72 protein-coding genes and 2 pseudogenes (1 of these 74 only partly in view) are annotated in these 86,671 nt (G+C 55.0%); 38 read left to right on the top strand and 36 right to left on the bottom strand.

Features of this window, described 5'->3' with window-relative positions; genetic code table 11:
• Window positions 1–37: 37 nt before the first annotated feature.
• Window positions 38–2,302, bottom strand: coding sequence for a PhoX family phosphatase (locus IFU00_19595; protein MBD8544484.1), 2,265 nt, complete (start codon window positions 2,300–2,302; stop codon window positions 38–40).
• Window positions 2,303–2,536: 234 nt separating this feature from the next.
• Here IFU00_19595 and IFU00_19590 point away from each other — a divergent pair, with 234 nt between their 5' ends.
• Complete coding sequence (locus tag IFU00_19590) at window positions 2,537–4,522, top strand: response regulator (GenBank protein ID MBD8544483.1); 1,986 nt, start codon at window positions 2,537–2,539, stop codon at window positions 4,520–4,522.
• Between the two features lie 22 nt (window positions 4,523–4,544).
• Here the strand turns inward: IFU00_19590 and IFU00_19585 are convergent, their stop codons facing one another.
• The 4 genes from IFU00_19585 to tssE all read right to left on the bottom strand — a co-directional run bounded on the left by IFU00_19585 (window position 4,545) and on the right by tssE (window position 8,567).
• Window positions 4,545–4,952, bottom strand: coding sequence for a DUF2750 domain-containing protein (locus IFU00_19585; GenBank protein MBD8544482.1), 408 nt, complete (start codon window positions 4,950–4,952; stop codon window positions 4,545–4,547).
• A 75-nt stretch (window positions 4,953–5,027) separates the two neighbouring features.
• Complete coding sequence (gene tssG / locus IFU00_19580; GenBank protein ID MBD8544481.1) at window positions 5,028–6,197, bottom strand: type VI secretion system baseplate subunit TssG; 1,170 nt, start codon at window positions 6,195–6,197, stop codon at window positions 5,028–5,030.
• Window positions 6,161–8,041, bottom strand: a complete 1,881-nt coding sequence (gene tssF, locus IFU00_19575) for a type VI secretion system baseplate subunit TssF (protein MBD8544480.1) — start codon at window positions 8,039–8,041, stop codon at window positions 6,161–6,163. The genes tssG and tssF overlap by 37 nt, the downstream gene beginning before the upstream one ends.
• 1 nt (window position 8,042) lies before the next feature.
• The gene (gene tssE, locus IFU00_19570; protein ID MBD8544479.1) at window positions 8,043–8,567 is read right to left on the bottom strand and encodes a type VI secretion system baseplate subunit TssE; all 525 of its coding nucleotides are present in this window, start codon (window positions 8,565–8,567) and stop codon (window positions 8,043–8,045) included.
• Between the two features lie 171 nt (window positions 8,568–8,738).
• On the opposite strand from tssE, the gene tssK reads away from it, so the two are divergent.
• Entirely contained in the window at window positions 8,739–10,163 is a 1,425-nt protein-coding gene (tssK, locus tag IFU00_19565) for a type VI secretion system baseplate subunit TssK (GenBank protein MBD8544478.1), read from the top strand.
• 611 nt (window positions 10,164–10,774) lie between these two features.
• On the opposite strand, the gene IFU00_19560 is transcribed toward tssK, so the two are convergent.
• The 3 genes from IFU00_19560 to IFU00_19550 all read right to left on the bottom strand — a co-directional run bounded on the left by IFU00_19560 (window position 10,775) and on the right by IFU00_19550 (window position 15,421).
• Window positions 10,775–11,578 carry a hypothetical protein gene (locus IFU00_19560; GenBank protein ID MBD8544477.1) on the bottom strand — a complete coding sequence of 268 codons (804 nt, stop codon included), beginning with the start codon at window positions 11,576–11,578 and terminating at the stop codon, window positions 10,775–10,777.
• 174 nt (window positions 11,579–11,752) lie between these two features.
• On the bottom strand, window positions 11,753–13,435 hold the full coding sequence (locus tag IFU00_19555) for an AAA family ATPase (protein MBD8544476.1): 1,683 nt from the start codon (window positions 13,433–13,435) through the stop codon (window positions 11,753–11,755).
• Between the two features lie 996 nt (window positions 13,436–14,431).
• Window positions 14,432–15,421, bottom strand: coding sequence for an SMEK domain-containing protein (locus tag IFU00_19550; GenBank protein MBD8544475.1), 990 nt, complete (start codon window positions 15,419–15,421; stop codon window positions 14,432–14,434).
• A 509-nt stretch (window positions 15,422–15,930) separates the two neighbouring features.
• Between IFU00_19550 and IFU00_19545 the strand changes: the two are divergent.
• Window positions 15,931–16,031 (top strand): annotated as a pseudogene (locus IFU00_19545) (IS5/IS1182 family transposase).
• 288 nt (window positions 16,032–16,319) lie between these two features.
• On the opposite strand, the gene IFU00_19540 reads toward IFU00_19545, so the two are convergent.
• The 7 genes from IFU00_19540 to IFU00_19510 form a co-directional block, all read right to left on the bottom strand.
• Entirely contained in the window at window positions 16,320–17,651 is a 1,332-nt protein-coding gene (locus tag IFU00_19540) for an McrC family protein (protein MBD8544474.1), read from the bottom strand.
• A complete protein-coding gene (locus IFU00_19535) occupies window positions 17,648–19,687 on the bottom strand; it encodes an AAA family ATPase (protein ID MBD8544473.1) in 2,040 nt (679 codons plus the stop codon). The genes IFU00_19540 and IFU00_19535 overlap by 4 nt, the downstream gene beginning before the upstream one ends.
• A gap of 304 nt (window positions 19,688–19,991) precedes the next feature.
• Window positions 19,992–20,510 (bottom strand): 3'-5' exoribonuclease, encoded by a 519-nt coding sequence (locus IFU00_19530; protein ID MBD8544472.1) that lies wholly within the window; start codon window positions 20,508–20,510, stop codon window positions 19,992–19,994.
• A gap of 221 nt (window positions 20,511–20,731) precedes the next feature.
• Window positions 20,732–21,793, bottom strand: a complete 1,062-nt coding sequence (locus IFU00_19525; GenBank protein MBD8544471.1) for a TniQ family protein — start codon at window positions 21,791–21,793, stop codon at window positions 20,732–20,734.
• On the bottom strand, window positions 21,790–22,743 hold the full coding sequence (locus tag IFU00_19520) for a TniB family NTP-binding protein (protein ID MBD8544470.1): 954 nt from the start codon (window positions 22,741–22,743) through the stop codon (window positions 21,790–21,792). The genes IFU00_19525 and IFU00_19520 overlap by 4 nt, the downstream gene beginning before the upstream one ends.
• Window positions 22,744–22,746: 3 nt before the next feature.
• A complete protein-coding gene (locus IFU00_19515) occupies window positions 22,747–24,660 on the bottom strand; it encodes a transposase family protein (protein ID MBD8544469.1) in 1,914 nt (637 codons plus the stop codon).
• A gap of 999 nt (window positions 24,661–25,659) precedes the next feature.
• The gene (locus tag IFU00_19510; protein ID MBD8544468.1) at window positions 25,660–25,887 is read right to left on the bottom strand and encodes a DNA-binding protein; all 228 of its coding nucleotides are present in this window, start codon (window positions 25,885–25,887) and stop codon (window positions 25,660–25,662) included.
• 443 nt (window positions 25,888–26,330) lie between these two features.
• Here IFU00_19510 and dcm point away from each other — a divergent pair, with 443 nt between their 5' ends.
• Genes dcm through IFU00_19490 form a run of 4 tightly spaced genes read left to right on the top strand, consistent with a single transcriptional unit; the run spans window position 26,331 to window position 32,515 of the window.
• Window positions 26,331–27,680: a DNA (cytosine-5-)-methyltransferase gene (gene dcm, locus IFU00_19505; protein ID MBD8544467.1), complete on the top strand. Its 1,350-nt coding sequence runs from the start codon at window positions 26,331–26,333 to the stop codon at window positions 27,678–27,680.
• A 56-nt stretch (window positions 27,681–27,736) separates the two neighbouring features.
• A complete protein-coding gene (locus tag IFU00_19500) occupies window positions 27,737–29,275 on the top strand; it encodes an ATP-binding protein (GenBank protein MBD8544466.1) in 1,539 nt (512 codons plus the stop codon).
• Between the two features lie 8 nt (window positions 29,276–29,283).
• On the top strand, window positions 29,284–31,545 hold the full coding sequence (locus IFU00_19495; protein ID MBD8544465.1) for a hypothetical protein: 2,262 nt from the start codon (window positions 29,284–29,286) through the stop codon (window positions 31,543–31,545).
• 1 nt (window position 31,546) lies between these two features.
• Complete coding sequence (locus IFU00_19490; protein MBD8544464.1) at window positions 31,547–32,515, top strand: PD-(D/E)XK motif protein; 969 nt, start codon at window positions 31,547–31,549, stop codon at window positions 32,513–32,515.
• 165 nt (window positions 32,516–32,680) lie between these two features.
• Here the strand turns inward: IFU00_19490 and IFU00_19485 are convergent, their stop codons facing one another.
• Both IFU00_19485 and IFU00_19480 read right to left on the bottom strand, forming a co-directional pair.
• A complete protein-coding gene (locus IFU00_19485) occupies window positions 32,681–34,315 on the bottom strand; it encodes a heme peroxidase (protein ID MBD8544463.1) in 1,635 nt (544 codons plus the stop codon).
• 270 nt (window positions 34,316–34,585) lie between these two features.
• Complete coding sequence (locus tag IFU00_19480) at window positions 34,586–35,284, bottom strand: hypothetical protein (GenBank protein ID MBD8544462.1); 699 nt, start codon at window positions 35,282–35,284, stop codon at window positions 34,586–34,588.
• A 1,844-nt stretch (window positions 35,285–37,128) separates the two neighbouring features.
• Here IFU00_19480 and IFU00_19475 point away from each other — a divergent pair.
• Window positions 37,129–37,659: a hypothetical protein gene (locus IFU00_19475; protein MBD8544461.1), complete on the top strand. Its 531-nt coding sequence runs from the start codon at window positions 37,129–37,131 to the stop codon at window positions 37,657–37,659.
• Window positions 37,660–37,738: 79 nt separating this feature from the next.
• Here IFU00_19475 and mqo read toward each other — a convergent pair whose 3' ends face one another.
• Entirely contained in the window at window positions 37,739–39,328 is a 1,590-nt protein-coding gene (gene mqo, locus IFU00_19470; GenBank protein ID MBD8544460.1) for a malate dehydrogenase (quinone), read from the bottom strand.
• A 555-nt stretch (window positions 39,329–39,883) separates the two neighbouring features.
• On the opposite strand from mqo, the gene IFU00_19465 reads away from it, so the two are divergent.
• Window positions 39,884–40,309, top strand: a complete 426-nt coding sequence (locus IFU00_19465; protein ID MBD8544459.1) for a barstar family protein — start codon at window positions 39,884–39,886, stop codon at window positions 40,307–40,309.
• Window positions 40,310–40,894: 585 nt separating this feature from the next.
• Entirely contained in the window at window positions 40,895–41,044 is a 150-nt protein-coding gene (locus tag IFU00_19460; protein ID MBD8544458.1) for a hypothetical protein, read from the top strand.
• Between the two features lie 495 nt (window positions 41,045–41,539).
• Here IFU00_19460 and IFU00_19455 read toward each other — a convergent pair.
• Window positions 41,540–42,312: pseudogene (locus IFU00_19455) on the bottom strand (extracellular solute-binding protein).
• Window positions 42,313–42,359: 47 nt separating this feature from the next.
• Window positions 42,360–43,370, bottom strand: coding sequence for a putative sulfate exporter family transporter (locus tag IFU00_19450; protein ID MBD8544457.1), 1,011 nt, complete (start codon window positions 43,368–43,370; stop codon window positions 42,360–42,362).
• Window positions 43,371–43,470: 100 nt separating this feature from the next.
• On the opposite strand from IFU00_19450, the gene IFU00_19445 reads away from it, so the two are divergent.
• The 7 genes from IFU00_19445 to IFU00_19415 all read left to right on the top strand — a co-directional run bounded on the left by IFU00_19445 (window position 43,471) and on the right by IFU00_19415 (window position 48,637).
• A complete protein-coding gene (locus IFU00_19445; protein ID MBD8544456.1) occupies window positions 43,471–44,355 on the top strand; it encodes a LysR family transcriptional regulator in 885 nt (294 codons plus the stop codon).
• A gap of 88 nt (window positions 44,356–44,443) precedes the next feature.
• The gene (locus tag IFU00_19440; protein ID MBD8544455.1) at window positions 44,444–44,875 is read left to right on the top strand and encodes a nuclear transport factor 2 family protein; all 432 of its coding nucleotides are present in this window, start codon (window positions 44,444–44,446) and stop codon (window positions 44,873–44,875) included.
• Window positions 44,876–44,886: 11 nt separating this feature from the next.
• Window positions 44,887–45,405: an RNA polymerase sigma factor gene (locus tag IFU00_19435; protein MBD8544454.1), complete on the top strand. Its 519-nt coding sequence runs from the start codon at window positions 44,887–44,889 to the stop codon at window positions 45,403–45,405.
• Window positions 45,402–46,208, top strand: a complete 807-nt coding sequence (locus IFU00_19430; GenBank protein ID MBD8544453.1) for an anti-sigma factor — start codon at window positions 45,402–45,404, stop codon at window positions 46,206–46,208. Before IFU00_19435 ends, IFU00_19430 begins: the two co-directional genes overlap by 4 nt.
• Window positions 46,205–46,645, top strand: coding sequence for a DUF305 domain-containing protein (locus IFU00_19425; protein ID MBD8544452.1), 441 nt, complete (start codon window positions 46,205–46,207; stop codon window positions 46,643–46,645). Before IFU00_19430 ends, IFU00_19425 begins: the two co-directional genes overlap by 4 nt.
• Window positions 46,632–48,032 (top strand): hypothetical protein, encoded by a 1,401-nt coding sequence (locus IFU00_19420; GenBank protein MBD8544451.1) that lies wholly within the window; start codon window positions 46,632–46,634, stop codon window positions 48,030–48,032. Before IFU00_19425 ends, IFU00_19420 begins: the two co-directional genes overlap by 14 nt.
• A complete protein-coding gene (locus IFU00_19415; protein ID MBD8544450.1) occupies window positions 48,029–48,637 on the top strand; it encodes a uracil-DNA glycosylase in 609 nt (202 codons plus the stop codon). The genes IFU00_19420 and IFU00_19415 overlap by 4 nt, the downstream gene beginning before the upstream one ends.
• A 10-nt stretch (window positions 48,638–48,647) precedes the next feature.
• Here IFU00_19415 and IFU00_19410 read toward each other — a convergent pair whose 3' ends face one another.
• A complete protein-coding gene (locus IFU00_19410; GenBank protein ID MBD8544449.1) occupies window positions 48,648–49,697 on the bottom strand; it encodes a TDT family transporter in 1,050 nt (349 codons plus the stop codon).
• A gap of 90 nt (window positions 49,698–49,787) precedes the next feature.
• Between IFU00_19410 and IFU00_19405 the strand changes: the two genes are divergently transcribed.
• On the top strand, window positions 49,788–50,291 hold the full coding sequence (locus IFU00_19405) for a GNAT family N-acetyltransferase (GenBank protein MBD8544448.1): 504 nt from the start codon (window positions 49,788–49,790) through the stop codon (window positions 50,289–50,291).
• Between the two features lie 306 nt (window positions 50,292–50,597).
• Here IFU00_19405 and IFU00_19400 read toward each other — a convergent pair whose 3' ends face one another.
• Both IFU00_19400 and IFU00_19395 read right to left on the bottom strand, forming a co-directional pair.
• Window positions 50,598–51,683, bottom strand: a complete 1,086-nt coding sequence (locus IFU00_19400) for a diguanylate cyclase (GenBank protein MBD8544447.1) — start codon at window positions 51,681–51,683, stop codon at window positions 50,598–50,600.
• Between the two features lie 166 nt (window positions 51,684–51,849).
• Entirely contained in the window at window positions 51,850–52,368 is a 519-nt protein-coding gene (locus tag IFU00_19395) for a hypothetical protein (protein ID MBD8544446.1), read from the bottom strand.
• Between the two features lie 1,149 nt (window positions 52,369–53,517).
• Between IFU00_19395 and IFU00_19390 the strand changes: the two genes are divergently transcribed.
• Window positions 53,518–53,919 carry a hypothetical protein gene (locus IFU00_19390; protein ID MBD8544445.1) on the top strand — a complete coding sequence of 134 codons (402 nt, stop codon included), beginning with the start codon at window positions 53,518–53,520 and terminating at the stop codon, window positions 53,917–53,919.
• 158 nt (window positions 53,920–54,077) lie between these two features.
• Complete coding sequence (locus IFU00_19385) at window positions 54,078–54,302, top strand: hypothetical protein (protein MBD8544444.1); 225 nt, start codon at window positions 54,078–54,080, stop codon at window positions 54,300–54,302.
• A gap of 250 nt (window positions 54,303–54,552) precedes the next feature.
• Here IFU00_19385 and IFU00_19380 read toward each other — a convergent pair whose 3' ends face one another.
• The gene (locus tag IFU00_19380) at window positions 54,553–55,044 is read right to left on the bottom strand and encodes a hypothetical protein (GenBank protein ID MBD8544443.1); all 492 of its coding nucleotides are present in this window, start codon (window positions 55,042–55,044) and stop codon (window positions 54,553–54,555) included.
• 382 nt (window positions 55,045–55,426) lie between these two features.
• Between IFU00_19380 and IFU00_19375 the strand changes: the two genes are divergently transcribed.
• From IFU00_19375 to IFU00_19340, 8 genes are all read left to right on the top strand, one after another.
• Window positions 55,427–56,287, top strand: coding sequence for a tetratricopeptide repeat protein (locus tag IFU00_19375; protein MBD8544442.1), 861 nt, complete (start codon window positions 55,427–55,429; stop codon window positions 56,285–56,287).
• A gap of 713 nt (window positions 56,288–57,000) precedes the next feature.
• Window positions 57,001–57,615: a tyrosine-type recombinase/integrase gene (locus tag IFU00_19370; protein MBD8544441.1), complete on the top strand. Its 615-nt coding sequence runs from the start codon at window positions 57,001–57,003 to the stop codon at window positions 57,613–57,615.
• A 203-nt stretch (window positions 57,616–57,818) separates the two neighbouring features.
• Window positions 57,819–58,148, top strand: coding sequence for an H-NS histone family protein (locus IFU00_19365; GenBank protein ID MBD8544440.1), 330 nt, complete (start codon window positions 57,819–57,821; stop codon window positions 58,146–58,148).
• 196 nt (window positions 58,149–58,344) lie between these two features.
• Window positions 58,345–58,788, top strand: coding sequence for a hypothetical protein (locus IFU00_19360; protein MBD8544439.1), 444 nt, complete (start codon window positions 58,345–58,347; stop codon window positions 58,786–58,788).
• A gap of 200 nt (window positions 58,789–58,988) precedes the next feature.
• The gene (locus IFU00_19355; protein MBD8544438.1) at window positions 58,989–59,477 is read left to right on the top strand and encodes a hypothetical protein; all 489 of its coding nucleotides are present in this window, start codon (window positions 58,989–58,991) and stop codon (window positions 59,475–59,477) included.
• A 178-nt stretch (window positions 59,478–59,655) separates the two neighbouring features.
• The gene (locus IFU00_19350; protein MBD8544437.1) at window positions 59,656–60,033 is read left to right on the top strand and encodes a hypothetical protein; all 378 of its coding nucleotides are present in this window, start codon (window positions 59,656–59,658) and stop codon (window positions 60,031–60,033) included.
• A 382-nt stretch (window positions 60,034–60,415) separates the two neighbouring features.
• Entirely contained in the window at window positions 60,416–60,916 is a 501-nt protein-coding gene (locus IFU00_19345; protein ID MBD8544436.1) for an IS6 family transposase, read from the top strand.
• Window positions 60,917–60,949: 33 nt separating this feature from the next.
• Window positions 60,950–61,108 (top strand): hypothetical protein, encoded by a 159-nt coding sequence (locus IFU00_19340; GenBank protein ID MBD8544435.1) that lies wholly within the window; start codon window positions 60,950–60,952, stop codon window positions 61,106–61,108.
• On the opposite strand, the gene IFU00_19335 is transcribed toward IFU00_19340, so the two are convergent.
• The 4 genes from IFU00_19335 to IFU00_19320 form a co-directional block, all read right to left on the bottom strand.
• Window positions 61,100–61,282 (bottom strand): hypothetical protein, encoded by a 183-nt coding sequence (locus IFU00_19335; GenBank protein MBD8544434.1) that lies wholly within the window; start codon window positions 61,280–61,282, stop codon window positions 61,100–61,102. The two genes, IFU00_19340 and IFU00_19335, sit on opposite strands and share 9 nt — an antisense overlap.
• 288 nt (window positions 61,283–61,570) lie before the next feature.
• Entirely contained in the window at window positions 61,571–63,301 is a 1,731-nt protein-coding gene (locus tag IFU00_19330) for a hypothetical protein (protein ID MBD8544433.1), read from the bottom strand.
• 64 nt (window positions 63,302–63,365) lie between these two features.
• A complete protein-coding gene (locus tag IFU00_19325) occupies window positions 63,366–63,818 on the bottom strand; it encodes a hypothetical protein (GenBank protein ID MBD8544432.1) in 453 nt (150 codons plus the stop codon).
• Complete coding sequence (locus tag IFU00_19320) at window positions 63,811–64,914, bottom strand: hypothetical protein (protein ID MBD8544431.1); 1,104 nt, start codon at window positions 64,912–64,914, stop codon at window positions 63,811–63,813. Before IFU00_19320 ends, IFU00_19325 begins: the two co-directional genes overlap by 8 nt.
• A 144-nt stretch (window positions 64,915–65,058) precedes the next feature.
• On the opposite strand from IFU00_19320, the gene IFU00_19315 reads away from it, so the two are divergent.
• A complete protein-coding gene (locus IFU00_19315) occupies window positions 65,059–66,096 on the top strand; it encodes a TniQ family protein (GenBank protein MBD8544430.1) in 1,038 nt (345 codons plus the stop codon).
• A gap of 9 nt (window positions 66,097–66,105) precedes the next feature.
• Here the strand turns inward: IFU00_19315 and IFU00_19310 are convergent, their stop codons facing one another.
• The 4 genes from IFU00_19310 to IFU00_19295 are packed head-to-tail and all read right to left on the bottom strand — an operon-like array spanning window position 66,106 to window position 72,460.
• Window positions 66,106–67,881, bottom strand: a complete 1,776-nt coding sequence (locus tag IFU00_19310) for a TniQ family protein (protein ID MBD8544429.1) — start codon at window positions 67,879–67,881, stop codon at window positions 66,106–66,108.
• Window positions 67,882–67,895: 14 nt separating this feature from the next.
• On the bottom strand, window positions 67,896–69,419 hold the full coding sequence (locus tag IFU00_19305) for an ATP-binding protein (GenBank protein MBD8544428.1): 1,524 nt from the start codon (window positions 69,417–69,419) through the stop codon (window positions 67,896–67,898).
• Window positions 69,420–71,606 carry a DDE-type integrase/transposase/recombinase gene (locus IFU00_19300; protein ID MBD8544427.1) on the bottom strand — a complete coding sequence of 729 codons (2,187 nt, stop codon included), beginning with the start codon at window positions 71,604–71,606 and terminating at the stop codon, window positions 69,420–69,422. It abuts the gene before it with no gap.
• The gene (locus IFU00_19295; GenBank protein ID MBD8544426.1) at window positions 71,606–72,460 is read right to left on the bottom strand and encodes a heteromeric transposase endonuclease subunit TnsA; all 855 of its coding nucleotides are present in this window, start codon (window positions 72,458–72,460) and stop codon (window positions 71,606–71,608) included. Before IFU00_19295 ends, IFU00_19300 begins: the two co-directional genes overlap by 1 nt.
• A 155-nt stretch (window positions 72,461–72,615) precedes the next feature.
• On the opposite strand from IFU00_19295, the gene IFU00_19290 reads away from it, so the two are divergent.
• Entirely contained in the window at window positions 72,616–72,774 is a 159-nt protein-coding gene (locus tag IFU00_19290) for a transposase (GenBank protein ID MBD8544425.1), read from the top strand.
• A gap of 420 nt (window positions 72,775–73,194) precedes the next feature.
• Here the strand turns inward: IFU00_19290 and glmS are convergent, their stop codons facing one another.
• Complete coding sequence (glmS, locus tag IFU00_19285; protein MBD8544424.1) at window positions 73,195–75,024, bottom strand: glutamine--fructose-6-phosphate transaminase (isomerizing); 1,830 nt, start codon at window positions 75,022–75,024, stop codon at window positions 73,195–73,197.
• A 156-nt stretch (window positions 75,025–75,180) separates the two neighbouring features.
• Between glmS and IFU00_19280 the strand changes: the two genes are divergently transcribed.
• On the top strand, window positions 75,181–75,657 hold the full coding sequence (locus IFU00_19280) for an Lrp/AsnC family transcriptional regulator (protein ID MBD8544423.1): 477 nt from the start codon (window positions 75,181–75,183) through the stop codon (window positions 75,655–75,657).
• 134 nt (window positions 75,658–75,791) lie between these two features.
• On the opposite strand, the gene glmU is transcribed toward IFU00_19280, so the two are convergent.
• Complete coding sequence (gene glmU, locus IFU00_19275) at window positions 75,792–77,168, bottom strand: bifunctional UDP-N-acetylglucosamine diphosphorylase/glucosamine-1-phosphate N-acetyltransferase GlmU (GenBank protein ID MBD8544422.1); 1,377 nt, start codon at window positions 77,166–77,168, stop codon at window positions 75,792–75,794.
• A gap of 40 nt (window positions 77,169–77,208) precedes the next feature.
• Between glmU and IFU00_19270 the strand changes: the two genes are divergently transcribed.
• The 4 genes from IFU00_19270 to IFU00_19255 all read left to right on the top strand — a co-directional run bounded on the left by IFU00_19270 (window position 77,209) and on the right by IFU00_19255 (window position 79,723).
• Window positions 77,209–78,087 (top strand): hypothetical protein, encoded by an 879-nt coding sequence (locus tag IFU00_19270; protein ID MBD8544421.1) that lies wholly within the window; start codon window positions 77,209–77,211, stop codon window positions 78,085–78,087.
• Between the two features lie 138 nt (window positions 78,088–78,225).
• Window positions 78,226–78,822: a 16S rRNA (guanine(966)-N(2))-methyltransferase RsmD gene (rsmD, locus tag IFU00_19265; protein ID MBD8544420.1), complete on the top strand. Its 597-nt coding sequence runs from the start codon at window positions 78,226–78,228 to the stop codon at window positions 78,820–78,822.
• Window positions 78,823–78,945: 123 nt separating this feature from the next.
• On the top strand, window positions 78,946–79,446 hold the full coding sequence (coaD, locus tag IFU00_19260) for a pantetheine-phosphate adenylyltransferase (GenBank protein MBD8544419.1): 501 nt from the start codon (window positions 78,946–78,948) through the stop codon (window positions 79,444–79,446).
• Between the two features lie 16 nt (window positions 79,447–79,462).
• Window positions 79,463–79,723 (top strand): YfhL family 4Fe-4S dicluster ferredoxin, encoded by a 261-nt coding sequence (locus IFU00_19255; GenBank protein MBD8544418.1) that lies wholly within the window; start codon window positions 79,463–79,465, stop codon window positions 79,721–79,723.
• Window positions 79,724–80,352: 629 nt separating this feature from the next.
• On the opposite strand, the gene IFU00_19250 is transcribed toward IFU00_19255, so the two are convergent.
• Window positions 80,353–80,532 carry a hypothetical protein gene (locus IFU00_19250; GenBank protein ID MBD8544417.1) on the bottom strand — a complete coding sequence of 60 codons (180 nt, stop codon included), beginning with the start codon at window positions 80,530–80,532 and terminating at the stop codon, window positions 80,353–80,355.
• A 138-nt stretch (window positions 80,533–80,670) separates the two neighbouring features.
• On the opposite strand from IFU00_19250, the gene IFU00_19245 reads away from it, so the two are divergent.
• Window positions 80,671–81,624, top strand: coding sequence for a LysR family transcriptional regulator (locus tag IFU00_19245; protein MBD8544416.1), 954 nt, complete (start codon window positions 80,671–80,673; stop codon window positions 81,622–81,624).
• Window positions 81,625–81,843: 219 nt separating this feature from the next.
• A complete protein-coding gene (locus IFU00_19240; GenBank protein MBD8544415.1) occupies window positions 81,844–83,886 on the top strand; it encodes a hypothetical protein in 2,043 nt (680 codons plus the stop codon).
• Window position 83,887: 1 nt separating this feature from the next.
• On the opposite strand, the gene IFU00_19235 is transcribed toward IFU00_19240, so the two are convergent.
• Window positions 83,888–84,343 (bottom strand): Lrp/AsnC ligand binding domain-containing protein, encoded by a 456-nt coding sequence (locus IFU00_19235; protein MBD8544414.1) that lies wholly within the window; start codon window positions 84,341–84,343, stop codon window positions 83,888–83,890.
• 213 nt (window positions 84,344–84,556) lie between these two features.
• Here IFU00_19235 and putA point away from each other — a divergent pair, with 213 nt between their 5' ends.
• Window positions 84,557–86,671, top strand: partial view of a trifunctional transcriptional regulator/proline dehydrogenase/L-glutamate gamma-semialdehyde dehydrogenase gene (putA, locus tag IFU00_19230; GenBank protein ID MBD8544413.1) — the 5' portion only. It continues 1,545 nt past the right edge of the window; 2,115 of the gene's 3,660 nt are visible here — the first part of the coding sequence; it begins with the start codon at window positions 84,557–84,559; its stop codon lies off the right edge, out of view.

Raw genomic sequence — 86,671 nt, 5'->3', positions numbered from 1 at the left:
CCCCCCCCTCAGGTCAGGCACACCTCAGATCAGGCGATCACGAACCGATACGGCCACCGTCGTTCTTGGTGATGACCAGCGTCGCCGAACGCGGACGCTTGCCGCCGCCGTAGCCGGCATTGGCTGGCCACTGGCTCGTGTACTTGGTGACGTCGCCGATGTTGGCAGCAGCCGTGTTTTCGCCCGGGTGCTGGATGTTGACGAACAGCGCCTTGCCGTCCGGCGTTTCAGCGATGCCGGTCAGCTCGCAGCCTTTCGGGCCCACCAGGAAGCGCTTGAGCGTGTCCGGCGTGGCGGCCTTGCCGACGTAGGTGTCGACGTTCAGGACCGAACCGTCGGCCTTTGCATTCGGCACGGTGACCTTCTTGCCGTCGCCGACCGAGCCTGGCAAGCCGGCGAGCATCATGCAGTTGGTGACGTCGGTGTAGGCGCCATCGTCGGTCTGGAACCAGCAGATGCCGGTCGAGACGGTGAAGGACATGCCGTCCGGGCTCGAGAAGTCCTGGTCAGCAGTCAGGCCCGACAGGTTGATCGTGCTCGCAGCGGCCGCCGCTTCGGCGCCGAACAGGTACACGTCCCAGCTGAAGGTGGTGGCGGTCGAACCGGCGGCATCTTCCTTCATGCGGATGATGTGGCCGTTCGGGTTGCCCGGCTGGGCGGTGGTGCCCTTCATGTCGGTGTAGGCGCGCGGGTTGGCCGCGTCCACGCCGACCTGGCTCGAGCCGCTCGGTTCGGCGCGGCGGTTGCTGTTGTTGGTCAGCGTGTAGTAGATCTCGCCGTTGGCCGGGTTGACCGAGCACCATTCAGGACGGTCCATCTTGGTCGCGCCGACGGCATCGGCTGCCAGGCGGGCGTTGACGAACACGTCGGCCTGGTCAGCGAATTTGTAGGTGGCGTAGCCGGCAATCGCGGCGTTGGTGATGTTCAGTTCGATCCAGCTGCCCTTGCCGTCGGCGTTGAACTTGGCCACATACAGCTTGCCGCTGTCGAGATATTTGTCGCCGGTGGCAATACGGTCGGTGGCAATGGCATCGGCCGGATTCCACGGTGCGGTCGAGACGAATTTGTAGATGTACTCGCCGCGCGAATCGTCACCCATGTAGATGGCCAGCGGCGCGCCGGCCAGCAGGCGGCCGAAGGCGGCGCTCTCGTGGGCGAAGCGGCCCAGCGCGGTGCGCTTTTTCAGTGGACGGGTCTTGTCGTAGGCATCCATCTCGATGATGTAGCCTTCGCCGTTGAGTTCATTGCGGTAGTCATCGCTGCCGTCGATCGACGTGCCCTTCTTGCTGATGTTCCAGCGTGCGTACTTGTCGTCCGTGCCGCCCGTTTCCCAGCCGTGACGCGAAGCCGCGCCCTGCGCCACGCCGTAGCGGTTCAGCGATGCGACGCTCTTGTCGCCGCGTGCTGTGTTGTCGGTGGCCGAGCGGGTGAAGTAGCCGGCCCAGTTTTCTTCGCCCGACAGATAGGTGTTCCACGGGGTGCGGCCGGTGCCGCAGTTGTTGAGCGTGCCGCGGAACTTGGTGCCGTCCGGCGAGTACTTGGTCTTGACCAGCGCATTGCCGCGCACCGGGCCCGAAATCTGGACCTCGGTCTGCTGGTGCACGCGGCGGTTGAAGTTCGAATTCTGCAGGTATTCCCACTTGCCGTTGGTGGTGCGGACTTCGACGACGGACAGGCCGTGCAGCGCCATCTCCTTGTCGACTTCCAGCGCCGGGCGCGGCAGCGTATTGGTGCCGCCATTGGCGTGCACGAAGAACGAGGCCAGGCCTTCGTTGGTGGTCGCTTCGTGGTTCATGGCCAGCAGACCGCGCGTGACGCCCGTGGTCGAGACGGCGCCGTCGGCGGACAGCGAGAAGAATTCCATGCCGTCGTGGTGGTCGCCCGCGCGGTTCTCGAAATCGGTGTCGGTGCCGTCGTTCTTGTAGGCGGGGGTGCCGGCTGCGAGCGGATCGCCCAGTGCATAAATCACGCTGGCGGTGTAACCGGCCGGGACAACGACGGTGTCGGCCAGGCTCTTGCCGACGGCGGTGAAACCGAGCAGCTTTTCGACCGGCGCCGGCGAAGGCGTGTTGCCTACTGGTGCCGGGGCCGTCGCGACAGGATCATCATCCGAACCGCCGCACGCGGTCAGGCCGAAGGTGCTCAGCAGCGCGGTGGCAGCCGTGGCGGCGCCGCCGCGCAGCATGTTGCGGCGGCTCAGGCGGGCGTTCATGACAGTGCTGAATTGCTCGTTCGACGAAGTATTCAGGTCGATATCGTCATGGTCGATGCCATGGCGGGCGAGATCGGTCGGCTTGTTCACGGGATGGATCCTGTATTTGTTGTGTGGATGAGGGAAAGCCCGTGAATAGTAGTAAGGCAAGATGACGCCGGCGTGACAGTTTGGTCACAGTTTGATGACATGAGGGGGAATACGCCCATCCCGGATGCACGACGTATGCATCATTACTGCAAGGTCACGCCGATCTGGGTAAAATTTCCTGTTGAAATTGTTTTAACGTTCTCCAAGTCTGGAGACATAGCCGGAAGGTCATACATGCAGGAATCCCGCGACACCATGCCGGCACAGGACGCCGTTTCCTTCGGCTGGGCATTGTTCGAAGCCATCCCCGACTGCGTGAAACTGCTCGAGACGGATGGCACGATCCTCGCGATGAACTGCAATGGCGGCAGCGCGATGGAGATCGACGATATCAGCCTGCTGCGTGGCCAGTCATGGATCGCGTTCTGGCCGGCCGAGTCCCACGACGCCGTGCGCGCGGCGCTGGAGACGGCGCGCGCCGGTGGCACCGGCCATCTCGTCGCCGCCTGTCCCACCGCCAAAGGCACGCCCAAGTGGTGGGACGTGATGGTCACGCGCACTGCCAGCAGCGATGGGCTGCGCGCGCACCTGCTGGTGATCTCGCGCGACATCACGCAGCAGCGCAAGGCCAGCGAAGAACGCGAACGGTTGCTGCACCAGCTGCAGGCCGCGAACATCGAGAGCAGACGGATGGTCGAGGAGTTACGCGCCAGCGAAGAACGCTACCGCACCCTGTTCGAGTCGGTCGACGAAGGCTTCTGCATTTTCGAGATGCTGTTCGACGAGGCGAACCGGCCCGTCGACTACCGCTTCCTCGAGATGAATCCGACCTTCAAGGCGCACACCGGCCTGAAAGACGCCGTGGGCCGCACCGCGCGCGAGATGCTGCCCGGGCTCGATGACTTCTGGTTCGACACCTATGGCCGCGTGGCGCTCACGGGCGACCCGGTGCGCTTCGAGAACGAGGCGCCAGCCATGAACCGCTGGTTCGATGTCTACGCCACCCGCATCGGCGGCGCGGACAGCCGCAAGGTGGCGCTCCTGTTCAACGACATCTCGGCGCGCAAGCAGTCCGAATCGACGCTGCGGCGCCTGGCCGACGACCTGGCCGAGGCCGACCGCCGCAAGACGGAATTTCTGGCCACGCTGGCGCACGAGCTGCGCAACCCGCTGGCGCCGATCAGGAACGGCCTGTCGGTGATGCGCATGAGCGGCGACAATCCGGCAGCCATGGCGAAGGTGCGCGACATGATGGAGCGTCAGGTCGGCCACATGGTGCGCCTGATCGACGACCTGCTCGACATCGCCCGCATCAGCGGCGGCAAGCTGGAACTCAAGCGCGAGCGCACCGGCCTGGCGGCCATCCTGGCCAGCGCGGTCGAAACGAGCATGCCGCTGATCGACGCAGGCCAGCATGCATTGACGGTCGACCTGCCCGATGCGGCCCTCCCGGTCGACGCCGACGCTACCCGCATCGCGCAGGTGGTGGCCAACCTGCTCAATAACGCGGCCAAGTACACGCCACCGGGCGGGCAGATCGCCCTGTCGGCGCAGCGCGATGGGCTTGACGCCGTGATCACGGTGCGTGACAGCGGCGTGGGCATCGCAGCGGATGCGCTGGCCGGCGTGTTCGAGATGTTCAGCCAGATCGGCCGCACGGTCGACCGTTCGCAGGGCGGGCTGGGCATCGGCCTGTCGCTGGTGCGGCGCCTGGTGGAGATGCATGGCGGCTCGGTCGCCGCCACCAGCGCCGGCGCCAATGCCGGCAGCATCTTCACGGTGCGCCTGCCATTGGCCGCCGAGGCAGTACAGGCCGGGCCCGCGCCAGGCGAGCCTGCGCCAGCGCTTGATAACGCCGCCGGCGGCCTGAAGGTGCTGGTGGTGGACGACAACGTCGATGCGGCCGTGACGCTGTCGATGATCCTGGAGATGTCGGGCTACACGGTGAAAGTCGCGCACGACGGCTACGAGGCGCTGGCCGTCGCGCAGGGGTTTGGCCCGCGCGTGGCGTTTCTGGACATCGGCATGCCGGGCATGAGCGGTTACGAGACGGCGCGCGCGATCCGCGCCACGCCGGGCCTGGAAGACATCGTGCTGGTGGCGCTGACCGGCTGGGGCGCCGAGAGCGATCGCCAGCGCTCGAACGAGGCGGGGTTTGATCACCACCTGACCAAACCGGTGCAGCTCGACGTGGTCGAGGCGCTGCTGGCCGGCCTGTGACGCCGGCGCCCCGCCAGACCAGTCAGTTGCGGCGCAGTTCGTCCTCGAGATCGCCGATGAGCTGCGCCACGGTGGGCGTGATGCCCTTGTCGCCCGGCGTGTAGAACACGCCCGGCAGGACGCTGTCTTCTTCGAGCTGCGGCAGCAGTTCTTCGATCAGTTCTTCCAGCGAGAACGCCTGCGCGTCATAGCCGTCCCATTCGAATTCGGCGCACAGCGTGGCGTACTCGTTGGCCGGCCACATCGGAAACACGAGGGTGCCGTCGTCCGTCTTGGCCAGCGCCCAGCCGTCCTGGTACAGGCCCCATACTTCGCGCGCCTCGGCCGCGCGCCGGATGAAATACTCGTAGCGTTCCGGTCCCGCCAGCGTCACGACGGCCGCCAGCTGCTGGCCGCCCAGCTTGATCGCCGAGATGATCTGTTCGCTCATCACCACTCCAGTCCATCGAGGCGTGATGCCCCACAGCCGTCAGGATACGCCATCGGGATGCACGGGGTGCGTTTGTCACCTAACAAACGGCTGCGACGTGGCGGCCGGTGTCTTGACGACCGGGGGCGGTGTGGCGAGCAGGTCGTAGCGCACATCGTGCCGGTCGCGCGGCGGCGCATCGAGTACCAGAAAGGCGTCCCAGCCCAGCCGGCCCGGATTGACGGCGTCCAGCGTGATGTTGTGGACATCGGCCGCGCGCAGCACCAGCTCGACTTCGTATTCGAGGGCGACGCCGGTCAACAGCGCCAGCACGCTCTTGAGCGCGCGTGCAGCAAGCCCGCCCGGCAGGAAGGCCTGGAAGCCCGCATGTGTCAGTGGCCCGACGATCAGGCGCAGGCGCAGCGTGCGCTGCCAGACGCGCGCACCGGCCAGCGCGCGCGTACCGAGAACGGCACTGTCGTGGCCCAGCATCGACTGCTGCGCGGCCGGGATGTCGTACCAGGCGCCGATGAATTGTTCGGCCATGATCGGCTGGCCGAAATACTCGGACAGCACGCGCGCGAGCTGCACGGCCGACACCGGCCGGTGCCGGACCGACGCGGCAAAATAGCCGATCGATTCGTCCAGCACGGCGCCGTCGCCCACGTCGCTCAGGCGCCGCCGCAGGGCCGGGTCACCCAGCCCGGCAAGGCTCATCAACAGGGGCAGGAAGGCATCCTGGCCATCGGGCTGGTACTTCAACGGCAGGCGGTACTTGCGCCAGGCTTCGTAGAACAGCGCCAGCGAGCGGTTCGAGAACGCATCCAGGAAGGCGCGCGGGCCGTCGTCTTCTTCCTCGTTCTTGTGGTGCGCCTGGTGCGCGGCGATGCGCTCGGTGTAATGCGCCGGCAGCACGCCGTTGCAGCCCAACAGACCCATGAAGGCCGGCGTCAGGCGCACATGGCGCAGCGTGCATTCCTGCACCGCGTCGGCCAGCGCTGCGGCGTCGATCGGCAGCGCGAACGGCATGCCGATCGACAGGTCGCGCACGTCGGCATGGATGCTTTCGAGCTGGCTGGCCGGAAAACCCAGCGACACCGAGTTCTGGAAGCGCAGCATGTCCGCCACCAGCCCGTGCGCCGGCTTGCCACGGCGCCGCAGCCACAACTCGAGCACCTGCACTGCCTGGAAAAAGTCGAAGCGCCACGGCTCGCGAAACAGCTGCTCGATTACAGCAGACTCAGATCGCCGCTTCGGGGTGCGCATCGCAGCAGTTCCTCGGACGATTGATGGGACACGATCACCAGCTGGGTGAAGCTGTTGGCGTGCACGTACAGCGCCAGGAAGCGTTCGATGACGTGGGCGAAGAGGTGGATGCCGCTACCGACAAACGCTTCTTCATCGATACTGAGCCGCACCTCGATCCCGCGCACCAGGCAATTGAAGGGATTGCCGGACAACCAGGCGCTGGTGGGCGTATAGTCGATCGCGAGGATGCCGCCGATCTGGCGCGTCGAGGCGGCCGAACGGGGCACGTCGTGCAGCGCCAGCATTTCGCGAAAGGCGTCGACGCCGCCATCGGCCAGCGACAGGTGGTTCAGCGACAGCAGCGAGATCAGGCGCCACTGCGCGCTGCGGCCGCGCGCGAAGCGCCAGGTGCGCGTCGGCTTGCGCAGGAACGTGATGGCGCGCGTGCCCGAGCCGCCTTCCGTGAACAGGTCGCCCCCTGCCTGGCCGTATGGCAGCAGCGATGGCAGGTCGCGGTTGGTGCAGGTCAGTTCGAGATTGAGCGTGGTCTTTTCGACCTTGGCCGGATCAAAATCGATGTCGACGATCGTGATCTGGGTTTCGAAGCCGGGGCTGCGTTCGGCCAGCGCTTCATCGCGCGCCATGGCCCAGTAGTGGCCATTGTGCTGCGGCGTCTGCGCATGCTTGAGCGAGTAGAAGGGCTGAAACTTGATGATCGTTTCGCCTTGCGCCGTCTGGCGCACCATATTGACGTCGTTGATCGCATTGACTTCGTAGCCATAGGCGCGGCGCCCGTCGGCCAGCACCGGGTAATTGGCCTTGGCGTGGGTCAGCTGGATCGGTTCGCCGCGCTGAGGGAACAGGTTGCTCACCGGCGTGCAGCCGGTGAGCAGGTTGTTGGTCGAGAGGGTGCCGAGCATGCGCGCCAGGTTCGAGTCGCTGCGAATGCCGGCCAATGCCAGGTGCACCGTCAGCGCGCGCGTGCCGCGGGGCAGGGCGGCCGTCAGCATGGCCAGGTCGAGATCGACGAAGTTGAATTTTTCGGGAAAGCAGAAGTACTCGGTGAGCAGGCGGTACGCCGCATGCGAGCGCGCCGGGAAATCGATCAGCGCCTCGTCGTCGCCAAAGCCGGCGCTGCGTACCGGCAGCGCCGGCAGCGTGAGCCAGTGCCCGCCATCGGCCTGCACGTAGGCGGCCACCGTGCGCACCAGCAGCGCGTCGCGCAGCGCCGCGCACAGCGACGGCTCGCCATCGAGGAACAGGCGCAGCGCCGGCAGCGCCAGCGCATCGAGTCCGCGCCCGTCGCAGGTGATGGCCACGCGCACGCTGATGCTGGCCGTGGCGCCGGCCGGCAAGCGCACCGTGTCGGGCGCGCCGATGATCGGGGAGAACGCCGCGCGCGTGATCGCCAGCGGCGCGACCGTCACCGGATACACGGTGCGAAACGTGCATTCCACACCGCGCACGGGCCGCGTGTTGAATGCGGCGCCGCGCCCGATCGTCGTCACGCTCGTCTGCTGGGCGGCAGCAGTGGCAGCGGTAGCAGCGGTGCCGGTGGTGCTGGGGGTGATGGCGGGGCCGAGCTGCGCGATCGAGCACGATGGAAAAGGGCGCAGGTAGTGCGGGTAGAGCACGCCGAACAACGCTTCGGTGAACTCGGGATAATCGTCGTCGAGACGCCGGGCGATGCGCGCATTGAGGAAGGCGAACGACTGGATCATGCGTTCGGTGTGCGGGTCTTCGCAGACTTCACCGCTGATCAACAGGCGCCCGGCGACGCGCGGATAGCGCTCGGCGAATTCGCGCAGGTTGTGGCGCAGGTAGGCCAGTTCGCTTTCGTAGTAGGGCAGGAGCTGGTCCATCTCAGGTCTCCTTCACCGGCGACGCCGCTGTTGCCATTGTTGCTGCTGCGCGGCCAGCCTTGCGGATGCTGTACTGGAGCGTGGAGGGCTGCAGCACGGCGTCGAAGTTGACCGGCTCTTGCGACACGCTCCCCACCAGCACCGCCGTGATCGAAAAGCTCAGGCGATTGATCGACGGGCCAGCCGCCTCGTCGCGCAGCGCCAGCTGCGCCTTGACACCGGTCAGGCGCGGCTCATGGCGCGTGATGGCCGCTTCGATGCAGGCACAGATGTGGGCCCGGTCCGAAGGACTCGACAGCGAGCGGTCGGCGAAATCGCACAGGCCGTAGTCGACCATCGACGTCTTGCATTCGGTGTAGCCGGCAAGTTCGCCCTCCTGGATGATCGAGCGCGTGTTCAGGAGCGCCTCGAGGTCGCGCGCCACCGCATCCTTCAACTCGTCGACATTCAGGCGCACGACGACAACGCCCTGGCGTACCGGCTGGCCAAGCAGACGGCCGAACAGATCCGGCGTGTATCCCTTCATGGAGCGTTCCTTCGCGGTGGAGCAGAGGGAGGGCGTGCGGAATGTTGCGTGATGAAAACCAATCGCATGTTGCCATGCGGTTCGTCGCCAAACGTTGATGAACTTCACGTGGGCAACTCTATGTCGTCGTTATTGTTTCTTTCCGGCCATAACAACTGGGAAGACAGCACCATGACGAGCAAAGTTCTCTGGGGCGAAGGTCTGCTGCTGCGCCCCCAGCACTTCCAGCGCCAGGATGCGTACCACGAGCATTGCCTGTTCAAGAGCGTCAAGGCGGTCCATCCCTATGCCTGGGGCGTGGAGCTGTGCGAGATCGACCGCGAGGCGCTGGCCAGCAGCATGCTGCGCGTGACCGGGCTGGCGCTGCGCTTTCAGGATGGCGAGCTGTACGAGGCACCGGGCAGCGACGAGCTGCCCGCCACGATCGACCTCAGCACGCTGGCGCAAACGGTGCAGGCGGTGACGTATTACGCGGCGCTGCCGGGCTTGAAACCCTTCAACGCCAACTTCGTGCAGCCGGGGCAGGCCGCGACGTCGGCCGACAACGCGGCGCGCTTCATGCAGGTGAACCTGGAAGCGCCCGACCTGTTCACACAGGCCGCGCCGGTGCAGCTGGCCTATCTGCGGCGCGCGCTGCGCCTGGTGGCCGAGTTCGAGCCGCGCGACGCCTACATTCACTTCCCGCTGCTGCGCGTGCGGCGCGCGCCCACCGGTGGCTTCGAACCCGATCCGGCCCTGGTGCCGCCGGCCCTGTCGGTGGGCGCGTCACCGGTGCTGTTCCAGGGTTTGCGGCGCCTGCTCGACGCGCTGCAGGCCAAGGTCGGCGCGCTGTACGGCCACCACCGCGAACCGACCCGCAACGTGATCGAATTCCGCTCGGGCGACATGTCGTCGTTCTGGCTGCTGCATACGGCCAGCGCGGCCTACGCGGCGCTGACGCACCACTTTCATCATCCGGCGCTGCACCCGGAGCGCCTGTTCCAGTCGCTGCTGGACGTGGCCGGCGGTTTGATGACCTTCTCGAAGAGCTGGACCCTGGCTGACCTGCCGGCCTACCAGCACGGCGATCCCGGCCCGGCCTTCGCCAAGCTGCACATGATCATCCGCGAACTGCTCGACACGGTCATCTCGGCCAAGTACTTCGGGATTGCGCTCAACGAGGTGCGCCCGTCGTACCACATCGGGATGCTCGACTCGGGCAAGATCGACGACGACACCACGTTCTATATCGCGGTATCGGCCGACATTGCGGCGCTCAAACTGGTCGAAATCGTGCCGCTGCGCTTCAAGGTCGGCGCACCGGACGATGTCGAGAAGTTCGTGCTCTCGGCGCTGCCCGGCGTGCGCCTGCAGTATTCGCCGCAGCCGCCGGCCGCGATCCCCGTACGGCCCGAAACCTGCTACTTCAGCCTGGAATCGAAAGGGCCGATGTTCGAGCGCATGCTCAAGGCGCAGTCGATCTCGATCTACGCGCCGGAAGGATTGAGGGAACTCAAGCTGGATGTTGGACGACACATAAATTTGCACTGGGCTGACAATGAAATCAACGACTTACGATTTTCGGCGACACATAACTTTGCACGGGACGACACATAACCTTTCATTTTTAGGGCGTAACGACACGACCACATTCAATTTCACACGAGCGCTGTACAAGTCGGCTAACTAATATTGCCTTTAGAATCAGCTACTTAACTCCAGAATATGCGATCCTGATGTCGTTCAGTGAAGCTTTATGTGTCGCGAATGAAAACGTTGGGCGACACATAAAGTTGCACCGGGCACACTGAAAAATCAATGAGTTAGAGTTTTCAGCGACACATCACTTCGAACTGAACGACATATAAAGTTGCACTAAGCTCTCAAAACGACACATAAGCTTGCACTACTCTAAAAGGCGATCACAGGGACTTCGTACGCTTGTGTGGACTAACAATAAAGTTAGACATAAGCCCGCCTATGCAGGAAACGACTTCAACACGCTGGGCATGCAAGTAAAGTTCGACACAAACCCCAATTTAAGCTCTGCAAAGAATCCGTTTGCAACAATAAAGTTTGACGCAACCGTGGGTTCCTTGAACCAAATATCGCTAAGCAGACGCCTAATTTGCGTTTTTATGCAGCCTAAGCAGGAAGCGCATGGTCGGAATGGTTCGTTGTCCGCTCCTGTTGCTTCCGAGGTAACGATAGGGTCTTGTCGGGCACTCTTAATCGCGGTCTCCGTAGCGCTCTGCCAAATGGATATCGCGAAGTTCCTGCTCATACTGGATCCTCTTGCTCTGAGAGACTGGGAGGTTTTCGGGTATGGGCCACAAGTTGGCTTGGCAAACCTCAAGAAAGTACCTCGCGAGCCACGCATACTTTTCCGCCGCTACAGAGGGTGGCGGGCTTGAGTAGACCCTGCTAATGAAGAGTTGCAGCGAGTCGCGAAAAGCGTTTCTGTCGACTTTCCCGTTCGTTCCCACGTCTCCCCAGTACATTTCGGGTGTATTTGCACCATGAACGAATATATCGATATGGTATGAGCCATCAAAATCCTCCCGAAAGTAATATGGCACTGAATGACCCTGCTCCCGCAGATGCGGGGTGGCGTCGGCCACCAGACCAAGGACGCTATGTGAAACCAAAATGCGAGGATATAGCGCCTTTTTGCTCTCAAGCTTATATGCATCGACAAGCGCCGGGCCTAAGACGATTGCGCCATCGTGATATAGATTTCCGACCACCACAGCACCCCGAGTAAGAAGGCGGTTGGCCAACAGGTCTAGAGCTAAGAATTGAGCATAAGCTACGATCTGTAGAACACCTTTTCCCTCGTTCACTGGGGCTGAAACGACTACACAATCTGAAAAAGCAGTGAAGTCGAGCTTATCAGCTTGGCGCGCCTCTAGCGCTCTTCCTTGTAGGTGTTGGAGAATGCCAAGCAGCCGTTCCTCCCTCCCACTCTGGACTAAGTCGGAGAACCCTAGGATATCCAAAAAGAGAACTGCACGATTCTCATAAAGTCCCATTTCTTGCGCCTCGCTTAAGTGGTCGTCAAAGTTGAGCAACCTATTGTAAAAAGGAAAGGATTAGCTTAGGCTCAACGTGAACAGATGCATAATCACCAATCAGCGTATCACTTAGTAACGCTGCTTGTGGCAGTAATATAAAGATTCTATTATAGGTAGAGACTTAATCTCATATTAATTTCCAGATGGATAAATCTGCTCCGCCTTAAGCGCTAACTGTGTCTCGGCAATGTTAAACAAGCCAATAAATTCTTTAGCCCAAGCATAATTTCCTGTCTTCGCCGTTTCTTTTTCTGCTCTAGTCATCATTGCGCGCTGCATGCTTCCTTTGCTTCCATCTTTCAATGAGAATGCAAGCACCTTACCATGGATGTCGGCGTTAAAATTACTAAACCACCCCGGATGATTTTCATACATCTCAACTATAAAATCGTTTGGGAATAAACCTTCTATTGGAAATCCCTTCGGCAATACTGCGTAATCCCTGTTGGGGCCAAAAGGAATAGACTTGTTCGAAAAAAATCTGTTAAGCGCGTTAGCTGCCTCTACTCCCGCCTCATCACCATCGAATATAATAAACGTCGAGACCTCATTTCTTATAAAGTCATAAGAATGCTTTAAAAAATCTTTCAGACTGGAAACTCCAGTGAAGTCAATAATTGTGGCTTGTCGTAGCATAGGGAAGTTATTTTTACCCTTGTTAGGCTTGATTTGGTTTATTGCCCAACTCAGTATTTCTCGATCTGATACGCCTTCTACTAGCAAATTAAATTTACCAAGTTGGAAAAAGTCGCTATAGCGTAAGCCTAAGGATTTCCGAATAGATGAAGTCGCCTCTGAATAAGTCTGGCACTGCTTTACTGTTGTTACGCCACCACCGATCGTTGCTTCGTAAATTTGTTCGGGCTTATTTCCAACAAAAGAAATAGCGTGCGTTGTGAGAATTACGCAATTCAACTCGCTCAAATCCTCTATTATCGCTACACAACATTTTGCTAGTTCAGGATGAAGATATGATTCCGGTTCCTCCAACAGCCAAATCGTTTCCCGACCATTCTTCTTCTCTTCGAGACCGACCCATTTGAGGGACGCTAGAATCGTGGCGGCCTGTACACCAGAACCTTTTGAACTTGCCGAAGTCTTTATTCCATCATCTATATAAAAGTTAAAATTGGAAAGCATACTATCAATATTTTCAGCGACGTCGATGGCGACTTGAATTTTTTTTAGCTTCGCTAGCTCTAACACAGCGTTGATAGAATCTGAAATTTCATCCAGTGCACTTTTTATTTGGGGCAAATGAGGATGTAAGACTTCCGCAACGGTACACTTAATAAATGGCAATAAAATTTTAGAGAATAGTTCTTCAGGATCCTTAACAGAAGGAATGACTTTACAAGAAAATTTTCCTAATATTAGTCGGAGTGCTTGCAGGTGAAGAACTCTGAAATTGTGTGTAGCTTTGTTTTTTATTTTTGCATTTGGAAAAAACTGATAAACAGGTTTGCCTGCAGTCGAGTAGTAGAGAAAAAGTTGGAAAGTAGAATCTTGACGTTTCTCTGCTTCAAGACAATCTTGCATTTGTGAATACAGGTCAATGAAATCAGAATCAGAGTCACCATCCAGAAAGAATGAGGCAATAATACTGGTTTGCTTTCCACTAGTTTCGATTGGAGAATCTCTTTTCACCTCATAAAGATTTTTATCCAAACCACTAAAGAAAGTTTGAATAGCACTGACAATATTTGTTTTGCCACTATTATTAGGACCAATAATAGTCGTTCTGTTTTTAAAATTTAAATTTATTTCCTCAGAAATGCTACGATAATTTTTAATTCTAATTTGGAAAAAATTCATATTTATGTGATTTTTATTATCTCGTTGATAATACTCTAATGGTTCTGCTCACCAGTAAAAACTTTGGCATGACTAATTAGCAGCTACTTGAATCGGATTTTTTGCGATGAACCGATACAAGCACTGTGTATTAAAAAGAACTTAACCCTGTTGCCTCAACCTAGTCGCTCCTATTGCTTCGGAGTAGGTTCTCAATGACGGAACTCCGGCCGGCCTCACTTACGACAGGCATATAAATCTTTCCACTGATTTAGATTTCTAATCCGATTTTTTTGATACTATATCGCGTTTTTGTGTTTCATATAAGCTAGCATACCCCTGCCTAACTTTGGTCTGCAACAATAACAAATTTTCTACGCCGAAAACTCACACTTCATCACCAACAACGAATTGCTTATGGTAAATGGTACAATCACGATTGAGAGAGCAGCATAGCTGTTTTTTAAAAAAGAATTTAATGATTTTAATGGTTTAGATAAATGTAAGAATTTAACTGAGCATGCTATTTCAATGTCGAAAAGTTATGCGATGAGAGATCCACGCAACGGCGCTGATCTGTCATTCAACGCTGGCGATAGACCATCACCGTTAAAGTCTGAAAATATCGGAGTTGCGCGATACCGTAACGGAAAGCAATCAGACCAGCTTAAAGGAAATCGGCGACGAGTCGCGCCACGGCTGGAAATTGCGTGTGTAAGGCGCAATGACTAGTCGTGCGCTACGTGCACAAAGTATCGTCGGGCTCGACCCAGCGCGGGTGCGCGCGCGAAACGAGCGAAAGGTAGCAAGCGGTTTCGGTCCACAGCAGCACGGCGACACCAGGGCTTATCAAGATACAATCCAACCTAACCGACGTCGATTGGAAGTGGTCGCTGATCCCTTCGAACGATGACCGGAACAGCAAAAACCTTTTCATGAGCCTAGAGCAGCTTGGGTGTGATCATAATTTTGGTCGATCGACGAACCTCGGCCGGCTACTCCCTATTCGTGCTACGGCTAATCAAGAAGACTGAAATCGGCGTCAACGACTAAACGTTCAAGCCCATTTTCAATCTTCAACTGTATTTCAAGAATTTCTGAAGCTACCGCATAAAAATCGACCCCTGCCTCCAGCTTCCATCCCGCAATAATAAAGCCATCATCTGCATACATCAAATTCGCAGCTTCTAAACTTCTGAAATTGCCATGCCTTTCGTGCGGGGAAATTCCAGACAATAAGTTATCATATTCTTGAACCGGCAATTGATAACTGTTATGCTTTATCTCGCCTCGACTAATAACTGTGTGCAAACATATACGTGCCTGCCGTGATAAATTGGACAGCCTGGAATACAGATCCCCAATTTTCTTGAAGACGGTCTTTCCATCTCCACTGTCGGCTTCGTAATCCATGTACTTCAACACGACGTCTGCTGATACGGCAGGTTGATTAACGACTGACTGTGCCTTGAAGATACTGCCATCATCAGCGAACTGAGAAAAAAGCGGACGCATTTCTCGACCTAGCATCTCGGAAAGAAACGTTTTCTTTTCTAACGAAAGATTTTCAATTTTCTTCAATAAATCATCGACATCCCAGATGTCATCGGCTGTTTTAAAAGTAATGCCATTAACAGGAAAAGTCGTCGAGTAATTTTTCTTAGCAGTTAAGATGAGCATCACAAAGCGGTCATAGTTTTTCTCAAGCCCATATTCATTGAATTTCTTTAACGATTCTTTGATTTTAGGTGAACTATTTTCGGCAGTGACCTGGATGCACAATCTTTCCTTCCAGTCACCGAGATCGATTGCAGCTTGGTTTTTAGTTATGTCATTGAGGTTGATCAGTTCGTAGTCGAAAGCAACATTCAAAAAATCACGAAAGAAATTTTCGGCAGCCTTATTGAGATCATATTGTTGGAGCTTACTTTTTGATTTGAAAATATAGCGTAAAACACTCAAATGCATGAGAATATTCTCAAATTCTTTCGTCGAAGCTATAGGCATAATTGGACTCAGGTCAGTGTTTCAGGCTAGGTAGCCGGTATTCTAACCTGCAACACGTTAGAACTACCTACCTCTAAGTGGTCCATCATCCTCGCCCTGATCAAGACCAAAAACAATCTCGGCAAAGTCCAAAGTCGAGTTGCCGTACTACGTTTGGCCCAAAGCGCGGACACTTCCACCAGCTATTCCTCCTCTTCCTGGCTTCAGCCTCTCCCAGTCGGGTTGGCTAAGGCCATGGAACTCGAGCAGATCCGAGAGATGTAGGCCGGCGCTTTTTTCGCCCTGTTGACCGGTCTCCAACACCATTAGGAAGTCCGCATCACCTGGATGAGCACCGGCCGGCGGCGTACGGCTACCCGCGGTTGCGGTCAAGCCAGGCACGTTCGATTCGATCAGTTCATGCATGAAGCGCTCTACATCGCCACGCTCACGCCGCGCAGATAGCCCGAGCGCAAGGTTGAATGGAACGCGCTCTTGGCGCGTCTCCTGATCCCACTGGGCCTAGGCACACTGGACGCCGGCTGGGCCGGACAATCTGGAGAAGTGGAGCAGCTACCACCGCCGTCGTGTTGAAACCAGAATGCAATGCTTCAAACTGCTGGGTAATAAGCATCTGGATGAACCCCGGGTTGTCCGCTTTTGGCCCAGGCTGTGTAAAAACGCGCGATCGGCGTGTCTTTAGGGGTCCCTTTACCATTCCCGAACTGGGGAAAACGCCGTGGCGAGCGATCTGAAAGGTCGAGTGTTGCCGAGCCGACGCCTAGTTTGTGTTTTTACACAGCCTTGACCCGCTGCGACCTTCGTAACGGCTCAGTGTATGGGTAATTTCTTGGAAAGCAAGTTCGAGTGTGCGCCTTTAGTGGTCGGTAGGCGTTATTAAATAGACTTTACGGCGATCTCATGCCGCAGCCTTTGTTGGGTCGGGAGGTAGTGAGAATGGTAGCAGCGGTGCAATCTGCATGTCCGGATGCACGAGCAGGCGTTCCTTCCCTGCTCTGTTGCCCATTTCGAATGGCACCACCCAAAGCAACATGGCGGGAGCGAACGCAAAGGGCGGCAGCGGCGACTCGAAGGCATCTGTGCGGGGATAGATCAGTACAAGTTCCTTATGCACCTGGCTCACTTCAATATACTTGTGCGCGTAAGCGAAGAGTTGGTAGAAGTCGCTCTGAGAGATGCCGTAACGCTTGTCGCGTGCTCCTCCCAGGCGCTTCCACTTGGTATCTAAAACTACGCGCTGACCGCCGCACTCGAGCACTAGGTCGGGCCGCAGTTGAAAAAAGCCTTTGCCGTCGTGCTGGCATAGATGGGTCTCGCGCGCCTGGCGTTTCAAGTGTGCCGAGCGCGGCAACTGGCGCAGCAGCGCCGCCTCTACGAAGCGTTCAAACAGTTTTTCCATGGGGAACAGCAGGCTCATGCCATGCCATTCGCCCTGTACCGCCAGCGGCAGCTGCTGGCCCAGCACCAACTGACACCATGGCAGGATCGGTGCATAGTGCGCCATTAAGCGCCCGCAGCGCCAGGCCCGGAAGTCGAGCTTAACGTTGTGCGAACTCGGCACCTCGGCCAGCAATTGCATGAGTTCGTGCGAGAGCCGCCAGTTGAGCGGGTCCTGGGTCGATTGGGAAACCTGCAGCAAGGCCGAGCGGATCAGGCGGTTCTCGGGAAAATCGAGCGAGAACACATCGTGGCGGGTATGGAGGTAGTGCGCGCGGTGCAGCGGCTGGCGCAACTGGGCGATTATGTCGAGTTGACCGCGCAGGTTGCGCTGCTCTTCCTCTACCCGTAGGTAGTCGAACTTCATGCCGCGCTTCACGAGGTGCTCAAGCGCGGTTAAGAATTGGCGGCGAACCCATTCCGACAATGGCATATTGAACAGAGCCAGATCGGCCGGCCCTACCTCGCGCGCAGGCAGGTCGAGTGCGGCCTGGATCATCCTCGCCATGAGAGCACGCGCTGCTTCTTTCGAGTCGCCAGATTCCACGTGCTTGGGTAGAATCTCCAGCGTGGTGCCGCATGGCGTCTCAAGGATGCCGACGAAGTTGTCTAAGCGCAGCCACTGGCTACCCTCCACTTCAAGCAACTGGGCGCCATTGGCGCGGAACTGGCTTGCCAGGTGGCACAGGTAATCGAACGCGCTTTTTGTGACCTGGGCACGGTCAAGCGAAGTCACCGCCAACGGGCAGGTGGTCAGCTTGGCGAACTCGCGAACGACGACGGTTTCGTTCAACTTTTAGCCTTTAAGGCTGCGGTAATGACCTTATCGCCGAGTTGCTGCGTGTTGTACTCGTTGCCCATGGAGTTCAAGCAACTAACGCTGAGCTTGGCGGCCAGACTACGTAGGATCGGCTTGGCAATCTGTTCTACGCCGTCTTTTTTTACCACGACCGCTCGCGACTTGAAGCGCTCGATGTGATAACCTTCATAGGTGACACTACCAGCACTGACGCGGGGCGTCGATGGCAAAGGAGGTACCGCGTCGCTATCGATAATCCCCAGATACGATTCAACGCGATCAAAAGCGTCTTCGTTGATCATCCAATTTTTTTCTTGCACCCGCCCCTCGAAGCTCTCACCGAACAGTACTGCCGTGCTGCTTTCGGTCGGCACTACAAAACAGTTCACGAGCAACTTGCGATGATCGTTGAGCACCCACCGAATGCGGTTCCAGTCCTCAAAAAAGTATTCTTTAAGTAGCGGAATGATTTGCCGCTCAAAAATGCGGCCTAAGCGCAGCAGCGAGTCATCCTCGATTAAGGGCAAAAAATAGGCATGGCCAAGGCAGTGCTCGCGATCCAATAATGCCTCGATGCGCTCGTTCATCACCGTGAGCAGTCGTCCAATGACCACGCCATGAATGTTGACATTGGCGAGCAAATCAGGACGCGGCGGCATTTCCTTAAAGACGAAGCGGCGGCGCAATGCGATATCCAGGCCGCTCAAGGACCGATCGGAAGTATTCATCGTACCGATCAAATACAAGTTGTCCGGGACGCTAAAGCGCTCCTTCGAATACGGCAGCGTCACCGACAAGGCCTCGCTAGCGCCGGAGCGCTTGCTCGGTTCGATCAGGGTGATTAATTCCCCGAAGATGCGTGAGATGTTACCCCGATTGATCTCGTCGATGATCAGGACGCGCTCGCGCGGCCCCTGCTGCGCTAGCACTTCTGTGCCACTAGAACTCAATAGCTTTGCTAGCTTGGTACGGTCAAGTGCATGGGAACCGATCGGATACAGTGCGCCCATCGTAAAGTCGTTGTTCATAATTGCACGGCATTCCATCGAGAGGTCGAATACCTTGAGCCAGCGCACAGAGCGCGATTGCGCGAAAGTATCTGCCGCCCGAGGTAGGTGGGCATAATCTCCCGTCACTTGACCAATCGCACGAAACTTTGAGTTTCCGTCAGCAGCGACCACCAAGTCACCAGGTTTCATCTGACGCACCATGTAGTCGACAGCGCGCAAGCCCGAGGGCGGCTTTCCGTTCTGAGTAGGCCCGCCGAGCAGAGTCGAAATCCCACCTTCACTGGTAATCCCGGAAAAATCCCGGCCATTGCCCCACCCAAGAAGAATGCGCCCATCCTTGATGCATTCTTCATAAATATGATTCTCTTCGGCCCGATTCCCGAGCGACATTTTCCACACAGTCGTATCTGGCCCAATCTCAATGGTTGGCGGTGTGTCCACCAACACTTCCTTCACCTGGGCATCATCGCAGATCAGTTTGAAGACGCCCGGTTTTGGCGGGAACGTCAACTGCTTCGTGACCGGGTCGGGCACGGCCCCCAAACCCTCCACAAAGTCTTCGTAACTGAAACTCTGATGGAATGTTACGAAGCGCACATGATTCGAAAGCTCGAGTTCTTGGAAACGAGCCCGGAGCTTGAGCCGATCCATGCGATAGGTTTCCAAAAAAACGGGATCGAGAATGGCCAGTGTCTCGTCGATTGTGGTGTGTGTCTTGCCGGTACCCGGAGGACCGTACAAGATCTGGTTCAAAGGCGGAGCGTGGTATTGCAAGAAGGCGTAATACTGTTTAATCGCTGCGCGCAGGCCGCCGTTGTAGACATTTCCCTGGTTGGAATCTGGGCCGTTTGAATCATACCGCGCTACTAAAGGCGCAAGTTCTGCCGGCCGCCGTATAGAAAAAATGTCCCTCTTAGCATGGTCGGATAAATTGTCGATATAGCGTGTGTATTCAGTAGAGGTCTTCTCCTGCTTGCCCGTCCTGAGCATGTGTTCTTGAAATCTAAGCTTTACGTTCAATGCGTGCTCCATAACGTGTTCATCACCGGCCACCAAAGGGAAAATCGATCTTCACGCACACTATATTAACCATCAGCAAATGTCTACGCGAAATAACCATCGATGGCTGGACGATCGGCCCACCGCATGTTCCAGGGTCATCTTCCCCTTGGGAATCCAGAGCATGTTGGAAAAAACCTACGCCAACTCACCAACAAGTGCCTGCAGTTCTAGTGGCCGCCGCATAGCTAACAATGGGCACATCGATCCGTACTGATGCGGTAGGTTGACAGCTAGATCACGCGTTCACACAATTCCCCTCCTGTCAGCAGTTTTCCTTGTTGTTCTTCCATGCTAGCCAGCCGCACCTATGTGCTCTTGCATCATGAAGAGCATGGTGCCATGGCCCGCTACGTTCGTGATACCGTACAACGGCGTGGTGGAATTCTGGCGAGCCAATCTGTCCGCACAAATCGTATCGTCCCGTGAGATTCTGCGGCCGCTTGCCGTCTAATGCGTCAAACAGCAATTCCCAGTCGGTAAAGCTGTCGCACGCAATAGTGACACTACCAGGCAGCAAGGAAAACCATATTGATAACCGTTTTTCTAGCGTGTCTCGGTCAACAGCCTCAACGTTCCCTCCTAGTAAAGGTAGCACAGCGGCATGAACAAAGGGGCTGCACCATTCTCGCGTGTAGTCGCTGCGCTCCAAGTACAGTTCGTACTCGCCGTCCTCGCTCACCATCCCAATGCTGATGAGGTCACAATTTAAAGAGTCTGTATATTCTGTGTCGAGAAATATGAGCATGATGGGCCGTATGTCGTTAGGTGCAATATAGCGCATGGAGATCGCACCGGTATAAATTGGCTAAAATACGGTGCGAATCCTGAAAAGTATTTCCGTGAAATGAAAAGCGGCAGAATTAGTGAAACCATAGTAGATTAGTAAAACCAATCCAACGAAGTGGAGGTGTAACATCGCATCCAAGTAGCGCACGTACACGTTCAGGAAGAATAATTTCTAGATCACCTATGCAAATACTAAATTTTATTTATGACCTGTCGTCAAGTATCTTCATAATACATATATAGGATTTCGGTCTGCGAAAAACCCTCCATACGTAAATCACGTTCAATAGCCGAGATTATCTTTTGCTGACCATCGCTTAAGAAGTTTATATCTCCACGTGTAAGTAGCTCAATCAGTTTTGCTGGTGGCAGCTTCAGTAGGGCGCACACTTCGCTTTTGCTGAGATACGGTAGGCGCGATTTCGCAGCGCCAATTTCAGTGAATGGCCAAACTGCACTGGCAACTTCGTCGGCGAAATTTTTCAGCATGGGACCGCCCGATAAAAAAGGCAGCAACTGATTGCTTAACCTCATACTCGGTAGACGATATACGGCCTGCGCTGCGACATACTCAAGTGCGGCTCCATCGCCGCGCAAAAATGAGACGGCGGCCTCTAGTCTTGCATAGTCGACAGACGGATCGTCCATTAGTCCGTCGAAACGTGCCAACGCCCCCCAGAACTCGAGTACTAGGTTTAACGAGGCAAAGTCCTTGTAATCCAGCATCTCCTCAACCGCATTTATTGCACCGATACAAATCGTATCGCCTTCCATCCCCAACAATGAAGATTGACAATGGTTACACGATGAAATTTCGCTGCGTGCCAGTGATGGCCTCCGCTTACAGTTGATACAACGATCTACTAAGAGACGATTGTGTCGAGCACATGCTGAAAATGGTCGGACCAACCATTGCTGGCGCCAGTATGGCTGTTCACGCAGACATGCTGCGCAAAACGCTCTCGCATCATAGCGACGAAAGTAATGATTAGGTATGATTGCTGACCGATATTGGCGGGCTGCGCGTGGCGATGAACCAACACGCGCTAGAGAAAGCCCAGCTACTTCATCGACAAGACCAAGATTTTTGATTAGTAATGCGAACTGTATAGGGTCAACAAGCGTGGCGCGCAAACGCTCTTCACAAAATAGGACATCGGTTCCAGAGAGCAACTGATATACAGACGAATGACCATTTTCCTGTGCAGCACGTATTAAAATGCTTGCAGGCGTTTCATCTTTAAACGGAAGTGGGCGGAACAGTAAAGAATTTTTCACGTCCGTCTCCGTATGGCCGTAGAGAGTGCGCCATGAGATAACCTAAATGGATTTTCGGTAACTAGACTAACTGCCGCCGTCGCCCCCCTATCCCAGGCTGTCGAAAAATTCTCTAAAGTTACATGCTCTGTGCCCGATTTCAACGCTTCTAATATGGCCTGCTTTATTAGCAAAATAACAAATGATGGGATTCCGCCAGTTGCTGCGTACACTTGTGTTGAACTATATAAAGAATCAAATCGGGGAATTGATGCAAGAGCCAATCGCTGTTTGGCTTTCCGAATGGCTTCGTCCATGAAGAGTACTAAATCCCCTGGGTGGCTTTGGTCTCCAGGAGTCAGCGGTGAAAGGTGAAATCGCATTGGGAACCGGCGTGCTAATTGATCGTCTTCAGCTAGGACCGGTTCGAATGAAGGGTGGCCCACGAGACAAAAAGAAATGCCAGTCCGATTCACTAATGTTTTGATCCAGTTACGGACTTGGCTGTTCGTTATAGATGACTGGCTTTTGCTACCAAAAAGATTGTGTACTTCATCTGCAAAGACCAAGATAGTTTTAGACTTCTCCAACAACATGCATAGCCGCTCTGTTAGATAGTGTGCAGATTTACCGGATGTTGATGCGTTCGCACCAAGTGCTTCGAGCATACTTGCAGCAACGGACCGCACAGTAGCCGGTGACGGGATTTCGAAATAAAAGGCGGGTACGATTGTCCTTTCAACGTGGGCGTGGCATTCCGTTGAGATCGGCATGCGTGACAAAAGTGCGCGGCTTACTGTGGTTTTCCCGAGTCCGGCCTCCGCAAGAACTAGACTACCGACTGGTTCAAGATAGTGCCGGGACTTCAGCACACACTCCTCAATCCCTAGCACTGCTTTCTCGAAAGCCGCGTGTAGGATGATGACTTTGTCGAGTTCAGCCACGCGTGCTATCAGGTTTTCTTTTAGCATGGTCTACTCTGTTTCTAGGGACTGGATCGTTGGAATAGCGCTCCACCCTACCTCCGACGTTTGCTGAGGGATTGAGGCGAGCAGGGGGGCGAGCGTATGCTGGGGGCTATAAATTTGCTCGGCCTCGTCTTTATGCAGAAACTCGCTGCATTCACGAGGATTCGATTTTGCATCGACTTTATGTGACTTGCGGCCGGCACCGTTGGTTAGCTTACGGAGCCATTTCTTTGCTGCTTCGCTTTCATGCTGGATTCTCGACATCAGTGTCCAGCGAGCGATACGGTTAGCATTAGGCCCGAACCGCTTTCTGTCCGTGTCGGACAGTGCTTTCTTGATCTTCATTGCCTCTATGTGCGCAAAAATCGTTAGACCGTCCGTATACCCGGGATCAGTCGATTCAGCCATCAGGTATTCACCGACCAAAGAAGGGTCTTCGAAGAAGACGGTTTGCAGGTTCAACTCGTCGATTAAGATCGTAATTTTCGAGTGGCCTTGCGCTTCAAGACTGATAAGAGCATGTGAATAATAGTGCAGCCCTTCGAATTGAACCCGGCCGCCATGGATGGATCGCTGATATGGCCGTCTGGCCAGAACATTCACCTCCGCAGCAGTGAGTTTCATCGGACCCATCACTCTCGCTTTTTCTTCCCATGCGATAGCTGGAGCACGAAGGGTTCGCGAGTGGACTGTCTTGTGATATACCTCGTTAATCCACTCGTCGGCGAAGGACATGACTTGCTGCATGGTGAACCGCGCATTTCGACTGGAATCATAGTCGCCTCGTGCCACGGGACTGGAAAAAGTCGTGCCCGCCAAGCTTTGTATCAGCGCGATGGTCAACGTTCTGAAGAAGGATTCCACGTGCGCTTTGCCATTCGGGTCACGCGACTGTGCTGGCGAAATCGTTATCTTCAACGTACTGCACACCAAGATAAATGCTGAGTTCGCGAATTCGACGCCATTGTCGGGAATAATCAGCGTTGGAACGCCATAGCGGACCAGCATGTCCTTCAGTGCAGCCAAAGCAGTAGTTGCGCTCGGATCGAACATGCTGATGTACGTGCCAACAATGCACCTTGTGTGTACGTCAAGCACGGCTGTGAGGAACGGACGCCCCAACACGTCGCCAGTATCCGGATCAACAACCAGTACATCTAACTTATGCGTGTCCATCTGAACGATGGAAAGGCAATTTCGCGCTTCGATGGAACGCCCCGCTGCACGAGCTACTTTGCTGGCAGCTAATACACCCTGCTGGGCACGGGTGACCGTGTACGGATCAAGGCGCTTTATCCGCCGCTGGATTGTACGGAGAGACGGGAGCCTAACGTTGCTGGTGTGAGAGTCGCAAAGGCCGAGCTGTGCCGCTTTGCCGATCACGTGACTGTGCACTGCGTCGCCGCCACCGTGTTCACGCTGGAGGAACTGTTGCTCAATAGCTTCGCAGATTAATTGCTCGACTTCGACAGCGAAGCGAATCGTTCGATTTCCCCGACGCGAATGGCACGGTGGAAGAGATTCTTCTTTGCGCCTCTTAAATCCAGCGATCCAATATGACACTGTTCTGATCGAAGGCGGCTTTGCATCGGAAAGGCTGGCGCAAACTAGCCCGATTACTTCGGCCAGCGGTCCTTTCGCGGAAGGGCGTGGTAGTGTCCGAATTGCTGTCTCGATATAGCGATATTTTCGGATGCTCGCCTGGCAGTTGTGCGGTGTGACGAGCACATCGGTTGTATCAGCGACGAGAAGCTCTCCTTGGAGTTGTAGGTCATGAAATTTCGCGTAGGGCATTCGATGGACTTGTCCACCCGCACAGCTTGAGTAACGAACTGTTCCATCAGTAATGAAACTGACCTCGAATTTTGCACCATGGATTGTGAATCGCATTCCCAGTTTAGGTTCAAAAGCGGAGCTCATCGGACACCTCGCGACCCGAGCGTTTCAGTGGACGGTTGATTGAAGGGCCACTGCTGATGAAAACTCAAGAAATCGATTATTTGCACTGGGAGCTCATGTAAAACCATTAGCTGATACGCTGCGTCAAACGAGTTACAACCATGACGCGTAAGTAACGATCTTGCCAGTTCAATCTGCATTTGGGAGAAGGCTTGCAGGTGACCGCGCGCATAACGTTGCAGTAGATCTTCCAAAATCCGCGGGCTCGGTAAGCTGTGCACGTCGATCAATTGGAAGCGCACTCCAGCCTGGTCAAGTACGTTTCGGATCAACCTGAAGCGATCAATGTCAGCCTGTGGCAAGTGTGCAATAGATGGCTTTACCTCATGAACCTCGACTTGACCACAAGCCGTTCGAATCAAAAAGTCTGGGTGCGCGAATCGTCCCTTTGGTAGGCGAATACGGATTGCCTGAGTTCTATATTCCTGCACGCTAGGGGAACGTTCCAGAACTACAGCATATGCAAGCTCAAGTCGGCTCTCCAGTGGAATACTGCCGCCGCATTTCATGCTCGGGAACAATGCGGTTCTTCTGCCTCGGCCACCCTGCCGAATTTTTCGGTCACCATGAAGGACACGAGCAAGGTTAGGTGACTTTTGGAAAGCTTGCGCAATTTGAGTGAGCAGCTCGGTAGCGTCGACGCTGATTGAATCCTGATCGGCAGAATCGATGTTGCATTGCTTCTTTAAAGAAACTTGGGATGTTTGAGTAAGGCGGTTGGTGTAACAAGTTCCTGACATAGTCGTCTTCCAAGTAGTCCGGTTGCACGGTGTTACGCCCAGTCCTGGCGAGCGTAACCGTGACGCACCTTCAGAAAAATGATGGCGTGACTTGACTCTGGGCTGCATTCAGAAGAAACTACAGGTGCGAACCGTTGTACGTGTCTTCTGATACTGCAACCGCAGACGGACCCGAGAGGGTCCGTTTGTGTTTATAGAGATGAGTTCTTTTTCTAGCCTCCTATTCTCGGTAACGGCTTGTCGAAAAATCAAGGTCGTGCTCTACGATTCCATCTTTCATGCCCAAACGTACTGCAATTGTGTGGCTCTTTCCGCGTGATGGGACGCTCTGACCTCTCAGCACTTGGTATACCAAAGACGGAGTGAACCCGTTCTGTCTTGCCCATTCAGCAACAGAAACGCCGCGAAATTTAAAATCTTGCAATACATCATCAGCGGTACGGTTCATGGATATGCTCCGGTTTCTTGCTAAGTTGTGAAGAAACATACACATTTATGAAAATGCATGCAAGTCATTGATTAATTTAAAGTTGTTAGTTTTTTGACGACGCATTTTTCTGACATTTCGAAAGAAAAATGCGTTTCTTAATGTAAAATTTCCATGATAACTCTTGCAAGTTTTAGATTACTAAAAGGCGGAAAAATTGCGCTTTGAAGCTGAAAGTCTTCTATTTTTCGTAGCCAAGTCTTTCAACAGCAGAGGGATGGGAACGAAGAAAACATGTCTAAGTGACAAACTAACTACATTTCCTAGCCGCAAGGTACTATAGTGAGCACAGTTGACTTTTTGTTGATCTTCTTGACCCGAAGTGACACAATACTGTATAAAATAACAGTATTTTTTGTGAGGGCGATATGAGCTACTCAATTAAATAGAACCTTGGTTGTAATATGAAGCTAGCTCCATTCAAATTTATCGATTTATTCGCAGGTCTCGGCGGATTTCATCTCGCCTTAAGCAGGATGGGAGGCGAATGCGTCTTTGCTGCTGAGTGGCAAGAGCATCTAAGAGATTTGTACAAGATCAACTTCGGTATTCGTCCCGAGGGCGATATCACGTTGATTTCCCCAAACGATATCCCGGCTCATGATGTCTTAACAGCTGGATTCCCGTGCCAACCTTTTTCCAAAGCTGGCGAACAACTCGGCTTCGAATGTACGAAACAAGGCGATCTGTTTTTTAATGTCGCCGCAATTCTCGAACAAAAAAAGCCCCGTTTTTTTATACTTGAAAATGTTCCTAATTTATTGAAGCACGATAATGGAAGAACGTGGGCAGAAATTCAAGAAATATTGGGCACAGGTCCGGGGGGGCTTGGCTACCATATCGCAGCTGAGCGTTTTTCTCCGCATAACTTTGGCATCCCTCAGATTCGAGAACGTGTATATATCGTTGGCTCACTTATACCGCTTGAGAATTTCTCTTGGCCCACCGTTACTCCAGCACAGACATCAATTGACACGATTCTCGACGACCACCCTGAGAACGCGAGGAAGCTTTCTCCTCAAGTCATCGAATGCTTGAGCGTTTGGGCTGATTTTCTCCGTCGCTGCCCTCCTGATGTTGATTTACCATCGTTCCCATTATGGTCCATGGAATGGCGTTCAACTTATCCCTACGAGGAGACTACGCCGTTCGCGTTGAAAGAGGACTTTGGAATGGATGGCATAAAGGGCTTTTGCGGGAGTCATGGGCGGAAGATGGGGTACTTGCATTCCCTCGAAGAACGGTGGATGGCCTTACCAAGCCATGCTCGGACACCTCAACGCAAGTTCCCAAAGTGGAAAGTCGACTTTATTCGTCAAAATCGTCAGTTTTATGCTGACAATAAAGAGTGGATAGACCCGTGGATGGCCAGCATCCTTAAGTTCCCGTCGAGTCTTCAGAAACTTGAATGGAATGTTAAAGGCGGAGAACGTGATATCTGGCAATACGTTCTGCAATTTAGGGCGTCTGGTGTTCGCGTGAAGCGTCGTACAACGGCCCCCAGTCTGATTGCAATGACCGACACTCAAGTCCCTATTATTGCTTGGCAAAGACGATATATGACACCCCAAGAATGTGCAAAATTGCAGAGCCTTGATGGGTTAAAGGCGTTGCCATCTACTCCAACAAGGGCATTCCATGCTCTCGGCAATGCTGTGAATTCAACAGTAGTCGAAAAAGTCGCTGCAGCGCTGTTGGCTAATTTGGAGGCGCATCTAAGAGAGGCCGACGCGCATGCTGAGGTCTGCGCATGATGGATGATACTGAACTGAGCAGGTTACCATCCATCGAAATTCGCCCAGAAGTAACTATGCTTTCAGTGCTTCGGCACTTGAATTATAAGGCTTGGTATGCGATTGCAGAATTTATCGACAACTCTTTGCAGAGCTCTATAGCAAATAAGGAGCAGTTGAATGCTATTCATGGAGGGATATTTCAGCTAAAAGTTGACGTCAAGATCGATACGTCTGGGTCCGGCCAAATTGTGATTTCCGACAACGCTGCCGGGATAACGGAGTCGGATTTTCCTCGCGCATTCAGAGCTGCTCAAGTTCCTACCGACAGGAGCGGGCTTTCCGAATTTGGAATGGGCATGAAAAGCGCTGCGTGCTGGTTCGCTCAGACTTGGAGTGTGCGAACAAAAGCCATAAGTGAGTCCGTAGAACGATCGATTTTTTTCGATATTGAGAACATTGTTGAAAATAAGATCGAGAGCCTTGATACAACCGTTCGAAATGTTGACGCCGCTACGCACTATACGGTTGTTTCGCTGCGCGGCTTACACCACCTACCTCATGGTCGGACGATCGGGAAAATTCGAGACCATTTGACTAGCATTTATCGCGTGTTCTTACGAGATGGAAGACTCCAATTAAGTCTGAATGGTACTCCTTTGAACTATCAGTCTCCAAAGGTACTTCATGCCGTTGAATATACATCGCCGGGTTTTCAAGCGACTGTCGCAAATGCCGAAGCATTCGAATGGAAAAAGGATATCGATCTTGACTTTGGCGGTGGCCAGCGAGTGACCGGTTTCGTGGCACTTCGGGAAGTGGGGTCCACAAGCTTAGCAGGCTTCTCGCTTTTTCGCCGAGACAGATTGATCGAAGGGAGTTTCGACGAAACATACAGGCCCAGTTATGTTTTCAAGCAGACAAATAGCTACCCGTATCAAAGGCTTTTCGGTGAATTGCATGTAGAAGGTTTTGAGGTAAGCCATACCAAGGATGGATTTCGTTGGGAAGAGTTCGAAGATATCTTTCTGGAGCAATTGAAAGCGGAAATCGAGCGTCCACCTCTTAATTTATTGGCGCAAGCTGAAAACTATCGCGCGCTGCCTGTCAAAAAAAATATTGAGACCCAAGCTATAGCAGCTACAAACTCAGTGGCTGATTATGTTGAGAAAGATGTAGCTCCGCTTCTCGTTGACGCTCAACAAAATCCTACCGTTGCCGCAGAACTCCCCACGGAGCTGATTAGCAGTTCCTTACAAGCATCTGAAAGAACGGTAGAAGTTAATGATGGAATCTATCGGTGGGTGATAACGCTTCGCACCTCTGTTGATCCCTCAGCTGAAGATTGGGTTGCTTTATCCAGGGCTGAATTGCCAACAGACAATGGTGAGCAAATCCGGCGACTAATTGTTGATCTATCCCTCGCGCATCCATTCTCAGTTAAGTTTTTAGGAGCAAATAATGAGAATGTAGAGTTGCTTTTACGCATATCGACGGCGATTTGTATCTCATTAGTTTTGTCGCAAGATATTTCAGGCGATCCCCCAGAGAATTTTTTTGGCCATTTCAATTATTTAATGCGTGGCGCAGTCCGAGGCGCATCTTTTATCAGCTAAAGGGAATTATGGCTACTTCGATCAAAATCTTGAAAACGTTGCAACCGCCTCTTCGTTGGGTGCCTGAAAAACGAGAGATTACCGAAGAATTCTTGCAGAGCAAGTCAAAAGACCATAACGGCCCTAGCTATGACGATTTAACCGATGGAGTCAATTCTGTGTTACAGGAGGCGCAACGCATATTAGGGCGTTGCTTGCCTCCGACCGATCCGGCTGGGCGCGAAACAGGTCTTGTAGTTGGATATGTCCAAAGCGGGAAAACGATGTCTTTTGAAACCGTTATTTCGTTAGCCCGCGATAACGGGTATGGTTTGGTGATCGTCTTAGCTGGCACAAAAAATAATCTTCGCGATCAATCCGAGGATCGTTTGAAGAAAGACTTGGGCATTGATGAAGGCGACAATTGGTATCATTATTCCAACCCAACAAGCAATTCCAAGTCACAGATTGAAGACAAGATTAATGCGTGGAAGAAGAACCCCACGAGAAAAAAGGCTATTCTGATTACTGTACTAAAGCATGGCGGGCATCTTGAAGCGCTGGCATCTTTAGTCAATAAATTGTCTATCTCCGATGTTCCGGCATTGATAATCGACGATGAGAGTGATCAGGCGAGCCTCAATACACAAGCTGCTCGCATCCGCAGCGGCAAGGTATCGCCCTCCGACACAAGTGCGACTTATGAAAAGATCTGCATTCTTAGAGATTTCATACCACATCATTCATACTTGCAATATACCGCAACCCCGCAGGCAAATCTGCTGCTTGCTCAGACAGACCTTTTGAATGCCTCGTTTGCTGAACTCGTAACGCCCGGTGATGCTTATACAGGTGGAAAATCGTTTTTCGGGAAAAATACTAAGCTAATAAAGAATATCCCGTCTGAAGAAGTGCCTGGTGCGAATAACTTGCTCTCTGGATCTCCAAAGAGCTTAGTGAGCGCGTTAAGATATTTTCTGTTGGTCTGCGCGCACCATGCGATTACTCGTGAAAGAAAAAAGGATAGAAATCGTTCAATGATGATTCATCCGGCGATGTTAACGACTTCCCATACTCTCTACATGGCATGGATCGATAAGTCTCTAAAATCACTCAAGGCGATTGTTGAACGTGAATATAAATCGAAGCTAGCAGATGTCGCCAAAAAGTTTCAAGTTGAATATGATTCGCTCAAGTTAAGCTTTCCAAAAATAAAACCGCTTGACGAGCTAATTGTTGCAATGGTTGACGAGGTATTTAGCGAACTAAACCCCGTGCTGGTCAACGGCACGAAAGACGCCGAAAAGAAAATCGATTGGAAGTCCACTCCGTATTGGATTCTTGTCGGCGGCGCAAAATTGGATCGAGGATATACCGTTGAAGGGCTTTGTGTGACCTATATGCCTCGTCCTTTAGGAACTTCGCCTGCCGCTGATACGTTGCAGCAACGAGCTCGTTTTTTTGGTTATAAGAAGTCATATTTGGGCATGTGCCGCGTATTTGTACAAGAAAATGTGAAAAATGCATTTACTGAGTACGTGGAACACGAGGAGTTTGTAAGAAGTGCACTTGAAAGCTCGCGGGGCAAACCGCTCACAGAATGGCGTCGCGACTTCGTGCTTACGTCAATGCTCAAACCAACGCGGTCAAATGTGGTAGGCCTTGGAACCCGACGTATTCCTGCTGACGGCTGGATGGTGCCTGATGTCCTTCAGCGCGATGAAGAGGCTGCCAAGGCAAATCGGATTCTGCTTTCTTACATCGAGACGGAGTGGGCAAGCAAATACGGTGCAGCAGTCAACGCTGCCAAATATCCTCAGTTCAAAGGAGGTAAGGATTCCTCACCGCACTTTGTTATCGAACCGGTCCCTCTAAAAGCAGTGCTTGAGGACTTCTTGCTGGAGGTAAAAGTCCGAGACCCGGTAGATGCGGAAGAGCATAGTGCGATGTTGATTGCTGTCGCCTCTTTGTTGGCAAAGGAACCCAATCTTACCGCTGACATATTCCTGATGAACAATTTGCATCCGGGCTATCGTACAAGGACGGCAGGCCGTGGCGTCAACGAGCTTCATCCTTTTGCGCCTATAAATCAATATTTCAGCCAAAGTGCTGCAGCTGTTAACGATAGAAGTTTTTGTTCCACGGAGCGCATCTCACTTCAGCTTCGCAAGTTTAACTTGGGCACAAACGTACGCGATCCCGATACAGCCGATATTAAAGATGTGGCTTGGTTTGCGCTAAATATTCCTAGAAAGCTTCGGAAGGAATTGCTGATCGAAGTGCGCGCATAAAATGGACATCGTTTCTTTGTTTGGTGACATCGCTCGTGCTTCTGCTCCGGGAAGTTTTGCTGCGATTCCATTGCCCGGCCGTCGGCATGACTTTCTTGCAAAGGGCATCGATGGAGCTCCGGTTTTTCTACTGCACGATGCGAGTAAACCACAATATAGCCCCGGAGTACACTTTAAGTATCTAACTGTGCAATACCACGCGACTTGCGAAGTGCAAACCGAAGGTCGTGACCTGAGTGGGCAATTTGCTGTTGTCGCTTGTGATGGCTCGATGGCGGACCTGCACGAAATTTTTATTCGTTGTTTCGGGGCGGCCGTCGAGGAGTTACCGATTGAATGTGGAACCCGTGAATTAAATGGCTGCGTTCAAAAGTTGCTCGATCTGTTTAGGTTGCTTTCACAGCCGAGTTCCAGGAGTGTTACCGGACTGTGGGCTGAACTCTATGTAATTGCTAAAAGTGGCCACGTCGCAGATGCTCTACGGGCATGGCATGAAACCCCTGCCGATCGTTTTGATTTCGCTTGGGCTACTGGACGATTAGAGGTGAAGGCTTCAGCTCAGTCGGTTCGAATTCACCAATTTGCTCTCGAGCAGCTTGCTTGTCCAGAGGAAGGCCACGGTTACATTGCATCGTTTTTGGTTCAGCCTATTTCTGCAGGCATTGGCGTACTTGATCTTGCAAACCAGGTTGACCTTGAAGTTCGTGACTCGTCAATATTACGGCAGAAGCTCTGGTGCAATGTAGCTAAGGCGCTGGGCAGTGACTTTTCCGACAAAGTAGACAAGCGGTTCGATATTGCTTATACCGAACGTTCTGCCATGGTATACGCGATGGATGACATTCCGAAACCGGACGAGCCGAATGATCCGCGGGTGATAGCTATACGATTCACTGCTGATCTCACGACGGTAACTTCATCCCTAACATCGACTGCGGCGGCGGCGTTACGAGGTATGTTCGTCCGCTGACTCATCGCTATGAAAATCACCGAGCTTTTTATCGCGGGATAAATTTAATAGGTTGAAGTTTCACATTGTTCTTTCTTCAAAAAATTTCTTATTTCGGCAGAGATTTAAAATCCGCTGAGCCATCGAACATAGCTCAGCAGATAAAATGCCATTTTTTTGAAATCATCACGCTGTTGGTCGAGGCGCGCCAGGTGAAAGTGGCCTGAGTTCGCCTGCTGCCGCTTTAAAGGCAACCTTTAATAAATCACTCATTCTAAAAGTTTTTTCATCAGGACCGAAAGTAGGCTTGAATGTTGGGTCTCGTAATATTGAGATGTCGCTAGACTCGATCGACCGATGGAAGGTCTCAGCTACGATTCGTCCGCCTACTTGCCCGAGCTTACCTTGGTTGAGCTCTGCTTCCCTTAATACGTAAAACCACAGTGGAGTATTTTCGCTTAGCTCTGTTCTCTCAGAGGAATTTAAATTTTCTAAATTATTTCCAAGAATTTGTTCTGCCGTCAATGGTGGCTGTGATCCAGAGACTAATTCTGCGATGTGGTTTGACATCTCTTGGCCAGAAGCTAGCCCAACCATTTTTCCTCGTACTAAGTTGCGGAACGCGAGATTCATCTCAATAGGCCTAACTATAGTATTTCCTCGTTTTGCGAACGAACCAATTGGTAATTCAGCTAAGGGGTTCGTTAAGCTAGTTTCGATAGCCTTAGCGAAGTTTAATGTGGTTTCTGGGCTAAGTTCGGGCGTTCCATCGGTTGCAAAATCATACAGACGCGTCCAGTCGGCTACCCAATTTGTCGGCAGTCTTTCAAACGTTCCATCAAGTGGTTTGTTAACGTCCGTTCCGGGCGAAAGATTTCCGCTGGTTCCCGAAAACCTAAACATGTTTAGAAGGATACCGATGTCTCCAAATACCCCATTCTGTCCAAAGATGGCGTTCCAGTCATACTTATCCCGGATCATCGCATGACCAAGTCGGTAGGCTGCTACCGAAAATTCGATTGGCATTGTAGGGGTGCCTAAACCGCCGATTTCAAATACCCTTCGTCCGTTGTTAAAGACATCGTCCAGAATAGTTGGATCAACTATCCTAGGTAGGAAGTCGTGTCTAATCAGCCATTGATAGTGCTTCACAACTTGCTCGCGCGCTTTCTCAAACAATAAGGCACTGGGAACTGCTGAGCCGGCAAGTCGATCGCAAACAGCGTTATGGAACCGTATAAAGGCCAGATGGGTCTGTCCGACGATCAAATTTTCATCATTACGGATGTCTGGAATAAGAGCTGTCCGAGATTCTTCAGGATCGGCTGTTGCATTACCTCTGCGAGGTAAATCAAAGTCATCAAGAGGAAGAGCAGAAATATTGTTGCCAGGTGATTCTTTTGTTTTTCCTAGCTTTAACTTAATGCCATCACTCTGGTAGAAAATAGGTTCTGCTATTGGACCTAGCCCATACATGCAATCGAGATCTAACGCAGGTGATCTTCCCTGACGCAGTTGAGCCACGTCGACAACAGTACCTAAGGTGACATCTGTTTTATCGAGCGTTAAATCATGATCGATAAACTGGCCCAAGTAGGTATAACCAGCAGGAACTTTGCTATCTTTTTTTTCTCCAGCTGTCATTGCGATTGCCAACGATTCTAATAGCGTGTCGCTTACTGGTTCGCTTTTACTCGGCAGAATTTGCGAAAAGCGAAATGCGCGTTCGCGCTCGCTTTCAGTTGCAGCACGGTTCACATCACCTCGGATTTCATTCAGATCTGCCAAGAAAAAGAAATTTCTGTTATGGCGCTTTGACATACATTCTCCTAATTGAATTGGCGATTTTATTTAATTAATATATAACGACCTACAGCCCCTTCGTAATAGATATTAAATACTATCTATAATTTGGTTAAATCACTTTTTCGGTTAATGTGCACGGGACCGAGCGACACTGATAGTCAATTCAAATATTTGCGTTCAAGTGCAAAAGCTTTATTAGAATAGAGACTACTCATAGCTTCGCCTTCAGCCTGCGGACAGTTGGAATCGCTCCATAGTGAACATTTTCCAACTATCTGTGGGCGGTTACTGCTTAGCGCTATTGTTATTATGCCCAGACTTGAGTTCTTGAGGTTGACTCCTTACAGGCATAGTTACACCGAGCAACACGCGTTCGCTTGGATGGTCGAATGCGGGGACGACGTGGCTTGCGATTAGCCACGAAAAACCAAACAAAGCGAGGCCAATCGTCTCCAAGATTAATATCGCATTGGTATGCGGCCATAGCTCAAACTGACTGACCGCGCCCATGGACAACATTGTGCCAACAATGCCCACGCCGCATGCCGCATATACCGCACGTCGACGCGCCGCGTAGACTGGATGCGGCTTGTGCTCAGCACGCCTATAGAACGATAGGCAGAACCATGCTAGGGTGGTAAACATGACAGCCGCGCACAGATAATGCGGATTAAATCCAATACTAATCGGACATTCTTTCGTGGGCCACATTGCAATGCCGATTGCTGATATGCCGGCGATCTTGCTAGCCACAAGTTCTTGGAAATTGACGCCGTTATGAGCGATCATGATGGCAGCGATCGCATATAAAAAACCGACGAACGCATTGCGCGCGCTCTTACCGTCGCAATATGCGAAACTGATTGACGGCAAGTGCTGCGTTGACAGCCATATTACGGTCGGTCCCAGCGATAGGGCGATTATGGCAACGAGCAGCTTCATCGTTCTAAAGTCGATTTCCGGTTTCGTTGGAAGTTGTAGCATGGCGCCCCCAGCGTGGTAGTCGATTCACAGTTCTCCGTGCAGCGCGAGCAGTTACTGACACTGCTAACGTGCTCAATTAGAACCTCCGGTGATTCAAACCGTTCGGCAGAGCTTCATTCCCCATTAAGCACGAATATGTCGTGGAATGCGGGCGAGGTGGACACGTAGCCATAGCGTGCGTAACTATGCGAAACTGCCCTAATTTGATAATTAGCTTTGAACAATGATGGCAAAGCTGCCGCCTTGAGTTGGCAGCGAGATTCGGTGCCATGTAGCGCTAGTTACAGAAGTAATTGTCCATTGGCACGCTCCGGTCAACACGAATGACTGAATAGCACAACGAATGGCGCCAAAGCAGCAGCGTCTAGGCGATTGAAGTATGTTCAACCGGGCACCTGAGTGTAAATATAGTATTTTTTAGTACCTAGTGCGCATTTGCCTCTCATTTTATTTTCGCTTAACTATAAAACAACACCGAACTTGAAGCCTGCAGTTGTCCGTGGAAGAGTGTCAGCAACTGGAGGCGGAATGAGATGTGTACGCGGCTACTGCAGCAATAACGCCGTTCATACTCGGCGCGGGTCACCCTTTCTAGCATCACTACGCTACTAGCTTGTGCATCTTGACCCGTGGAGCCGATGAAGCGGGAGTGGCACCCTCCCGGCCGCCGCACTGTTCCAGGTGCTCTTGCCGGCGTCGACATATTTACGAATGTTTACGATACCCCGCGCTGCTGCGTACTCCTGGATCCTGACACGCTGGTGGTCGGTCGAATATCCTTGGCCCTTGGTCGACGAACATGATCCAGACCAAGGCTTACAGCGCGTCGCCATAGCCATTCAAGAGTTGATATTGCTCAATACAGTTCAGGATTTTTGGAAGACTATAGGAGGATGAGTAGAGACGCCGCCTCAACTGAAAACAGACTAACGATCCTCGCTACCGCGCTTGCGTTGGAGAAGGCACACGGCCGAAATTTCGCTGCAAGTTATTTGCTTGACGCTGGTATCGCAGCAGAAGTTGTAGTTGAATTATTGTACGGTCTTGCCGTTGAACGCACAAAGGGATGCGTAGGCACTACAGCACATCGGAAGCAACGGGGACCTGCTGCGGACTAGCATTGCCTCGAACGTAAATTCATGCTGCCGGGGCCGTCTGAGCGACCCCGCGAGAACATACGTAGGGCTGACAGATGTGTTTGGCATAGGGACATGGGCAACACACGTCTAGGAACATAGTTTACGCACGTCGTCCTATTTATTTTGCAATCCCCAGGTCAGTTTCATTGATGGTTCTGTTGCAGGATACGACGCTCCAAAGGACGTCGGTGTCCGTTGGTCGGATTGCTACTAGGTCTTCTACCAGGCTCTCGCCGACATATATCTGCTGTCCTCAAAGGTGACATGTCCACCCGCACTTTACGTACGAGCGCGCCAGTGTCGTACCTAATCAATGGGAGTACTTCAAGGGTAACGACGTGCACTGATCACGTAGCGGCTTACTGGTGCTTCTGTCTCAATGCGTATGTGAGCTGCTTCCCCTGTCAGTGAGTGCAAGGTTACGTGTCGCCCGGTGCAAAGTTATGTGTCGCTGGTGCAAAGATATCTGTCGTCCAGCGCTGGAATTGCTGGCCGTGGTGGCGTGAAGGGGCGCTGCCGACCCGGTGGGGATAAACCTGTGGATAAGTCTGAATACTCAGCCGTGCCGCTGTATGCACGGGTTTTTGCACCAGCAAAGGCGCAACACATCGGCGCAATTTAGCGGTGCATTTAATTCCCGATGGAAACTGTGGCGTATGATAAACCCCTCTTCACGACACGATTTGACGCGCAATGACCACTGCCATGGCCACCCCACCAAAGGCCGAGATGCCGCCAGCCCTGCTCGCTGAACTGAGTGCCTGGGCCCAACAGTATGCGCACGACGCCGGCGCCGGTCTGCGCGACGCACTGGCAACGGCCGACAGCGAGAAGCTGGCGCTACAGGCCGATCTGGACGAAGCCCGGGAGGCGCGCGATCATGCCCAGTCGATGGCTGAAGAGCGCGACGAAGAAATCCAGCGCCTGACGGCCGAGCTGCGCAATGCGCGCCAGATCGCCACCGATGCCCTGGTCGGCAAGGCCAAGGACCAGCTGGCGATCGACGGCAAGGATGCGCAACTGGCCGATCTGCGCCAGCAGCTCGAACGCAATGTGACGGCCACGGCGGCCGAATCGGATGCGCGTCTGCAGGCTCAGATGGACCTGATCGGCGCCACGACCGAGCGCGACAACCTGATGGGCGAGCTGAAGGATTTGCAGGCGAAACTCGACACTTCGCGCACCGAGCGCAGCGCACTGCGGGCCGAGCTCGAAGCCCTGCGTTCACGCAAATAACACCCTCTGCACCGCACAACGACAAAGGCCCCGGCGCTGTGAAGCACCGGGGCCTTTGTCGTTGTTACTGCGGTCTTGCTTACTCTTGCGATGCGGCCGTCACGTCGAGCGTGATGGCTTTCAGGCCCAGGACAGCGCTGCTCTGCTGACGGATCTGGTTGGCATACGCTGCATCACCGTTGAGCTTACGGCCGTACGATGGAATCATTTCCTTCATCTTGGCTTGCCACTCTGGCGTGGCCAGCTTGTCCTTGAACGCCGATGCCGCGATCACTTTCAGCATGATCGGCGCAGCGGTCGAGGCGCCTGGCGACGCGCCCAGCAGGGCAGTGACCGAACCGTCGTTCGATGCCACGACTTCGGTACCGAACTGCAGCAGGCCGCCCTTGGCCGGATCGTCCTTGACGATCTGCACGCGCTGACCTGCGTTGACCAGTTTCCAGTCTTCGTTCTTGGCTTCCGGCAGGTACTCACGCAGGGTTGCCACGCGGTCTTCCTGCGACTGCATCACTTGCTCGACCAGGTACTTGGTCAGCGGGATGTTGTCGATACCGGCTTGCACCATCGGACGCACGTTGCCAGTGTTGACCGAGGCGGGCAGGTCGATCCACGAACCATTTTTCAGGAACTTGGTCGAGAACGTGGCGAACGGGCCAAACAGCAGGGCTTTCTTGCCATCGATAACGCGGGTGTCCAGGTGCGGCACCGACATTGGCGGCGAACCGACCGATGCCTTGCCATACACCTTGGCGTTGTGCGCCTCGATCAGCGCCGGATTGGTCGTGACGAGCCACTGACCACCAACCGGCACGCCGCCGAAGCCCTTGGCTTCAGGAATACCGGTCTTTTCCAGCAGTGGCAGTGCACCGCCGCCAGCGCCGATGAACACGAATTTCGTGCTCACGGTCGACAGCTTGTTGTCCGCCAGGTTCTTGACGGTGACGTTCCACAGGCCATTTTCGCCGCGCTTGATGTCTTCGACCTGGGTACGCAGGTTCAGCGTCATCCCGTGCGAGTCGGTCAGGTGCTTGACCATGCTGCGGGTCAGGGCGCCGAAGTTGACGTCGGTACCGATTTCCATGCGGGTGGCAGCCACTTTTTGCGCTGCGTCGCGGCCATTCATGACCAACGGCGCCCACTTGCGGATTTCTGCCTGGTCTTCGCTATACAGCATGCCCTTGAACAGGTTTTCCTTCTGCAGTGCGGCGTAGCGCTTGCGCAGGAAATTGATGTTGTCGTCGCCCCAGACAAAGGCCATGTGCGGCACATTGTTGATGAAGCTCTGCGGCGCGCCAAGGTACTGTTTTTGCACTTGGTAAGCCCAGAACTGCTTCGACACTTCGAACTGCTCATTGATGTCGACCGCCTTCTTGGTGTCGATGGTACCGTCCGGCATTTCCGGCGTGTAGTTCAGCTCGGCGAAACCGGAGTGACCGGTGCCGGCGTTGTTCATGGCATCCGAACTTTCGGCCGAGACCGAGTCCATGCGTTCGTACATCTGGATCGTCAGTTCCGGATCGAGTTCCTTGAGCATCGTACCGAGCGTGGCGCTCATGACGCCGGCACCGATCAGGACAACGTCGACCGGCTTGTCATTGGCTGGAGCGGGCGCTTTCGAGCACGAAGCAACGATGAAGCAAGAAAGGACGACTAATAGCGAGTTGCGCATACGAGTATCACCTGAAAAAATGTGTGCGATGGCCTGGCATGCAACATCTGATTTAAAAATTCGACGGCTCGGTAGTGACGCATTCCGGAAGTAACCGGAAGCGCCACCAGAGAACGGGTTGTCGGGATCTGTCGCGGCAATCCACCGCAACAAGCCTCGACAACCGACGCAATAGCAACGGCGATGCATTGCTGCGACCGGGTCTCGATCGTGGCTGCATCGCGGGTTGGCAAACAAGGATATAACGCGTTGACAGGAGTGTCAGGCGGGCCAGTTAATATCCCTGGCGTCCATCGAAACTGGGGGTAACTCTTGTATAGGAGTTGGGTAAGTATAGCCCAAACAAAGTAGCCTTGCTTGGGGCTGGCCCTCTTAAAAGGCCGTCTCAGTATTCAAGCGGTAGCGTTCTGCGTACTACTACTGAGGCGGTGGCGCGACGTTTTTGCGGCGGGTTTGTTGAGGTGTGCGATTGGGGTTTTGAGCCGCTTTTGAACGAGCGATTGAATCCAGCCGATATGGACACATGTAGGATGTTTGGTCCGGGATTCGATGAACATGACCCACGCTACAAGCGTTGCTACCCCGTCGGCGCCGCAAATCCTGATGATCGACGGCGCCAGCATCCGCGACATTGCCTCGTTTTATGACGAGATCAACCGCGTCTTTATGGTGGGGGAGGATTGGCAGCTTGGCGCCAGCCTGGATGGCCTGGATGACATGCTATACGGTGGCTATGGCGTCTTGCGCGGCAAGGCCCCGGCAATCGTCGTGTGGGACCAGATGGACAACAGCCGTATTGCTCTAGGGGTCGAGGCGACTCGTGCTTACTATCTCGCAAAGCTCGAGCATCCGCAGGTGTTCAAACCTGGTCCGATTCACGCTGCACTCGCGCGCCTTGGGCAGGGTGGGCCGACTTACTTTGATCTGGTGATGCAGGTATTTGCTGATCATCCAAACATTACGTTGCGCGCGGCTGAGTAATTACTGGTACAGCTGCGCCAGGTTTTATTGGTTTGTGGCGCGCTTTATGGGCGCGCCACAACAGTTGTAGGGAAACAATATAGTTTGACACCACCAACTCAATAAAATCAATGGCTTATGAGAAGAAAGAGATCGACTTTGAAATAATATAGTTTGACACTAGCGCATCATAAACGAATGTAACTGAATTCCTTGCAATAATAAAGTTTGACACAAAATCCAACCCAAACGGCATTAAAACAGATGGCAAGAGGCAACGGCCCAGCACTTGGCCGCCAACTACGTGGAGGCCGCCTCCCCCTGTTCTGTTCCTAATAGTGCGTATTTCACCGTTACTGGACAGGCTGCTCGACGACGTGGACAGCTTGTTGTGGACAAACAATAAACCCGGACACGAAACAATAAAGTTCGACACAAAACAATAAAGTTCGACACAAAACAATAAAGTTTGACACAAGACTCTAGAGCGGACGTGCTCTGGCAACTTCCGCTTTCGGCCAAAAGCGGACTGTCGCTGTCCGGCAAGCCCGTAGTAGCGAACCTGTGGGCCAGTTGGTGCCCGTCGGCCGTCGAGAGACGACGGTCTTGGCCAAAGCGCAGGCAGGGCGTGGCGATGTCGTCTTCATCTTTGCTAATCAGGGTGGTTTTGCCCCGGCATTCAAATGCTGTCTTTCCCAAAAAAGCATGGTCCTGCAAAATGTTCTGATCGACCATATTGGCGCCATGGCGCGCTAATCAGGGGCGCGCGGCTTGCCGACAACACTTTTTTTCAATGCCAAGGGGACCAGCCAGTCAAACGCCGCAGGGGCGAGCTATCGCCGGCGACCTTGGCCAAGCATCTCGACAAGCTAGCCGTTCGGCGACAGCGCTGTCGGCCATCAGCATCGCGATGCCGTGGCCAAACGCAACGACCTCGATCCTCACGTTGTCGGCGCCTAGGTCATCCTGCGCATTACAAGTATTGTTGAGCGTCAGATTCCGTTTCATGGGGTTGGCGTCGCTCCCCTGGAAGACGACCCGCCATGCGGTGGCAGTCCCTGCGGCTGCAGCTCCAGAAAGGGTTCCAAGTGCACCGGGCGCTGCCAGGGCAAGCGATTGGGTCACGACCGCCCCGCGCGATGGTGCGTTATTGTCCATTTTGTCTAGGAATCGTTACCGCCGCCGTGCGACGCGCTGCACGCGGTACCTGAATATACTGAAACCCGCCGCAGGCCCACAATCCGGCGCTCATTATTTCTGCCAGCCCCACCTGGCAAAGATCGCGCTGCCTTGCGGCGATTGCAGGAATGCGATGAACTGCTTCGCTTGCGGGTTGGCAGCGCCATGCTCAGTCAACGCCACGCCGGTATCGCGGTAAATCGCATAATCAGGTTCGATTGGCACGACGTCGGCCAGGCGCGGGTTCGACACCTGCCAGATATTCCAGATAAGCCACGCGTCGATGTCGGTGCGCGCGGTCCAGGTACCGCGCGCGCTCGCGCTGTTGGGTGCGTAACTGGCAATATTTGCGCGTACCTTGCGCACCGACTCCATGCTGCCTTTGCGGCCAGCCATGTCTTCCCAGACGCCGTTCTGGCCGGCACCGTTGACCACCAACAGGCGCACGCCGGGCTGCATCAGGTCGGCCACGCCGCGCAGGTGCTTGGGATTGCCGGGACGCACCAGGATCGCCAGGGGACGCATATATAGCGGGGTAATGCTTGCCTCCTGTATCTTGCCGCCCATCGCTAACGTAAAGTCCGTCATCATCGTTTCCGAACCGCTGTAGATGATGTCCGCATCCTGTTTTGCGTGGTCGACCAGCTCGGCGTGGGGCCAGCCGTGACGGTGACTTTGATGCCGTTCGCGTGCTCGAATGCCGCCGCCGCCTCTTTCATCGCAGGAGCCGGTCCACCCGGGCCGTACACCAGCAACGGCTGCTGGGCACACGCGATACCAGCGGTGAGCGAGACTGCAACAACAAGGCTGCAGCGCGCCGCGGTCAAATAGTGATGTGATGTCATGGCGTTTTCTTTCGTTTTTGGAAAATGGATGGCGTACTGCTACGTCCTTAAACACCCAGAAATTTGATCAGGGCGAAACTGATGACACCAAGGCCGAGCAGCGAAAAAATGACAACCCCGGCAACCTTGCCGCCGGCACGCAGGACAGCGCGGGCATCGACGCCGAGGCCGAGCGCGGCCATCGACATAATGGTGAAGAAATTGGCGGCAACGTGCGCTGGCGCCAGCGCTGCCTGCGGAATCCAGCCCAGCGAGCGCAAGCCCAGCAATGCAAGGAAGCCGACGATAAACCACGGCACCAGGTGCGCGACGTTCAGGCGGGCGCCTCCCCGTCCGCGCCCTGTCAAGGACAACACCAGCACGACCGGGCCCAGCATCAACACGCGCACCAGCTTGACCAGGGTGCCAATGTGCACGCTGGCTGCGGACACCGAACTCGTTGCCGCCAGTACCTGTGGCACGGCATACACGGTCAGCCCGGCAAACACGCCGTATTGAACCGGCGTGAATGACAACAGCCCGACTAGCAACGGCAACCCGAGCACCACCACCACACCCAGCACCGCCGTAAAGGCGATGGAGGCGGCCACGTCCTTGCCATCTGCGTCGATCACTGGGGCCACCGCCGCAATCGCCGAGTTGCCGCAAATTGAATTGCCGCAAGCAATCAGGATCGCCATCTTTTTCGGCAGACCGGCGCTGCGGCCCAGGAAATAACTGAACAGAATTGCCAGCACGACTACCCCGGCAATGCCGCCGACCAGTCCCATGCCGTTTTCGAGCAGCGCGCCGGCGCTGACGGATGCGCCCAGCAGCACCACGGCAATTTCAAGCAGCAGCTTGGCGCCCATATGGATGCCTGGCTCGAACCGCTGATCGAGACGGTGCACGGTGCGCAGTCCGGTTCCGAGCAAGATCGCCAGGACCAGGCTTTCAAGCCACGCGCGTCCGAACAGATGGGCTTCTACAGCTTCCAGCCCATACGCGGCCAGCGTGACGGCGCCGCACAGTAACAGGCCGGGTACAAATGGAGCGCATTTTTGATAGTGGGATGTCATGGTCGACTCTCGTTCAGATATTTAGTGCATGCATTATTGAACGGCGATTTCGTTCGGTCCATCGTATAATTAATGACAAATCATTAGATTTGATCGAACGATGACATTGGACCAGCTACGCATTTTTGTTGAAGTCGCACAACGCCAGCACCTTACTCAGGCGGCTTCCGCGCTGTTTCTATCCCCGTCTGCCGTCAGCTCATCGATCAAGGCCCTGGAAGAGCGCTATGGCACGGCACTGTTCCATCGGATAGGACGGCGCATCGAACTCTCCGACGCCGGTTTGATTTTCTTGATAGAAGCGCAACGCACGCTGGCCAGCGCGCGTGCAGCGGAAAACACGTTGTCGGAGCTGGGCCAGATGCGGCGCGGCACGCTGGCAATCCACGCCAGCCAGACCATCGCGAGTTACTGGCTACCGCGCTTGCTCGTGCAATTCAGTCAAACCTACCCGGCCATCGACCTCACCCTGGAAGTGGGCAATACCGACAGCGTGGCGCAGGCCATCCTGCTGGGTGGCGCCGATCTCGGTTTCATCGAAGGCGATATCGACGAACCCTCCCTGGCCATCGAAGCTGTGGGGGAGGATCAGCTCGTTGTCGTGGTAGCACCCGATCATCCATGGTCCGCCGGGGTGCCGCTGGCGGCTGCCGACCTGGTGCAGGCGCAATGGATTTTGCGCGAAACCGGTTCCGGCACGCGTTCGGCGTTTGAGAAAGCGCTGTCGGACATGGGCGTGCCGGTCGCCGCAATGCAGGTTGCTCTCAGCCTGCCGTCCAACGAGGCGGTGCGCAGCGCGGTGATGGCCGGTCCCTTTGCCACCGCGATTTCCGAACTGGTCGTGGCATCGCATGTTCAGGCGGGCCTGCTGGCGCGCGCGGCGCTGGTCCTGCCGGCGCGTGGGTTCTCGATGCTGCGTCATCCTGAACGCCATCGCAGCCGTGCGGCGCTGGCATTTGAAGAATTGATGAACACAAAAAAATAAATACAAATACATGGAATAAAAACAGGGCAATGACGTTTGCACCTGTAGCAAGCCCGTTTTTCAACCTGACCTGTACTGGACCGCACCCATGAAAACCACCCACCTGATGTTCCTGTTGGCCAGCACCATCGGCATCGCCACCACGGCTGTTGCCGGGCCTGCGCTGGATATGGCGCAAGCCCACTTCGCCGCCATTGGCGCCGGTGAACACGCCGCCATCGTGCATGATTACGCCGACAATGCGCGGCTGACCTGGGTTGGTGGACCGCTTGACGGCAGCTACGACGGTGCAGCCGCCATCGGCGCCGTATGGAGCAAGTTCGGCGCGATGGGCCCGCTGCGCGTCACCGTTATGGGCGCGTCCGAGTCGGTCAATCCGAAGGGTGCGACCGTCACGGCGGCAGTGCAATTCGACGGCAAGGCCTCCATCAAGGTGCGCTACGTGCTGACCTACCGCGACGGCAAACTGGTCAATGAAACCTGGCAGATCGATCCGAAGCTGGCCGCCAGCGCGATGTAATCACTGGTTCCATGAGCGTCCTGCCCCTTCTTCCCGGCGCGGAGTTGCTGGCGTGTGTCCCGCGGCTGCGGCGCTACGCGCGCGCGCTCGTGGGCGAGCGCGCCGCGGCCGATGACCTGGTGCAGGACACGCTCGAACGCGGCTGGGCCCAGCGCGCCGCGCTACAACCCGGCACGGACGCGCGCGCCTGGCTGTTTGCGATCATGCACAATATGCGTATCGACCAGATACGGCGCGGCGCACTGGTCACCGAGCCGCTCGACGATGATACGCCGATGCCGGCCCTGGCGGATCGCAGCACGGTCGGCATCCAGGTGCGCGAGATGGATGCCGCGCTGCGCCTGCTGAGCGAAGAACAGCGCGCGATCCTGCTGATGGTCGGGCTGGAAGACATGCGTTATGAAGAAGTGGCGTCGACGCTCGGCATCCCGGTCGGGACCGTCATGTCGCGGCTCGCGCGCGCCCGCGAAAAGCTGCGCAGCCTGATGGACGGCGGCGCCCGCGTGAACTCGTTGAAAGTCGTGAAATGAACCTGCCCGTGACTGAAGCCGATCTGCACGCGTACGTCGACGGCGTGCTGCCGGCAGCACGCGCTGCCGAGGTCGCCGCCTACCTGGCAGAGCGCCCCGAGGAAGCTGCGCGCGTGCGCGCCTACGCGGCCCAGAACGACGCCATGCATCGCCTGTTCGATCCGGTGCTGGGCGAACCGGTCCCGGCGCCCATGGCAGCGGCCACCACGCCGCAGCGCAACCGGCACTGGCAATGGCAGGCGCTGGCGGCGGGCCTGGCAATCGCGTTGGTGAGCGGTGGCGCCGGCTGGGGCTTGCGCGGCGCGGCAACTGGCCAGTCCCTGGCGCGTATGGAGCAGCAAGCGCCCGCGTATCAGCAGGCAGCGTGGTCCGGCCTGGCACACCAGGCCGCAATAGCCCATGCCGTGTACAGCCCGGATGTGCGCCGGCCAGTGGAAATTCGCGCCGACCAGGAAGACCAGTTGGTGACCTGGCTGTCGAAGCGCATGGGCAGCAAGATCCGTCCGCCGCATTTGGGCAAGCTGGGCTATGAACTGATCGGCGGGCGCCTGCTGCCCGGGGCCAGCGGGCCGGTAGCGCAATTCATGTACCACGACGGCGCTGGCCAGCGCCTGACGCTGTACGTGTCGACGGAGCAGGCGCGCAACAAGGACACCGGCTTTCGGTTCGCCAAAGAGGGCGACGTCAACGTGTTTTACTGGATCGACGGGAAGTTCGGCTATGCGCTGTCCGCAGCCGTCGACAAGGGCGAACTGGCACGGGTTGCCAGCGCCGTCTATGAACAACTGGAGGGACCGGTTTGAAATTTTCACTTTTTTTGGGCGCCATGCTCTGGTGCTGCACCGCCACAGTCTCGGCGCAGCATGCTGGCCACCATGGCGCGACTGCGCCGCCTGCCTCGTTTATCGCCAGTAGCGACAGGCCCTATGCGTCTCTCGCGGATGATGCCATGGCGATCATGGATGACGGCATGCGACGCGCGCCGACAACCGGGGACCCCGCGCATGACTTCATGAGCATGATGATTCCTCACCATCAAGGCGCGATCGATATGGCCAAGGCCATCCTGGTGCACAGTAACGACCGCGAACTGCGCAACCTGGCACAAGGCATCATCGTCGAACAACAGAACGAAATCAATGTAATGCGCGCCTGGTTGCAACGCTACCAGGCAGCCCACGGCGCAAGAGCCGATTCCACCAACGCAGACACCAGGAAAGACTCTCATGCAACTCACTGAATTGAATAAGCTCACCTTCGCCATGACGCTTGCGGTCGCTGCCATGGGTACTGCGCAGGCTGCGCCAGGCACACAGGACCGCGTCTATACAGCTGACCAGAACAGCAACACCGTTTCGGTGATCGATCCATCCACCAATCAGTTGCTGGGACAAATCCGGTTGGGTAATCAGCGGCCCGACATCCTGTCTCCTTTGTACAAGGGGCAAGTGAATGTTCATGGACTGGGTTTTTCGCCGGACCATAAAACCTTGATTGCGATATCGAATGGCTCCAATTCGGTGACCTTCATCGACACGGCCACCAATAAGGTCAAGGGCGTTACCTATATCGGGCGGTCGCCTCACGAAGGATTTTTCACCGCGGACGGTCGCGAAGTCTGGGTCGTGGTACGCGGCGAAGATTACGTCTCGGTCATCGATCCTGTCACCTTCAAGGAAAAACGCCGGATCCAGACAACAGGTGGTCCGGGCATGGTGATGTTCCATCCCGATGGCAAACTGGCGTTCGTGGTATCGAGCTTTAATCCTGTCGTCGATGTCATCGACATGAAAACATCCAAAGTGATCAAGCATATTTCTGTCACTAGCCCGTTCTCGCCGTTCTTGCAGTTCACGCCTGATTTCAAGGAAGTCTGGATGACGCACAAGGACGTTGGCAAGGTCACCCGCATCGACGTGGCGACGCTGACAGTCAAAGGCGTCATCGACACCGGTTTTATTACCAACCACCTGGCGTTCGGGAAGAACGCTGGCGGCGCAAGAGCCTACGTGACAGTGGGCGGAGAAAATGTCGTCAAGGTCTATTCCACCGGTGATCAGCCACAACTGATGGCGACGATACCGACCGGGGCCTTGCCGCATGGCGCATGGGCGTCGGACGACGGCAGCAAAGTGTACGTTGGTCTCGAAAACGGCGATGGTGTCGACGTGATCGACACCGCAAGCAACAAGGTCGTCGCGCATGTGGCGGCCGGCCAGGCGCCGCAAGCGCTTGTCTACGTGTCCCATGCCGTGCCCACCGGTGCTGGTACCAGCAACCTGGTGCCGCGTGTGAACGGCGAGTCGAGCAATATCGCTCTCAAGTCCCGCGGCGACGCCAAAGGATTCGTGGTCGTGCGCAGCCTGGGCGTGACCGATGCACTGGAAGTGTTCTTGTACAAACTGAAACCGGAGACTGTTTACAACGTCTACGCCGGTGGTCAGCGCGCGCCGGTGGGTCGCTTCAAGACTGACGGCAAAGGCATGGCGAACGGTACTGCCATTGGGCCCATGCGCGACGTGCGGCCGGGCCTGGCGCAGCAGCCGGCTGGCGCCAGCCGGATCCTGGTGATGGAGGGCGACACGCCAGCCGGAGCGGAGCAGGCAGCGCTGGCGAGCAGCGAGTGACGTCTGGCGTGCCGGTGGCTCCCTTGCTGGACGATGTAGCCGAACTGGCACGCCGCGTCGAACTGCTGTCTCTTCCCCATGTGGTCGCGCTCAACCAGTGGGTCGACACGCACGCAGCCGTCCGCGCGCTGCCGTACTTCGATCCGCTGGACGGCGGCGCCGATGCGTCCATTCTCATCTTGCTGGAAGCGCCGGCGCGCCATGCGATGCGCCCGCGCTTCGTCTCGCGCGACAATCCTGGTCCTGCGCAGCGCAATCTTCAACGTTTCCTGGCGCAAGCCGCCGTCGCGCGTGCGCGTACCGTGCTGTGGAATACCGTGCCCTGGCTGGCCGACGAGCAAGCTCCGCCGGCGCGCCTGGGTGTGGCGGCGGTACGCGCAGGCATCGCCATGCTAGGCGATGTGCTGGACCTCCTGCCATGCCTGCGGGTGGTCGTGCTGGCCGGACGCACGGCCCGCCAGGCCCACGCTGCCATCGAGGCCAGGCGGCCGGGCTTGATCGTACTGGAAATGCCTCATCCGAGTCCGCTATCTGTTTGTACGTCGCCAACTGTGGCCCCGCAAATCGTCGCGACACTGGCGCGCGCGGCGCAACTGGCGCGCTGAACGTTGGCCTTCAGGGCCGGTTCATCGACGCAATACAGGGAGAGACGAACAGGTTGCCACGGTAAGCGCCGAGCGCGGTGCGCCATGCGACAACCAGCCACAGGCTTGCCAGTACCACTACCAGCGCGCTGCCGAAGACCTCGAAGAACAGCGAATCGAGCACCTTCGCCAGACGCAGCGTGGTGACCGCGAATACGCCGAGCGGAAAGGTATAGCCCCACCAGCCCAGGTTGAATGGAACGGCTGCCCTGAAGTAGCGCAGCGTAATCAGGGTTGCCAGCATCATCCACCACAGGCCGAGTCCCCAAAGCAGCAGGCCGCTCACCACGCCCATCCCGTTGGCCACGTGGCCAACCTCGGCCAGGCCAAACGGCGCCAGCGTCGCCGGCGCGGCGGCGCCGAGCACCAGCATGCCGAGCGCGCCGGTGCCCACTGGCCCGAGCGCCAGCCAGCTTGATGCCGCCATGCTTTCGTGCGGCAGTTTGTGCAGGGCCATGCGTAATAACAGAATCGCGAGAATGCTGAGCGCCACTGGCACCGAGTATGCCCACAGCACGTAGCCGGTGATCAGGACTGTGAAGCGCGCGCCACCATCCTGCAGGTGCGGCACAAGCAGCCCGGCGCTCGCCGCTGCAACCTCGGCAGCGACGACCGGCAGCAGCCAGACCGCCGTCATTTGGTCGATGCTGTGCTGCTGGCGCGTGAACATCAGGTAAGGAATGAGGACGCCGCAAGCAAGTGCCATGGCCACATCGATCCACCACAAAGCTTCGGCCACCGCGACGGCGGCGGCGCCCCAGCGCGACACGCCAAAGCTGAGAAATCCATTGATAATTGTAGCTAAGCCCATGGGAATGGTACCGAAGAACATGGAGACGGTCGCATGGCCGAACACCTGTTTCGCTTCGTCGAAAAACATGACCCAGCGCGCGCTGTACAGCGCGGCAAACAATACGAACAGCGCAATGTTAAAAAGCCAAAGTCCCTCGGCCAGGCGGGCCATTCCCGGGAGCGCGCCTGGAAGTTGGGCGAGCGCGAGCGACAAGATGCCGGTGCCCATCGTTGCCGCAAATGTGACTTTCCGAAATAGATGCGACGTTTTGGAAATTACTGCGACGACAGGGCATGAAGTAGCGAAATCCACCGCTTCTTGCTGAGTTACACTGGCGACGACGAACTTCTGCTTTCGGCCAAAAGCGGACCTACGCAATCCTCGTATTTACCCAAGATGAAAATTCGTACAGCTGCGACTGAGGACCTAGAGCGTATCGTTCATTTGTTTGGACAGCTCGGATATTCAACTGAACCGGACCAAGTAGAGAAACAGCTCCATGCGCTGCGCTGCGGTTCCTTGGGACAGGCATTTGTAGCGGAGGACCGCGGCAGCACTGTTGGAGTCGCGATAGTGCACATCATGAAGCCGTTACATGTCGAAGGCTCATGGGCTCTACTATCTGCTTTGGTGGTCGATGACAAATGCAGGAGTTCGGGCGTAGGAGCACATTTATTGACCGCTGCAGAGCGGTTTGCGACGCAGCACGGCTGTTCACAAATCGAATTGTCCAGCAGCACTGCGCGCACTCGAGCGCACATGTTTTATGAGCGAAACGGCTATAAAGAAAAGCGCATGCGTTTCGTTAAATTTTTGTTGTGACTCCAGCGTCCGCTTCGGGTCGTATTCCGCCTTTCGCGTTGGCAGCTAACCAGTCATGCGATAACACGTAGAGCAGTGCCAGCAAACGGGTTTAACCATTAGCAGTCATGAGTTATTGCACAAAGCTGGTGTGCAGCGTTACAGTTATTCGTAAGCTGTAGGTCGTGACTTGATCGTCTGAGTCACATCAAACAGCCTGCTAATTTTCCTGGCGATTTACATTATTACGACCGCAGATCGTGGACTACCTGATTGGCTGGGTTGCCCATCAGCAGCGTAGTGCCGGATGGCGCCGCGCCTATGCGCTTACGCTACCTCGCTGCGGTCGCGACCAGCCGCCTTGGCGCGGTAGAGGGCAGCGTCAGCGCGTGCCATCAGGGCTTCCAGGCTCTCGTCTGGCGCCTGCTGGCTGGCAATGCCGATGCTGACCGTATAGTCTGGCACGTCGCCGCCGCGCGCCGCAAGCAGCGTCGCCTGAATGCGTTGAGCCGTCGCTTTCGCCTGCTCGACCGTGATCCCCGACAGCAGCACGATGAATTCCTCACCACCGAAACGCGCCACGTGGTCGATCTCGCGCAGCGCCGAGATGGTGGTTCGCGCCGCATGCACTAGTACCTGATCGCCGACCGCGTGGCCGTGCTGGTCGTTGATGGCCTTGAAGTAGTCGAGGTCGATACTGAGCAGGGAGATGGGCTCGCCGTGGCGTTTCATGAGCTCCACCTCGCGGCAGTAGGCAGTGGCGAAACCGCGCCGGTTCAGCACCCCGGTCAGTGGATCCGTGCAGGAACGGTGCTCCATCACAACCTGCAGGCGCCGAGTAGCGACGGTCATGAAACCGACCGCCATCATCAGCGTCATGAAGTTGGCGGTTAGCAGGAAAATGCCCTGTACCGCGCCGTTGCTAGCGTTGCTAGTGCCGACCGCGCCATTGAGCGCCGCGACTGACCGCAATAGCAGCACCATTGACTGCACCAGCAACAGGGAGCCAAAGAACCAGCTGGAGAAGTGGCGTTCACCATAGCGAACCAACAGCACCAGTTGTGCCACGTAGAACGACAGCGTCAACAATGAAAATACCGCTACTCGCAACGCGTAGTCCTGAGTGATCACGTACCATCCGACCAGACAGACCATGCCGACTACCCACGTCAGCGCCAACCACCACCAGCTCGGCTTACGGCCATATAATAACTGGGTGCCGATCAGCATTAGCCCGGCTGCGCCTAGCATAGTGCTATTCGCCACGAACAGTAACACCCCTTCCGGAATCAGTGGCCCCGCGCAAAATAGCAATCCGCTCGCCGTCAGCGATAACATGCCGAGCGCTTGATGGCCCAGCCCTTGCACTTCGGCAGGGAAGCTATGGTACGCGGAAAATAACACGATGGTCATCGCCGCCGACATCAGGGTCGACGTAAGAATGACGGTTGCAGGATCGAGCGATGTCACAGTGGCAAATCGGGAGAGGTCGGAATCCGCGAGGATACCAGCAAGCTCTACCATGCTGTAAGGCTAGTCGATTGTCTGGTCGTTTCCCTACCACACTACTGATCTTGCCCTATAGAACCGAGAACAGCCTATCATCCATTGCTGCTAGACGAAGCCCGCCGAGTTCGCGGCCTCTATGAACATGCGAGGCGATTTCCGTTTCAGAGCAAAGCGCGCTTGAGGGGCCGCTTTGGGTCGAAAGCTGCCTGTCGAGACAGTCGGTGATTTTTTTGCCCGGCAACGTGCTACGCTGACGCGAACGGCCGAGTTTGGCCAGATTCGGACATGTAACATGAGAAGACGGGAAATGTGAACAATGAGATTTCAAGAATTCTTGCTTGTGATGTTTTTTCTCGCCGTTCCTGAAGCCGGGGCTACTCCTCCACCATTTCATCCTAACTTTTGTTAGCATGGCATATGCCTTGAAATCAATCAGTTTTTCAGCGAGCGAGTGAAAGTAACCACGGTGACAAGCGGACTGAAGACCGAAGTTACCGTTTATTATCCAAGTGGGATAGCCAAGCTGGCGATCACTAATCGCCCCTCTAATACCTGTAAAACATTCGGTATTCGATTGCAGAAAAGTCATGGCATGTATGTGGGCGAGGGGTGTGTAGCGCTCCCCCAACCGTCTTCGGAATCGAGGCAAGTTACGCTCGAATACGAGCCAACAGAGGATAGGTATTCGACTGACTTCCCGATTCTTCACATTTGGGCCATCGATTCCGCACCGGTTTCTTTCTGGGCATCAGGATACGCATTACGCATTGACGGCGGCCAGGCAGTCCACTTGCCTGAATCCGAAGAGAATTAGCTGGCTGTGGAATTCTTTGGATGCAATCCACGTTCGCCATTGGTCGACACCTACCCGTGTACACAATAGGGACTTTTCCATCCTGCCAACCTGCTAAGCTGAGTCGAACGGCCGAGTTCGGCCAAGAGCAGACCACGGCACTGCCATTCAGCTAACTCGCGGTACTCCACAATAGGGGCTTATGAAAAAGGTACTGCTTTCGTTTGCCCTGGTGGCACTGGTCGTCGTACTAGCCCTATCAGCAATCTTCAACATTTCCGTCTGCATGTGGAGCTGTCCTCAAACTCTTGAGGTGTATTCGATGCAGGCCTCGATTGTGGTCCTAGTCGGCTTGATCGGGTGGGTGGGGTGCAAATTATTCAGGAAGCACGCTTAGAGGCAGGCCACGCCGCACCTCGTCATAGACTCGAGCACCTCAACAGAGTGCCCCATGGCTGAGCTAACACGATAGGATTGACGCATGGAAAATCGAATCGATCGACTGGCCGCAGCTCACGTAGATTTAACTGTTGCAGTTTCCGTTGCATTTGGCTTAGCAGCAGGTATTGAATCTGCACACCAACTAGGCGTAGATTTGCACGTCGCGCAGCGTGTGTTAATAGAGGGTGGGCCACGGCGGCCCGGTGTTGCGGCGGTCACCCAAGATGATCACGCCTAGCATGCCGTCCAACAATTTCAAGTACGTACTCGCACATGCTAATGAAGAGCTGTGTCTCTCCTGGGCTCATCATCCCTTTTAAAAAGGCTTCTTGTATAGCCAAGTCAGCCTTGTTCGGTGGCCCAAGAGCACTATTAAAACGAAATACAAGCTGTTCTCGGATTTGAAGGGACGAGAAGTCAGCACGCGGTTTAAGTCGACGTTCATTCATACGTGCGTTCAGTTCTGCCCTCATTTCAGCCCTACAGCACTGAAGCACTCGCAACATGAAAAATGTAAAAATTCATTATATAAAAATTAATAATAATAAATACTGTGCGCACACACAGTATTTATGCTCATCATGGACGCCCTCAATTTGCTACAAGGTCAGCAAGCTGGTGCCTACACTGATGCCTTTCTTAGGAAGTTTGTCGAACTTGGTCTTTTTGGGGTACAAAATTTTTGCTTCACGCCCCTACGCGTTACCTGCAGCCTTCCGTCCATACTTACGCTTACATGTCGGCCTGCGTACCGGCGCTCTGTCGCGCCATGCAAGTATGTTGGCCGGTTTGCAGCCTCATCTAGCAGCAGGCGCTCGAGAGTGCGTCTTTCGCACGTTTCGAAGCGCCGCTGCTTCACCGGTTTCTAGCGAATTGGTCGGAATCGCGCTGCACCTTGAGCTGTGACTTACCGAAATAGATGCGACGTTTTGAAAATTGCAGCAACAACTGCAGGCGTGAAGTAGAGAAAATCACTATTTCTTGCTTAGTTACACTGAGCGCGATGAACTTCCGCTTTCGGCCAAAACCGGACGTTTGAGAGCTTGCGAGTTTGAAAGGCGCGAATGGATCTTCCAACTGCACAACAGCTTATGTTGGTGTACGAACGAATTGGTAAAGACATCAATGAGGCAGACACCATAATCCGCACATTGTCAGAAACTGAACGCAGCCAGCATTTGCATGCCCTCGCTGGCATGGTCAGTTACATCTGGTTCAATCTCCAGGCTCCCATCGTACGTGAGCACAGAGAGTTAGACCCGGATAAGGAGTACTCCCAGAAAAAATGACAAGTGGAACGTGGAGGTCTGCTTAGGATCGACACCGGCCTCCCGCTATGCAGCCAGAACGCCATATGAACGCGGCTGCGGCTACGCCTGCATTCAGCACTGGGTGACACGCCACCCGGGACCTGTGGTGCCATCAGGCGCAGCCAGTCGGGCGGTGTGTACGGCGTGCCGCTGCCGCAGTCGGGCATAACGCTGTGGATACCGCGCTTCGTGCTCGATCCGCCACTTGGCGCGTCGAAGGGCGCGCTGCTCAATGCGCAGGCGCCGTGGGATCGCCGCTCCGCGCCGGTATGTCGGGCCCTGTGACTGCGCGGGGCGGCGATGGGCGAACGGCCCGCAGCGCCCGCTCGATCTGGCGGTTGTGCCTGGCCGCACCCACGACCATGGCGCAGGCGCCCAGTACCATCAGGCCAAATGTCCCCAGGGCCGCCCACGGGCCGCCCAACACCAGTGCCAGCGCGGGGATTGGAATGAGGACGAAATAAAAATCGAACAGTAGGTCGATTGCAACAGCCCAAGCGCTGCGCTTGAGCCCCACTCTGGCGGTGGAAAGATCGCGCCAGCCAGCTACCGTTTGCCAGTTGCCCGGTTCGTCCAGGACAACGGCAAAGGTCGATCCCGCATCAGGCACACTCTTGTGATCGAAGATGACGCCGAACTCGCGCTTGCCACCCGCTTCGAAACTGAATGTCCCCGACTGGACGTCAAATATCCGCTCGAAGCGGACCGTCTCGATGTGCATCTGCTCTCCCCCATGGTGGCTCGACCCGTGCACCGTAGCGCAGACAGGGTAGCCTGTCCAGCGAGGGGAACGATTCATGCGCCCTGCATCAACCGGGAATCCGGTCGACGAGCGGCTCGCCGCGCTCGAGTGCGCTGATGCTGTCGAGGGTCGTGCGCATGATCTGGCCGATCGTGTGACTTACCGAAATAGATACGGCGTTTTGGAAATTGCTGCGACGACTGCAGGCGTGAAGTAGCGAAGTCCACTGCTTCTTGCTGAGTTACACTGAGCGCGAAGAACTTCCGGTTTCGGCCAAAAGCGGACCTCAGACGCATATTATTTCTACCTCACTGCAAATAACACAGGTAGTTACAGACAGATTTATCCAACAGGAGGCACAGTGCCACTTTTACATGCAATTTCTGGGTTATTTTCGTCATTACTGCCTAAGGACTGGATAACCTTAACGGCGAGTTTAGCGGCATTGGTCGTGTCTATTATTTCATACCGGCAAAAATCGAATGAGGGAAGACTTGCACTTAGGAAGCAGTTGACGGACTTAATCGAGAAACTCATAGAGGTTAATACTAAATATGCAACTTTTCGGCTAAAGCCCACCGACTTCCCTGCTAGCATGGCGGGGCATCTCAATGACCAACGTCGGTTTCTTGTTCGGCAAGCAAACTTCCTGGCCCAACACTTGGAAACGCTCGTTAGTCCGTATGAGCACCTTGTGCTGGCTGGGGCATATGACGAAATCAACGACTTGATTCAAGCGGAAAGCTACTATCAAAGGGCGATAGGATCTTCGGAAGATCCTTTTGATAAAGGCATGGCAACGCGTAGCTTCGCCCGATACCTTTTCAGCCATGCACCTGTCCGACTCGACGAGGCACGATCTCACTACGAAGAGTCTGTCGAGTGTTTCCGAGGAGATACTGACAGACACGTAAATTACGTAGGAGATACCTATGTCAGGTGGGCGAAGCAGGAACTCGAATGGAATAATTTTGGGGAGGGTACCCGTTTGTTGCTTAAGGCTCTCACGGTGTTCGAGCAACTTGCTAACCCCACGCGAAAGCGAGTGGAACTAGAAAAGGTCCACGAACAAATTCGCGACATTCTGGAACAGGACACGCCGGAGTTGGGTCACCTGAGTACCTTCGAAGATGTGGTGTCCTGGGCGCAGGGCGACATGCCGGTCACGACAACAAAAGCCGGACCGATGCCTGACCGGTTGTCTAACAACGACATACAGTAACGTTGCGCTGCGAGTCATTCGCTACAGTAAACGTTTGACGCATTACGCCGCTGCGGCGGTCAATCGCAACTCTAAAAATGTCTGTTGATATATTCGTACGTCCGCTAAGGGTCGGTTCCAGCCTGTCGCGGCACTGCTGAATTTTCAACCTGGCAACCTGCTATGCTTGCCTGAACGGCCGGGCTCTGCCAGAAGCGGTTAGCGTAATACCGGTGATCTAGCCGACTTTCCAATGTGAATACTTAATGACTGAACTATTTGTGAGCCGCAAATGCACAGTGCACTCACCTCAAGGACCTGAGTTTTCGGTCCAAATTGGCGTCTTTGCACCGGGCCCCATTGCTGATCGAGCGTGGCAATGCAAGCTCAGCCTTGAAGGAATTCTAGACGAGGATCGAGTTGCGTACGGCGTGGACCAATGGCACGCGCTCCAGATGGGTATGCAGATGATCTGGATGAAACTAAGTTTAAAAACTGCAGTGGGATGGCGTTTTTCCTGGTTCGATGGCGAGAGCATGGAACCCGACGAACTTCTTCCCCATTGGGGACAGGAAGTAGCACCCAAGCTCTTCACGCGTCCTCAATAGCTGAGAAGCAGTCCTTCTTGCTACGTCCCTGTGGGTCAGGTGACGGCGTCCGACTCCGTCCGTTACAACAGCAACAGTACGCCAAAATAAGGTCCGATTCCTAAGGAGGACCTCATGAAACCGTGCATGCAGACGTCGGCTTCTCAAGCTGCCTGGAATAAGGGGAAGCTTATTGGCCAGAAAAGTCCTTTGAAGTTGAAAGAGATATGGGCCATCCGAATTCGGCTTCAGTTGACTGAACAAGTCAGAGATCTTGCCCTATTCAACTTGGCAATCGATAGCAAATTCCGTGGCTGTGACCTGCTGAGCTTGAAAGTCAGCGACATCGCACAGGGGCGCAGCATCATGCATCGTGCAATAGTCATGCAACGTAAAACGCAGCGTCCAGTACAGTTTGAAGTTACTGAAATGACAAGGCAGTCACTGTTGGCATGGATTGAGCAAGCCAAGCTTTCTAACAACGCGTTCCTCTTCCCAAGCAGAGTCACGCGTTCGCCGCATTTGTCCACGCGCCAGTACGCTCGCATCGTCAGACGGTGGGTCACTTCAATAGGGCTTGATGTCGCAGCATACGATACACACACCATGCGCCGAACGAAAGCGACACTCATCTATCGAAGGACCAAGAACCTTCGTGCGGTTCAACTTCTGCTAGGGCATACCAAGCTCGAAAGCACAGTTCGATACCTTGGCATCGAAGTTGATGACGCACTAGAAATTTCCGAGCAAACTGAAGCTTAGACCTACTGCCCTCGGCTGATGTCGGGGTATTCTGTCGGCCTTATCTTTTGCTCCACGTAGTAGGGCAGATAGCTTAAACTGTCCCGCATTCTTTGCTCAAGCCCTTTAGAAGACCGCTGACGGTGCTTCGTAAGACATGTAAATTGATGAGCGCATAGTAGAATCGGCACCAGAACGTTATAACTCATTGAAAAGGAAACAAAATGACGAAGATTGACCTGTCAAGCTACAACCTTAGCGAACTGAAGGAACTCCAACATGGCATCGACCAAGAGATCAAGAAACGCCAGCAAGGCGACTTAGCAAAAGCACGTCAGCAAATTCTCTCGATTGCACAGGACGTAGGCGTGACCGTCGAGGAATTGCTGGCGGTAAATTCGAAAAAGTCGTCAAAGGGGAAAGGGCAGAAGGTAGAGCCGCAGTACTACAATCCAGCTGATAAAGGTCAAACTTGGAGCGGCCGTGGGCGCCAGCCAAAATGGATAGCAGAAGGCATCGCTGGCGGTAAGCAACTGGCAGATTTCAGAATCTAATTTCAACGGTTCATAGGTGTACTGTCCAAGCCGGCTCAACTGACAGCAGTTGTCGAGTCAGTGGCTTTTCCGGACCGGCAGCTTGCTAAGCTGACGCGTAGCGCAGAGTTCGGCCACAGGCGGACATTCGTGTAGCGTCTGCGCTACGTTAGTACCGTCTGTTAACTAGTGTTTGAGGGAATGAAAAAGTGGCGACATGAAGAAATCCATACTCCTTTTGATGTTCCTAGGCGTCATGTGCTTAGAATCTGCAAACGGGAAAACGCCTTCGGAACTTACTGATGCCGACTGGATGTCTGCGGCCAAAGCCGCTCTGAACGAACGTAGTACTAATGAGCTCACCTTTGTCGTTGACGACAGACTGCCCCTTCGAGCACGAAACGCTTTAGAACGCATTGGCAAAGTAGTACGCCTTGCAGATGTGCCTGATGAATACGGAGAGTTCTCGGGCCCAGAATATATTCGCGTATTTCAGTTCCAGCAACAAGGTGATCGCATCGAATTTTTACAGGGAAGTGTCTATCCTAAAGCGTACCAAGCAGGGGACTGTCGCTTCACCGGGCACCTTTTTGTTGCTCGTACAGCTATGGGAAATTGGAAACAGGATGGACCATCGCGAGTGCAAATCTGTGCCAAATGATGAGCCTGCCAATGCTCGGGGCGAGACTTTAAAATGAGTTCCCTGGGTCCCGACGGTCGTATGCTTGGGCCGATCTTCACCTATACCGGCTACCGCTGGATGTTCAATCCTAGCAACTTACTATGCTGACCTGAACGGCCGGATTCGGCCAAAAGCAGACCTCTGTGGAAGGCTGTGTACAGCGCGTTGGATAGTGGGATTTGGCAGCGAAGTCTATCAACAGTGAAATCGAAGGAGATACAACGATGGTTCGTGGACTATTAAAGGCCTTCATGCTTACTGGAGCCCTGGTCGCGTTGTACGGCATGAAGGCCGAGAACAACAATGACGATTTCAACACTGTTGGACGCCAGACTCTTGCAAAAATTCAAAGTCAGTTCAAGGCGGAAAAACAAGCGCATGGCGCGATGCGCATACTTGATATGACTGAATCGTGCAAAAAACTACCTTTGGTCGGAAAATCTGTTGAACAGGCGAATAAAATACTGAGAGCAGCCGGACAAAAATCCGACCTTTTTCCCAACACAGGGCCGGCAAGTAAACCGAATGAACTCGTTGGCGGGCTAGTTCTTGAAAACGACGGTTTTGCTTACAGCGCGGTCTTTAATATCATTTTGCAGACATCAAAACTTAAAGGTGGAACAATCGATTCGGTGATTTACTGCAACGTTTTAACCCGATCCCTTTGAGTCTGCGCTAGTAAATCTTCAACGACCATCCGAATGGCTGCAATGGTTCGAGAGCTGGCGATCGGGATAGCGTGCGAATTTTCCGGCACAGCAACCTGATAAGCCAACGTGAATGGCCGGGCGCTGCTAGGACCGCGCGTTATCTGTGATTGAGTCGCTACTTTTGCTTGGACAAGTTATGGGAAAAATTCCGGGGTTTGCAATGGTAGCGCTCATTGCAGTGCTTACGACCGTTGTCGTGCATTTTACAGTGAGAAATGCAACTGCCGGCGTCGATTTTACCTTTACTAATTCAGGGTCTGATGTGCTCCACTCAGTCACTGTCCAGGTTACCGGGAGATCGTATGCGCTTGGCGACATTCCTTCTGGAGGCAGCAAAACAGTTAAGCTTAAGCCCACTTCTGAATCGCATATAGAGCTTCTCTTCTCAACTGGCCCTAGTCTGGTCATCGATTATTATTTTGAACCTAACTACCGTGGACGCATCATCGCAAGCGTCACGTTAAGGGAGGTTGTCTCGGTTAAAGAGGAAGTTCAGATGGGATCCTTTTTCTAAAGAATTGAACGACTGCTTTGGGTCGAATCCAGCCCGTCGATGCGACACTGATTCGTATGCTGGCAACCTGCATGCTGAGCTGAACGGCTGCGTTCGGTCAAGCGCGGGTTCGACCGGAACCGCGAAATTACCAAGTGCCAACCTTTACGCCGCGCGTCAGATCACGTCGTGGAATCACGGCGCTGAGGTAATTTTTGGCTACGCCGCGCACGAAGTGCTGGCAACGCCGGGAGATCGCCTGTTTATTTTAGATGACCGCGTTACACATATCGCTGAACGCGAAATGCAGATGGCATTGCATGACGACAGCGGGTTCTGTCGCATTAGCGAAGGGGGCGGGCCGGTCGGGTAAACTGCGGTGCCAAATCCAGGACGAATCGACATGCTCAACTTCAAAGGGATGCGCTTTCCGATTGATGTGATCCTGGTCTGCATCGGTTGGTATGCGGCCTACCCACTGAGCTACCGGCACCTCGAGGAGATCATGGAAGAGCGCGGCGTGTCGGTCGACCATTCATCGATCAACCGGCGGGCGATTCGTTTTCTGCCGCTCATCGAGAAGATGGCCCAAAAACACAAGCGCTCGGTCGGCGGCAGCTCGCGTATGGATGAGACGTACATCAAGGTTAAGGGAGCCTGGAAATACCTCTATCGCGCTGTCGACAAGCAGGGCAAGACCGTTGACTTCCTGCTGACGGCAAAGCGCGACATAGCTGCGGCGAAGCGCTTCTTCGACAAGGCCATGGGAGCGAACGGCGATCCAGACAAAGTCGCGATGGACAAGAGCGGCGCCAACAAAGCGGCCATGGATGCGATCAACGCCGGCCGCGCCGTGCCGATCCTTGTACGGCAGGTTAAATACCTCAACAATATTGTCGAGTAGGATCATCGCGCCATCAAGCGGGTGACCAAGTCAATGCTGGGCTTCAAATCATTCCACGCCGCCGGCTCTGTGCTCGCCGGCATCGAGCTGATGCACATGATCCGCAAGGGCCAGTTCGCAATCGACAGCGCCGAGGCCATGTCGTTCGCCGGCCAATTTTCTACGCTGGCAGGAATAGTCCGTTCAATTTGAGCGGTGCAGGCCGGGTCGGGGGAAATTCTGCTGTTGATCAAAGACGCGACGGAACCCGATTTCCTGGTGCAGCTTGACCCACGGTGTAGCCTTATCGATCTCTGCAAGAAAGCGGTCGCGACGCGTCAGCTTCTTTTTGTTGGCGTACTCGAGGTCTGAGAAGCTCTTCTGCATGATCGACAGGCCGGTGTTGGGCGAAGCGAAATTATCTCAGACTGACGGTGTCGCCGCAGCGGTTGGCGGTTAACAAGTCTTCGGCATTGGCGCGCTCTGCGCAAAGAAGCGTGGCGCGCGCATGTGTGTTCGGGCGCTAACTGAACATGGCTGCCGGCCGAGACATGCTGTACGCATGTCGATCATTCCGTTAACCAGGTAATAAGCTGACTAAAGCAAGGCACGCGAAAGGACGAATCGTTGATGAAAGGTTTCGGCACCGCTTTCACAATAATTTTGCATGACTACTTAGTTCACCGGGAAGAAACCATAACGCCCCACATTGTTGTTTCGCGTAAAGTGCTGGTAATTCATTGACGAGAGAAGATCGACCTCCGGCTCTTGGTTATCGAAGATGATGACTTGATTTTCCGTATAGGCATCGCATAGATCTCGATACACAGAGTAGACCATGTTCGGTTCAATCGATTCGTCTTCCTCTCCCTGCTCGATATCTGCCGGTTTATACGTTGTTAGCGGGGAGTCGAGGACAACAAATCCAGGGTGCCTGTTCGAAGGCATCAAAGTTTTCATCAAACCTAGTACAAATGCGGAGAACGCGATTGCACGATAGCCCTTTCCGAAGTCCTTACGAGGTGTTCCACCGATCTCCAGGTCCCGCGACTTGTCCAGGAACTTCGTAGGTGAGTAATCTGGAAAGCCCCAGCGCTTCAGAATGTCTTCAACGTTTTCTACGAAATAGGTAAGCTGTTCAGAGAAATCGTCAATCTCATATGCAGCTCTTTCCTGAGGTTCATAGCTTCGCAACCGATCCAGTTCGACTTGCGCTGCAGTGCGGCCCTCAAGTCGAGCAAGCGACGCAACTAAATCCGTCTTCTTCTGCGAATGTTCGTTCTTAGAAAATACCAGTTGGCTCAACTTTTCGCCGACATCTGCTTGCAATTCAGCGTCCATCTCAGTAATGCGAGTCTTAATTCGCTCGACATTAGAGAGACCGGTGCCAATCGTCTCATCCAGTTGCACGATTGCACGCTGCAGGTCCTTCATCTGTACTTCAATCTTGTGCGCCTCGGCATGCGCACTTTGGAGCAAGGTATCAACGTCCACATCCGTCGTCGCTTCATCAAAATGCGAACCGCAGGTAGGACAACTTACCTGCCCATAGTTCTCGAGTAAAAGAGCAGCTTCAGATAGACCCACGACGCGCGAGCGATCCGATTCGTACTTTTCCATGAGTAAGCTAAAACGCTGTCTCAAAGCCTTGGCGTCGCCGATCTCGTTCTCAACGTTTGCTGCGAGCATGAGCTCATCTTTACGTCGCTGCAGAAATTGCCCCTTGGATAGAACCAACTCCTGAATCCCTGTATCAAGAATTTGGATGGATCGGTCAAGCTTGGAGATTTGATCTTGAATCTCTACTTTAGTCTGCGTCGGAGTTGAAACCTCTGGGAAAATGAGCCGCATCAGTGCCTCTAGCTGCTTAACCCTTCGCTTTATTGATTCGGCGCTCTCGTCAGTATCGCGGGTATCTTTTGCACGGCTCTCGTCAGCTCCGGTGAGCAGCGTTTTTAAAAGTGATTTCTCAAGAGTGGTGTCTGTTCTTTGCCCAGTACCCAATGGCGAGTAACGAGCAACAATGCGGTCTTCGTCCACTACAAAGATCGGCTCAAGAGTACGCAGCGATAATGCACGGGTGGTGTGGTTTTCTTTACTGTAGAGAAGAAGTTTGTTATTGAGTCCAATCTTCGATAGAAAATAGTTGGAGAGATTCTTCAAATCGGGTTTATGACGCCCCTTTAAAACGACTTGCTGGCCGTTAGCTGTCGTTATCGTGGTTGGGGAATTTAAAACAAATTGACGTGAAATTTTAAACGATTCGGTGCCTTCTTCCATCGTCAAAATAACACTATTATAGCCATTAGATTCCTTTATGGATTTCGGAACAGCCGAGGCTCCTAGTGCGAATTTAATGCACTCAATCAAATAAGATTTTCCTGTATTAGAAGGCCCAGCAACCACGTTCAATCCTTTAGAAAAATAAAGGACTGCCGGTCTAACGTTTTCGCCAACTACTTCAATAGACTTAATTATCATTTTTTTGGAAAGACCTGTGAATATAACCAATACGCTGACTATCGATTAGATCAAAATTTTCTTCTAACCAAAACAGATTAGTCCATAAATTTCTAAAATATTCAGATTTAAGACAACCGACGTATTGCGGGGTATTCTCGGATGCCTTAAAGAAAACTCCATCAAAGTTCGCCACAGACGAAATTAGACCCTTGCTAATAAACAATTTTAACGCAGCAGGAAGAATTTCTCTTCTACGAATAATCTCAGCTACTTTGTTTGGTAGATCAGTATGAAGATTTAAGGGGCCACCGAATTCTTTCGAATATAATAAAACATAGTCAAAGAACACTAGCCTATCAAGATCCAATGCTCGTTCAGAGAAGCAGGTCAAAATGAAGCTAGCTCGAGTTGCAAGCTCGATTCTGCTATTGAAAATTGATATAGGAAAATTGTCACTCATCATTTTTCCATACAAATTTATTATCATTAACAATGTGATGCACTAGACCCTTTTTGTCCTGGATCTTCATATAGAATTTTAGGGGGTGGGATTCGTATGATATCTTTGAAGTGGCCTCACATACTTTCAAATACCTAGTATAGCCTTCTGCATAGGTAAGGTTAACTGTAGGTGATATCGCCTCATAACACTCTTCCTTAAGTTCTTGGAAGCTACTTGGCGGCAACCAATCTCTAGAAAATAAATCAAGCGATGTGGCACAAAAGTAATTGTTCCGTGCGCTGTTAAATTCTATGTTCAGTTTCTGATGTCCCGATAAAGAAGCCACGTCCACAGGGAATTTTTTATAATCAGAGAATGCGTCCAAAAGCGCCTGCACATACGTCTGCTCAACCCCCCAGTCAACATCCAGAGGAGCTGCCGCTGGCGTTGGGCGCTTTCGTGAATAAATTCCAAATCGAATCTCGTGATATGGCGTCGATCTATGTAACTCGATCAATCTGATTGGAGGAATATCATCGAATATAGTGAAATCAACGGATTCCTCGATATACTTTCGTAAGTCGGCGGTTAGCTCCACTTCAGTCTTTGACGTGATCTTATTTTTGATCGACTTTTCCCACCGATCTAGAATTTCTAGCTTCAGGCTCTTTCCAGTCCTGTCATTAATAACTTTAATTAGATGAGTACTACTTCCTTTCGGTGAAACAAAATAGTATTCTTCCGGAAGATAATATTCGTTAATATAGCTATAATAGATGAGTTTACCTACCTCTAGAGCGACATCAGCCACACTTAACTTATCGTTATAGTGTTTGCATTGGTAATTTACCCAGCCAGTCGCGGTATAGGCGATTACATCTCGCCCCATATCGCCGCCACCACCGCACCGAACAACCTTCACATACTTGTCTTTAATGCAGGAAACAAATTCAAGGGTAAAGTCCTCCCAAGTATCCTCATCCCAGGTCGTCAATCTAATCAATGGACTAATAGGGGTTCCTGTCGCAACCGCTAGTGCCGTAATCATTTCACTGGGCTGTGAAGGTTCTGGTATGGCCGTCTCGGCACTTGGCACTAGTGAGTTAGGTTTCATAAACCGATAGGTGGGAATGGATCGAAGCAGATAGCAGCGCTCCCGCATAACTCAGGGAATTAAATTTAAGTGATCGCGGCAGTATTGTACTTGTTGACGCTCAGCAAATTCTATCAAAATGTCACAGATCAGCCTGGCATGTATTTGAGCATCGAAACCACGGGGCCTGATAACATCGTGTATGAAACTCCTAGTCAATCGCTGCGATACCATGGCAATGGCGGAAGCGCGTATTTGACGGCGGGCTTCGAGCCCGTTACGGTAGCGTATGCTATCATACCCCTCTGCTACATGAGTCATGCTGTGAATCACAAAGTTTCCAGGCTCCCGTTTTTTCCAGAATCATTTCCCGGTGAGACACTTTACGGAAGAGTCTCTCGCTACCATTTGCTCTCGGCCGAACCCAATCACGAGAAGACATTTATCTCCCTTTTCAGCGTACCGAGCAACGAAATGAACTTCACCGACGCTGCACCTTTCGCCCTAAGTGCGTTGGTACGGCGCCTGCCTGGGCCGCCGCATGTACGGCTGGGTCAGCTTCTTGAATTGAATAGTTTCGTGGCTCTCGTCATGCCAGTACTGACAGCGCCCGATTGGGAGTATCCAGATCCGAAATTTGCCGAAAGTAACGTATGCTTAAGATGCGCTGCTGACGAAAGCGCAGCCGATCAACTGCCTTATCTCCATCGATCGCATCAACTACCAGGCGTCAAAGTCTGCTGGAAGCACGGCACCAGGCTCATTGATACTTGCCCGCGCTGCGAGGAACCTTTCCGAATTGCTGGAAAATTCTGCTCGGTGCCGATGCTCCCATGTCAATGCGGTTGGAAACCATTAGCGTTGGGGACCAGCGGCCACGATAATATACGCGACCAGGAATTTGCAAAAATGGCTCACCGTGTCTTCCAGCGCAGGACTTACGAAACACCGGCATCACGCTTGATCCAGTTTTTTCAAATGCATATCGACCACAGCGTATTTCAACGAAAATCGGGTGGCAGGCTACCAAGCCATAATCTGACCATCGGTATTGCCGAACATCTTGAGAGGAACCACTCCACTCTTGAAGTGGCGTCCGCTGTATCGCGATTTATCCGCTCTGGCAAGAGCCCGAGTGCATGGATCGCCAATCTAAATCCTCACGTTTTGGAGATGAAGGCACGGCATCGACGGGATGGGTAGAAGCACAACTTAAAGGAGCGTGCAGGCCAGTGCTTCGTTAGAGGGATGCAATTTCCGTACTCCAGCAAGCCGCAGCACTTCCCATAGCTGGTGGCGGAAGTCAGGCCGTTTTTTCAACTCGCAATAAGCCCACATAATGCGCCGGCGTTGGTGAGCTTGTGCAGATTCAGCGCACGTTTTAAGCGCTGCTTCGGTCAATGGGAGATTGGGCAAGCTGTGCTCGATTGTGTCAGCCATGGAAGTAAGCCTTTTTAGCTTTGTCTCACTGATATATGTCGGCTTACCCGGCATGCTGCGTAGCTGCGCTTCGATCTCAAAAATCTGGCGAGCAAGTGCTGTATCACGCCGACGCCAATCCACGCAGCTTTTCCTAGCCCGCATGGCTGGGGATGTTTTGAGTTGCTCTGTCAGCCACAGCCCATCATGCCTGCGCAGCCAAGCATAGGCGGCTTTGTCAGATCGTGAATCCATATACCGCAGTCGATATTGCTCTCTTAGCAATGCGAACAGCTTTGCTTCATACTCTTGCGCCAACGCCGCATCCATACGCAAGATCCGATACACCGACACGATAGAAATTGCATGTCTCTGTGCCACCTCTTCGATACATAGCCCAAGCCTCAGGGAGGTTCCGACATCAGTCACACGCTCCGCGGTAAGGTGCTTGGGACGCTTGGAAACCCTGATTCCGGCGCGGGCAGCCTCGACAGCCGCTGTCGTCACGCTGATCCCCATCACGCCAGCAACGCCAGATAAGGTCGCTCCTTGGCAAGACAATTTTTCAGCCAGTACTGACAGATCAATTATCTTGCGTGCACGTGAGGTAAGCGGCATGTCCGGCACTGCTTCAGCACATTGAAGGTTAGGCCGGTCCTCAACACAACGCAAACAGTCCATCAGAACGATATGCAGCATGGGATGGACGATTGCTTCCCGCGGCTTTCTTAACAGCTTGAGCGCGCAGTCAAAAAGCCTGCATCGCACCACACTAAATTCGACATTCATCGGCAAGCAATTGCAATAAAGTCCGATCAATTGATCCAGGTTGTCAATGCGTATTCTGCCATTGGCACGGATGAGGCCATGCGCAGCCGCACTTGAACGATGCAGGCGGTGGATGCCTTCTGGTCCCTTGGTCTGCATACAGCCATGTAACACGTCACCGCTCAGTAGAGCAAGTCGCAAAGCGGTTTCCTGCTGTATGTCGGACAAGCGAATGTCGTCAAAGTGGCCCGCTATGGCTGTATCGTCCGGCAGGAGCAGCTTATGGCTATTGAGCTCAATCGTTTTAGCGGCTAGCGCGCAGAGTGTTTGCTTGTGGACAGGACATACGAGCACTCCAGGCAATTGGTGGACGCGATGCCAGTAAGGCTGGCCAGTGGTGAAGTATTCCTCCTGCGCACAGCTCCGGCAAAATCTCAGTTGGTTATGGCCTCCCAAGCGGCTTGCTATTAAGCCGATGGACATCTTGATGCCAGAGGCGCTGTCACCACGCATGGCTGCATATACCGAATCCGCACGTCGTGCCGGCATAAAGGCCGTATAAAAAGCCAAGAGCGTATTGTTAGAAGCAATGTCGTCCACGCTGACATTGGCCTCGTTCGGGAGCCTGGACACTAATGTGTCCAATTTGCTTGGTAAATCCGAAACGACGACATGCGTGTGTCCACCGATTAACTCATGCAGCGACACCCGGTCAACCTCATAACCGGAAAGACGATGGTAACGGCACAGGCGGCTATATAACGTTTCATCCGGAAATGAGGCAGGAAAGTAACGTAACATAGCCGCTCCATCTTCTATGCGGTCATATACGCAGGCTCAAACTCAAATGGATCACTGACCAGCCAGCCAGCGGCGCTCAGCACATTCGTCGCTTGCGAGGCGGTCGGTATTTTCGTCGACATGGGTATCACACGGGCCACCTTCATTGGTGCGGCAGAGCTAGCCTTTTTTGAAGAATCAGCGTACTTATCACCAACGGAGCTCTGCTGCGCAGCGGCGGTTTTATTGGCAGCTGATTCCGAATCGGCAGTTGTTGCCGTACCCCCGAGCCTTTTCTGCTGCTGTGCGCGTAAGATTGAGATGGCGGTAGGAACGACATAGAGATCGTCCTGCATGATTTTTTCCAATTGATCGTCTAGCGGTAACAAATCCTCGAACTGGCTCATCTTGGCTGGATCTTTACTTCGTAAAGCCTCGATCGCTGGCAACAACAACTTCATCTTGGTGCCAGCTATATGTTTAAAAACGGTCGCATCAAGTTGCTCGATGCCCGATTGGATTGCATATCGTTGTCCCAAGATCATGAACCGGGCCAGAAAGTCAGTGACACCTTGGGTCAAATCATAGATGGTGGCTTTTAACGCATCGGTCAACTCGCACGGATTTTGAACCCATTGATAGTCCCACATTGTCTCAAGCAACAGATTCCACGTCTCATCATGCTCATCCGGTTGTTTGAAATCGTACACGCCTTGACCGGAAACCCTGCGGGCGTTCCTGACAACATCAGCAAAAAGTCTTGCCATAGCGTTGGTTCCCACAAATATGACAGGAATGCCTATGGTGTTGATTAACGTGACGAAGAAATTGAGCATGCTTTCCTTACCCGGCGTTTTTGCCGCGTTAAGGTGCTGTAGCTCATCTATGAAGATGGCGCCGACAAAATACGTGCTCGCCGTCTGCTCCATCGCTTGAATCAAACTCGATACACTGCGCTTAGTTCGATAATGGGTTGCGTGAATATCGTCGCCAAGCGCGGCATCAACAGCACGAAAGAACGCTTGGCACAACCCAACCAATGATCCGTCATTTGGACAATCAAATCGTAACCAAGCAATCTGGGTATGAATAAAATCGCGCCCGTGGTATCGGGTATGCGTGATGACCTGTGGATAAATATTCAGGACCGCCTTCAACGCAGTGGTTTTTCCCATTCCACTCAGTCCAATCAAACTGAACGTTGAGGCTGTAACGTTGGTAATTGAAGAGCCGCTTTGGCCTCTGATGGAATGCAAGTGCCTCCACGTGACTGCATCCATCGGATTCCTCCCGATGTAACCACTACGTAGAACTGAAGAGATGACAGCTTCCAGTTCTAGATGAATCATAAAAGGCTGGATCAGATGCGATATCCGATTTAAGCAATGCATGCGAATATGCTTAGGAAGTGCTCTTTCTTCTCCCGGTAGAGGGGGAATCGAGGCCAAACTTTCCCCCGCATCTTCTTCAGACAAAATAGGTGGCAAGGCCTCAATTAAGGGATTACCGGCGTATTCCAATATTGGAGAGTCCTCATAAAATGCTTGAATTGAAACCACTTATTTGCTCCTATTTCTACCGGCACGGCTCAACAAACTAATCACCTCAGCCCCTCTCGCACCCGCATATTCGCTGGTTACGCTTGACTCCCTTTTGGCTGGAGCTAGAGTAGGCGTAGGTCCGGGCGCAAATGGTTCGCTATTGCCACCCAGCGCTGCTGCGGAAGCATCGGCTCTCTGTATGTCGCGCTCCAGGGCTCGATTGCCCTTAATGCCAGCCACCGCAGCCGCAGCTGATGTAGGCGCCTGCCCTTCTTGCTTCGCTGCGCTCGCCGTTGCAACGGTAGACTCCACGAATCCAGCGAGATCGACCCTGCTATTGAGCGCGGCATATTGGCTCTCTGGAGAAATCGCCCCAGTTATCGCGAGCATATCGACTACCTCTTCAGTGCGCATACCGACACATCGCGCTTCAGTAGAGCGGAGCGGACATTGCACAAAGGCGCCGGATCTATCCTTGATCCAGATGTGGTCAGCCATCGGCTCAGACCAAATGTCGATACTTTCGCGACCATTGGCCCTGGCATTCGCCGAACGCTTTCCAGTCGGATCTAGCACATTGTTGTAATACATTCCGTTAATGTAAATCCCGCCTGCCTGCACCGAGCCTCGGGCCTGAGGCAGCAGATGCAGATAGATCTCTTCGCGGGTTCGCTCATTTGGCTCGATCAAGTCGTTTTGCGCCGCCCAGTTCCAAATCGCGATAGGTGTGGGCTCAACGTTCTGCCCAATCATGACCTTTGAAAGACGTTTAGGGTCACGACTATGATGATTCCAATCCAGCACAGACCTGATCATGATGCTCGTGAATTGATGGAGGTCGAGCGTGGCGTCTAGACGGTAATCTCGTTGTCCCCGCTCCTTCTCCCTGCTTTTGAGGCCACCAGGCATCCAGCGGATCTGGCCACGGCTTTGCAGGAGACGGAACGAGCTTTCTACCGTACCCTTCCAGTCAGCGCGAAACGGTGGAAGAATATCGAGAGTGATAGACAGCTTATGCATCGCCTGCTCCGCAGCCTCACCTAACATTTCACCCCGGTCGCCAACAACCTCATGTGGAAGGTGCTCGCAAGGCCAATCCGCTGGATCAATAACGATCCCGAAGGAAGCACAATATGCTACCTTGTCAGTGAAAGCATTAAATAGCGCGTGCCGCGCTATGTTCCAGCTAGGTCCTTCCAAGCCCACATGCAGACCGACGATCATTCGCGACATCACGTCAATGACAACATATACAACCGGGCGGCCGATAATCCAATTGCGATTGAAGCGACTAACCAGATAAACGTCCGCAATCGTGGCGTCAATTTCAAACCGGTGACACGGACCACGCAAACCGTGATGAGCGTTCCCAACGATAGGCCGGTGGTCCATCGCCCACTTGGTTTCACCCTCTCGGCCTCGCATGACATCCATCGCGTCAAAGGATTTTTTACCCCAATAGGAAAATTGTGTGGGAGAGGGTACTTGGTCCAATTGCTTGAGTGGCGCACCTCCACAACTGCCATCTGGAGATGCAACTTCTACACGATAAAAGTGGTCCAGCATCTTATTGTATGCATCAATGATGAGCCGGGTTCCATTATTTTTGTACAGCGTATAACCGATTTTGATGATCCGCTTATCGTCTTCAGTAAGTTTTTTTGTTGTCTGACTCTCTTCGCCCAAGTAGCGGGCAGGACGCCCCGCCTTCTTCTCGCCCGAGTACTCTCGCTCGACACCAGGTGCCCCGGAGTGAATATACTTCCCGAGGAAAGCGTTTGGCGTCATGCCAAAGGCCCAGTAACGGTAGACAAGGCGATAGATCGTTTTCTTTGGCTTGTTTATCTTGCTGGCGTACGCCGCAATGATGGGCCCAAGTTTGCCTGGCAGATAAATTTGCTTGTCAGCAAAAATAGGGCCGATCAGACCCCATAGTTGAGTTCGCTTAGCTTTGGCGGCATCGCTTAGCTCGTCTTCTGTTTGCAGCATGAATGAAGGCAGGCGCATCGATACCTTGCGCAACTTATCAGCAGCAAGCATTGATTCAACGTCGCTAAGCCGCATCGACGTCGGAACACCATACGGCTCTTTGAGAGCAAACAACATGACCAGGTCAATCTCTCGGTCTGTCCAAAGAACACGCATCGGGTGCTCAAACGGCGGTTCGGCGAAAACCGCCTTCAGAACTGCATTTACAGTTAGCATTATGCGACCCTCCTGTTCGTTTCACGAATGGCCGGTATCGACAGTTTCGGGCATTTCAAAGTGGGGTCCAACGGGGTGCTAGCGATGTCCGTCACAATGCTCTTGTTCCAGAGTAAGTGCTTTAAGAGTTTCATACCTGATCGGTATGGGACGCCGGTCGTCGTTGAGGCGGCACGTACCAAAGACGCCATGGTCCGATCGCCATCCGCCGCTTTTAGAACGAGCTCCGTGAATCGGCTTTGCTGGTCTGGCGAAGCATCCAAGGGTGCTTCCATCCGTGCAGACCTGTGTAACCATTCCAAATTGTCGAAGAGGATTTGGCTACCCACTTTTTCTGTCACAATCTTCCAGTCCGTTGTAGAGCTTTCGGCCCATATTGCCCGCTCCAGATCAAGCTTATCAATAGTCCATAGCCCACTATTGGGATCAACAAAGTCTTTCTCATACTTGCAGGTTCTGATCGCCAATCGTTTTTTTTGTCCGGGTTCCTGAAGTGTGACCACGAAGTCGGACGTCAACACAAATGGAAGTTGCGTACCTACAAAAACCGGATACTGGATGCCCATTTCCGCAGCGATGTCCCGGGCCTTCGATGTCGCAAACAATGGGTACTGTTCGCGGATGTCTACCACCAGGTCAGAAAATTCAAGCAGAAGGAAATAGCGAAATTCCAGGTCGGAAAAAAAATGGTGCATGCGCCCAGATTTTATGCCTGGGGCTTTGCGAGACCGACCTAGTGATGGAATATCTTGCACGCGCAGCCACGGTTTGTAGGATGAGCCTTCCCCTTGCCCGTACCCCTGTTTCACAAAGCGCGCAATATCCGCTTCGGTCTTGAATTGTCTCTTTCCCATAGCGAAATCCTATATATCTTTGTGAAAAATGACATATGGTAATGTTCAGAGATTCAAAGCTCTAGATTCAAACCGAACGTCTTAGAGTTTTGGTGGTGTGATAGTTAGGTTAGCAGTTTTTAAGCTACATTCCAGCTTACCGCCTGTTGTAATGCATCCTGCACGCGCTCAAGGCAACATGGCAGCGTTGCCACGTCCACTTCATCCGCAACGCGCTAGCGCATGCTGGCAAAGGCCAGCGCCAGGCTGTGCTGGCCATGATCAATACCATCTTCGTACAGGAGACGCCGGAGGAGGCCAGTGGCCAATGGTGAACTGTGGCCGACTGGCTGGGGGCCAAATTTCCCAAGCTGTCCAACAAGATGGACGACGCCGAACAAGAAGTGTTGGCCTTTATGGGCCTCCCCCAGGCATGCCGAACCCAGTTCACAGTACGAACTAGCTGAAACGGATCAATGCCGAGGTGAAGCAACGCACCAACGTCATTGGTATCTTCCCCAATGACTAGGTCATTATCCGACTTGTACGCCATGATGTTCGAACAAAACGACGAGTGGTCGCTGAAACCGCGATACATGCAACATGAGGGAGCAAACACACCGGTTGAAAGCCGCTGCCAGGGCCGAAAGCCACGCCAGCCGGCCTTTGTCAGACTTTATTATTTGTTGTCAGACTTTATTATTTTTTGTCAAACTTTATTGTTTGTCCACAACAGTGCTTTTACCAGTGAACGTTTATTCCACCGTCACTGACTTCGCCAGATTACGCGGCTTGTCCACATCGGTCCCACGCGCCAGTGCCGTGTGATACGCCAGCAACTGCAGCGCCGCCACGTGCAGGATCGGTGACAGCAAACCGTAGTGCTCGGGCAAGCGAATCACGTGCAGGCCATCGCCCGACGTGATGCGCGAATCGACGTCGGCAAACACGTACAGCTGACCACCACGCGCGCGCACTTCCTGCATGTTCGACTTCAGCTTTTCCAGCAGCGCATCGTTCGGGGCGATCGTGACCACGGGCATCTCTTCGGTGACCAGCGCAAGCGGGCCGTGCTTGAGTTCGCCGGCTGGATACGCTTCGGCGTGGATGTACGAGATTTCCTTGAGCTTCAGTGCGCCTTCCAGCGCGATCGGGTAGTGGATGCCACGGCCCAGGAACAGGGCGTTTTCCTTGCGGGCGAAGTCGTCGGCCCAAGCGATGATCTGCGGCTCAAGTGCCAGCACGGCGGCCAGCGCGACCGGCAGGTGACGCATCTGCTTGAGGTGTTCGGCTTCTTCGGCATCGGTCAGGCGGCCATTGACCTGGGCCAGCGTCAGCGTCAGCAGGAACAGGGCGGCCAGCTGGGTCGTGAAGGCCTTGGTCGAGGCCACGCCGACTTCGACACCGGCGCGGGTGATGTAGGCCAGCTTGCATTCGCGCACCATGGCGCTCGTCGAGACATTGCAGATGGTCAGCGTGTGTTCCATGCCCAGGCTGCGCGCGTGTTTGAGCGCGGCAAGGGTGTCGGCCGTTTCGCCGCTCTGGGTGATGGTGACGACCAGCGTGTCCGGATGCGGCACGCTGTCGCGGTAACGGTATTCGCTGGCGATCTCGACGCTCACGGGCACCTTGGCCACCGATTCGATCCAGTACTTGGCGGTCAGGCCTGCGTAGTAGCTGGTGCCGCAAGCAAGGATCAGCACGCGGTCGATTTTCTTGAACACCGCGAAGGCGCCGTCGCCGAACAGTTCCGGCATGATGCCGGTGACGCCTTCGAGCGTGTCGCCGATCACGCGTGGCTGCTCGAAGATTTCTTTCTGCATGTAGTGGCGGTATGGGCCGAGTTCGGCAGCGCCAGTGTGAGCGTGCACGGTCTTGACCTCGCGCTCGACCGGGCGGCCGTCGACGTCGACGATCCAGTAGCGCGCCAGTTGCAGGTCAACCACGTCGCCTTCTTCCAGGTAGATGATCTGGTCGGTCGTGCCGGCCAGCGCCATCGCGTCGGAGGCGACGAAGTTCTCGTCCTTGCCCACGCCGACGATCAGCGGCGAACCCTGGCGCGCGGCGATCACGCGGTGCGGTTCTTCGCGGCAGAACACGGCGATGGCGTAGGCGCCGTGCAGGCGCTTGACGGCTTGCTGCACGGTCTCGAACAGGTCGCCGTTGTACATGTGGTCGACCAGGTGAGCGATGACCTCGGTGTCGGTCTGGCTCATGAAGACGTAGCCCAGGGCGGTCAGTTCGGCGCGCAGTTCGTCGTGGTTTTCGATGATGCCGTTGTGAACCAGCGCGATGCGCGCATTGTCTTCGCTTGGCGAGAAGTGCGGGTGGGCGTTGTGCGATGCCGGCGCGCCGTGGGTGGCCCAGCGGGTGTGGGCGATGCCGGTGAAGCCGTCCAGATGCGCTTCCTTGACCTGCGCTTCCAGTTCAGCCACGCGCGATGTCGAGCGCGAACGGGTCAGGCGGCCGTCGAGGTGGACAGCCACACCGCAGGAGTCATAGCCCCGGTACTCGAGGCGCTTGAGGCCCTCGATCAGGACAGGGGTAATGTTGCGTTTTGCGACTGCTCCGACGATACCGCACATGGCTAACCTCACTTCAAAAATATTCAATGAGTATTATCGTAGAGCAAGTACGATGAAATAAGCGTACAGTGTGCAGCTATATTTGTCATATTATTTCACGACTAACACGCCGTGAAATCTTGTTTCATATGGCAGCATTAAATACTCTTAAATTTCATGCCAATCAATGCTCTCCCTGTCCTTGACGACATCGATCGTCGCATTCTGACCATTCTGCAGACTGACGCATCGCAGACGAACGCGCAACTGGCGGAGCAGGTGCATGTGTCGCCGCCCACGTGCCTGCGCCGCGTGAAGACCATGACGGACAACGGCGTCATCCAGCGCCAAGTGGCCATTGTTGCGCCCGACAAGGTGGGGGCAGGCCTGAGCGCCATCGTCGAGATCACGCTCGACGTGCAGGCCGCTGAGCGCATGGCCGAATTCGAGAAATTGGCGGACACGGAAGCTGCAGTGCTGCAGTGCTACCGCGTGTCGCCCGGGCCGGATTTCGTGCTGATCGTGCAAGTGGCCGACATGCCGGCCTACCACGAGCTGGCGCACCGGCTGTTCACGGCGCACGCCAATGTGCGTAACGTGAAGACCTATTTTGCGACCCACCGCAGCAAGTTCGAGACGCGCATCGCCGTGTAAGCGGGCCAGACAAGCACGCCAGCACCTGTGGATAACAATGTGGATGACCACAGGGAAGAACATGGGATAAGCAGGGTATTACCCTGTGTTTATCTTGTTCATTTCCTGTGGTTAGCCTGTGCGCGGCCAGTGGATTACTTCTTGATTTTCACTGGACGCTTCCAGCTGTCGATCGTGACTTGCTTCGATCGCGAGATGGTCAGCTTGCCGGCGGGCGCATCCTTGGTCAGCGTCGTGCCAGCAGCCAGCGTCGCGCCCTTGCCAACCGTGACCGGTGCGATCAGCTGGGTGTCGCTGCCAACAAACACGTCGTCTTCGATCACGGTGCGGAACTTGTTCGCGCCATCGTAGTTGCAGGTAATGACGCCAGCGCCGATGTTGACGCGCGAACCGATCGTGGCGTCGCCCACGTACGCCAGGTGGTTGGCCTTGCTGTGCGCGGCGACCGTGCTGTTCTTGACCTCGACAAAGTTACCGATGTGGACGTCCTCACCGAGCGTGGTACCCGGCCGCAGGCGCGCATACGGGCCAATCTGCGAAGCAGCGCCGATCGTGGCGTCCTCGATATGGCAGAACGGCTTGATATTGGCACCTGCGCCAACGGTGGCATTGACCAGCACGCAGTGCGCGCCGATGCGCACGCCGTCGGCCAACTCGACGCGGCCTTCGAATACGCAACCGACATCGATCGTGACATCGCGGCCACAAATGAGTTCGCCACGCACATCGATGCGGGCCGGATCCATCAAGGTCACGCCCCGCTCCAGCAGTGCGTGCGCAATGTTCAGTTGATGACGACGCTCGAGCTCTGCCAACTGCACCTTGCTGTTCACGCCCGCCACTTCCCATTCGCCGGACGGCTGGCTCGAGACGACCGGCACGCCGTCGGCCACGGCCTGGGCAACGATGTCGGTGAGGTAATACTCGCCCTGGGCATTGTTGTTGGACAGCGCCGCCAGCCACTTTTTAAGGTGGCGGGTCGGAATCGCCATGATGCCGCTGTTGATTTCCTTGATGGCGCGTTCAGCCTCGGTCGCGTCTTTCTCTTCGACGATGCGCACGATCTTGCCGTCCTCACGCACGATGCGGCCCAGCCCGAATGGATTGGCTTGCTCGACGGTGAGAATGCCCAGCTTGTCGCTACCTGCGGCCTCGACCAGGCGGCGCAGCGTATCGACGGTGGTCAGCGGCACGTCGCCGTACAGCACGATCGTCGGCTGGTCATCGTCCAGTTGCGGCACGGCTTGCATGACGGCGTGACCGGTGCCCTGCTGCGGTTCCTGCAGCGCGGTATCGATCGTGCTGCCGGTGGATTCTGCCACTGTTGCGACCATCTCTGGCACCGCTGCGCCTCCATGTCCATAAATCACGCATAATTTCTGCGGATTCAAGCCACGCGCGGTATCGATGACGTGGCGCAAAAGGGGCTTACCAGCCAGTGGATGCAGTACTTTCGGCAAGGCAGACTGCATGCGTTTGCCCATACCGGCGGCGAGGATCACAACGTTCATAAGCCGTTCTCAAAAAGTTGAATATATGAAAAATTTTAGCATGCGCGATGGCGCGTTCCGACGCGTGTTTGCGCTCCTGCTGCTTGCCATGACGGTCATGGCCGCCGGTTGCAGCTCGATTCGCTTCTCGTACAACCAGGGTGACACTCTACTTTACTGGTGGATGAATTCGTATGTCGACTTCGAAGGTCAACAAGCGGATGTGGCCAAGCGCGATATCAAAGCCGTGTTCCAGTGGCACCGCAAGACGGAGTTGCGTGACTATGCTGCATTGCTGGGCACGTTCAAGCGGCAGCTGGCCGGCAACCCGACCCAGGCCGACCTGCTCGGCGACTACCGCGAAATCCGCGTGCGCGCCGATCGCCTGGGCCAGCGCGCCGTGCCGGAACTGACGACGCTGGCCATGTCGATCACACCCGAGCAGATCACCCACATGGAGCGCAAGTTCAAGGACAAGAACGACGAATACCGCCGCAAGTTCATGGACGGCAGCGTCGACAAGCGCCAGCGCGCCCGTTTCAAGAAGTCGATGGAACAGATGGAACTCTGGTTCGGCAACTTCAGCAGCGAACAAGAGGCGACCCTGCGCCGCGCGTCCGATCTGCGTCCGCTGGACAACAACCTGTGGCTGGAAGAGCGCCAGTACCGCCAGCGCCGCGTGCTGGCCGTGCTGACGGAGATCCAGCAAAAGAAACTCAACCGCGAACAGACGTCGGCGCGTGTCGCAGGCTTGATGCGGGAATTGTCTGCCCGCATGGACTCGCCGGAACGCAAGGGTTTCTATGACGCCAGTATCGATCACACCACCAAGTTCATCCTGACGGCGATCCGGATCGCCACGCCCCAGCAGAAAGCCCATGCGCAGGAGCGCATCCAGGGCTGGATTGGCGACCTTGAAGCGCTGGCTGCAGGGAAGTAAGCAAGTAAATAAGTAACTGAAGAAGCACGCAGAGGGCGGCGCACAATCGCATGTAAACCCCATGCTATAGTGCCGCCCATGCACAGAAAGTCCATCAACTCCAAGCCTGCCGGCCCCAAGCCGCACGGCGCGCCGCGCATGGCGCAGCACCAGGTCCGCATCATTGGCGGCGCCTTCAAACGAACCCTGCTCCCTGTTGTCGACGCCCTTGGCCTGCGGCCTACGCCGGACCGCGTACGCGAAACCGTCTTCAACTGGATCAATCACCAGCTCGCCAATGACTGGGATGCTGCTACCGTGCTCGACCTGTACGCAGGTTCCGGGGCGCTGGGCTTCGAGGCGGCCAGCCGCGGCGCGGCGTCGGTGCTGATGGTCGACAACCATAGCCCGGCGGTACGCCAGCTCGAAGCAAACCGCGACAAGCTCAAGGCGACCAACGTCACCATCCTGCGCGCGGACGCGTTGACGCTCGTGCGCGACCTGGCCACCCGCGGCCAGCGCTTCGACGTGATTTTTCTCGATCCGCCCTATCAGCAAGACTTGCTGGCCAAGACGTTGCCGTTGTGCACAGCGCTGCTGAAAGAGGGCGGCATGGTGTACGCGGAAGCCGAATCGCCGCTGCTGGCCGAAGGTGATGAGGTTCCCGAGTGGCTGGCAGGCTGGGAAGCGGTGCGTGCGGACAAGGCCGGCATGGTCTACTATCATCTGCTCAAGCTGCAAGAAAAGCAGGCATGAGTTGTTGAAAGGCTGTGAAAACTGCACAGCCATTGGGCAAACCCCGCCCCAGCGTGGGGCGAATGCCGGGTATTTAAGGCATAATGCGCGTTCTATCACGGTGTATTTTTCACAGGAGCCGCAATGGTTGTAGCTGTTTATCCAGGTACTTTCGATCCGCTCACCCGCGGCCACGAGGATTTGGTACGCCGCGCATCCGGCCTGTTCGACCGTCTGGTGGTCGGCGTTGCCGATAGCCGGAACAAGCGTCCCTTCTTCACGCTTGAAGAGCGCCTCGAAATCGCCAATGAAGTGCTGGGCCATTATCCGAACGTGCAGGTCGAAAGTTTCTCGGGCCTGCTCAAGGATTTCGTGCGCAGGCACGACGCCCGTGTGATCGTGCGCGGCCTGCGCGCGGTATCCGATTTCGAGTACGAGTTTCAGATGGCGGGCATGAACCGCTACCTGCTGCCGGATGTCGAAACCCTGTTCCTGACCCCGTCCGACCAGTACCAGTTCATTTCGGGCACCATCGTGCGCGAGATCGCGATGCTGGGCGGCGACGTGTCCAAATTCGTTTTCCCATCGGTCGACCGCTGGCTGCAAAACAAGATCGCCAGCCTGCCCCCAGCATCGGTCGCCTGATCTACCTGGAAGTACCATGGCCCTCCTGATTACCGACGACTGCATCAACTGCGACGTCTGCGAACCCGAATGTCCCAACGATGCCATTTCGATGGGCGACGAGTATTACCAGATCAATCCGAACAAGTGCACCGAGTGTGTCGGTCACTTTGAAGAACCGCAGTGCCAACTCCTGTGCCCGGTCGCTTGCATCCCGCTTGACCCGGCCTGGCGCGAATCGCGCGAAGAACTCCTCATCAAGTACGAACGTCTGACGGCCGACAAAGCGGCTGCCTGATCGCCTCTCTGGCCGACGCCCCCTGTCGGCTCACTTCTCCCTCGTGACACCCCTACGCCGCCAGCTGACTTGATCCGCTGGCGGCGTTCGCTCGCGTATTGAATTCGCGTCGCATCCTGGTTGCCCCTCCAACGTTCTACATGGTTACCTTTATCTTGTACTTTCAGTAGTAAATTTTGCGCCGCTCAATTTGTTACTTATAGTTTTTATATAAATTATAGAGAATGTGAACTACGTTGAATAGCTGGCATCTTGCTGGTTAGTTTACCTATCATGATCTAACTTCAATTATATTCTTCTACATTACGTATTGAATCTGCGCATGCCAGATATCTACTAAAATCTCTTAAACTGATTAGTTCATAGCAGCTATTTGCAGCAACTGACGCTAAAAATTTATTATGTTCGATTAAAAAATTTTAGATAATGTAATTCTATGTGAACTTTGTCACATTTTGAGCCCGGGTAAAACCGGATAACACCAAGTCACCATCATGAACAAGAGAGTTAAGAGTGGTTTGCCAGAATACGAACCTGCAGGCGAAAAAAAACGCGGCTACCGTGTCCGGTGCCGCGTTCAGCGAAGGGGAGTAAGTCAGCGATGCATAAACGTCAGGCTGATTTCGACTTCAGGCCGATTTGCTCGGACGTGGACATACCGTCAGGTACAGCGCGCGGCCAATACCAACCAGCAGGGGACGGAAAAACAAGGCGATACCGCCGAACAGGGCGAAATAGATGGTCAGGCTGAACAACAGGCTGTATGGCACCGCGCTGGCGGCTTGAACTAGGGTAGCGGTGGAAGACATGATGTACTCGTTCTATAATTGTGGATAACTCTAGTGCATCGCAACATATAAATCTAATTCCCATCGCTGATGGCACTTATACTGTTTGTGAATGAGTTGAGGTACACTTGTATTCACGACAGTTTTATCCTGAATTCCATGAGCTTTCTGACGCTTGACCTGAATTTGCTGCGCGTGTTCGATGCCGTCATGACCGAGCAAAACCTGACGCGCGCTGCCGGCCACCTGGCCATGACCCAGCCTGCGGTCTCGAATGCCATCAAGCGATTGCGCGAAAGCCTGGGCGACGAACTCCTGATCCGCACCGCCTACGGCGTCAAACCGACGCCGCGCGCCGAAGCGCTGTGGCCGGCCGTGCGCCAGGCATTGGCGGCCCTCGAAGCGGCCGTGATGCCGGAAACGTTCGACGTCTCCAAGGCGCAGGCAACGTTCCGGATGGCGATGGCCGACGCGACCGCTGCCCTGTGGCTGCCGTCACTGATGCGCTCGATCGAAGGCGAGGCACCGGGCGTGAATATCCGCATGGTGCCGCTGACCACGCGCGAACCGCGGCCAATGCTGCTGCGCGGCGACATCGATCTGGCGGTGGGCTTTTTCCCGGGGGTGGCAGCCCAGTTGTCGTATGAAACCGGCTCGCCGATTCGCCACGAGCGACTGTATTCAGGCGTGTACGTGTGCGTGATGCGCAAGGATCACCCGCTGGCCAAGGAAAAGCTCGATCTCGACACGTATTGCAAGGCAAACCACCTGCTGGTGAGCTTTTCGGGCCGCGCCCATGGCCTGGTGGACGAGGCACTGGGCCAGATGGGCCGCGAACGGCGCATCCTGCTGACGGTGAACCAGTTCTTCACGGCTGGCCGGGTAGTGGCCAACTCGGATCTGATCACCGTGTTGCCGAAGCACTTGCTGGTCTCGACCGGCATGGCCGATGTCCTGATCTGGAAAGAATTGCCACTCCAGCTGCCGGCCGTCCACCTGGACATGCTGTGGCACGAGCGCGACGGCCGTAGCCCGGCGCACCGCTGGCTGCGCAAGAACCTCGAAGGCATGGCCGAAAGCGCTTCTAAAGGCGGCGTGCGCAAGGTCGTCTGATACGTTGTCACCGGGGATGGCGCAGTCGCGTCTCCCTTCTTACCTGTACGCCAACCTCCTTGCTTGGTGGCTCTGCCTACCATGCAATTCCCAAATCCATTTTGCGCGAGATCCGTCACCGGGTTTGCGCTAGCTCATCCTGAATGATTCGTCACGTTCCAGAATGGGCATGCGCCGTGCATACCGCATACGCGCCTACAGGGAGATAGAGAGATGACAATGCGCCATTTATCGACGGGCCAGTTCGGTGGGTTTGGGATCATTCTGCTGCTCATGCTTGCGGCTTCAGGCCGCGCTACAGCCGCTGCCGAGGATGACACCACTGATGCCGGGCGCAGTGGTGGTGACATCTACAGCATCGTCAATCTCGCCGCACCAACGAGCTACAACGGCTTTGTCAATGCACGTGGGCAGGCGGCATTCGAGTACCCGGGGCCGGACGGTCGCACGCAGGTGGCGTTTTTCAATGGCGATCGCATTGTCGATATCAGTCCTCCAGGTAATGAGCGTACGTTTGTCGGCGGTCTGAACGAACAAGGTGAGGTGATTTTCAACGCACGCTTCCTCGACGCACAGAGTCCCGGCGGCCTGCGTTACCAGCCGCTGCGCTGGTCGGCCACAAGAGGCCGGGTCGTGCTACCGTCGCTCAATGCGCGCGAATACGCCTCCCTGGACGCGATCAACAAACATGGCCAGATCGCGGGTCTGTCTGCCACGTCCAGCGACAACAGCAGCGTGCGTGCAGTGCGCTGGACGTCGGCAAACCGCCTGTCATCACTGCCCGGCGTCAGCGGCTTCGTTCCAGGCGCTGCCTACGGCATCAACGATCTCGATGCCGTCGTCGGCTCGGGCAGCGCTGTCAATGGCGGCACGACCACGCTGGTCTGGAACGCTGACGGCCGTCCCACGAATCTGGGAACGTTCGGGGCACGCAGTACTTATGGTATCCGCATCAATAATCAGGGCGACATTCTCGGTTGGCGGATCGTCGACGCGGCAACCCGTGGCTTCTTCTTGTCGAGCCCAGGAAAACCCGCTGTCAGCATCAATGCTGCCTATCCCACGACACTCAATGAAACGGGCGAGGTCATCGGCGCAGTGCGGGGCCCGACCACGAACGAGTTTCGCGCCTTCCGGTACTCACGCGCGCGCGGTTTTCTCAGCCTGCACCCGGCGGGCATGTTCACGTCCGAGGCCAACGCACTGAACGATGATGGCGTGAGTGTGGGCCTGATCCGCTCCGGCATGTTCGACGAAGGCCGCGCCTATCGCTGGTCGCGCACGGGCGTGGCGACCGATCTCAATCTGCGCCTGCACAACTCGCCAACAGGGTTGGTGGTAACCGAAGGGCTTGGTATTGCAGCCAACGGCGATATCCTTGCCCAATCGAACGCCGGCCTGGTGTTTTTGCGCCGCGGTGGCGGCGGTACCGATGCGCCGGTGCTGGGCCCGCTACAAATCCCGGCGCTGCGCGAGAACGAGCTTGCCAGGCTCACGCTGTCATTTCGCGACCGTAATGTCCGCGACACCCATACGGCCACCATCGACTGGGGCGATGGCAGCGGGCCGCTACCGGCAGTCGTGCGCGAGCGCAATGGCGCGGGTACAGTCTTGGCTGAATACACGTATGGCGTTGCAGGGGATTACCGCGCGACCGTGATCGTCACCGATTCGGCGCGCAGGCGTACGACGATGTCTGCGTTCGTGCGGGTGGGCTTTACCGACGGCGCGCAGCTGGTGGGCGAAGGGATGCTCCAGTCGGCCGTAACTCCCGGCAGCGGCGTCAATTCGCCGGCTGCCAGAACAGCCTTCCGGCTGGCAGCGCCACTCGCGCTCAAGACAGATGCAGGCACGCCGTTCGTGTTTCGTCTGCTGGGCAGCACGTCATTCAAAGGGCACACGCTGGATCGGATCACGCTCGACGGCAACCGGGTCAGGCTGGAAGGCACGGGGCAACTGGACAATCGCCCGGGCTACCGCTTCGTGATCGATGCCGTAGCCGGTGAGGGCGACGCGCTTGCCAGCGCCAGCAGGATGGCGGTGCGCATCGAAGAACCGGATGGGGTGGGCCCGATGCGCAAAGTGACGTTCGAAGCAGGCCGCGGCGCCGCTACGCCGCAGGATCTCACTCAGGCCGCTATTCAGGCCGCTACTCAGGCCACCAGTCAGGCCGCGCAGGCGCCACCTGCCAGCCTTCTGTACCGCGGCGCGCTACGCCTGACTGGCCAGACCAGCAAGACCGGCCTGGCTGGGCAGCCTTAACTCAGCGAATTGGCAGCTTGGTGGAATTTTTCACTTCTTCCATCACCGCATAGGTGTGCGTCTCGCGTACACCTTTCTGCAGCAGCGTCTTGCCCAGAAATTCGCGGTAAGCGGCCATGTCTTTCACGCGCGCCTTGACCAGGTAGTCGAAGCCGCCCGCCACCATATGGCATTCGAGCACTTCGGGAATCATCTGCACACTCTGCTTGAAGGCATCGAACACTTCAGGCGTGGTGCGGTCGAGCACGACTTCGATGAACACCAGCAGCGACACGTCCAGCAACTGCGGATTGAGCTGGGCGGTGTAGCCCATGATGTAACCCGATTCGTGCAGCTTGCGCACACGTTCGAGACAGGCAGCCGGCGACAAGTTGACACGCGCCGCCAGTTCGACGTTGCTGATGCGGCCGTCGTTCTGCAATTCGGCCAGAATCTTTTTGCTAATCTTGTCCAGCATGCTACATCTCCTTGTAAATTTTATTTGGTCAGATTGTCGCATCAAAAACTATCTATTGCCAGTATCGGTTAAATCCAGAATAAATCCAGAAGAAATCCTTCTACAATCGAATCATTTCCACCAAGTTCCAATCTGCGCCGGCTGTTGCTCACAGCACGGCGCTTTTGCTGTGCGGTGGCCCTCGTTGTGTATTTTTCTTTTGACTAGATAGCCATGCAGATTGCTGCTCACCCGGCCTCCACCTTCGTTCCGTTCGACGCTCTTCACGCTGAAATCAAGCGCGACCAAACTCCCCTGCGCGCTGCCATCACGGCCGCCTACCGCCGCGATGAAACCGAGGCGGTGCAGTGGCTGCTGGCCCAGGGGTCGGGCGCCAGCCATGACGCCCAGGCACTGGCGCACCGCCTGGTCGCCGCCGTGCGCGAAAAGCGCACCCGCTCGTCGGGCGTGGACGCCCTGATGCACGAATTCTCGCTGTCATCGGAAGAAGGCGTGGCATTGATGTGCCTGGCAGAAGCACTGCTGCGCATTCCGGACAGCGAAACGGCCGACCGCCTCATCGCCGACAAGATCAGCAAGGGTGACTGGCGCAAGCATCTGGGCGAATCCCCGTCGCTGTTTGTCAACGCGGCTACCTGGGGGCTGCTCATCACCGGCAAGCTGGTGTCGACCAACAGCGAGCAAGGCCTGGGCTCGGCGCTCACGCGCATGATCGCCAAGGGTGGCGAACCGCTGATCCGCAAGGGCGTCGACATGGCGATGCGCATGCTGGGCAACCAGTTCGTCACCGGCCAGACCATCGACGAGGCACTGAAAAACAGCCGCGAGAATGAAACGCGCGGCTACCGCTACTCATACGACATGCTGGGTGAAGCAGCCCTGACCGAACTCGATGCGCAACATTACTATGCGTCGTACGAGCAGGCAATCCATGCGATCGGCAAGGCCTCGAATGGCCGCGGCATCAAGGATGGCCCGGGCATCTCGATCAAGCTCTCGGCACTGCACCCGCGCTACAGCCGCGCGCAGTCGGCGCGCGTGATGGACGAACTGCTGCCGCGTGTGCGCAGCCTCGTGCTGCTGGCCAAGCGCTACGACATCGGCATCAATATCGACGCCGAAGAAGCCGATCGCCTCGAGATCTCGCTCGACATGCTCGAGGTGCTGGCGTTCGACCCCGAGCTGGCCGGCTTCGAAGGCATCGGCCTGGTCGTGCAGGCCTACCAGAAGCGCTGCCCGTACGTGATCGATTATGTGATCGACCTGGCCAAGCGCAGCAACCGCAAGTTCATGGTGCGGCTGGTGAAGGGCGCTTATTGGGACGCCGAGATCAAGCGCGCCCAGGTCGACGGCATGCCAGGCTATCCGGTCTATACGCGCAAGGTGCACACCGATGTGTCTTACCTGATCTGCGCGCGCAAGCTGCTCGGCGCGGCCGACATCCTGTACCCGCAGTTCGCCACCCACAATGCGCATACGCTGTCCGTCATCTATACGTGGGCGCGCCTGGGCAACATCAGCAACTACGAATTCCAGTGCCTGCACGGCATGGGCGAGACGCTGTACGACCAGGTCGTGGGCAGCAAGAACCTCGATAAACCCTGCCGTATTTACGCGCCGGTCGGTTCCCACGAAACCCTGCTGGCCTACCTCGTGCGCCGCCTGCTGGAAAACGGCGCCAACTCGTCGTTCGTGAACCAGATCGTCGACGAGAGCGTTGCTATCAACACCCTGATCACCGATCCGTTCGAGGCCGCCCGCGCCAGCGGTGGCAAGCCGCATCCGGCGATCGCACTGCCGGTGGACATGTTCGGTGCTGAGCGCAAGAACTCCGCCGGCATGGACCTGGTCAACGAAGACATCCTGAGCGTGCTGGCGAGTGGCCTGTCGCAACAGCGCCGGCACGTCGCCGCGCCCCTGACCGCAGCAAAGGTCGACGCCGGCCCGCTCGCCAACGTGGTCAACCCGGCGCAGTCGGCCGATATCGTCGGCCTGGTGCAGGAAGCCTCGCGCGCCGACGTCGACGCCGCGCTGGCAGCGGCCAGTGCCTTTGCCGGCGAGTGGGCCGCCACCAGCACGGCCGGGCGCGCCGCGATCCTGGAGCGCACCGCCGACCTGTTCGAGCACCATGGCGTCGAGCTGATGGCCCTGGCCGTACGCGAAGCGGGCAAATCGCTGCCGAACGCGATCGCCGAACTGCGCGAAGCAGTCGACTTCCTGCGTTACTACACGGTGCAGATCCGCGCTGCAACAGGAGTCCAGGCAAACGTCCAGGCACTCGGCCCGGTCAGCTGCATCAGCCCATGGAACTTCCCGCTGGCGATCTTC

Origin of the sequence: Oxalobacteraceae sp. CFBP 8761, assembly GCA_014841595.1 — a bacterium.
Taxonomy (GTDB): Bacteria; Pseudomonadota; Gammaproteobacteria; order Burkholderiales; family Burkholderiaceae_D; genus Telluria.
The sequence above is the reverse complement of the archived record's forward strand: the minus strand, read 5'-3'. Positions and strand labels throughout refer to the sequence as shown.

What these genes read in the sequence shown, in the direction of transcription:
- IFU00_19590 (MBD8544483.1), top strand. Translation starts at nt 2,537, where the DNA reads ATGCAGGAATCCCGCGACACCATGCCGGCACAGGACGCCGTTTCCTTC.
- IFU00_19585 (MBD8544482.1), bottom strand. Translation starts at nt 4,952, where the DNA reads ATGAGCGAACAGATCATCTCGGCGATCAAGCTGGGCGGCCAGCAGCTG.
- tssG (MBD8544481.1), bottom strand. Translation starts at nt 6,197, where the DNA reads ATGCGCACCCCGAAGCGGCGATCTGAGTCTGCTGTAATCGAGCAGCTG.
- tssF (MBD8544480.1), bottom strand. Translation starts at nt 8,041, where the DNA reads ATGGACCAGCTCCTGCCCTACTACGAAAGCGAACTGGCCTACCTGCGC.
- tssE (MBD8544479.1), bottom strand. Translation starts at nt 8,567, where the DNA reads ATGAAGGGATACACGCCGGATCTGTTCGGCCGTCTGCTTGGCCAGCCG.
- tssK (MBD8544478.1), top strand. Translation starts at nt 8,739, where the DNA reads ATGACGAGCAAAGTTCTCTGGGGCGAAGGTCTGCTGCTGCGCCCCCAG.
- IFU00_19560 (MBD8544477.1), bottom strand. Translation starts at nt 11,578, where the DNA reads ATGGGACTTTATGAGAATCGTGCAGTTCTCTTTTTGGATATCCTAGGG.
- IFU00_19555 (MBD8544476.1), bottom strand. Translation starts at nt 13,435, where the DNA reads ATGAATTTTTTCCAAATTAGAATTAAAAATTATCGTAGCATTTCTGAG.
- IFU00_19550 (MBD8544475.1), bottom strand. Translation starts at nt 15,421, where the DNA reads ATGCCTATAGCTTCGACGAAAGAATTTGAGAATATTCTCATGCATTTG.
- IFU00_19530 (MBD8544472.1), bottom strand. Translation starts at nt 20,510, where the DNA reads ATGCGCTATATTGCACCTAACGACATACGGCCCATCATGCTCATATTT.
- IFU00_19520 (MBD8544470.1), bottom strand. Translation starts at nt 22,743, where the DNA reads ATGCTAAAAGAAAACCTGATAGCACGCGTGGCTGAACTCGACAAAGTC.
- IFU00_19515 (MBD8544469.1), bottom strand. Translation starts at nt 24,660, where the DNA reads ATGAGCTCCGCTTTTGAACCTAAACTGGGAATGCGATTCACAATCCAT.
- IFU00_19510 (MBD8544468.1), bottom strand. Translation starts at nt 25,887, where the DNA reads ATGAACCGTACCGCTGATGATGTATTGCAAGATTTTAAATTTCGCGGC.
- dcm (MBD8544467.1), top strand. Translation starts at nt 26,331, where the DNA reads ATGAAGCTAGCTCCATTCAAATTTATCGATTTATTCGCAGGTCTCGGC.
- IFU00_19500 (MBD8544466.1), top strand. Translation starts at nt 27,737, where the DNA reads ATGCTTTCAGTGCTTCGGCACTTGAATTATAAGGCTTGGTATGCGATT.
- IFU00_19495 (MBD8544465.1), top strand. Translation starts at nt 29,284, where the DNA reads ATGGCTACTTCGATCAAAATCTTGAAAACGTTGCAACCGCCTCTTCGT.
- IFU00_19490 (MBD8544464.1), top strand. Translation starts at nt 31,547, where the DNA reads ATGGACATCGTTTCTTTGTTTGGTGACATCGCTCGTGCTTCTGCTCCG.
- IFU00_19485 (MBD8544463.1), bottom strand. Translation starts at nt 34,315, where the DNA reads ATGTCAAAGCGCCATAACAGAAATTTCTTTTTCTTGGCAGATCTGAAT.
- IFU00_19480 (MBD8544462.1), bottom strand. Translation starts at nt 35,284, where the DNA reads ATGCTACAACTTCCAACGAAACCGGAAATCGACTTTAGAACGATGAAG.
- IFU00_19475 (MBD8544461.1), top strand. Translation starts at nt 37,129, where the DNA reads ATGGCCACCCCACCAAAGGCCGAGATGCCGCCAGCCCTGCTCGCTGAA.
- mqo (MBD8544460.1), bottom strand. Translation starts at nt 39,328, where the DNA reads ATGCGCAACTCGCTATTAGTCGTCCTTTCTTGCTTCATCGTTGCTTCG.
- IFU00_19465 (MBD8544459.1), top strand. Translation starts at nt 39,884, where the DNA reads ATGACCCACGCTACAAGCGTTGCTACCCCGTCGGCGCCGCAAATCCTG.
- IFU00_19450 (MBD8544457.1), bottom strand. Translation starts at nt 43,370, where the DNA reads ATGACATCCCACTATCAAAAATGCGCTCCATTTGTACCCGGCCTGTTA.
- IFU00_19445 (MBD8544456.1), top strand. Translation starts at nt 43,471, where the DNA reads ATGACATTGGACCAGCTACGCATTTTTGTTGAAGTCGCACAACGCCAG.
- IFU00_19440 (MBD8544455.1), top strand. Translation starts at nt 44,444, where the DNA reads ATGAAAACCACCCACCTGATGTTCCTGTTGGCCAGCACCATCGGCATC.
- IFU00_19435 (MBD8544454.1), top strand. Translation starts at nt 44,887, where the DNA reads ATGAGCGTCCTGCCCCTTCTTCCCGGCGCGGAGTTGCTGGCGTGTGTC.
- IFU00_19430 (MBD8544453.1), top strand. Translation starts at nt 45,402, where the DNA reads ATGAACCTGCCCGTGACTGAAGCCGATCTGCACGCGTACGTCGACGGC.
- IFU00_19420 (MBD8544451.1), top strand. Translation starts at nt 46,632, where the DNA reads ATGCAACTCACTGAATTGAATAAGCTCACCTTCGCCATGACGCTTGCG.
- IFU00_19410 (MBD8544449.1), bottom strand. Translation starts at nt 49,697, where the DNA reads ATGGGCACCGGCATCTTGTCGCTCGCGCTCGCCCAACTTCCAGGCGCG.
- IFU00_19400 (MBD8544447.1), bottom strand. Translation starts at nt 51,683, where the DNA reads ATGACCATCGTGTTATTTTCCGCGTACCATAGCTTCCCTGCCGAAGTG.
- IFU00_19395 (MBD8544446.1), bottom strand. Translation starts at nt 52,368, where the DNA reads ATGACTTTTCTGCAATCGAATACCGAATGTTTTACAGGTATTAGAGGG.
- IFU00_19390 (MBD8544445.1), top strand. Translation starts at nt 53,518, where the DNA reads ATGAAAAATGTAAAAATTCATTATATAAAAATTAATAATAATAAATAC.
- IFU00_19385 (MBD8544444.1), top strand. Translation starts at nt 54,078, where the DNA reads ATGGATCTTCCAACTGCACAACAGCTTATGTTGGTGTACGAACGAATT.
- IFU00_19380 (MBD8544443.1), bottom strand. Translation starts at nt 55,044, where the DNA reads ATGCACATCGAGACGGTCCGCTTCGAGCGGATATTTGACGTCCAGTCG.
- IFU00_19370 (MBD8544441.1), top strand. Translation starts at nt 57,001, where the DNA reads ATGCAGACGTCGGCTTCTCAAGCTGCCTGGAATAAGGGGAAGCTTATT.
- IFU00_19365 (MBD8544440.1), top strand. Translation starts at nt 57,819, where the DNA reads ATGACGAAGATTGACCTGTCAAGCTACAACCTTAGCGAACTGAAGGAA.
- IFU00_19360 (MBD8544439.1), top strand. Translation starts at nt 58,345, where the DNA reads ATGAAGAAATCCATACTCCTTTTGATGTTCCTAGGCGTCATGTGCTTA.
- IFU00_19350 (MBD8544437.1), top strand. Translation starts at nt 59,656, where the DNA reads ATGGGAAAAATTCCGGGGTTTGCAATGGTAGCGCTCATTGCAGTGCTT.
- IFU00_19345 (MBD8544436.1), top strand. Translation starts at nt 60,416, where the DNA reads ATGCTCAACTTCAAAGGGATGCGCTTTCCGATTGATGTGATCCTGGTC.
- IFU00_19340 (MBD8544435.1), top strand. Translation starts at nt 60,950, where the DNA reads ATGCTGGGCTTCAAATCATTCCACGCCGCCGGCTCTGTGCTCGCCGGC.
- IFU00_19335 (MBD8544434.1), bottom strand. Translation starts at nt 61,282, where the DNA reads ATGCAGAAGAGCTTCTCAGACCTCGAGTACGCCAACAAAAAGAAGCTG.
- IFU00_19325 (MBD8544432.1), bottom strand. Translation starts at nt 63,818, where the DNA reads ATGAGTGACAATTTTCCTATATCAATTTTCAATAGCAGAATCGAGCTT.
- IFU00_19320 (MBD8544431.1), bottom strand. Translation starts at nt 64,914, where the DNA reads ATGAAACCTAACTCACTAGTGCCAAGTGCCGAGACGGCCATACCAGAA.
- IFU00_19310 (MBD8544429.1), bottom strand. Translation starts at nt 67,881, where the DNA reads ATGTTACGTTACTTTCCTGCCTCATTTCCGGATGAAACGTTATATAGC.
- IFU00_19300 (MBD8544427.1), bottom strand. Translation starts at nt 71,606, where the DNA reads ATGCTAACTGTAAATGCAGTTCTGAAGGCGGTTTTCGCCGAACCGCCG.
- IFU00_19295 (MBD8544426.1), bottom strand. Translation starts at nt 72,460, where the DNA reads ATGGGAAAGAGACAATTCAAGACCGAAGCGGATATTGCGCGCTTTGTG.
- glmS (MBD8544424.1), bottom strand. Translation starts at nt 75,024, where the DNA reads ATGTGCGGTATCGTCGGAGCAGTCGCAAAACGCAACATTACCCCTGTC.
- IFU00_19280 (MBD8544423.1), top strand. Translation starts at nt 75,181, where the DNA reads ATGCCAATCAATGCTCTCCCTGTCCTTGACGACATCGATCGTCGCATT.
- glmU (MBD8544422.1), bottom strand. Translation starts at nt 77,168, where the DNA reads ATGAACGTTGTGATCCTCGCCGCCGGTATGGGCAAACGCATGCAGTCT.
- IFU00_19270 (MBD8544421.1), top strand. Translation starts at nt 77,209, where the DNA reads ATGCGCGATGGCGCGTTCCGACGCGTGTTTGCGCTCCTGCTGCTTGCC.
- rsmD (MBD8544420.1), top strand. Translation starts at nt 78,226, where the DNA reads ATGGCGCAGCACCAGGTCCGCATCATTGGCGGCGCCTTCAAACGAACC.
- coaD (MBD8544419.1), top strand. Translation starts at nt 78,946, where the DNA reads ATGGTTGTAGCTGTTTATCCAGGTACTTTCGATCCGCTCACCCGCGGC.
- IFU00_19255 (MBD8544418.1), top strand. Translation starts at nt 79,463, where the DNA reads ATGGCCCTCCTGATTACCGACGACTGCATCAACTGCGACGTCTGCGAA.
- IFU00_19250 (MBD8544417.1), bottom strand. Translation starts at nt 80,532, where the DNA reads ATGTCTTCCACCGCTACCCTAGTTCAAGCCGCCAGCGCGGTGCCATAC.
- IFU00_19245 (MBD8544416.1), top strand. Translation starts at nt 80,671, where the DNA reads ATGAGCTTTCTGACGCTTGACCTGAATTTGCTGCGCGTGTTCGATGCC.
- IFU00_19240 (MBD8544415.1), top strand. Translation starts at nt 81,844, where the DNA reads ATGCGCCATTTATCGACGGGCCAGTTCGGTGGGTTTGGGATCATTCTG.
- IFU00_19235 (MBD8544414.1), bottom strand. Translation starts at nt 84,343, where the DNA reads ATGCTGGACAAGATTAGCAAAAAGATTCTGGCCGAATTGCAGAACGAC.